116 protein-coding genes, 2 tRNA genes and 1 other RNA gene (1 of these 119 running past the window's edge) are annotated in these 115,343 nt (G+C 47.1%); 16 read left to right on the top strand and 103 right to left on the bottom strand.

The features are described 5' to 3' along the window. The 5 genes in view from C7R73_RS05320 to C7R73_RS05300 are tightly spaced (at most 10 nt apart) and all read right to left on the bottom strand, a layout consistent with a single transcriptional unit that may run on beyond the window. Positions 1 to 445, bottom strand: partial view of a precorrin-2 dehydrogenase/sirohydrochlorin ferrochelatase family protein gene (locus tag C7R73_RS05320; RefSeq protein ID WP_106449487.1) — the 5' portion only. 5 nt of this gene lie to the left of the window's left edge; 445 of the gene's 450 nt are visible here — the first part of the coding sequence; its start codon is at positions 443 to 445; its stop codon lies off the left edge, out of view. Then, positions 433 to 1,122, bottom strand: coding sequence for a sirohydrochlorin chelatase (locus tag C7R73_RS05315; protein ID WP_106449486.1), 690 nt, complete (start codon positions 1,120 to 1,122; stop codon positions 433 to 435). Before C7R73_RS05315 ends, C7R73_RS05320 begins: the two co-directional genes overlap by 13 nt. Positions 1,123 to 1,132: 10 nt before the next feature. Continuing rightward, a complete protein-coding gene (locus C7R73_RS05310; RefSeq protein ID WP_106449485.1) occupies positions 1,133 to 1,765 on the bottom strand; it encodes a response regulator in 633 nt (210 codons plus the stop codon). Continuing rightward, the gene (locus C7R73_RS05305) at positions 1,762 to 2,754 is read right to left on the bottom strand and encodes a sensor histidine kinase (RefSeq protein WP_106449484.1); all 993 of its coding nucleotides are present in this window, start codon (positions 2,752 to 2,754) and stop codon (positions 1,762 to 1,764) included. The genes C7R73_RS05310 and C7R73_RS05305 overlap by 4 nt, the downstream gene beginning before the upstream one ends. Continuing rightward, positions 2,747 to 3,193 (bottom strand): GAF domain-containing protein, encoded by a 447-nt coding sequence (locus C7R73_RS05300; protein ID WP_106449483.1) that lies wholly within the window; start codon positions 3,191 to 3,193, stop codon positions 2,747 to 2,749. The genes C7R73_RS05305 and C7R73_RS05300 overlap by 8 nt, the downstream gene beginning before the upstream one ends. Before the next feature lie 120 nt (positions 3,194 to 3,313). Between C7R73_RS05300 and C7R73_RS05295 the strand changes: the two genes are divergently transcribed. Continuing rightward, on the top strand, positions 3,314 to 4,822 hold the full coding sequence (locus C7R73_RS05295) for an amino acid permease (RefSeq protein WP_106449482.1): 1,509 nt from the start codon (positions 3,314 to 3,316) through the stop codon (positions 4,820 to 4,822). 121 nt (positions 4,823 to 4,943) lie between these two features. Here the strand turns inward: C7R73_RS05295 and C7R73_RS05290 are convergent, their stop codons facing one another. Next, on the bottom strand, positions 4,944 to 5,513 hold the full coding sequence (locus C7R73_RS05290; protein WP_106449481.1) for an SF0329 family protein: 570 nt from the start codon (positions 5,511 to 5,513) through the stop codon (positions 4,944 to 4,946). Positions 5,514 to 5,865: 352 nt separating this feature from the next. On the opposite strand from C7R73_RS05290, the gene C7R73_RS05285 reads away from it, so the two are divergent. Further along, entirely contained in the window at positions 5,866 to 6,555 is a 690-nt protein-coding gene (locus C7R73_RS05285) for a C39 family peptidase (RefSeq protein WP_161525865.1), read from the top strand. Between the two features lie 53 nt (positions 6,556 to 6,608). On the opposite strand, the gene C7R73_RS05280 is transcribed toward C7R73_RS05285, so the two are convergent. The 19 genes from C7R73_RS05280 to C7R73_RS05190 form a co-directional block, all read right to left on the bottom strand. Next, positions 6,609 to 7,259, bottom strand: coding sequence for an amino acid ABC transporter permease (locus C7R73_RS05280; RefSeq protein ID WP_106449479.1), 651 nt, complete (start codon positions 7,257 to 7,259; stop codon positions 6,609 to 6,611). A 13-nt stretch (positions 7,260 to 7,272) separates the two neighbouring features. Then, positions 7,273 to 7,920 carry an amino acid ABC transporter permease gene (locus C7R73_RS05275; RefSeq protein ID WP_106449478.1) on the bottom strand — a complete coding sequence of 216 codons (648 nt, stop codon included), beginning with the start codon at positions 7,918 to 7,920 and terminating at the stop codon, positions 7,273 to 7,275. Between the two features lie 12 nt (positions 7,921 to 7,932). Next, positions 7,933 to 8,733: a transporter substrate-binding domain-containing protein gene (locus C7R73_RS05270; RefSeq protein ID WP_106449477.1), complete on the bottom strand. Its 801-nt coding sequence runs from the start codon at positions 8,731 to 8,733 to the stop codon at positions 7,933 to 7,935. Between the two features lie 26 nt (positions 8,734 to 8,759). Next, complete coding sequence (locus C7R73_RS05265; protein WP_106449476.1) at positions 8,760 to 9,488, bottom strand: amino acid ABC transporter ATP-binding protein; 729 nt, start codon at positions 9,486 to 9,488, stop codon at positions 8,760 to 8,762. A 689-nt stretch (positions 9,489 to 10,177) separates the two neighbouring features. After that, entirely contained in the window at positions 10,178 to 10,534 is a 357-nt protein-coding gene (gene rbfA / locus C7R73_RS05260) for a 30S ribosome-binding factor RbfA (RefSeq protein ID WP_086627880.1), read from the bottom strand. A gap of 38 nt (positions 10,535 to 10,572) precedes the next feature. Further along, the gene (infB, locus tag C7R73_RS05255; RefSeq protein ID WP_106449475.1) at positions 10,573 to 13,026 is read right to left on the bottom strand and encodes a translation initiation factor IF-2; all 2,454 of its coding nucleotides are present in this window, start codon (positions 13,024 to 13,026) and stop codon (positions 10,573 to 10,575) included. A 22-nt stretch (positions 13,027 to 13,048) separates the two neighbouring features. Next, positions 13,049 to 13,357, bottom strand: coding sequence for a L7Ae/L30e/S12e/Gadd45 family ribosomal protein (locus C7R73_RS05250; protein WP_086627878.1), 309 nt, complete (start codon positions 13,355 to 13,357; stop codon positions 13,049 to 13,051). Continuing rightward, complete coding sequence (gene rnpM, locus C7R73_RS05245) at positions 13,354 to 13,638, bottom strand: RNase P modulator RnpM (RefSeq protein WP_106449474.1); 285 nt, start codon at positions 13,636 to 13,638, stop codon at positions 13,354 to 13,356. The genes C7R73_RS05250 and rnpM overlap by 4 nt, the downstream gene beginning before the upstream one ends. A gap of 18 nt (positions 13,639 to 13,656) precedes the next feature. After that, positions 13,657 to 14,958, bottom strand: coding sequence for a transcription termination factor NusA (gene nusA, locus C7R73_RS05240; RefSeq protein ID WP_106449473.1), 1,302 nt, complete (start codon positions 14,956 to 14,958; stop codon positions 13,657 to 13,659). A gap of 31 nt (positions 14,959 to 14,989) precedes the next feature. Beyond that, entirely contained in the window at positions 14,990 to 15,463 is a 474-nt protein-coding gene (gene rimP, locus C7R73_RS05235) for a ribosome maturation factor RimP (protein WP_106449472.1), read from the bottom strand. 170 nt (positions 15,464 to 15,633) lie between these two features. Further along, positions 15,634 to 19,971: a PolC-type DNA polymerase III gene (locus C7R73_RS05230; RefSeq protein WP_106449471.1), complete on the bottom strand. Its 4,338-nt coding sequence runs from the start codon at positions 19,969 to 19,971 to the stop codon at positions 15,634 to 15,636. An 82-nt stretch (positions 19,972 to 20,053) separates the two neighbouring features. Continuing rightward, positions 20,054 to 21,328, bottom strand: coding sequence for an RIP metalloprotease RseP (rseP, locus tag C7R73_RS05225; protein WP_106449470.1), 1,275 nt, complete (start codon positions 21,326 to 21,328; stop codon positions 20,054 to 20,056). Positions 21,329 to 21,364: 36 nt separating this feature from the next. Then, entirely contained in the window at positions 21,365 to 22,159 is a 795-nt protein-coding gene (locus C7R73_RS05220) for a phosphatidate cytidylyltransferase (RefSeq protein WP_106449469.1), read from the bottom strand. Positions 22,160 to 22,169: 10 nt separating this feature from the next. Then, the gene (locus C7R73_RS05215; protein ID WP_106449468.1) at positions 22,170 to 22,931 is read right to left on the bottom strand and encodes an isoprenyl transferase; all 762 of its coding nucleotides are present in this window, start codon (positions 22,929 to 22,931) and stop codon (positions 22,170 to 22,172) included. Between the two features lie 155 nt (positions 22,932 to 23,086). After that, on the bottom strand, positions 23,087 to 23,644 hold the full coding sequence (frr, locus tag C7R73_RS05210) for a ribosome recycling factor (protein WP_086627870.1): 558 nt from the start codon (positions 23,642 to 23,644) through the stop codon (positions 23,087 to 23,089). Positions 23,645 to 23,646: 2 nt separating this feature from the next. After that, on the bottom strand, positions 23,647 to 24,369 hold the full coding sequence (gene pyrH, locus C7R73_RS05205; RefSeq protein ID WP_086627869.1) for a UMP kinase: 723 nt from the start codon (positions 24,367 to 24,369) through the stop codon (positions 23,647 to 23,649). A gap of 87 nt (positions 24,370 to 24,456) precedes the next feature. Continuing rightward, positions 24,457 to 25,338: a translation elongation factor Ts gene (gene tsf / locus C7R73_RS05200; RefSeq protein ID WP_106449467.1), complete on the bottom strand. Its 882-nt coding sequence runs from the start codon at positions 25,336 to 25,338 to the stop codon at positions 24,457 to 24,459. 136 nt (positions 25,339 to 25,474) lie between these two features. Then, positions 25,475 to 26,260, bottom strand: a complete 786-nt coding sequence (gene rpsB / locus C7R73_RS05195) for a 30S ribosomal protein S2 (protein WP_086627867.1) — start codon at positions 26,258 to 26,260, stop codon at positions 25,475 to 25,477. Between the two features lie 202 nt (positions 26,261 to 26,462). Beyond that, positions 26,463 to 29,687, bottom strand: a complete 3,225-nt coding sequence (locus tag C7R73_RS05190) for a DEAD/DEAH box helicase (RefSeq protein ID WP_106449466.1) — start codon at positions 29,685 to 29,687, stop codon at positions 26,463 to 26,465. A 170-nt stretch (positions 29,688 to 29,857) separates the two neighbouring features. Here C7R73_RS05190 and C7R73_RS05185 point away from each other — a divergent pair, with 170 nt between their 5' ends. Beyond that, the gene (locus tag C7R73_RS05185) at positions 29,858 to 30,475 is read left to right on the top strand and encodes a lysophospholipid acyltransferase family protein (RefSeq protein ID WP_106449465.1); all 618 of its coding nucleotides are present in this window, start codon (positions 29,858 to 29,860) and stop codon (positions 30,473 to 30,475) included. A gap of 117 nt (positions 30,476 to 30,592) precedes the next feature. Here the strand turns inward: C7R73_RS05185 and C7R73_RS05180 are convergent, their stop codons facing one another. The 3 genes from C7R73_RS05180 to C7R73_RS05170 all read right to left on the bottom strand — a co-directional run bounded on the left by C7R73_RS05180 (position 30,593) and on the right by C7R73_RS05170 (position 34,436). Further along, positions 30,593 to 32,368 (bottom strand): ABC transporter ATP-binding protein, encoded by a 1,776-nt coding sequence (locus tag C7R73_RS05180; protein WP_106449464.1) that lies wholly within the window; start codon positions 32,366 to 32,368, stop codon positions 30,593 to 30,595. Continuing rightward, a complete protein-coding gene (locus C7R73_RS05175) occupies positions 32,365 to 34,119 on the bottom strand; it encodes an ABC transporter ATP-binding protein (protein ID WP_106449463.1) in 1,755 nt (584 codons plus the stop codon). Before C7R73_RS05175 ends, C7R73_RS05180 begins: the two co-directional genes overlap by 4 nt. 86 nt (positions 34,120 to 34,205) lie before the next feature. Then, positions 34,206 to 34,436 carry a YneF family protein gene (locus tag C7R73_RS05170; protein WP_068559628.1) on the bottom strand — a complete coding sequence of 77 codons (231 nt, stop codon included), beginning with the start codon at positions 34,434 to 34,436 and terminating at the stop codon, positions 34,206 to 34,208. A 242-nt stretch (positions 34,437 to 34,678) separates the two neighbouring features. Here C7R73_RS05170 and lexA point away from each other — a divergent pair, with 242 nt between their 5' ends. Further along, a complete protein-coding gene (gene lexA / locus C7R73_RS05165; protein ID WP_086984765.1) occupies positions 34,679 to 35,302 on the top strand; it encodes a transcriptional repressor LexA in 624 nt (207 codons plus the stop codon). 87 nt (positions 35,303 to 35,389) lie between these two features. Here the strand turns inward: lexA and C7R73_RS05160 are convergent, their stop codons facing one another. The 15 genes from C7R73_RS05160 to C7R73_RS05090 all read right to left on the bottom strand — a co-directional run bounded on the left by C7R73_RS05160 (position 35,390) and on the right by C7R73_RS05090 (position 51,320). Beyond that, the gene (locus tag C7R73_RS05160) at positions 35,390 to 35,902 is read right to left on the bottom strand and encodes an adenine phosphoribosyltransferase (RefSeq protein ID WP_106449462.1); all 513 of its coding nucleotides are present in this window, start codon (positions 35,900 to 35,902) and stop codon (positions 35,390 to 35,392) included. A gap of 16 nt (positions 35,903 to 35,918) precedes the next feature. After that, positions 35,919 to 38,249 (bottom strand): single-stranded-DNA-specific exonuclease RecJ, encoded by a 2,331-nt coding sequence (gene recJ / locus C7R73_RS05155; protein WP_106449461.1) that lies wholly within the window; start codon positions 38,247 to 38,249, stop codon positions 35,919 to 35,921. A 141-nt stretch (positions 38,250 to 38,390) separates the two neighbouring features. Beyond that, positions 38,391 to 38,801: a lipopolysaccharide assembly protein LapA domain-containing protein gene (locus C7R73_RS05150; RefSeq protein WP_106449460.1), complete on the bottom strand. Its 411-nt coding sequence runs from the start codon at positions 38,799 to 38,801 to the stop codon at positions 38,391 to 38,393. Positions 38,802 to 38,919: 118 nt separating this feature from the next. After that, a complete protein-coding gene (gene rnz, locus C7R73_RS05145) occupies positions 38,920 to 39,849 on the bottom strand; it encodes a ribonuclease Z (protein ID WP_106449459.1) in 930 nt (309 codons plus the stop codon). Positions 39,850 to 39,851: 2 nt separating this feature from the next. Continuing rightward, positions 39,852 to 41,711 carry an acyltransferase family protein gene (locus tag C7R73_RS05140; RefSeq protein ID WP_106449458.1) on the bottom strand — a complete coding sequence of 620 codons (1,860 nt, stop codon included), beginning with the start codon at positions 41,709 to 41,711 and terminating at the stop codon, positions 39,852 to 39,854. A gap of 38 nt (positions 41,712 to 41,749) precedes the next feature. Beyond that, positions 41,750 to 43,057, bottom strand: coding sequence for a GTPase ObgE (gene obgE, locus C7R73_RS05135; protein ID WP_106449457.1), 1,308 nt, complete (start codon positions 43,055 to 43,057; stop codon positions 41,750 to 41,752). 291 nt (positions 43,058 to 43,348) lie between these two features. Then, on the bottom strand, positions 43,349 to 45,412 hold the full coding sequence (gene glyS, locus C7R73_RS05130; RefSeq protein WP_106449456.1) for a glycine--tRNA ligase subunit beta: 2,064 nt from the start codon (positions 45,410 to 45,412) through the stop codon (positions 43,349 to 43,351). 4 nt (positions 45,413 to 45,416) lie between these two features. Next, positions 45,417 to 46,328 carry a glycine--tRNA ligase subunit alpha gene (glyQ, locus tag C7R73_RS05125; protein WP_086628188.1) on the bottom strand — a complete coding sequence of 304 codons (912 nt, stop codon included), beginning with the start codon at positions 46,326 to 46,328 and terminating at the stop codon, positions 45,417 to 45,419. Between the two features lie 270 nt (positions 46,329 to 46,598). Then, positions 46,599 to 47,438, bottom strand: a complete 840-nt coding sequence (recO, locus tag C7R73_RS05120; protein WP_106449455.1) for a DNA repair protein RecO — start codon at positions 47,436 to 47,438, stop codon at positions 46,599 to 46,601. Positions 47,439 to 47,528: 90 nt separating this feature from the next. Further along, positions 47,529 to 48,440: a GTPase Era gene (era, locus tag C7R73_RS05115; RefSeq protein ID WP_106449454.1), complete on the bottom strand. Its 912-nt coding sequence runs from the start codon at positions 48,438 to 48,440 to the stop codon at positions 47,529 to 47,531. Positions 48,441 to 48,450: 10 nt separating this feature from the next. Further along, positions 48,451 to 48,840 carry a diacylglycerol kinase family protein gene (locus C7R73_RS05110; protein ID WP_239992572.1) on the bottom strand — a complete coding sequence of 130 codons (390 nt, stop codon included), beginning with the start codon at positions 48,838 to 48,840 and terminating at the stop codon, positions 48,451 to 48,453. A gap of 7 nt (positions 48,841 to 48,847) precedes the next feature. Next, on the bottom strand, positions 48,848 to 49,330 hold the full coding sequence (gene ybeY / locus C7R73_RS05105) for an rRNA maturation RNase YbeY (RefSeq protein ID WP_106449452.1): 483 nt from the start codon (positions 49,328 to 49,330) through the stop codon (positions 48,848 to 48,850). An 8-nt stretch (positions 49,331 to 49,338) separates the two neighbouring features. Beyond that, the gene (locus C7R73_RS05100; RefSeq protein ID WP_414718257.1) at positions 49,339 to 50,325 is read right to left on the bottom strand and encodes a PhoH family protein; all 987 of its coding nucleotides are present in this window, start codon (positions 50,323 to 50,325) and stop codon (positions 49,339 to 49,341) included. A 203-nt stretch (positions 50,326 to 50,528) separates the two neighbouring features. Then, positions 50,529 to 50,702, bottom strand: coding sequence for a 30S ribosomal protein S21 (rpsU, locus tag C7R73_RS05095; protein WP_068559653.1), 174 nt, complete (start codon positions 50,700 to 50,702; stop codon positions 50,529 to 50,531). A 183-nt stretch (positions 50,703 to 50,885) separates the two neighbouring features. Next, entirely contained in the window at positions 50,886 to 51,320 is a 435-nt protein-coding gene (locus C7R73_RS05090) for a Fur family transcriptional regulator (RefSeq protein ID WP_275658091.1), read from the bottom strand. A gap of 89 nt (positions 51,321 to 51,409) precedes the next feature. Between C7R73_RS05090 and C7R73_RS05085 the strand changes: the two genes are divergently transcribed. Next, complete coding sequence (locus tag C7R73_RS05085; protein ID WP_106449450.1) at positions 51,410 to 52,246, top strand: pyruvate, water dikinase regulatory protein; 837 nt, start codon at positions 51,410 to 51,412, stop codon at positions 52,244 to 52,246. Between the two features lie 78 nt (positions 52,247 to 52,324). On the opposite strand, the gene C7R73_RS13875 is transcribed toward C7R73_RS05085, so the two are convergent. The 5 genes from C7R73_RS13875 to hisS form a co-directional block, all read right to left on the bottom strand. After that, the gene (locus C7R73_RS13875; RefSeq protein ID WP_106449577.1) at positions 52,325 to 53,167 is read right to left on the bottom strand and encodes a TPM domain-containing protein; all 843 of its coding nucleotides are present in this window, start codon (positions 53,165 to 53,167) and stop codon (positions 52,325 to 52,327) included. A 28-nt stretch (positions 53,168 to 53,195) separates the two neighbouring features. Beyond that, the gene (locus C7R73_RS05075; protein ID WP_239992571.1) at positions 53,196 to 53,777 is read right to left on the bottom strand and encodes a LemA family protein; all 582 of its coding nucleotides are present in this window, start codon (positions 53,775 to 53,777) and stop codon (positions 53,196 to 53,198) included. A gap of 86 nt (positions 53,778 to 53,863) precedes the next feature. After that, positions 53,864 to 54,757 carry a deoxyribonuclease IV gene (locus tag C7R73_RS05070; RefSeq protein WP_106449448.1) on the bottom strand — a complete coding sequence of 298 codons (894 nt, stop codon included), beginning with the start codon at positions 54,755 to 54,757 and terminating at the stop codon, positions 53,864 to 53,866. A 143-nt stretch (positions 54,758 to 54,900) separates the two neighbouring features. Then, positions 54,901 to 56,667 (bottom strand): aspartate--tRNA ligase, encoded by a 1,767-nt coding sequence (aspS, locus tag C7R73_RS05065; RefSeq protein WP_106449447.1) that lies wholly within the window; start codon positions 56,665 to 56,667, stop codon positions 54,901 to 54,903. 24 nt (positions 56,668 to 56,691) lie between these two features. Continuing rightward, a complete protein-coding gene (hisS, locus tag C7R73_RS05060; protein ID WP_106449446.1) occupies positions 56,692 to 58,014 on the bottom strand; it encodes a histidine--tRNA ligase in 1,323 nt (440 codons plus the stop codon). Between the two features lie 538 nt (positions 58,015 to 58,552). Between hisS and C7R73_RS05055 the strand changes: the two genes are divergently transcribed. Beyond that, complete coding sequence (locus C7R73_RS05055) at positions 58,553 to 59,869, top strand: N-acetylmuramoyl-L-alanine amidase family protein (RefSeq protein WP_239992570.1); 1,317 nt, start codon at positions 58,553 to 58,555, stop codon at positions 59,867 to 59,869. Positions 59,870 to 59,938: 69 nt separating this feature from the next. On the opposite strand, the gene dtd is transcribed toward C7R73_RS05055, so the two are convergent. The 6 genes from dtd to C7R73_RS05025 all read right to left on the bottom strand — a co-directional run bounded on the left by dtd (position 59,939) and on the right by C7R73_RS05025 (position 65,785). After that, positions 59,939 to 60,385, bottom strand: a complete 447-nt coding sequence (dtd, locus tag C7R73_RS05050) for a D-aminoacyl-tRNA deacylase (protein ID WP_106449444.1) — start codon at positions 60,383 to 60,385, stop codon at positions 59,939 to 59,941. Between the two features lie 22 nt (positions 60,386 to 60,407). After that, a complete protein-coding gene (locus C7R73_RS05045; protein ID WP_106449443.1) occupies positions 60,408 to 62,618 on the bottom strand; it encodes a RelA/SpoT family protein in 2,211 nt (736 codons plus the stop codon). Positions 62,619 to 62,892: 274 nt separating this feature from the next. Beyond that, on the bottom strand, positions 62,893 to 63,558 hold the full coding sequence (gene deoC / locus C7R73_RS05040; protein WP_106449442.1) for a deoxyribose-phosphate aldolase: 666 nt from the start codon (positions 63,556 to 63,558) through the stop codon (positions 62,893 to 62,895). Next, positions 63,551 to 64,327: a 16S rRNA (uracil(1498)-N(3))-methyltransferase gene (locus C7R73_RS05035; RefSeq protein WP_106449441.1), complete on the bottom strand. Its 777-nt coding sequence runs from the start codon at positions 64,325 to 64,327 to the stop codon at positions 63,551 to 63,553. Before C7R73_RS05035 ends, deoC begins: the two co-directional genes overlap by 8 nt. Before the next feature lie 3 nt (positions 64,328 to 64,330). Further along, positions 64,331 to 65,281 (bottom strand): 50S ribosomal protein L11 methyltransferase, encoded by a 951-nt coding sequence (prmA, locus tag C7R73_RS05030; RefSeq protein ID WP_106449440.1) that lies wholly within the window; start codon positions 65,279 to 65,281, stop codon positions 64,331 to 64,333. 21 nt (positions 65,282 to 65,302) lie between these two features. After that, positions 65,303 to 65,785: a DUF3013 family protein gene (locus tag C7R73_RS05025; protein WP_106449439.1), complete on the bottom strand. Its 483-nt coding sequence runs from the start codon at positions 65,783 to 65,785 to the stop codon at positions 65,303 to 65,305. 225 nt (positions 65,786 to 66,010) lie between these two features. Here C7R73_RS05025 and C7R73_RS05020 point away from each other — a divergent pair, with 225 nt between their 5' ends. From C7R73_RS05020 to C7R73_RS05005, 4 genes are all read left to right on the top strand, one after another. Beyond that, positions 66,011 to 66,385, top strand: a complete 375-nt coding sequence (locus tag C7R73_RS05020) for a hypothetical protein (RefSeq protein WP_106449438.1) — start codon at positions 66,011 to 66,013, stop codon at positions 66,383 to 66,385. A gap of 170 nt (positions 66,386 to 66,555) precedes the next feature. Then, complete coding sequence (gpsB, locus tag C7R73_RS05015; protein WP_086627826.1) at positions 66,556 to 66,897, top strand: cell division regulator GpsB; 342 nt, start codon at positions 66,556 to 66,558, stop codon at positions 66,895 to 66,897. A 19-nt stretch (positions 66,898 to 66,916) separates the two neighbouring features. Beyond that, an RNA gene (gene rnpB, locus C7R73_RS05010) (RNase P RNA component class B) lies at positions 66,917 to 67,282 on the top strand. Between the two features lie 124 nt (positions 67,283 to 67,406). Then, a complete protein-coding gene (locus C7R73_RS05005; protein ID WP_106449437.1) occupies positions 67,407 to 68,579 on the top strand; it encodes a THUMP domain-containing class I SAM-dependent RNA methyltransferase in 1,173 nt (390 codons plus the stop codon). A gap of 109 nt (positions 68,580 to 68,688) precedes the next feature. Here C7R73_RS05005 and C7R73_RS05000 read toward each other — a convergent pair whose 3' ends face one another. The 3 genes from C7R73_RS05000 to C7R73_RS04990 form a co-directional block, all read right to left on the bottom strand. Next, a complete protein-coding gene (locus C7R73_RS05000; protein ID WP_106449436.1) occupies positions 68,689 to 69,723 on the bottom strand; it encodes a zinc-binding dehydrogenase in 1,035 nt (344 codons plus the stop codon). Between the two features lie 142 nt (positions 69,724 to 69,865). After that, positions 69,866 to 70,222, bottom strand: coding sequence for an aldo/keto reductase (locus C7R73_RS04995; protein ID WP_106449435.1), 357 nt, complete (start codon positions 70,220 to 70,222; stop codon positions 69,866 to 69,868). 124 nt (positions 70,223 to 70,346) lie between these two features. Then, positions 70,347 to 70,955, bottom strand: a complete 609-nt coding sequence (locus tag C7R73_RS04990; RefSeq protein ID WP_106449434.1) for an NAD(P)H-binding protein — start codon at positions 70,953 to 70,955, stop codon at positions 70,347 to 70,349. A 251-nt stretch (positions 70,956 to 71,206) separates the two neighbouring features. On the opposite strand from C7R73_RS04990, the gene C7R73_RS04985 reads away from it, so the two are divergent. Further along, complete coding sequence (locus tag C7R73_RS04985) at positions 71,207 to 72,040, top strand: SDR family oxidoreductase (protein WP_239992569.1); 834 nt, start codon at positions 71,207 to 71,209, stop codon at positions 72,038 to 72,040. Positions 72,041 to 72,175: 135 nt separating this feature from the next. Here the strand turns inward: C7R73_RS04985 and C7R73_RS04980 are convergent, their stop codons facing one another. The 18 genes from C7R73_RS04980 to C7R73_RS04895 all read right to left on the bottom strand — a co-directional run bounded on the left by C7R73_RS04980 (position 72,176) and on the right by C7R73_RS04895 (position 86,462). Further along, positions 72,176 to 73,156: an aldo/keto reductase gene (locus C7R73_RS04980; RefSeq protein WP_106449432.1), complete on the bottom strand. Its 981-nt coding sequence runs from the start codon at positions 73,154 to 73,156 to the stop codon at positions 72,176 to 72,178. A gap of 83 nt (positions 73,157 to 73,239) precedes the next feature. Then, positions 73,240 to 74,082, bottom strand: a complete 843-nt coding sequence (locus C7R73_RS04975; RefSeq protein ID WP_106449431.1) for an aldo/keto reductase — start codon at positions 74,080 to 74,082, stop codon at positions 73,240 to 73,242. Between the two features lie 226 nt (positions 74,083 to 74,308). Beyond that, the gene (locus tag C7R73_RS04970; RefSeq protein ID WP_161525864.1) at positions 74,309 to 74,719 is read right to left on the bottom strand and encodes a ribonuclease HI family protein; all 411 of its coding nucleotides are present in this window, start codon (positions 74,717 to 74,719) and stop codon (positions 74,309 to 74,311) included. Between the two features lie 79 nt (positions 74,720 to 74,798). Next, positions 74,799 to 75,011 (bottom strand): cold-shock protein, encoded by a 213-nt coding sequence (locus tag C7R73_RS04965; RefSeq protein ID WP_106449429.1) that lies wholly within the window; start codon positions 75,009 to 75,011, stop codon positions 74,799 to 74,801. Positions 75,012 to 75,125: 114 nt separating this feature from the next. Further along, a complete protein-coding gene (locus tag C7R73_RS04960) occupies positions 75,126 to 76,097 on the bottom strand; it encodes a tetratricopeptide repeat protein (protein ID WP_106449428.1) in 972 nt (323 codons plus the stop codon). Between the two features lie 117 nt (positions 76,098 to 76,214). Further along, positions 76,215 to 76,997, bottom strand: coding sequence for an acetyl-CoA carboxylase carboxyl transferase subunit alpha (accA, locus tag C7R73_RS04955; protein ID WP_106449427.1), 783 nt, complete (start codon positions 76,995 to 76,997; stop codon positions 76,215 to 76,217). Continuing rightward, positions 76,994 to 77,869: an acetyl-CoA carboxylase, carboxyltransferase subunit beta gene (accD, locus tag C7R73_RS04950; protein WP_106449426.1), complete on the bottom strand. Its 876-nt coding sequence runs from the start codon at positions 77,867 to 77,869 to the stop codon at positions 76,994 to 76,996. The genes accA and accD overlap by 4 nt, the downstream gene beginning before the upstream one ends. 36 nt (positions 77,870 to 77,905) lie before the next feature. Further along, positions 77,906 to 79,282, bottom strand: a complete 1,377-nt coding sequence (locus tag C7R73_RS04945) for an acetyl-CoA carboxylase biotin carboxylase subunit (RefSeq protein WP_106449425.1) — start codon at positions 79,280 to 79,282, stop codon at positions 77,906 to 77,908. A gap of 1 nt (position 79,283) precedes the next feature. Beyond that, positions 79,284 to 79,715, bottom strand: a complete 432-nt coding sequence (gene fabZ, locus C7R73_RS04940; protein ID WP_086984727.1) for a 3-hydroxyacyl-ACP dehydratase FabZ — start codon at positions 79,713 to 79,715, stop codon at positions 79,284 to 79,286. Positions 79,716 to 79,733: 18 nt separating this feature from the next. Then, on the bottom strand, positions 79,734 to 80,195 hold the full coding sequence (gene accB, locus C7R73_RS04935) for an acetyl-CoA carboxylase biotin carboxyl carrier protein (RefSeq protein ID WP_106449424.1): 462 nt from the start codon (positions 80,193 to 80,195) through the stop codon (positions 79,734 to 79,736). A 3-nt stretch (positions 80,196 to 80,198) separates the two neighbouring features. Continuing rightward, positions 80,199 to 81,434: a beta-ketoacyl-ACP synthase II gene (gene fabF / locus C7R73_RS04930; RefSeq protein WP_106449423.1), complete on the bottom strand. Its 1,236-nt coding sequence runs from the start codon at positions 81,432 to 81,434 to the stop codon at positions 80,199 to 80,201. 15 nt (positions 81,435 to 81,449) lie between these two features. After that, entirely contained in the window at positions 81,450 to 82,181 is a 732-nt protein-coding gene (gene fabG / locus C7R73_RS04925) for a 3-oxoacyl-[acyl-carrier-protein] reductase (protein ID WP_106449422.1), read from the bottom strand. A gap of 28 nt (positions 82,182 to 82,209) precedes the next feature. Further along, positions 82,210 to 83,136, bottom strand: a complete 927-nt coding sequence (gene fabD, locus C7R73_RS04920) for an ACP S-malonyltransferase (protein WP_106449421.1) — start codon at positions 83,134 to 83,136, stop codon at positions 82,210 to 82,212. A gap of 21 nt (positions 83,137 to 83,157) precedes the next feature. Next, a complete protein-coding gene (gene fabK / locus C7R73_RS04915) occupies positions 83,158 to 84,117 on the bottom strand; it encodes an enoyl-[acyl-carrier-protein] reductase FabK (RefSeq protein ID WP_106449420.1) in 960 nt (319 codons plus the stop codon). Positions 84,118 to 84,142: 25 nt separating this feature from the next. Then, positions 84,143 to 84,370, bottom strand: a complete 228-nt coding sequence (locus tag C7R73_RS04910) for an acyl carrier protein (RefSeq protein ID WP_086627800.1) — start codon at positions 84,368 to 84,370, stop codon at positions 84,143 to 84,145. 26 nt (positions 84,371 to 84,396) lie between these two features. After that, the gene (locus tag C7R73_RS04905) at positions 84,397 to 85,374 is read right to left on the bottom strand and encodes a beta-ketoacyl-ACP synthase III (RefSeq protein WP_106449419.1); all 978 of its coding nucleotides are present in this window, start codon (positions 85,372 to 85,374) and stop codon (positions 84,397 to 84,399) included. Between the two features lie 4 nt (positions 85,375 to 85,378). Next, positions 85,379 to 85,879: a fatty acid biosynthesis transcriptional regulator FabT gene (gene fabT / locus C7R73_RS04900; RefSeq protein WP_106449576.1), complete on the bottom strand. Its 501-nt coding sequence runs from the start codon at positions 85,877 to 85,879 to the stop codon at positions 85,379 to 85,381. Between the two features lie 244 nt (positions 85,880 to 86,123). Next, positions 86,124 to 86,462, bottom strand: a complete 339-nt coding sequence (locus tag C7R73_RS04895; protein ID WP_106449575.1) for a DUF2187 domain-containing protein — start codon at positions 86,460 to 86,462, stop codon at positions 86,124 to 86,126. 238 nt (positions 86,463 to 86,700) lie between these two features. Here C7R73_RS04895 and C7R73_RS04890 point away from each other — a divergent pair, with 238 nt between their 5' ends. Continuing rightward, positions 86,701 to 87,003 carry a hypothetical protein gene (locus C7R73_RS04890; protein WP_106449418.1) on the top strand — a complete coding sequence of 101 codons (303 nt, stop codon included), beginning with the start codon at positions 86,701 to 86,703 and terminating at the stop codon, positions 87,001 to 87,003. Between the two features lie 85 nt (positions 87,004 to 87,088). Here the strand turns inward: C7R73_RS04890 and C7R73_RS04885 are convergent. The 23 genes from C7R73_RS04885 to comGA form a co-directional block, all read right to left on the bottom strand. Continuing rightward, positions 87,089 to 87,162, bottom strand: a tRNA-Arg gene (locus C7R73_RS04885). Positions 87,163 to 87,430: 268 nt separating this feature from the next. Beyond that, a tRNA-Arg gene (locus C7R73_RS04880) sits at positions 87,431 to 87,504 on the bottom strand. Between the two features lie 176 nt (positions 87,505 to 87,680). Then, complete coding sequence (locus C7R73_RS04875) at positions 87,681 to 88,937, bottom strand: methionine gamma-lyase family protein (RefSeq protein ID WP_106449417.1); 1,257 nt, start codon at positions 88,935 to 88,937, stop codon at positions 87,681 to 87,683. Beyond that, positions 88,921 to 90,180 carry a GTPase HflX gene (gene hflX / locus C7R73_RS04870; protein WP_106449416.1) on the bottom strand — a complete coding sequence of 420 codons (1,260 nt, stop codon included), beginning with the start codon at positions 90,178 to 90,180 and terminating at the stop codon, positions 88,921 to 88,923. The genes C7R73_RS04875 and hflX overlap by 17 nt, the downstream gene beginning before the upstream one ends. Before the next feature lie 37 nt (positions 90,181 to 90,217). After that, complete coding sequence (gene miaA, locus C7R73_RS04865) at positions 90,218 to 91,132, bottom strand: tRNA (adenosine(37)-N6)-dimethylallyltransferase MiaA (protein WP_106449574.1); 915 nt, start codon at positions 91,130 to 91,132, stop codon at positions 90,218 to 90,220. 28 nt (positions 91,133 to 91,160) lie between these two features. Then, positions 91,161 to 91,901: a glycerophosphodiester phosphodiesterase gene (locus C7R73_RS04860; RefSeq protein WP_106449415.1), complete on the bottom strand. Its 741-nt coding sequence runs from the start codon at positions 91,899 to 91,901 to the stop codon at positions 91,161 to 91,163. 43 nt (positions 91,902 to 91,944) lie between these two features. Next, on the bottom strand, positions 91,945 to 93,645 hold the full coding sequence (gene recN, locus C7R73_RS04855; RefSeq protein WP_106449414.1) for a DNA repair protein RecN: 1,701 nt from the start codon (positions 93,643 to 93,645) through the stop codon (positions 91,945 to 91,947). Between the two features lie 35 nt (positions 93,646 to 93,680). Continuing rightward, positions 93,681 to 94,523, bottom strand: coding sequence for a TlyA family RNA methyltransferase (locus C7R73_RS04850; protein ID WP_106449413.1), 843 nt, complete (start codon positions 94,521 to 94,523; stop codon positions 93,681 to 93,683). A gap of 12 nt (positions 94,524 to 94,535) precedes the next feature. Next, complete coding sequence (locus C7R73_RS04845; RefSeq protein WP_205076471.1) at positions 94,536 to 95,429, bottom strand: polyprenyl synthetase family protein; 894 nt, start codon at positions 95,427 to 95,429, stop codon at positions 94,536 to 94,538. Positions 95,430 to 95,434: 5 nt separating this feature from the next. Beyond that, positions 95,435 to 95,680 (bottom strand): exodeoxyribonuclease VII small subunit, encoded by a 246-nt coding sequence (locus tag C7R73_RS04840; protein WP_106449411.1) that lies wholly within the window; start codon positions 95,678 to 95,680, stop codon positions 95,435 to 95,437. Beyond that, a complete protein-coding gene (gene xseA / locus C7R73_RS04835; RefSeq protein ID WP_106449410.1) occupies positions 95,680 to 97,014 on the bottom strand; it encodes an exodeoxyribonuclease VII large subunit in 1,335 nt (444 codons plus the stop codon). The genes C7R73_RS04840 and xseA overlap by 1 nt, the downstream gene beginning before the upstream one ends. Before the next feature lie 16 nt (positions 97,015 to 97,030). Next, positions 97,031 to 97,870, bottom strand: coding sequence for a bifunctional methylenetetrahydrofolate dehydrogenase/methenyltetrahydrofolate cyclohydrolase FolD (folD, locus tag C7R73_RS04830; protein ID WP_106449409.1), 840 nt, complete (start codon positions 97,868 to 97,870; stop codon positions 97,031 to 97,033). 126 nt (positions 97,871 to 97,996) lie between these two features. Then, entirely contained in the window at positions 97,997 to 98,452 is a 456-nt protein-coding gene (gene nusB, locus C7R73_RS04825) for a transcription antitermination factor NusB (RefSeq protein WP_106449408.1), read from the bottom strand. Further along, positions 98,449 to 98,874: an Asp23/Gls24 family envelope stress response protein gene (locus C7R73_RS04820; protein ID WP_106449407.1), complete on the bottom strand. Its 426-nt coding sequence runs from the start codon at positions 98,872 to 98,874 to the stop codon at positions 98,449 to 98,451. Before C7R73_RS04820 ends, nusB begins: the two co-directional genes overlap by 4 nt. 26 nt (positions 98,875 to 98,900) lie before the next feature. Further along, positions 98,901 to 99,458, bottom strand: a complete 558-nt coding sequence (efp, locus tag C7R73_RS04815; protein WP_086627787.1) for an elongation factor P — start codon at positions 99,456 to 99,458, stop codon at positions 98,901 to 98,903. A 68-nt stretch (positions 99,459 to 99,526) separates the two neighbouring features. After that, positions 99,527 to 100,588, bottom strand: a complete 1,062-nt coding sequence (locus tag C7R73_RS04810; protein ID WP_106449406.1) for a M24 family metallopeptidase — start codon at positions 100,586 to 100,588, stop codon at positions 99,527 to 99,529. A gap of 248 nt (positions 100,589 to 100,836) precedes the next feature. Further along, positions 100,837 to 101,157: a hypothetical protein gene (locus C7R73_RS04805; RefSeq protein WP_106449405.1), complete on the bottom strand. Its 321-nt coding sequence runs from the start codon at positions 101,155 to 101,157 to the stop codon at positions 100,837 to 100,839. Positions 101,158 to 101,191: 34 nt separating this feature from the next. Continuing rightward, positions 101,192 to 101,659: a competence type IV pilus minor pilin ComGF gene (comGF, locus tag C7R73_RS04800; RefSeq protein WP_106449404.1), complete on the bottom strand. Its 468-nt coding sequence runs from the start codon at positions 101,657 to 101,659 to the stop codon at positions 101,192 to 101,194. Then, a complete protein-coding gene (locus C7R73_RS04795; RefSeq protein WP_106449403.1) occupies positions 101,628 to 101,969 on the bottom strand; it encodes a hypothetical protein in 342 nt (113 codons plus the stop codon). Before C7R73_RS04795 ends, comGF begins: the two co-directional genes overlap by 32 nt. Further along, positions 101,944 to 102,387 carry a prepilin-type N-terminal cleavage/methylation domain-containing protein gene (locus C7R73_RS04790; protein WP_106449402.1) on the bottom strand — a complete coding sequence of 148 codons (444 nt, stop codon included), beginning with the start codon at positions 102,385 to 102,387 and terminating at the stop codon, positions 101,944 to 101,946. The genes C7R73_RS04795 and C7R73_RS04790 overlap by 26 nt, the downstream gene beginning before the upstream one ends. A 14-nt stretch (positions 102,388 to 102,401) precedes the next feature. Then, positions 102,402 to 102,737, bottom strand: coding sequence for a competence type IV pilus major pilin ComGC (gene comGC, locus C7R73_RS04785; RefSeq protein ID WP_106449401.1), 336 nt, complete (start codon positions 102,735 to 102,737; stop codon positions 102,402 to 102,404). Further along, a complete protein-coding gene (gene comGB, locus C7R73_RS04780) occupies positions 102,737 to 103,804 on the bottom strand; it encodes a competence type IV pilus assembly protein ComGB (protein ID WP_161525863.1) in 1,068 nt (355 codons plus the stop codon). Before comGB ends, comGC begins: the two co-directional genes overlap by 1 nt. Next, positions 103,761 to 104,804 (bottom strand): competence type IV pilus ATPase ComGA, encoded by a 1,044-nt coding sequence (gene comGA / locus C7R73_RS04775; protein ID WP_338064714.1) that lies wholly within the window; start codon positions 104,802 to 104,804, stop codon positions 103,761 to 103,763. Before comGA ends, comGB begins: the two co-directional genes overlap by 44 nt. Before the next feature lie 169 nt (positions 104,805 to 104,973). Here comGA and C7R73_RS04770 point away from each other — a divergent pair, with 169 nt between their 5' ends. Next, the gene (locus C7R73_RS04770; RefSeq protein ID WP_239992568.1) at positions 104,974 to 105,852 is read left to right on the top strand and encodes a YitT family protein; all 879 of its coding nucleotides are present in this window, start codon (positions 104,974 to 104,976) and stop codon (positions 105,850 to 105,852) included. A 106-nt stretch (positions 105,853 to 105,958) separates the two neighbouring features. Here C7R73_RS04770 and C7R73_RS04765 read toward each other — a convergent pair whose 3' ends face one another. The 4 genes from C7R73_RS04765 to C7R73_RS04750 all read right to left on the bottom strand — a co-directional run bounded on the left by C7R73_RS04765 (position 105,959) and on the right by C7R73_RS04750 (position 108,351). Beyond that, complete coding sequence (locus C7R73_RS04765; protein WP_106449398.1) at positions 105,959 to 106,255, bottom strand: hypothetical protein; 297 nt, start codon at positions 106,253 to 106,255, stop codon at positions 105,959 to 105,961. Positions 106,256 to 106,300: 45 nt separating this feature from the next. Next, positions 106,301 to 106,810 (bottom strand): DJ-1/PfpI family protein, encoded by a 510-nt coding sequence (locus C7R73_RS04760; protein ID WP_106449397.1) that lies wholly within the window; start codon positions 106,808 to 106,810, stop codon positions 106,301 to 106,303. A 239-nt stretch (positions 106,811 to 107,049) separates the two neighbouring features. Then, positions 107,050 to 107,787, bottom strand: coding sequence for a YebC/PmpR family DNA-binding transcriptional regulator (locus C7R73_RS04755; RefSeq protein ID WP_106449396.1), 738 nt, complete (start codon positions 107,785 to 107,787; stop codon positions 107,050 to 107,052). Between the two features lie 66 nt (positions 107,788 to 107,853). After that, positions 107,854 to 108,351 carry a VanZ family protein gene (locus tag C7R73_RS04750; protein ID WP_106449395.1) on the bottom strand — a complete coding sequence of 166 codons (498 nt, stop codon included), beginning with the start codon at positions 108,349 to 108,351 and terminating at the stop codon, positions 107,854 to 107,856. A 109-nt stretch (positions 108,352 to 108,460) separates the two neighbouring features. Between C7R73_RS04750 and C7R73_RS04745 the strand changes: the two genes are divergently transcribed. Further along, the gene (locus tag C7R73_RS04745; RefSeq protein ID WP_106449394.1) at positions 108,461 to 110,269 is read left to right on the top strand and encodes a M3 family oligoendopeptidase; all 1,809 of its coding nucleotides are present in this window, start codon (positions 108,461 to 108,463) and stop codon (positions 110,267 to 110,269) included. 54 nt (positions 110,270 to 110,323) lie between these two features. Here C7R73_RS04745 and C7R73_RS04740 read toward each other — a convergent pair whose 3' ends face one another. Then, complete coding sequence (locus tag C7R73_RS04740) at positions 110,324 to 111,220, bottom strand: diacylglycerol/lipid kinase family protein (RefSeq protein ID WP_106449393.1); 897 nt, start codon at positions 111,218 to 111,220, stop codon at positions 110,324 to 110,326. Positions 111,221 to 111,392: 172 nt separating this feature from the next. On the opposite strand from C7R73_RS04740, the gene trhO reads away from it, so the two are divergent. Both trhO and C7R73_RS04730 read left to right on the top strand, forming a co-directional pair. Next, the gene (trhO, locus tag C7R73_RS04735; protein ID WP_106449392.1) at positions 111,393 to 112,373 is read left to right on the top strand and encodes an oxygen-dependent tRNA uridine(34) hydroxylase TrhO; all 981 of its coding nucleotides are present in this window, start codon (positions 111,393 to 111,395) and stop codon (positions 112,371 to 112,373) included. A gap of 145 nt (positions 112,374 to 112,518) precedes the next feature. Beyond that, positions 112,519 to 115,257: a transglycosylase domain-containing protein gene (locus C7R73_RS04730; protein WP_106449391.1), complete on the top strand. Its 2,739-nt coding sequence runs from the start codon at positions 112,519 to 112,521 to the stop codon at positions 115,255 to 115,257. Positions 115,258 to 115,343 lie beyond the last annotated feature (86 nt).

Below are 115,343 nucleotides of genomic sequence, written 5' to 3'. Positions count from 1 at the left end.
CTTGAGTCGGATTTATTTTTTCGGCTATTTCATGAAGCAAACGTTTGGCTTTCCGCGGATCGTTCCCGAAAGTGGAGACAGCCACGAGATAGTCATCCTGGCGCAGCGTCGCGAGATTGATGAAGTCGCTGTTGCTGCGGTCGGTTGTGTCGTTCAGGAACTGATGCGGACCGACCTCCGACCTTATCGCTTTGTTTGTATCCGGATCATCCGTACAGATAAAGATGAAGGTTGCATCATCAAGATCGCCGGATTTGTATGCCCGCCTGACCAGTAATGCTTTGCCGCTTTCAGCCCACTCCAGGATTTCCTGACTTACGGCAGGAGCGATGACGGTCGGCTGGGCACCGCAAAGGAGCAATTCCTTCAGTTTCCGCGTCGCGATCTTGCCGCCGCCGACCACCACGACTTTCCGTTTGCTGATGTCGACCATCATCGGATACATCCGGTATCCTCCAACCGTTCCTTAAGGGCTTTATGGACGGCTTCTGCATCGAGCAATTGTTCCAGCAACACATCCTGAGGTCGATTTTTTTCGAACCAGCATCCTATTTTTTGGGCCAAGTATCCATCTGTAAAGAACAGCCGTTGCACGATGTAGGGCTGTGCTCCGGAAATCGCCTGATAGTGCGGGTCACCAAGATGGTTTGAAGCGAAGACTTCGCGCCCCAAATCGGAACTTAAAGCGGCAGCAATCCTTTCCAATTGTTCGCCTGGTTCAGGATAATGGGTCGTGCCGTGCGCGACCAACATAACGGGCAACGTCGGGTGGCTCGCTGCTGCTTCCTGCAAACGGTCTTTCAACCAGTCATAGATCGCTTTCGTCGTACCAATCGTCCTGCATATTTCAAACGGAACAGCGGCGCATGCCTGCATACGCTGCGGGATATCCTCCCGGGCGTGTGTGGCCGGAAAAAGCAGCACAGGAACGACAATGATTTTGTCCACCGTTTGTTTTTCCAACTCCTTGACCGCGTCCTCCATCGTCTGTTGTTGGCCCTCCAGCATACCGATCGCTTGGGGAAAGTCCAAAGTGTCACTGAAATCTTGGACGATATTGGATAGTTTTTGCGGGATGCTGGTTTTTCTGCCGTGAAGCACGTACATGATTCCTATTTTCATCTTATTCCTCCTAGAAATCGACCAGATGATTTTTCACACTATAACGCAAAAGATCGGCATAGCTGTCGACCTTCAGTTTTTTTCTGATGTTCGCTTTATGCACCTCTACCGTTTTGACGGAAATGTACAGTTTTTCGGCTATTTCCCGATTGTTGTGCCCTAAAGCGACGAGCGGAAGGACTTCTTTTTCCCGTTTTGAAAGACTGTCATAAAGACTGTCTCCCTCAAACGTATCCAACTCATCCAACTTGTCGCTTGGATAACCACTGTAATAACGTTGATTGGCATTGACTTTCCGGATGCCGTCCAGCAAGATGTCGTCGGTTGTGCTTTTGAGGATGAAACCATCGGCTCCTGCATTCAAAGCTTCCCGGACGTAACTTTCCTCATCATGCATCGTCAAGACGATCACTTTGACATCCGGATGCGTTTCTTTGATCCGGCGCGTTGTATGCAAACCGTTTTCCCCGGGAGGCATACTGATGTCCATCAGCACCAAGTCGGCCTGCGTATTTTCAAGCTTCATGAAAACTTCGTTGCCGTCTGCGGCGTCCCCGACGACCTCCATGTCCGGTTGCGCATTCAACATGAAGGTCAGCGCGTTGCGCACCAGTGCATGATCGTCCGCAATAATGATTTTCATGCCAAGCCCTCCTTATAAGGCACGATCAATGTGATGCGTGTCCCTTTTTCTATACCTGTATCGACTTCCATTTTCCCGCCTACAGAGTGGGCGCGTTCCCGCAAATTCAGCAGACCGAATCCGAGATGATAAGGATCGTAGATGAATCCTTTTCCTTCGTCCGCTATCGTAACGCGCAGTTCATCTTGTTCAAAATCAACGGTGATGGTAGCTTCATTTTCTCCGGAATATTTCAAAACATTCGAGATTGCCTCTTGAATACTGCGGTAGATGACGACATTCCCTCGGCTGGTGAGAGCGTTCCGCTCTCCTTCAACGATAACATGGATGATGAATCCTGTCATTTCCATCGTCTGTTCAACAAACTGGTTGATTGCCGGGATAAGCCCGACATCATCGAGAATGCTCGGACGCAATTCGGTAGCCAAACTCTTGATTTCCAAAAGCACGTCCGCAAAATGCCTATCGATCGCCTGGAGCTTCTGTTGATGGTCCTCAACCGGTGTCCACTTCAGCCCTCTCGTTTCAAGCATCAAGCTGTAGATGCTCTGAGCGATCCCATCATGGAGTTCGCGCGCAATCCTTTTTTGCTCACTCTCGCGGGCTTCGTTCAAGTAGGTCAACATGCTTTTCCCCTCTGATTCGAAGGGCTTATCGATATAGCGGATCTCCAGAATCCAGTTGTGTTCCCTTTTCACAAGTTTCCCGAAAAATTCATAGGACACCCCGTCGCGGCCCATAAAAGTGATCGGGAACCCATCCGAAGCCGCCCATTTATTCTCGAGCGGACAATTTTTGCATGCTGTTTTATCGGTATGGAAAGCACAACAAGTTCCTTTGGCTACCTGAACCGCATATTCCATTGAAATTACATAATCTTTCTCGAACTTTTCTGCCTGTGCATTCTTGTCGATTACAGTATAATCAGCATCCAAGAGCCAAGTCGGTTGGGGCAAAATTTGTGGAATGCGTTCAATCGAATCAGTCATTTTTATGCCGCCCTTCTTCCAATAGGGCCGATAAGACTGGCAATGCTGCGTAGACAGCAGTCACGTCTGGAACATCAGTACCAATCGGTTTGCGGTATCCCAGCAACAAAACCGCACGGATGATGCCGTTCTTCATTATCGGGATGCCGATTGTCATATCGAGGTGCTCTAGCCTTGCGATTGGATACTTTAAAAGATTTTGACTGTCTGATTGAATATCAGTGGCGCGTTGTTCCCTGCCTGTGCGCCAAACTTCACCAGCGATGCCCTTGCCGATCCGTAAGCGAATGGATTTGTAGTGATCACTTGTGTTTCCGGCTACATGCGTCCAGCGCAATTCGGTCTGTTGGCAGGGTGGGGCAACATCCTGGGCCAAACCCAAAAAATCCGCCTGCCATTCCTTTCTTTGCTCTTCCAACCAAACATCCATTTGTGACATTGTTCACTACTCCAATTCCCTATATTTTTCGAAATCTATGGATTTCTGTTGCCCTTTATCCAAAAAGTTACTATGATGATACCAATTGTTGGAAGTAAATTATTTACTAAGGAGTTTATTATGAAACAAATCAAAAGTCTATCATTTTTCAATCTGATTCTGATCATCGTCATGACAGTATACTCTTTTTCAAGTATGTCGTCCTCTTTTTTCATGATGGGTCTGAAAGCATTCCCTTGGTTTTTGATCAGCGCGTTTTTTTATTTTATCCCTTATGCCCTTATTGTATCAGAATATACGCGCACCTATTCGAATCGCACAGGCGGCATTTATGATTGGCTGAAAGATGCTTTCTCGCCGCGAATCGCTTTCATTACCGCTTTTCTTTGGTACTGCAGCTACTTCACTTGGATCATCAGCCTGTTCATGAAATTATTGATTCCTTTCACGATCATGCTTTTCGGGCGGGACTTGACTTCCGCTGAGCAATGGTTCGGGATCGATACAGCATACTGGATCATGGTGCTCTCGCTCTTCGCCGTATTTTGCATGACTTGGGTGATCAACCGTGGACACCAAGCCGTCTTTTCATTCCTGAAGACGAGCAGCTATGCAATGGTCGGTCTGCTGCTTATTTCCGGAATCGGCAATCTGTTGCTGATGGTGAACAATCCGCAGCTCATCATGCAGAACATGCAACAAAGCCTGGCTGCCCCGAGTTTCTTCAAGGGAACCAGTGACTCGTTCCTTTCGCAGTTGCCCTTCTTTATTTTCGCCATCACCGCATTCGGCGGGCTCGACACAATCGCCAGCCTGGTGGACAAATCCGGCGAACAAAGAAAGAAATTTCCGAAAGCGTTGATCATCAGTGCCGTGATCATCGTCGTCCTCTATTTCGGTGGCATCATGCTTTGGAGCGGCGCAAATAACCTGAATGTGCTACGCGAAACCGATCAATTCCACCTCGGAAATCTGATGTACGGTTTGATGGGTAGCCTGGCCAATAACATCAGCATTTCATTCGGTCTGTCCGCAGCCGCTCAGATGTTCCTTTATCAAGCGTTCATACGCTATACTGCCTTTACCTTGTTCGTAGCCTATATCGGGTTGTTGTCTTCGATCACCTACACCCCGTTAAAAAGTTTGATCCAAGGAACGCCAAAGGAAATCTGGCCGCAATTCCTGACAAAAATCAATCAGAAAGAAATGCCGCAAACGGCGCTATGGATCCAAGCCGCAGTCGTTTCTGTCTGCATCATAGGATTATCTTTAAATAGTACCATTTTAGGCGCATTATTCAATCAATTAACCTATATGACAAATGTAGCCCGCGCCATTCCGTATTTCGTCGTAGCCGCAAGTTATCCGTTCTATCGCATCAAGAACCCTGGATTGCTGAAGCATTCACTGATTGCTTCGCACTGGCAAGGGTACCTTTGCTCGCTGAGCGTCTGCACGGCTACCTTGATCGCCATCACCTTCCAAGTCTATCAGCCATTCCAGACCGGAGAATATGTCCAAGCCTTTTTGCTGATCATTGGACCGATTCTCTTCGGGCTTCTCGGCAGCAGCATTTATCAAAGGTTCGAAAAGAAACGGGCACAATTTTCGCTTGAAAATAATTTATAAAAGTTACTTTTAGACGCAAAAAACGGAACCGCTCAGGCCATTCACCTGAGCGGTTCCGTTTTTGCGTCTGACAGCCTTTTTTTCGATGGCATGCACGGGATATTGGATTCTCCAGCTGACGCTACATAGCGCTGCGCCTTAACCCATAGAAGTATTGCACAATCGGATGCTTCATTTTCACTGATTTTTCCATATCCATGATCCGCTTTTTGCCGACGCGCCTGTCCAGCAAGGCCAAGCAGTTCAACAGGATGTCATTGCTCGCGAGGCTTTCTTCGATGGGTTGGCTCAGAAACGCATTAGCGGTTTTGTAGAAATCGGCTTTGCCTAAGGCCACTTGGGCGGCCATCGTTCCCTTGGCATAGGTCAACAGTTTGCGGTCGTTCGCAATCACTGCCAACCGTTCTTCCGGCACTTTTCCGCCGGTTTCTTTCCTGATTTGTTCAATTTCATCTTCTCTTAGCGGAATCATGACGGCGGGATCATTCTTGATATCCTGTTCCGAGAGGAACCACCTTATTCCTGTGCTTCCATCCTTCATGTTGAAGATTTTTTTATTGTCCACGGCTATGCAGCACTGACCGTTTTTATCGGGTGAAAAGCGATAGCTGGTGGATAGATACTCCACTCTGCCGACTAACGCAGGCGCGAGGAAGTTCTCCAACTGCGGTTTCATTTTACTCCAAATCATAATATCCTCCATCAGACAGCATTTTTGCTGTCCATTCATCTTAAAACTGATTTCTTTCATTATGAACAAACAAGCTAGGATTGGTCAACCCTTTTTATAAATGCGAATCGTCCGGTTATTGAGCTGAGCACATCCTGCGGTCGACAAGCACGATGCCCTTGGTTCTCACGGTGTGCATCGGGACGTTTCAATCGTCCTGGACTGCGGAATATGCTAAAATGTAAGCGTAAAGCATATGCTTAAGCGCAGCCAGCCATGCCGGATAAGGAGGATCATGATGAAAAGGGGCAGGCTCAACATAACGCTGTTTTCTGGCATTTTACTCGGTTTGATACCACTGAGTCTCATTCACATGGAACCTGATGAAGCCGAACCAGAGACCGCAGAATCCGGGATGATTTTGCAATCCAGACCTTCTGCGTCTGTGCGGCTGGATGTGCCACTCCTGAATCAGCTGGATCCGCCGGCCCTGTTGCTAGGCTGCGAAGTCACCTCGCTTGCTATGATCCTACAGTACAACGGGATCATGGTCACGAAAAACGAGCTCGCTGACCGGCTTCCAGTCGTTCCGATCTACTATGAAAATGGGTTGCAAGGCAACCCGAATCAGGGTTTTGTCGGCGATGTGACCGGAGCTGATTATGGTTTTTGCGTCTACCATGGCCCCATCGCGGCCTTGGCATCCGAATACATCCCATCCGATCGCGTGGAGGATATCAGCGGACAGGCCTTTGATTTTGTCATCGCGGCCTTAGACCAAGGCTATCCCGTTTGGGTCGTCACGACGACCACCTTCATGATCGATGACGCATTGGAGGTGTGGCAAACGCCTACGGGTCCGGTCAACATCAGCTACATCATGCACAGCGTTGCGGTCGTTGGATACGACGACAATAATCTTTATATCAACAATCCATACGGTCAAAAGGACCAGAAAATCGGTCGTCTGCACTTTATCCTGGCATGGGAACAGATGGGCAAACAAGCAATCTACATTACCGCTAGGACGCCCAATCAGATTGAAATGCAGACAAAAGAATAGGATTCCGGTTTTATCCCGGAACCCTATTCTTTTCATTTTTTCACCACGCAGGATCAATAATCGACTTCAAAGCGTTTGGAAGCCTTCGAAAGCGTGTGGCAAATGACCCAGTACAGGAAAGCCATGATGACATACATCGGCAATACATAGGCCGAATCCATCGAATAGATGATCTTTGAGCGGTAAGTCAGCTCCGAAAACGAGATGATCGTCGTCAGGGAGGTATCCTTGATCAAAGAAATGAATTGCGACACCAGAGACGGAACCATCGAACGGACGCCTTGCGGTATGATGATGTGCCGCATCGTTTCGGCAAAAGTGAACCCAGTGGAAAGCCCCGCTTCCATTTGACCCACTGCGACAGATTTTAGCCCGGCGCGTACGATTTCTGCAATCATGCATGACTCGAACACCACGAAGGCGATCAAGGCCGCTCCAAAGGCACTAAAACGATAGCCTAACTGCGGAAAACCAAAATAAAAGACCACGATAATCAAGAGCAACGGCACGCTGCGGATGACATCCATTAGGAAGCCGAGACCATTAGACACGACCGGAACCTTCATGTAACGGACGATCCCGAGGCCTAAGCCGATGATGAAGCTGATGGCGATGGCCAGCACAGAGAAAGAAAGTGTGCTCCCCACGCCCTTCATCAGATAAATAAAATTGCCATTTGATAAGGCACCTGTTATATCAAACATCTTAATTGTCCCCCTAAGCCATTTCCATTTTTTGTTCAATATGCGCCATCAGATAATTCAAAGGCAGCGTGATGATCACATAGAACATGCTGATGACCAGATAGGAGCCCATCATGTTGAATGTTTCGCCTGCGATCAGGTCTCCGTAGTACATCAAATCCATACCGGCCACGAAGCCTAAAACCGAGGAATCCTTCACCAATGTAATGAATTGATTCCCTAATGGCGGGATGACGATTTTGAATGCTTGCGGCAGCACGATATGGTACATCGTTTCCCAATAGGAGAAGCCTGAAGCCAGACCCGCTTCCAATTGGCCGGCCGGTACCGCTTGGATGCCTGTCCTAACGATTTCCGCGATGAATGAAGTCGAGTAGATGATCAGGCCGATCGCTCCTGCGATCATTCCGTTCACTTTGATGTCCAAAGCCATCGGAATGGCAATGTAGAAAAACATGGTGATGACAAGCAGCGGAATATTCTTGAAGCATTCCACGTAATAGCCGCTAATTTTATTCAATGCCTTGTTTTTTGCAACGTGGAACATGGCTAAAATGGTTCCGAAAAGCAAACTCAGCAGCATCGAAATCATACTGATGGCCAAAGTGTGCCAAAAAGCTGTTAGTAATGTACTATAATGCCCCGTTAATATTTCAATCATTTCCCGCACTCCTTAGTAATAGTCGCCGAACCACTTATCTTCGATTTCCGCTAAAGTGCCGTTTTCTCGAATGATTGCGATTGCTTCGTTTAATGCTTCCCGGAATTCGTCTTCATCCTCATTGAGCGCGATTCCGTATGGTTCATCGGTGATTCTTCCGCCGGCAAATCGGAAACCGGACGTTTTCGACATCATACCCATCAAAACGACATTGTCGGATGTGTAGGCATCCGCTTGGCCTGCAATCAAAGTCGTAAAGGCTTCGGATTCGGTATCATATTCCCTTGTCGGCGCTTGCGGAGCAATCGTCTTCATGTTGATCATCATCGTTGTCCCTTTTGCTCCTGCGACAATCGTGTCGGCAGTCAAATCATCGATCCCTTGGATTTCGCTGTCCTCCGGCACAATCAAGGCTTGACCGCCGATATAATAGGAATCCGTAAAATCCACTTGCTTTTCTCTTTCTTCTGTAATCGTCATCGTGCTGATGACGGCATCCGCTATGTTGTTCTTCACAAATGCTACCCGATTCTGACTCGATACCTCAACAAAAACCGCATTTTCAGCAGATCCCGTAATCACTTCAGTCAATGCGCGCGCAACATCCGAATCATACCCGGCCACATCACCTGTCTCTACATTCAACTGCCCGACCAAGGGTGTGGTAACGTTGGTGGCCCAGACAATTTTCTTGTCCCCGCTTTCTATGCGCTCCATCACGCTTTTTTCCGAAACTTTCATGCAGCCGCTCATCAGAAGCAGCGCTGACAGCGCACTTGTCAAAAGCGCTATTTTCTTCGTTACTTTCATCATACCATGCTCCTTACTTTCGACTTTGATTAGTGGTTGATAACCTTGCTGAGGAACTGCTTGGCTCGCTCATCTTGAGGATCCAGGAAAAAGGACTCGCTCGGGCGGTCTTCCAGGATTTCGCCATCTGACATGAACAAAGTGCGGTCGGAAACCTCGCGCGCAAAGCCCATCTCATGGGTCACCACAATCATCGTCATGCCCTCTTTGGCAAGGTCCGACATGACCTTCAATACCTCGCCGATCGTTTCAGGATCCAGTGCAGAAGTCGGTTCATCAAACAGCAGCACCTTCGGATTCATTGCCAAACCGCGCGCAATCGCGACACGCTGTTTCTGGCCGCCGGACAGCTGATTCGGGTACATGTTCTTTTTATCCAACAGCTGCACTTTGTCCAAAAGTCTTTCGGCCTGCTCCACTGCTTCTGCTTTCGATTTCTTCAACTTGAAGATCGGAGCCAAAGTGATATTTTCCAACACTGTTTTATGCGGATATAAATTGAAATGCTGGAACACCATGCCGACCTCCTGACGGATCAGGTTGATGTTGGTGTTTTTATCGTGGATGTTAACCCCTTCGATCAACAATTCGCCTTCGGATATTTCCTCCAATCCATTGATGCAACGGATCAAGGTACTTTTACCGGAACCGGATGGACCGAGTATGACGGTCACTTCTCCTTGATTAAACTTGACATTGATATTTTTCAAAGCGTGGAAACTGCCGTAATACTTATTGACATTCTTAAATTCGATCATTTTTTGGATCTCCCCATTGTGTAATATTTAACTTTTATTAAAGCAAAGTTAGAAACAAATTACAATAGCAATTCCTTAATGTTAATTCGATTATTCACAAAATAATTCGTATATAGCGCTTCCATTATTTGTTTACGACATTTTTACTTAGCATCATTCGCAATTCGTCCGATACTATAAAGCGGATTGAGTAAGTGGATGATTTGAGAACAGCTGGTTTTATGGCAGTTTAGCCACTTAATGATTAGAAAATCCCAACCAATCAGTTAGCTTCCCGCAATCTGGAGCTGTCCTGTATAAATTTATTTTAATGTTGCCATATAATTCTTTTGTCTTTTTCGTTTTATGATAGTACGGTTAGAATATAATTGGAATATGATGATATCAAAAGGAGGAACTGAATCGTGGTGCCGAAAGAGCATTAACAGGCGATGTTGCATGCCTCGCAAATTGGAATCTGGTTTACGATTCTCCATAACATGTTATACGCCCAAACGCGAAAAGCCACTAAATTTGACCCGTAAGCATTTATAGTCAATAAACGCACTCTAAGGCAATCGGAGTGCAAAAATGAAATATAGGCAATTTTATTCGTCTTTAAGTGCTGATTTGAGATCATTATGTAAAAAAGACAGCCACAATGATCGCAATGATCATTGTGGCTGTCTTTTTGTACGCAGATATGAAATCTATTTTTTTTCGTCCTCGTGCATTTTGCGGATCAATTCATCGATCTTGCTGCCGTAAGCCACCGATTCATCTCGTTTAAAGATCAATTCTGGTGTCTTGTAAAGGGTCAGACGCGTTCCAAGTTCCTTGCGGACAAGGCCAGTAGCCTTATCCAATCCTAGTTGCGTTTTTTCACGATCGCTTGCAAGTTCCGACAATGTGCTGTAATAGATGGTTGCTTGCTGCAAGTCACCGGTGATTTCCACATCAGTGATGTTTACGTTCGCAACACGCGGATCTTTTACACGCTTAGCCAGGATATCATTCACTTCGCGTTGTATTTCTTGTTTGATTCTTCCTGCTCTGAAATTAGCCATTTCGGTTCACCTCTCACTAGTTCGATTGCTGTGGCGCTTTATTTCTTGATTTCAACCATATGGTACGCTTCGATGACATCATCGATGCGGATATCGTTGTAATCTTCGATCATTACACCACATTCGAAGCCTTTTTTAACTTCTTTGGCATCATCCTTGAATCGTTTCAAGCTGGCAAGTTTGCCGTCGAAAATGACGATGTTGTCGCGGATGATACGGATACTGCTGTTTCTTCCGATGTAGCCATCCGTTACGAAAGCTCCACCGATTGTGCCGACTTTAGAAACTTTATAGGTCTCACGGATAAGCGCTTGACCGGTTACTTGCTCTTCGAATTCAGGATCCAGCATGCCCTTCATCGCTGTTTCGATTTCATCGATGGCATTGTAGATGATACGGTGCAGACGGATGTCCACATTTTCACTGTCCGCTTGAATCTTCGCTTGAGGAGTCGGACGGACGTTGAATCCGATCATGATCGCGTTGCTGGCTGCCGCTAAAGTAACGTCACTCTCGTTGATTGCGCCTGCTGCCGAGTGAACGATCTTGACGCGGACACCTTCGACCTCGATTTTTTGTAAGCTTGCAGCCAAGGCTTCAACTGAACCTTGCACGTCAGCCTTGATGATGACATTGACGTCTTTAAGTTCTCCGTCTTTCAAGCTGGAGAACAAGTTGTCCAAAGTCACGCGATTCTGCGTTGAACGTTGCTCCATAAGAGCCCGTTTCGCACGTTCTTCACCGGCTTGACGCGCTGTCTTCTCATCTTCAAAGACAACAAAGTGATCCCCTGCTTGCGGTGCTGCATTCAAACCTGTGATTTCGACTGGCATTGCAGGTCCAGCCGTTTTCACGCGTCTGCCTTGATCGTTGGTCATTACGCGGACACGACCATGCGTATTACCGACAACGATCGGATCGCCGATTTTCAAAGTACCTGACTGCACCAAGACGGTAGCGATCGGTCCTTTTGATTTATCCAAACGGGCTTCGATTACGGAACCGATCGCTAAACGATTCGGATTAGCTTTCAATTCCTGGACCTCAGCAACCAACAAGATCATTTCCAACAATTCATCGATCCCTTGACCGAATTTAGCTGAGATGTTGACGAAAATCGTTTCGCCGCCCCAAGCTTCCGGAACCAAACCTTGATCGGATAATTCCTGCATAACGCGATCTGGATTTGCTGTTGGTTTGTCGATTTTGTTTACGGCAACGATGATGGGAACATCAGCCGCTTTTGCGTGGCTGATAGCTTCGATTGTCTGTGGCATCACACCGTCATCAGCTGCGACAACGATGATCGTGATATCTGTGACATCCGCTCCGCGGGCACGCATCGTCGTAAAGGCAGCATGTCCTGGTGTATCCAAAAACGTGATCGGCTTGCCATCGATTTTGACTTGATATGCACCGATATGCTGCGTGATTCCGCCTGCTTCGGTTTGGATTACGTTCGTGTTGCGCAGTGAATCCAAAAGCGTCGTTTTTCCGTGATCGACGTGACCCATGATAGTGACAACTGGAGGTCTTGAAACTAATTCTTCCGGATTTTCTTCGATTTCGAAATAGCTATCCAAATCGGAAATATCCTGAACAATTTTTTCTTCGGCTTCGATGCCATAATCAGTAGCCAGCAATTCCAAAGCATCTTTTCCTAATGCTTGGTTTTGAGTGACCATGATACCCATCAGGAATAACTTTTTGATGATTTCAGCTGGTTCACGGTGCAGTTTTTTGGCAACTTCCATTACATTCATACCGTCTGTATAGACGAATGTTTCCGGTAACTCGCGGAATTTGCGTGGTGGTACTGCCGGGCCTTGCTTGGTCGTACCTTTTTTGAATTTTGAGCGTTTGTTTTTGTTGTAGGGATTGTTGCCTCTCCCTTGATTTCCTTGACTGCGCGGATTGGAACCGCCTGAATTTTGACCGTATGATGGACGGTTTGATTTGGCTGGCGCATTGGTAGTGGTATTCGTGTTTGCAGTTTTCTGCACTGGTTTGTCATTTGATTTGTTTGGCGAAACAGAGTCAACTCGATTCATTTTAGTATTTGGACGATTTTGTCCAGCTTGGCTTGTGGCTTGCGCCGGCCTATTTGTATTCTTTTCTGCAGTATTTCTTGTTTGTCCTTTATTTTCGGAACCGTTTTTTTGATTCGGAGAAGGATTCGATGGTTTATTTTTCATGTCTGTGTTTTTCCTCAGTTCACTCTTATCAGTAGGTTTATGTATTCCGGTTGCAGGCGCCTTTTTGTTGTCTGCTGGTTGCTTTTTCTGTGGCGCATTGGATTGCGGTGCACTTGGCTTGGCAACCTGATTCCCAGCAGTGGAAGAGATGGATTGGTTCAACTTTTTGATGTCTCCGTCTTCCATGGTTGACATATGGCTATGATAATCGATCCCCAATTGTTTTGCTTTATCCAACACCGTTTTGCTGGATATCTTGTGTTCGTTTGCATACTCGTAGACACGTTTTTTTTCCATGTCATCACCTTCCCTTATCTCATTACTTTGTTCCTTTCAGCCGCATGAAACTTTTGGCGAATCCTCTATCTGTCAAGGCGCAAATGGAACGGGACTTGCCTATTGCTTGACTGATTTGTTCCGAAGTGAAATGCACCAGGAACGGGACTTCATAATAGCGGCATTTGTTTTCTAATTTTTCTTTGGTGTTATCGCTGCAGTCCGTCGCACAGAGGACGAAGACTGCTTCATTTTTTTGGATGGACTTGATGGTCATTTCTTCACCTGTGATCAGTTTGCCGGCGCGCAATGCCAATCCCAGCAAATTCAACATCTTATCTTCAGGTGTCATAATAAGCTCCTTGCTTTTTGGTGTTCGACATAATCGAACAATTCCTGATAGAACGCATCACTGATTGCGGTCTCGAGGTGTTTGTCCAAAATATGTTGCTTCCAAGCCTTCTGAACCAATGCAGGTTCCAGAGACACATAGGCTCCACGGCCATTCATGCGGCCGGTAGGGTCAATGGCGATTTCACCCGCTTGATTTTTTACGATTCGGACTAATTCTTTTTTTGGTTTCATCTCATTGGAGACGACGCATTTCCTCATCGGAACTTTTCTGGTCTTCATAAACCTTCACCTCACTGATTAGTCTTGATAGTCCTCTGCTAATTCATCATAGCTTTGTTCCGGATCTGTCTCGACTTCCGAGATCAGCTGCTCTACATCTTCAGGATCAAGGATTTTTTCATCGTTTTCGTATTCTTCCGTATAATCCGTTTCGTCCGCTGGAACAGCGATATCTTCAACGACTTCCTCAGCCGTAAATATCTTATCCAAGCCAGCGAAGGAATGAATTGCATCAGCATCTTCTTCATCTGATGCAACTTTTTGAGCACCGGATTCCATCAATAACTTATTATACTCCGTTTCGGACTTGATATCGATTTTATAGCCTGTCAATTTAGCCGCTAAGCGCGCATTTTGACCTTTTTTACCGATTGCCAATGATAGCTGATAATCAGGAACGATGACTGTGCAACTGCCGTCTGCTTGATGGAAATCCACATTCACGACTTGTGCCGGATTCAATGCATTTCCGATGTAGATTGACGGATCTTCATTCCATTCAACGATATCCATATTTTCTCCGCGCAATTCGTTTACGATCGCTTGGACACGCTGGCCTCTTGGTCCTACGCAGGTTCCGACAGGGTCAACGTTCTTATCGCGTGAGCGCACGGCTACTTTTGAACGGTCTCCGGCTTCACGGGCGATCGAAACGATTTCGACTACGCCATCGAAGATTTCAGGAACCTCTTGCTCAAACAAGCGCTTCAGCAAGTCGGGATGACTGCGGCTGACAAAAACTTGCGGCCCTTTTGAAGTGTTTTCGACTTTTGTGATGTACACTTTGATGCGGTCGTGCGGCTGGAACGTTTCATTCGGAATCTGCTCCTGCTTAGACAATACCGCTTCAATTTTCCCAAGGCTGACATAAATGTAACGGCTGTCCATTCTTTCGACGACACCCGTCAAAATGTCATTCTCATATGCGATGAATTGATTGTAGACGATGCTGCGTTCCGCTTCACGGATTCGTTGCATGATGACTTGCTTGGCTGTCTGAGCGGCAATCCGTCCAAAATCTTTGGGAGTGACCTCAAAACGGATCTTATCGCCTAATTCGTATGCTTTGTTGATCTGCAGAGCATCCTCCAGACTCACTTCCAAAGTCGAATCAAACACCATATCGACTACTTCTTTAACAGCGTAGACGTGGATGTCCCCTTTTTTGGTATCGAATTCCACTTCAACGTTTTGGGCCTGACCATAATTACGTTTGTATGCAGACACAAGCGCAGCTTCCAACGCACTGATGACAATCTCTTTTGAAATACCTTTGTCTTTTTCCAACACTTCGAGAGCACTTAACATTTCTTTGCTCATATTATTCGTTCACTCCTATCTCAAAAAATGATTAAAATTGGATAGCCAATCTTGCGTTTGCGATCTGTTTTCTTTCGATTTCGATATCTTTTGTTCTGGTTTTGATTCTGATCGTCAATACGACGGACTCGTCATTTAATTCCTTCAACGTTCCTTCGTAGAACTTCTCACCATCAATCGCCTGATAGAAGGACAGATGCACGTATTTACCGATGGCATTCTGCATATCTGCTTCAGTCTTTAATGGACGCTCTGCGCCTGGTGAGGACACCTCCAGGAAATACGCTTGCGGGATCGGATCCGGGTCGATGGCATCCAAAGCTTCACTGACTTTTTCGCTGATCAATGCACACTCTTCGATATCGATGCCGCCTGGTTTATCTATATAGATTCTGAGAAACCAGTTTTTCCCTTCCTTCAAAAACTCCATATCCACTAATTCTAAATTCTGTTCATCAACTATTGGTTGAACCACTACTCGAACTTCATCTACTACACGACTCACAGAAATCCTCCTTTATCAATCCTACACCACTGTCATACATTGGCTGACTGCGTAAAAAGAGTGAGCGTTTCCGCTCACTCCATCCGACGACTTATTCTCATATAATCATACACCATTGTGTCAGTAAATGCAAGGACTTACCAATCTAATGGCTTTGGAATAGCCTTCCCCTAAAAATCAAATAAAGAAAGTTGATTTTCGTCAGGCAAGTTTTTCAACACGCCATTTTCATTCATGTAATCGATGATCGTCTTCGAAACTTTCCCTCTAGTGGCCAAGTCCTCTTTGGACAGGAACGGTTGGGCTTCCCTCGCTTGAACGATCTGGTTCGCCACGTTGCCTCCCAATCCCGGGATGGCCCGGAATGGCGCAATCAGCGTATCCCCTTCGATCACAAAATTATTGGCGTGCGATTTATCGAGATCGACCATCTTGAAGGTGAAGCCACGCTCGACCATTTCGTTCGCCAATTCCAATACGGTCAGCAAACTTTTTTCCTTGACCGAAGCTTCCAAACCCTTATCCATGACTTCTTTCATGCGGGTCTTGATCATTTCTTTCCCTTGCGTCATCGCGACCAAATCGAAATCCTGCGCACGCACGGAGAAGAAGGCACAGTAATAACGGATCGGCTGGTGCACTTTGAAATAAGCGACGCGCAAAGCCATCAGTACGTACGCGGCAGCATGGGCTTTCGGGAACATATATTTGATCTTCAGGCACGATTGGATATACCATTCAGGTATTTCCTTGGCCCGCATCTCCGCCTGCCAATCATCAGGGATCCCTTTTCCTTTACGGACACTCTCCATGATTTTGAAGGCCAGACCGTCATCCATACCGTGATGGATCAGATATACCATGATGTCATCACGACAGCCGATAACATCCGCCAACGGGATGTTGTTCTCGCGGATAAGCGTTTCGGCATTGCCCAGATAGACATCGGTCCCATGGGAAAGGCCCGAAATCTGCAGCAACTCCGCAAAGGTGTTCGGACTCGTCTGCTCAAGCATCCCCCGGACAAAGCGCGTCCCAAATTCAGGTATTCCGAGTGTTCCAGTTTTACTGAATATCTGGTCCGGCGTGATACCCAACACCTCGGTGCCGCTGAATATTTTCATGACATCCGGGTCATTGGGCGGAATTGTTTGCGGATCGATCCCGGACAGATCCTGCAGCATCCGGATAACGGTCGGATCATCGTGTCCAAGTATATCCAATTTCAGCACGTTATCATGGATGGAGTGGAAGTCGAAGTGGGTCGTTTTCCACTCAGAATCCTGTGCGTCGGCAGGAAACTGGATAGGCGTAAAATCGTAGACATCCATATAGTCCGGAATGACGATGATACCGCCGGGATGCTGTCCTGTCGTCCGCTTGACGCCTGTGCAGCCTTTTGCCAATCGATCGATTTCCGCTGATGAGAATCTGAAGTTGTGATCCCGCTCATAGGCTTTCACATATCCAAAGGCCGTCTTGTCCGCCACCGTACCTATCGTCCCGGCACGGTAGACATACTCCTCCCCGAAGAGCTCCTTCGTGTAGGCATGGGCATGGGCTTGATATTCCCCTGAGAAGTTCAAATCGATATCGGGTACTTTGTCTCCGTAGAAACCGAGGAACGTTTCGAATGGGATGTCGTGTCCGTCGCGGTCCATGTCTGCTCCGCATTTCGGGCAGTCCTTCTTTTCCAAGTCGTAGCCGGAACCGATCGATCCGTCTTCATAGAAATAGGAATATTTGCATTCCGGACAGCGGTAATGCGGCGGCAAAGGGTTGACTTCCGTTATCCCGGTCATCGTGGCTACAAAACTTGAGCCGACCGAGCCCCGGGACCCTACCAAGTAACCGTCTTGGTTGCTCTTCAGCACCAGTTTTTGTGAAATCAGATAGATGACCGAGAAGCCGTTGCCGATGATCGAGTTGAGTTCTTTCTCCAGCCTCTTTTCGACCAACTCAGGGAGTTCTTCGCCATATAGGCGTTTCGCCTCATCGTAGGAAAGTCGCGTGACTTCCTCATTCGCACCTTCCATGTTGGGTGTATACAATTGATCTTTGATCGGTACGATCACTTCCGTGCTGTCAGCAATTTTCTGGGTATTATAAACAACGATTTCCTTGGCTTTTTCTTTGCCCAGGAATGAGAAGCAGTCCAGCATCTCATCTGTCGTCCGGAAATGGGCTTCCGGCATATGCAGAACTTTCCCTTGGTTCACTTTCAAGGACCCGATCAATATTTCCCGGTAGATGGCGTCCTCCTTGTTCAGATAATGGACATTCCCGGTTGCGACTACCGTCTTGCCCAGCTCATCCCCGATGGCAACGATTTGGGTGATGATCTCCTCCAGGTCGCTTTCATTTTTGACCAATTCCCTCGTGATGAGCGGAGCATAGACTTCTTTCGGCATGACTTCGATGTAGTCATAGAACTTGGCTTTCTCCTTTGCTACCTCTGCCCCTTTTTGCATCATCGCCTCAAAGATCTCGCCTTCGCTGCAGGCAGAACCGATCAACAAGTTTCCCCGGATTGCTTGCAAGACGCTGCGCGGAAGGCGCGGCGTCCGGTAATAATACTCGATATTCGAAGCAGAAATGATTTTGAACAGGTCCTTCAGCCCATCTTGATTTTTTGCCAAAATCGTTGCATGGAATGGCCGTGCCCGTTTGTACGAATCGCCGCCGCCGATGTATTTGTTGAGTTCATCATGAAACAGGATGTTATGCTCTTCCCGCGCTTCCTTCAGGAATATCCAGCAGAGCGCCCCGGTTGTTTCGGAATCATAAACTGCTCGGTGATGCTGTTCCAAGCCGACACCATAGCGTTTCGCTAATGTATTCAAACGATGGGATTTCAATTGTGGATGCAGGAAACGGGACATCTCCAAGGTGTCGATCACCGGATGTGGCGCCTCTGGCATGCCATGGCGTTCATAACTGTTGTTCAGGAAGCCCATGTCAAAACTGGCATTGTGGGCTACGAGAATGGAACCCTCAGAGAATGCCGCAAATTGCTCCAACACCGTTTTTTCCGGTTTGGAGTCGCGTACCATGTCATCGGTAATGCCGGTCAATTGGATGGTCGTCTGCGACAAAGGATGACCCGGATTGATGAACTCTTCGAATGTCTCGATGACATTCCCTTTGTACATTTTTACGGCAGCCAGCTCGATGATCTTGTCGTACACTGCTGATAAGCCAGTCGTTTCCACGTCGAACACGACATAGATGGCTTCGCTGAGATCCTCATGGACCGGATTATAAGCTATCGGAACTCCGTCATCGACAACGTAAGCTTCAATCCCGTACAATATTTTTACGTTGTTCGCCTTTCCGGCGGCATGGGCATCGGGATAGCCTTGCGCGGCGGCATGATCAGTCAGCGCGATGGCTTTGTGACCCCATTTGGCTGCTTGTTTGACAAAATCGCCGATACCGTTTGTGGCATCCATCTGGCTCATATTTGTGTGCAGGTGCAGTTCGACTCTTTTTTCGTCTTCGGGCGCCCGATCTTTCCGTTCCGCATGAGCGACCTCATTGACGTCGCGGCCATTCACAACCAAATCACGCATGAACGTGTCTTCTTGGACACTCCCGCGTACGCGCACCCAGATGCCTTTTTTGACCAGCTCGAAGTTCTGTTCATCTGTTTCATTTGACGAAAACAGCTTCACCGAAAACGAGGAAGTGTAATCCGTCATTTTGAATACGAGCAGTTTCCGGCCGGAGCGCAGTTCCCGGATTTCGCTGTCAAAAATGTAGCCCTCGATGACAACGGAGCGCTCTTCTTCGGTGATCGAAGCCATTTGCTTGATTTCTTCCTTGCCCGATATTTGTCTGCCGATCAGCAAGGGACCGTTGTTGCCACCTTTCGATTGCGAGCCGTCACTTCGTTGTCTGTCCTGTTGGTTTTGTTTGATGGCTTCTTCTGCTTGTTTGACCAACATTTCATCCTGCTCTTGTTTCCTTGCCAGATATTGCGCCATTCTGGCTTCGGACGCTTCCTCGTCCACTTCAATCGTGATTTGGAAACTCGGGAACCCCAAGACCAGATAATTCTGTTGGATCACCGATAAGTAGTTATCCGCCAAATGATTTTTGGTGATCTCATTTTCAACATTGATCACGACTTTGTTGTTCAAGACAACTGGCGTATGTTTGGCAAAAAGCGTCTGGACCAGCGGCGAGGATATGTTGCTGCGCTGGACAACCGTTTCCCAATAATCCAGGATGCTCTCGTTGGTCAGGATCGGTTTCCTTGTTTTGATCTGAAAATCGATTGTGGCGATGGATTGGAATTTTATTTTCATATGGTTCATCAAAGCATTGAACACTTCGAAAGGCAGAACGTTATCAAAAACGAACTGGAATGACCATAATTTGGACTTTTTATGCACAATGACCTGTTCGATTTCCCCGTTTTCAAAATACGGCAGGTATTCCGGCTTGTGATGCAGATTTATCTGTTCCAGCATCTGCTGGAACAATTCATGTTTCGATAATGCCATTTGATCGCTCCTTCTCAACTAACAAACAAAAAGATCCAAAGAATGAGCTTTCCTTTCTTTGAATCTTCTTATTATCTTCCTATCATTGTCCAAAGAAAAATCTTTGGATATCGTTCCAAGTGACGATGACCATCAGCAGGAGCAAAAGCCCCATTCCGATAGCTGTGATGATGCCTTCCTTTTCAGGATCCAGCGGTTTGCCTCTGATTCCTTCCACAACGTTCAACAGCAGTTTCCCGCCATCCAATGCCGGAATCGGCAAAAGATTCACGACACCAAGGTTGATGCTCAAATAGGCCAAGAAACTGAGCACGCTCAGAAAGCCATAATCAACAACTTGCTCCGTTGCCGCATAGATGGCAACAGGCCCGCCGAATGAATCGGCTTGGAAGCCGGTCCTGAACATGGAGAAGACCAATCCGAAGATCGAAGTGGCTATCAACCAGAATTCTTCAAACCCGTAACTGATTTTAGCCATCAAGGTGCGATCCATCGGGGGAGCGACACCGATCAGCCCATAGTCATTGCCTTGTTCATCGGTTTTCGTGTCGGGCGTGACGAGGACATCACGTGCTTCCTGGCCGTCAGTCACGACAGAGAGTGTGATTTCGTTGCCCGGATTGGCTTGGATGGACGCAACCAGTTCTGTCCATTCAGCGATTTCTTCGCCGTTCACAGCCAGGACTACATCATCTGCCCGTAATCCGGCTGCTTCCGCAGGGCTGTCAGGTTGGATTTCACCTAGGCGATTATCGTTGACCGTAACGCCGCCTTGCACGAACGCAATCGTGATGAACACCGCAATACCCAAAATGAAATTATTCATCGGTCCGGCAAAGTTTGTCATCATCCGTTTCAGCAAGGGAGCTGATTGGTATTGCACATCGATAGGAGCAATCTGAAGCTCCGTTCCGTCCGCTTCGATGATTGTCGCATCGCGTTTGACTTCATAGGTAACGGGTTCCGAACTTCCCGGAATGATGCCCTTTATGAAGAGAGCCTGTTCCAGATCAGCTTCCAGTAATTCTATCGGAACAGCGTGCAGATGCTGTTTATTGCTTAAATCTATTTGAGTGACCTGTTGTGCCTCATCCAGGGATATGTTAAGCGGCATACCGGGTTTCAACTCGGTATCCTCGTCCCCGATGCCTGCCATCCGCACATAACCGCCGATAGGCAGCATCCGGATCGTATAGGTCGTTCCGTTTTTGCGATGAGAGAAGATTTTCGGTCCCATGCCGATTGCGAATTCACGAACCAAAATGCCAGCTTTTTTCGCAAAATAGAAATGGCCGAATTCATGGATGATCACTAATATGCTGAATACGATGATGAATGTTATGATTGTCTGAAACATGTAATCCCTCCCTTTCTGTATCTTGCCTTGCTGTTCTTAAAATATGAAATGCAGAAAAATATGGAACACAGGCATCACAAAAAGCGTACTGTCGAAACGATCGAGCATGCCGCCATGTCCGGGCAATATCTTCCCGGCATCCTTGACGCCAAAATAGCGTTTGAATGCCGATTCGACCAAATCACCCATCTGTCCACAGACCGAAAGCAGGACTGCCAGCATGATCTGGAGGCCCATCGATAACCCCAATGGATTGTAGTAATGGAAAAACACGATAGCAATCAGCACAGCAGCGATCGATCCGCCGACGGAGCCTTCAATCGTTTTGTTGGGGCTGATTGCCGGGGCCAATTTGTTCTTGCCAATTTTCCTTCCGATCATGTAAGCGCCGATATCCGTTCCCCAGATTATGAACAGCACTAAAAGCACCATCCAAAATCCAATATCCCTTGTCTGCATGAAGTAATAGAAGCCTCTCCCGACATAAAGGGAAGTCAGAACGGAAGCAGCTGCATCGTCGAAGGTGAAATCATTTCTTGAGAACACTGTGAATACGAACAGGATCAATGCTTCCAAATAAATCAAAAGCATCGCATCGATGCCGTCTGGGATGAAATGCAGGTAAGATTCCGGCAACATCAAAAGGACGGTCGCCAAAGCGGTGATGATTCCCTCCACGCTGAAGATGGTCAGCTTTTTCATCTTTAATAGTTCTTGGACAGCGATCAATCCGATTGCTGTCATAAGCAGTTGCAACGCCAGTCCGCCAATCCATAAAAATGGGATAAAAACGGCGGCAGCCACTATGCCTGTGATTACTCTTTCCTTCATGGTATCCTCCCTATATGCCACCGAAGCGGCGATTGCGATGCTGATATTCTGCTAGCGCAGCCTGCAAGCTGGCTGTTGAAAAATCAGGCCAAAATTCTTCCGTGAAGTACATTTCACTGTATGCAGCCTGCCAGAGCAAAAAATTGCTCAAACGGATTTCCCCGCTGGTGCGGATCAGCAAGTCTGGATCCTGCCATTCACCAAGTCCACTTGTGAATAGGTATCCGGCGAATATTTCATCGGTGATGTCGTCTTCTGAGAGTTTTCCCGCTGCAACATCGCGCGCAATCATTTTTGTCGCTTGAAGGATTTCAGCCCTGGAACCGTAATTCAATGCAAAATTCAGAATCAAGCCGGTATTGTCTTTCGTTTTTTCGATCGCATTTTGCACGACTTTCAGCGTCTTTTCGGGCAATTGATCGATCCAGCCGATGGTCGTCACTTTGATGTTGTTCTGCATCAATTCCGGCATGAACACATCAAAAAAATCGATGGGCAAACCCATTAAAAAATTGACTTCATCAGTCGGACGTTTCCAATTTTCTGTCGAAAAGGCATATAGCGTCAACACCTTTACATTAAGGCGGCTTGCTTCTATGGTTATCCTTTTCACGGTATTCATGCCCTCTTTGTGTCCGTAGACCCGCGGCATCAATTTTTTCTTTGCCCAACGGCCATTTCCGTCCATGATGATGGCGACATGGGCTGGAACGATGCCATTTTCATCGAACGGCATTTCTGTTTTTGGATTCTCACTCTTGAATAGAGCCATGCTTTATCCCTCACTTTTTCATAACTCTCTATATTTTAACAAAAACCCGCCTGAATTCCTATGATTAACAGGAAATTATATAATTTTTAAAAAGAGCCAGGGCACAAATCATTCGAAATGATTTGTGCCCTGGCTCCTTTCCAACGGATGAAATTTTAAACGTCCAAAATTTCTTTTTCTTTGTCCGCTGTTATTTTGTCGATTTCTTTGGAAGATTTATCGGTGAACTCTTGCACTTTCTTTTCGTAAGTGCGCAACTCGTCTTCTGTGATTTCTTTGTTCTTTTCTGCTTTTTTCAACGCTTCGATAGCATCGCGGCGAATATTGCGGATAGAGACCTTAGCCGCTTCGTTTTCTTTGCCGACAGTTTTTGCCAACTCTTTGCGTCGCTCTGAAGTCAGCGCCGGGATAACCAAACGGATGACGTTACCGTCATTGGCTGGGTTGATGCCCAGGTCGCTTTGGTAAATCGCGCGTTCGATATCGCCGATACTGGATTTATCGTAAGGTGTTACCAACAACATGCGTCCTTCAGGAATCGTGATGGAAGCCAATTGATTCACTGGAGTGTTCGTTCCGTAGTATTCCACTTCGATGCGGTCCAATAAACTTGCATTCGCGCGGCCTGCCCGAATCGATCCAAGTTCGCGGATCAATGCAGCCTCCGTTTTTTTCATTCTGTCGATCGCATTATCCAGGATTTCTTTAACCATGATTATTTCCCCCTTACAGTCGTTCCGATATCTTCTCCAAGTATAACACGGCGAATATTCCCTTGTCTGTTTAAGTTAAATACAACCAGCGGGATATCGTTATCCATGCTTAATGAGCTTGCTGTAGTATCCATTACTTGCAGTCCTTTGGAAATAACATCCAAATGAGTCAATTCAGAGAATTTTGTTGCGTTCAAGTCCTTCATCGGATCGGATGAGTAGACCCCATCAACATTGTTCTTAGCCATCAAAATAACGTCAGCATTGATTTCAGCGGCACGAAGGGCTGCTGTCGTATCAGTAGAGAAGTAAGGATTGCCGGTACCGGCAGCAAAGATCACAACGCGTCCTTTTTCAAGATGACGGACAGCACGTCTGCGGATGTAAGGTTCGGCAATTTGTCTCATTTCGATGGAAGTCTGAACACGGGTCGGAACGCCTGCATTCTCCAGCGCATCCTGCAAAGCCAAAGAATTCATGACAGTCGCAAGCATACCCATATAGTCTGCTTGCGCTCTCTCCATGCCCATTTCAGCGCCTGTCGTGCCACGCCAAATATTGCCGCCGCCGACAACGATAGCCATTTCTACGCCCAAGTCATGTACTTCTTTGATTTCTTTAACGATTTCTTCGATCGTCGGCGGATTGATTCCGAAACCAGTGTTGCCCGCTAAAGCTTCACCGCTTAGTTTTAAAACAACGCGTTTGTATTTTGGTTCACTCATTCTATATTTCCCTCCGTAATTGGCTGACCCCTGATCAATCAGGTTTATGACTATGATAAAAAAGCCCCAATTAAGGGGCAATTTTCATTATTTTTTAACTTGGCTCATTACTTCTTCTGCAAAGTCCACGGAGCGTTTTTCGATACCTTCGCCTACAGCGTAGCGAACGAATGATTTAACAATGCCGCCTTTAGAAGCAGCAAATTGTCCAACTGTTTGATCTGGATCTTTAACAAAAGGTTGATCGTTCAATGAAATTTCGCTCAAGAACTTGTTCAAACGGCCTACGATCATTTTTTCAACGATGTTGGCTGGTTTGCCTTCGTTCAATGCTTGTTCTGTCAGAACTTTCTTCTCATGTTCAAGTTCTTCTGGAGAAACTTCGTCGCGTGAAACATATTTAGGATTGATGGCAGCGATGTGCATAGATATGTCTTTAGCAGCATCCGCATCAGCAGATCCTTCCAATAATGTCAATACAGCAATACGTCCGCCTTGGTGCAGGTAAGCGCCGAAAGCATCAGCATCCGTTTTTTCAACGATAGTAAAGCGACGCAAAGTAATTTTTTCGCCGATTATTGTAGTAGCGCTTAAGATAACATCGTTTAATGTACCTTCAGCAGTTTCGATCGCTAAAGCAGCTTCCACAGTTTCTGGTTTGTTTTTAGCGATGATCGCTGTAATGTCAGCTACCAAGTTTTGGAATTTGTCGTTTTTCGCAACAAAATCAGTTTCTGCATTGATTTCAGCGATTACGGCTGTATTTCCGTCAACAAATACGTTTGCAAGTCCTTCAGCAGCGATACGGTCAGCTTTTTTAGCTGCTTTAGCCATACCATTTTCTCTTAGGTAGTCAACCGCTTTGTCCATGTCGCCATCGACTTCTACTAGAGCTCTTTTAGCATCCATCATGCCTACGCCTGTCATGTCGCGTAATTCTTTAACCATTTTTGCTGTTACTTGTGCCATTCTATGATTCCTCCTGAATATTCTTTTTCATAAAAAAAGCTGTCCCAAAGAGAATAGAAAAGATGTCGGCTGCCAAATTGGCTATATCTTTCTTCTTTTCTGAGACAGCTCGTTGCTTCAAACTAAATAGGAAATATTATTCGTTGTTGCCTTCTACAACTTCAACGATTTCTTCTAATGAAGTTGCTTCGTCAGCTTCAGCTGCAAAAGTTTCTTCAACAGAAATTTCAACTTGATCTTTTCCTTGGTTGCCTTCGATGAAAGCATCAGCCATTTTAGCAGTGATCAATTTAACTGCGCGGATAGCATCATCATTTGAAGGGATTACTACGTCGATTTCATCTGGATCACAGTTTGTGTCAACCATAGCGACGATAGGAATGTTCAATTTGTGAGCTTCTTGAACAGCGATTCTTTCTTTTCTTGGGTCAACGATGAACATTACATCCGGGATTCTAGGCATATCTTTGATACCGCCCAAGAATTTTTCCAAACGTTCTTGTTCTTTTTTCAAGATAGAAACTTCTTTTTTAGGAAGTAGTTCGAAAGTGCCGTCTTCAGACATAGCTTCGATTGATTTCAAACGTTTGATACGTTTTTGGATAGTATCCCAGTTAGTCAAAGTACCACCTAACCAACGGTGATTTACGAAGAACTGACCTGAACGGATAGCTTCGTCTTTGATTGAATCTTGCGCTTGTTTTTTAGTCCCTACGAATAAAGCTACGCCGCCTTCTTCAGCAACGTTAAGCATATATTTGTATGCTTCGTCGACTAATTTTACAGTTTTTTGCAAGTCGATGATGTAGATACCGTTTCTTTCTGTAAAGATGTATCTCTTCATTTTTGGGTTCCAACGACGAGTCTGGTGACCGAAGTGTACGCCTGCTTCCAATAATTGTTTCATTGAAATTACTGCCATGTTTGTTTCCTCCAAGTTTGTTTTTATTTTCCTCCCCCGATTTCTTCTACAGCAGAAACTCATCTTCCGATAAGCAACGTCCACCGTATCGATCAAGGTGTGAAATGTGGTTTTGCACCGTTGATAATTATATCGAATTATATTTAAAGAAGCAAGTGTTTTTTCAGAAAATGGATACCAAACAGCCTCATTACTGGTTATTTCAGGATTGGATCCCCAAAATTTGCTTGATGTCATCGTTCGTCAACCGTTGTCGGCTGAGCGCCTCTTCCCCTTCGGATACGATCAACTGATCAAAGAGCATCTTTTTGTCTTGCTGCAATTGGTTGATTTTCTCTTCGATGGTTCCTTCCGCGATGAAACGGTATACCTGCACATTTTTCTTTTGGCCGATGCGATGTGCTCGTCCTGCGGCTTGTTCTTCGACTGCCGGGTTCCACCATAGATCGAATAGGATGACGGTGTCGGCGCCGGTCAGATTCAACCCGGTGCCGCCCGCTTTCAGTGAAATCAAAAAGACATCCGTGTGGCCTTCGTTGAACTGATTGACCAACGTAATCCTTTCGGCGGGAGGGGTTTTTCCGCTGAGATAGAGATGGCTTAAATTTTCCTTGGCCAACTCCGCTTCAATCAACTTCAGCATGGACGTGAACTGTGAAAACACCAAAACATGCTGGTTGTTCTCTTGGGCATTTTTCAATATTTCGACCAGCTGTTCCAATTTCCCCGAGCCGCCTTCGTAGGCCGCATCCACCAAACGGGGATCGCAGCAGATTTGACGCAGACGGGTCAGTCCGGCCAAAATCTCCATGCGGTTCCGTTGGAAATCTTCACTGTCATAATCAGATACCTTTTCCTGCAGTTGCTGCAGATAGGCCAAATACATGATTTTCTGGTCGCGATTGAGGCTGCTGTAGATATCGGCTTCGGATTTTTCCGGAAGATCGCCCAGAACATCCGCCTTCAGCCGGCGCAACATGAAGGGTTTGGCTGTTTTCGAAATGTCCTCAAGTGACATTTTTTTGAATTCCTGCAGTTTCGGAAACAATCCCGGCAAAATCAATTGGAAGATTGCCCAGAATTCCGTCACACTGTTCTCGATCGGCGTGCCACTCAACGCGATATTGACCCGGGCATTCATCTTGGCGATGGCACGGAACGTCTTCGTATTATAGTTGTTGACGTACTGAGACTCGTCCAGAATCATCGCGTAGAAATCACATTTTTGGTAGGACTCGATATCCTGCCGGAAACTTTGGTAAGAGGTGATCGCAATGCCGTTCTCGGGCAACTGCGACAACTGCTCTTCCCGTTCCTTTTTCACGCCGCTGATGACGCTTATCTTCAGCAATGGCGCAAATTTTTGGAATTCGTACTTCCAGTTGTAAATCAGCGAAGCCGGTGCAATCACCAAAGCAGGTTTGCCATCATTTTTCCCTTCCTCAACTTCGCTGAGCAGAAAGGTGATCAACTGGAGCGTTTTGCCGAGTCCCATTTCATCAGCCAAAATACCGCCTAAGCCGTAGTTGGAAAGGAATTTCAGCCATTTGAAGCCTGTCACTTGATACGGACGCAAATCCGCTTGCAATGTTTTCGGAAGTTCAGCTGGAAACTCGTTCGGGTGCTTGATGAAATGATACAGTTCGTTCAGGAAATCTTGGCTGCCGACCTCAGGGTTCAGATCATTGATTTCTTTTTCGAGCGTCATGCTCTTGATCATCGGCATGGAGAGTGTCCCGTCGTGAAGCTGGGACTCATCTTTGATCAATGAAAGGAAACGATTCATCTCTTTCATTGTTTCCGTCTCCAAAGATAGGATGCGCCCGTCTTCCGTCTTGTAGTAGGCGTCATTTTTTTTGAGGCTGTTCAACAATCTGTCTATTTCATTTTCCGAAATGCCGCCGACATCAAAACGGATATCCAAAAAGGAATCCCTTGTCCGGCGTTGGACCGAAGTTGACACCTCAGTATTTTCCACTATCAGATTCTGCAGGTCAGGGCTTAATTCGACCTCTGCATAACGGCGCAGAACAGGTATTTTCCTGTAAAGAAAGCTAAATAGATCAACGTCTTTCGAAGCCAAAAAAGATACTTGGTTTTCGATTATGTTGAATTCCAGATTTTCCAATACCTGCAGGATCCGCTCTTCACCTATTGTGTCCCTGATCAGAAATTGGGACTCTGTTTTCGAGGCGCGGTTCTGTCGGAAGACCGTTTCCCCGTATTTGAAGAAAATCTCCCCTTTTATGCGCTTCACCGGACCACGGAATTGGATGGATACAGTCAACGGCTCATCGATGATGTTGCGCTCCAGTTCTTCACTGAAGTGCACCGTTCCGATTTGTTTCAGCAAAGGGATGACATAGGTCAGCAAATCCGATACATCGGGTTCTTCAATTCCGATCACATTTGAGTCGTCAAAACGTTTTTCAAAGAACGAGAGGTACCCTAACAGTTTATGTTGCTGCACACTGAGTGGGTGAACTTTGTTGCCCTCGATCAGCCAGTCATAATCCAACAGCTGGATGATATCGTCACACTGGATGCGAAGTTCTATTCCCTTGCCTTTCTTTCCCAAAAGGAATTGATAGCCCGGTTTTTCGTGACTGATCTGCACATCCGGATACGTTTGCTCGCCGGAAATCCATTCTACTCGGCCGGTTTGGATCAAATCCTCCAAGATAGAGTGCGCTGAACTCGGCGGAAGGATCAGGTAGGAATCCAATTTTCTGGCCGTGACGTTCAGCAATTGCTTATTCAACGCAGCGGATTGCTCCTCTAGCAATTTATGCAACCGGTAGATGATGGGCTGGTCCATTTCCTGTATCTTCACTGTCCGGAAATCAATCCCATCGCCGAGACGGTATTCCCATTTTTCTTGTTTGATGAATTGTTCCGTAAATTGTTCGATATTGGTGACCATATAGGGTTTATCGACCCCTGCACGCAAGGATAGAGCCAATACATGCTCACCTGTATTTTGCATCAGATTGTTTGGTTTCATGCGCAGAACCTGCAGCGTATACTGCACTAAAAAATCTGCTTGGGTGTTCAGGCTCTGGGCGCCTTTGTTTTCTTGGAAGAAAATCTGCGTCAAGTCGTTCACAAATTCTTGACCGGCAGTTTCCGCATCAACCTGAAACTGTTCAGCGCTGCTTTCCGTCAGAATACGGGTGCCGCATTTCTCCTTCAAATACAATTCAACAGCGATCGTATGCTTGCAATACTGATGATTTTTCCAATACTTGCACTGACATACATCCTGTTCCCTGGCTGTCCCGTCTAAGGTGACATGATACATTTTACTGCCGAGCACCTCACAATGCCAAACCTGGCTGTGGAAATCCGGTTGCACGGATAGTACGCGATCCTCATTCACATATTCGCGTCCCTCTTGTATCAACTTGTCCGGCATACTCCATTTCACGCTATCACTTCCTCTGCTTCTTGCTGTCCATCCTTTATTGTACTGCAATTTCGTCGAAAAATATACCTTCTTCCCCTTTGATGGAGACAGGAACGGAATATTTAACTTGAAATATTCAACAAACTATCCCATACTTATTAGCATAATGCCAAAGCAAAAGGAGCCCTGTCATGTTTTTTAAAACAGTCGTCATCATAGTCAGATTTCTGGTCCGTATCCTGAACGGCAAGACCGAAATCCAAAACAAAGAGTACATTCCGAAAGACACAGTCTATATCCTTGCAGCACCGCACAGAAGTCTGCTGGACCCCATTTTCATTTCGTTTGGCGTGTATCCGCACGTATTTTCATCAATGGCGAAGCAAGAACTCTTCAAGGGGAAATTCATGAATTGGCTGCTCACGCACATGAACGCTTTCCCTGTCAATCGCGAAAACCCGGGTCCGAGCGCCCTAAAGCAACCTGTTTCGATCCTGAAGGAAGGCAAAACCAATCTGCTGATCTTCCCGACCGGATCAAGGCATTCCGCAGAAATCAAAGGCGGCACTTCATCCATCGCCAAGTTGGCCAACGTTCCGATCCTTCCGGTTGTCTATCAAGGTCCGCTCACACTCAAGGATCTCGTGAAGCGCAAAAAGGCGACTGTCCGCTTCGGCAAGCCCATCTACCTACCGAATGAGAAACGAATCTCCAGAGAAGAACTGGCGGCCTATGACGAACTGATCGGAACAACCTTCCGCCAATTGGATCAGGAAATCGATCCGAATTTCGTCTACATCGCAAAATAATGCCCCGGTATTGTCCGGAAGCATCATTTACCAATTCAATAAAAAGAAAAAAGCAGCGCCGAAATTTTTTCCGGCGCTGTTTTTTTGGCATTGCTGCCGTATCACTTGATCACTCAATCAATCGTTCATCGACTGGAGCATGTACATGTCATAATAAGTTCCCCGTTTGGCGATCAGCTCTTCATGTGTGCCTCTTTCGATGACGCGGCCTTTGTCAAGCACCAGGATCAGATGGGCATCGCGAATAGTGGACAGACGGTGTGCGATTGCAATCGTAGTTCGGCCTTCACGCATCTTCCGCATGCTTTCTTGGATCAGGAGTTCCGTTTCGGTGTCGATATTGGCTGTCGCCTCGTCAAGGATGAGCACTTTCGGATCCCGCAAAATTGTTCGGGCAAACGAAATCAATTGTCTCTCACCACTTGAATAACTGGCTCCGCGTTCGATCACTTTTGCATGATAACCTCCCGGCAGCGACTCGATGAATGAATCGGCATGCACAAAGGCAGCTGCGCCTTCTATATCTCGGTCTGTATAAGCCTTGCTCATCAAACGGATATTATGCGAGATGTCGCCGTAGAATAGGAAGGCGTCCTGCAGGACCAAGCCTATTTTTGAGCGGATTTCATCGATCGGATACGTCTTGATTGATTTCCCATCAATCAGAATATCGCCTTTCTCGAAATCGTAAAAACGCAGCAAGACATTGATGATCGAACTTTTGCCGCTGCCTGTGTGGCCTACCAGCGCGACGGTCTCTCCCGGATTCGCTGTAAAGCTGATGTCCTTAAGCACATCCTGCTTGCCGTCATAAGAGAAGGAAACGTTTTTGAATTCGATCCTGCCTTGGATGATCTCCAATTCCGAATCTTCAGGTTGGCTTGGCGCCAATTCGGCATTATCCAATACGCTCAGGACCCGTGAACTGGAGACGATGCCGTCCTGCAGGGCGCTGAGGTTATCCATCATCATCCCCATCGGACGGAAGAAATTTTGGATGTAGGTAGTGAACGCATAAATGACTCCCAACTCCACTACGCCATTCAACGTCTGATAGCCAAATAGCCAAAGCACGATCGCCAACGCAATTGCCTGCAACAGATTGACGACTGGCATCAGCATCAAGGCGTTCATCTGGACCATCGCTACGCGTCCTTTGCTGTAATCGTCATTGATCGCATCAAATTCCGCGCGCAGACGTTTTTCTTGGCGGAACTGCTGGATGATCGCCATGCCGGAAATCGATTCATTCAATTTCGTGTTCAGCTGGCTCAGTCTTTCACGCATCGTGCGGTAAACGCGCGTGCTGTACTTTTGATAATACCAAATCAGACCGGCCATAATCGGGACAAATACGATGAACAGAAGGGAAATCTGCTTATTCAATGTCCACATAGCGATGAACACTGTGATGATGCTGAAGATTCCCTCTGCCAAGGCCAAAAATACATTCCAGAATTCCTTGATGGTTTCAGTGTCATTCGTGACGCGCGAAACGATCGATCCGGCCGGCGTCGTGTCATAGTAGCGCATCCCCAATTGATTGACCTTACGGAAAACGGCATTGCGGATATTCTCAACGGTTTGTTCGGATGCCATGCTGAAGATATAGCGCTGCAGATACGTGACCAACATCTTCAGCAGGACGACTCCTACATAAGCCAGCGCAAATAGCACACTGATGTTGGTCGTGACATTGCCAACAGCCAGATAATCATCCATGTAAATTTGGATGATGCGCGGTGCCACCACATTGACCAACGACAACGCGATGCTGAAAAGTAAAGCGATCAAAAATTGATGGCGGAAAGGATGGGCAAAGCGGAAGATTCGTTTGATTACCCGGAGTTGTTCCTTCAATGGGATTGTTTTAGACCATACTGATCCACTCATGCTTCATCCGCCCCTTCCAATTTGGTTTCGAGTTGTTGTTTTTCGTACATTCTGCGGTACCAGCCGTCCAGTTCCATCAACTCATAATGAGTCCCGCGTTCGACAATGCGCCCTTCATCAAGGACGATGATCTCATTCGCATGCATCACGCTGCTGATCCGATGGGCTGCGATGATTGTTGTCTGATCGGTTCGCTTTTCCTTGAGCCCAGTCAGGATCGCTTCCTCCGTCTTCGCGTCCACCGCGGATAAGGAATCATCCAGGATGAGCAGCTCAGGTTCAGTCACCAAAGCCCGCGCAATCGCTATCCGCTGCTTTTGTCCACCGGATAAGGAAACACCCCTTTCGCCAACCAATGTATCGTAGCCCTCGGGAAACCCAAGGATATCATGATGGATAGCGGTCAAGCGTGCAGCCTCTTCAACCTTTTGTTGGCTGATGGATGGATCAGCGAAACGGATGTTTTCCCTGACGTCAGAAGAGAACAGAAAGTTGTCTTGGGGAACGTAACCGATTCCGCTCAGCAATGCGTCCAATGAGTAATCACGGATATCGATCCCGTTGTAGTTGATGCTGCCGGCATACTGATCATACTCCCGCAACAGCAGACGGAAAATCGTGCTTTTGCCCGATCCGGTTCTGCCGACGATCCCTAACGTTTGTCCCCGCTCCAAATGGAAGTTGACATCCTGTAGGCTTATTTCTTCGCTGTTCGGGTAACCGAATGAGGTTACCTGAAAATCCAGATCGCCGGTAACCGGAGTCTGGATAGCATTCTTCTGCTCCTGGATCGTTGATTTTTCCTTCAGAAGCTCATCGATCCTGCTGTAACTGGCGCTGCCTCGTTCCAGTACATTGAACAATCTGCCCACTGCCAACATCGGCCATGCCATCATTCCGATGTAACTGATGAACGAAACCAGCTGACCGATACTGATGCTGCCTTCCACGACAAAACGGCCACCAAAGATGATCGTCAATGCAAAAGAAAGCCCCAAAATAAGTTGGATCGCCGGATCAAATAAGGCATCGACCAAGTAGACAGCTTTATTTTTCGCGACGACATCCTTAGTCATCGCCTCGAAATCATGGATATCCTCTTCTTCTTCGCCGAATGTCTTGATGACCTTCACGCCGGATACACTCTCTTGCGTTTTGTCATTCAGATTAGAGAAAGCAGCTTGTGCCTTGCGGAAACGCTTGTGCATCTTCTGCCCGAGGATCCTCGACACCAGCGTCAAAGCCGGCAACGGAATCATGGCGATTAGCGTCAAACGCCAATCGATCAAGAAGAACATTGTGAAAAGCGTGATGCCGCCTGAAGAAATCGAATCAGCAAGTGTCAGGATGCCTGCACCTGCGACCATCCTGATCGCATTCAAGTCATTCGTCGCATGCGCCATCAGATCGCCGGTTCTGTATTTCTGGAAAAAGACAGCGTCCATTTCGGTGAAATGCTTGAACAATCGTGAACGAAGTATCTTTTCCAACTCTGCCGAAGTACCCCAAATCTTCATCCGCCAAATATAACGGAAAAGGTACTGCAGGATGCCCGCAATCAATATGATCGCCGACCACTTCCACAAAGAAGCCATCGTTAAGGTCCCTAAGGCAATTTCATCGATGATGATTCCGACAACGCGCGGCGAAACAACCTGAAGTATAGCCACAATGATCAGGAAAAAGACGCCCACAAAATACGATTTCCATTCTTGACGGAAAAACCAACTCAATTTTTTGAAAATACTCACGTATATTACTCCCTTCTTACCTGTATCCGGACAAAATAAAAATGTGGAACCGTAGAGATCCACATTTTGTATATTATTTCATTAGTCTATTTCTTTTTCTTTGTTGATTGTGCTTTCATAGAAGCCATGATCTGTTTTACTTTTCTTTCGGATGGTTTTTGACCCATCTGCATCATCATAGAGCGCAACATTTCTTCGTTGATCGGTGGATTTTCTTCAAAATATTTTACCATATAACGTCTTGCAAGGAAAAATCCGCCAACCGCGCCTATTACTATTCCTAAAATGACCATCATTACCCATGCTGTTGTTGACACGTATTCATCCCCCTTTCCAAAGCATTCATTCATTAATTGTACTAAAGATTATGCGAAAAAGAAATAGCAATCACGGATAAATTTAGTGATTTTTCGAAAACGCTTCAGCTTTTGCCGGTTTCGGGACAATTTTGAGCATATTCTTGCGTCATCCCCAAGAATATGCGAACATCTGTTTGATTTTTTGGATGATTAATGGTATCCTAAACTTATAAATATAGGATTACGGAGATGATGATCTCATGGTTAAAAATAAAGATTCACGCCAAGTTGAAGTGCTTCAATACATTTATGAAGAAGTCCAAGAAAAAGGCTATCCGCCGACCGTCAGGGAAATCGGGAATGCAGTCAAACTTTCCTCAACATCCACAGTGCACGGCCATCTGTCGCGTCTTGAGAAAAATGGCTTTATCCAACGCGACCCTACAAAACCCCGTGCGATCGAACTGACTCAAGCGGGTCTGGACAAACTCGGGATCATGTCGGATAAGATGCCTTTGTTGGGTACCGTCACAGCCGGAGCTCCCATCCTGGCCGTCGAAGAAGCAACAGATTATTTCCCGGTTCCGCCTGATCTGAAATCCTCTTCCGGAAGCTTGTTTATGCTGAAAATCCGCGGAGAAAGCATGATCGACGCCGGCATATTCGATGGCGACTCAGTCATCATCAGAAAACAAGCCACGGCTGAAAACGGCGATATCGTCATAGCCATGACGGATGATGATGAAGCGACCTGCAAACGATTCTATAAAGAAAACAACTACTATCGCCTGCAACCGGAAAATGCGAGCATGGATCCGATCATCCTGGATTCTGTCATCATTCTGGGGAAAGTAGTCGGTCTGTACCGGAACCACATCATATAACGGATATTCCCCCGTCTGCCGCAAAAAGGCTGCCAACTACTGGCAGCCTTTTTGCATGTGTATCCAAATTTGGATTATTAATTGTTCTTAGTATTCCATCAGTGTGAAGATGTCATACCCTTGAACCAGGTCACGGCCTTTTAAATCCAGCAACTCGATCAAGAATGCCAACCCGACGACTTCTCCGCCTAATTTTTCCACCAATTCGATGGTTGCGGCTATAGTCCCGCCAGTGGCCAACAAATCATCGCATACCAACACTTTGTCACCAGGCAGGATAGCATCTTGATGCAATTGCAGCGTTGCTTTTCCGTATTCCAGTCCGTAGGATACTTCCACTGTTTCGCGCGGCAATTTGCCTTTTTTGCGGGCCATTGCGAATCCGCAGCCTAATTCCACAGCGACCGGACAGCCAACCATAAACCCACGCGCTTCAGGTCCGACTACTTTATCGATATTCAAGTCCTGGGCATATTTCACAATCTCTTTGATCGAATAGCGGTAAGCCTCACCGTTCGCCATCAAGGGTGAAATATCGCGGAAAATGATGCCTTGCTCCGGGAAATCTTTGACATCAGCAATATATTGTTTCAAGTCCATTTTGTGTTCCTCCTAATTATTGTACCATCATCTGTTCATTCAACCATTTCGTCAACTGCGAAAACGGGCTGTAGATGAATACCTTTTCAGCTTCCATTTTCTGCAGGCGATCTTTGTATACCTGGGTGTCGTCCAAAGCCCTTTTGACAGGGTTTTGGACCTCATTGATGAAACCATTGTCTATTGTAACAAATCCCGCCTCCAAAAACACTTGAATCATAAAAATGGCAAGATTTTTTTTGATTTTTAAGTATTTTGCTAAGGCATCTAACCGATTTCTCACATCGATATCCTTATGGGAACGGATATATTGGTAGAACTTTGCAAACTGGTCTTTAGGAGGGATTCCGTCTGCGTAAACGCTATTTGATTCATGGGATACGACATACACATTTTCGAACTGATTGCTCTTCAAAAGATCAGCCAGCAAGCCCATCTTCAAAGGACATTCGAAAAGCACCAGGTTGCTGGCGCTGACATCCTGCAAGGCGTCCGCAGTATTGTCAGTGAGCAACGCGGCGTTCGAACTGTTCGGGATGCGCTCATAAAATTGTTTCATGATGCCGGAAGTCGAAAATAGATACAGGGCATCTTCCACAGCCAATACCGATTCTTGGATGATCGAACTCCTTTTGTCGAAAAACTGGACATGCTTGTTTTTGATGTCTTTCAGCTGCAGCTGCGGTTTCGCGCTGTCCCGCCAAACGTTAATCGAAAGTTCCCCGATGAGGGAAACGACATCCGCCTCGTTCAAGTGGTTGCTGATGCTCCCCTTGTTGAAGCCGATCACATCCAGAAAGAGATTTTTGTCCTTGAGTTTGAACTTCAGATGCTTGTTGTCGGCACCGATCTGTCTGATGTCCGTCAAAGGCACATTTTGGAAGCCGAATATAGGCTTTGGATTATCAGTCCCATAAGGTTTAAGCAATTCCAATTCCTTCAAAAACGGCAGCGTGACATCGGCAAGCGGCAGCATGGCATCTATGTAAATGGATTCGCCCAACACGATGGCGTCGTGATAAAGAGCCGCATAGCTGTTTATCTTTTCAGTGAAGGCTGACAAATCGGCAGCGGGAAGGCTCATGCCTGCTGCCATTTTGTGCCCACCGAACTTCGTGAGAAGGTCTTTTGAATCGGTCAATGCAGTATACATATCCAAGGCTTCCGTGCTGCGGGCGGATCCTTTCGCGATGCCGGTTTTTTCGTCGATGCGGAACAAGATTGTCGGGCGTCCGAATTCCTCGACCAGCTTGCTGGCCACGATACCGAGAACACCCTCATGCCAGTTCTTGCTGCCCAACACGACAACATCCGGCATGTTATCGGTCTTCGCCAGTTCGGCACTGGCTTCTTCATGGATGGATTGGACAATGCCCTGTCTCTCAACGTTTTTCTCCTGTATGTACGCAACCAGTTCAGCTATTTTTTCTTCGTCGAATGACAACATCAGTTCAGCGCCCGGACCCGCATCCTCCAACCGCCCGACAGCATTCAAACGGGGACCGATGATGAAACCAATGCTCTCCTCGTCCAAATTGGCCGCATCTATTCCCGCGGCTTCCATCAATGCAGCCAAACCGAGTCGATGCGTTTGTTTCATGACTTGCAGTCCCTGCTTCACGATCCAGCGGTTTTCGCCTGTCAAACTGACCAGGTCCGCAACCGTACCGATAGCGGCCAGATCGAGCGATTCGTATGGCATTTCCCCCAGAAGGGCCGCCGCAATTTTCAAGGCGACGCCAGCTCCGGAAAGATCCGGGAAAGGATAGGATCCTGCCGGATGTTTCGGGTGGATGATGGCATACGCATCAGGTAAAGCATCGGGCAATTCGTGATGGTCGGAAACAATGACATCCACGCCCATTTTTTTTGCCATCGCTATCGGCTCATGGCCGGAAACCCCGTTATCGCATGTCAGGATCAGTTGCGCCCCGTTTTCAATCAATTTCTTGAATGCAGCAGCATTGGGGCCATAACCGTCCGTAAAGCGGTTCGGCAAGTAATAGCCGACATTGCCGCCCAATACTTCGATCGTTTCCACAAGAATGCTTGTGCTTGTGATGCCATCCGCGTCATAGTCCCCATATACGACGATTTCTTCTCCAGCTTCAATGGCTACAGTCAAGCGATGAATCGCTTTATCCATATCGTGCAGCAGATACGGATCATGGAATTCCATTTCGGCGCCATCAATGAAAGCTTTGATCTGTTCTTTTGTTTCCAATCCTCGCTGCATGCAAAGCACGACGAATGTTTCTGATAAACCTGTAGCCTGAATGATTTCCTTGCTTACAGAATCATCAATTTCTGATTTGCGTATTTTCCAATTCATCTTTGACGCTAACAATTTACCGACTCCTAACTATATAAACTATACAGGCGCACGGAGGCTCCCACTAATCCAAAAAAGACTAGAAGCTGACCTCGTTCTAGTCTTTTCTTTGCAACTGAAAGCGGCAGATCTGGTGGATCCGCCGCTTTATTTTCGTCAAACACCGCTTGGCTGATCCGGGCTTCCCCCAGTAAACTTCTTGATCAATTCTTCTTCAAGCGAATTGATTTTGTTGTCTTTCTGAGTCAATTCTGTCCGCAGATCAGCGAGTTGTTGTTCATACCCGACTTTCGTCGCATCAACTGCATTCTGGATTTCCTTCCCTTTTGTATCGATTTCAGAGCGCATCTGTTTGAATTCCTTGTTCTTCTTCGTTGCACTGCCTGTCGCAACCAACAAGGTGATGAGCGAGCCCATCAGGAGAGAAACCAGGATGACGATGATAAGGGGTCCATCCACAACAGCGAAACCAAAATTGACCGGCACAGAATCGACATTGAAAACGGCAAACAACACAATGATGATGATTAAAATAATGCCCGCTACTAATCTCCATTGATTTTTCATTACAATCGCCCCACTCATTTTGATATTTCTCACCCTTATTATCATCTTTTTGCCGATGCATAGTCAACTTGCAACACTTATCAACGAAATGATTCTCAGACGAGCAAGCTTCCTGCGATCATTTCGTCAGCGCTATTTCGAATTCATCATAATCGTTGACGAGTTTCGTGTCAGGAAAGACTTTGCGGGCATCCCGCTGCAACTGATGCGCATTGCCGTTGAGGTAACGCGCGCTGATATGAGTCAAATAAAGTTGGTTGACGTTTGCTTCTTTGGCCACATTGGCTGCATCGATGCAGGTGGAATGGAAATAATCCGACGCAATCGCTTGGTCTTCCTTCCCGAAGGTGCTCTCATGAACCAACACATCGGCATTTTTTGCCAAAATGACCGTATTTTTCGTTCTCCTTGTGTCGCCCAGAATCGTTACGACGCGTCCTTTAGTCGTTTTCCCGATAAAATCCAGCCCATTGATGGTTCTCCCGTCAGGCAAAACCACGGTCTCCCCATTTTTCAGCTTTCCGTAGAGAGGTCCCGCGGGAACATCCATCTCTTTAAGCTTATCGGCCTGCAACTCGCCCGGATAGTCGGCCTCTTCGACACGGTACCCATAAGAAACGATGCCGTGATTCAGTTTTGCGCAGTTCACTCGGAATTGCTCGTCTTCAAACACTACGCCATCTTCGGTTATTTCATGAAAGAAGATCGGATAGCGCAGGTGGGACTGGGATATGCGCAGACTGGTCAGCACAAATTCCTTGATTCCCACAGGCCCGTAGATGTTTAAAGGCGTATTTCCGCCTTGGAAAGCCCGGCTGCTCAAGAACCCGGGCAAGCCGAATATATGATCTCCATGCAGATGGGTGATGAAGATCTTTTCAACTTTCCTGGGCCGGATCGTTGTTTTGAGCACACGCTGCTGTGTCCCCTCTCCGCAGTCAAAAAGCCAGATGGCATTGCGTTCATCCAATAATTTCAATGCTATGCTGGAAAGATTTCTGCTGGTGGAAGGAACCCCCGCTCCGGTGCCTAAAAATTGAATTTTCATAATCAGTTGCTCCCATTTTCATCATTTAATTCTTGATAGATTTCCTCTGCCACAAAAAGGGCTAATCGTTGCGCGCCCATCGGATTCGGATGGACCTGGTCCTCCAGAAGCCACTCGTCGTGTCCGCTGCTGAAGGCATTCCAATCCAAAATATGGACATTGGAATGGTTGCTTTCGGCAAGCGCCAACTGCTCGTTCACGCTATCCTTCCAGATTCGCGGTACATTCGTCGTGAGGAAAAACAGATCTCGGGATGTGCCGATTTCCTTAATGAATGTTTCCATTTGCGTCTCAGTGAAAGTCCCGTTGGAACCCAGAAAGACCACGACTGTGTCATGCAATTGTTCCCGTTTTTCCAAGTCAGCAATCACCTCAGTGGTTTGGTAAAGCTGTCTGCTGACTGCACCTTCGACAACTGCCCGACCGAAAATCGTAACCAGCTGATCCGCGACGGAGAGCAATACGGAATCGCCTATGAAAGTAATATCCGCGCCGTGAGCAAACAAAACGGTCTCCCGTTCGAGCCCTTCGATATTGTTGATGGCCCTGCTGCGGGTGGAATCGTCGCGATTGATCTCTTCCATTTTGCTTTGGCTGGCAGCGATCTGCTCACGCAGCTCCTGCACAGCGGCATTCTCGCCGGATCGTGCTTGGACAAATCCCGCCAGAGCAGTCAACAACAGGCAGAAACTGACGAACGCAGCAAATTTTCCCGAAAAATGCCTGGTTGAGCCTTCGGATCCTGATGCCTTTATTCGGGCAATCGTATCGGCAGGTCGCCAAGACTGCACGGACATCATCTTCCAACGCTTTTTTTCGAATATTTGGTAGCCTATTTCGGAAAGGCTGAGCATGATTGCCAGCTGGATAAATATATGCCGTCCGGGATCAACGCTTGTATCGACTACTTTCGCTTGATAAAGGGAAATGACAGGATAGTACCAGAGATAAAGCAGGAAGCTCCGCCTGCCGAGCCACTGAATCGGTTTGAACCGCATCATTCTTGAAAGGCTCGTTGCCGGATGCGCTGTTAAGACTACCGCAACGCCGATGATAATGCTGTTGAGATACATCCCGCCTCTGTAGGTGAATGACTGGCTATCCAGCATCCTGCTGAACATCAAACCGAGAACCGCATAGCTGAACAAGCCTGCGAGCGTCAGCCTTCGCTTCGTTCGTTTCGACACAGGCTCGTTCAATTTCGCTAACGGCCAAACAACCGACAGCGCACTGCCGATCATAAATGAAAACAAGCGCGTATCCGTCCCATAATAGGCGCGCGAAGCGTCCTCGCCTGGTACATACAGTACGGCCATCGCAAGGGCCGAAAACAAAGAAAGTCCGACCGCTGTGTAAAGGATGATTCGTTTATCCTTGAAAAGGGCCAACAGCAACAGCACAATCAAAGGCCAGATGACATAGAATTGGCTCATGACCGAAAGGAACCAGAGATGCAGGAAAGGTGATTGCACATAGAATTGTTCAAAATACGAACCGCCAACAGAAATTTGCCACCAGTTATTGACCATCCCCAATGACGTAAGGAGCCAAGGCCGCAAATTAAGCAATAAGTCCCTTTGGAACAAAGTGATATAGGCAGTCACCGATACCAGCATCCCCAGCAACGGAAGGAACAATCTGTTGAACCTTCTGGACAAATAGCGCTTGTAAGCCAATTTTTCCTTCTGGCTGTATTCTTCGATCACAGACGCTGTGATGAAAAAACCAGTCAGGACGAAAAAAATGTTTACGGCCAAGTAACCGCCCGGCAAAACATGAGGCATCAAATGATAGAAAATGATGGCAAGAATCGCAAGCGCCCGCATCCCATCCAATGGAACGGAGCGTGTCTGTAATGTCACGATAATTATCCCCCATTTTATGATACTGGTGTTGCTTTTTAATCGACGAACTCAAAATGGTAGGTCATGATGCGGACCATGTCGCCATCTTTCGCTCCCTTAGCCCTCAGTTTTTCATCTACGCCCATGGAACGCAATTGACGCGCGAAACGCATGATGCTTTCATCATGAGCAAAATTGGTCATGTTGAATAGTTTTTCCAGTCTTTCGCCGCCCAATACCCATGTGGAATCTGGATCGCGTCCGATGGTGAACTGTTCTTGATTTTCTTCGAATTTGTAAAGGACGGATGATTCGACTTCTTCTTCATCGAATAATGGGAACTCAGGCGTATCCTTCAGAACTTCAGCAGTGTAATCCAACAATTCGGCTACGCCGGTAGTCGACCAGGCTGAAATCGGGAAAATCCTTGGTGCTTCGTCATCACCGAATTTTTCGGCGATTTGCTGTTTGAAGATTTCAAGATTATCTTCCGCTTCCGCCACATCCATTTTATTGGCTACAATCACGGTCGGTCTTTCCAGCAAACGCAATTGGTAACTTTCCAATTCCTTATTGATTTTTTCATAGTCATCGAATGGATCTCTGCCTTCTGTACCGCCCATATCGATGACATGCAGAATGACTCTTGTGCGCTCGATGTGGCGCAAAAATTGGATCCCCAGACCGACGCCTTGGGACGCGCCCTCAATCAATCCCGGTAAATCGGCCATGACAAACTCTTCTCCGCTGCGTGTCTGTACCATACCTAAGTTAGGCACAAGCGTGGTGAAGTGATAGGCTGCGATTTTTGGTTTCGCTTTTGACACAATCGACAGCAATGTCGATTTCCCTACTGATGGGAAGCCTACCAAACCGACGTCCGCGATGACTTTCAACTCAAGCTCCAAATCCAGCTCTTTCCCGGGTTCACCGTTTTCGGCGATTTCGGGAGCAGGGTTTCTCGCAGTGGCAAAACGGTTATTACCGCGGCCGCCGCGTCCGCCTCTTGCGACTACAGCCTGTTGTCCAGGTTCCGTCAAATCAGCGATGAGTTCTTTTGTTTCCGCATTGCGTACAATCGTACCAGGCGGAACCCTTACGATTGTATCTTTTGCACCGCGGCCGAACATGCTTTTGCTCATGCCGTTTTCGCCGGGCTTACCTCTGAAATTACGGTTATAGCGGAAATCCAATAACGTGCGCAGACCTGGATCCACTTCAAATATGATGCTTCCCCCACGGCCGCCATCGCCACCTGCAGGACCCCCATCGGGAACATACTTTTCGCGACGGAACGCTACCATTCCATCGCCGCCTTTACCGGCTTTTACATGCACTTTTGCATGATCCAAAAACATTGACATCTTTTTTCCCCCTTGGAAAACTGTTCGGCACTCTTTATGCCGAACAAAATGATTCGATTGGTCCAACCTTTTCAGATGCGCTTCCGCACTTCAAAAAATTGGACGAGTATCTTTAACAAATAATTTGAGCTCCGACTGTTGAAGCGCTCATTCTTCCCTCTTAATTTACCATATTAACCAAAAAACGAAAAGAAAATACAGTATCGAGGGTCTTGATCCTCCCCGCACCCGGCGGAAGACAAAATGATGGAGCCGGGAGTAAACAATGTTAGCCCCGCCTCCATCACTTCACTATTTAAGGATCAATTTTCTGACATCAGCAAACTTCAGAATGCTCAAGGTCAAGTTGCCGAGCGTATTCAAGCGGTTGCTGCGGATAGCAATATCCTCGACCATGACCATATTTTCATCGAAATAAGCTTCAATGTATGGCGCAATCGCAGCTAATGCAGCGTAATCCGCTTCCGGATCGCCGTGGGACAGAGCCAAATCGAGATGGTTGATCTGCACATACAGATTCTTCTCGCTGGCTGTTTCCAGCAGATCTTTCTGGACGGGAATCGATTCATCAGGATTTCCGGAAATGTTTACGACGCGCGCAAGAGCTTCCATGATCGCTTTGAATGATTCCTCTTCACTGTGCGCTTGCAATACTTTGGCGTTAGCGAATAGGGTGTTGACATCTTTTTCGCCGGATTGCAGCACAGCTTCCACTATATCATAACGGATGCCGTAGGTTTGAAGTTTCTGTTGGATACGGCCATTTGCGAAAACGGCAAGTTCATTCATTGTTTTATCGAACGATTCTGCCTCTTCAACTGCATAAACCTCCGTCAACAAGGCAGACAACAGTTCTTCCAACGAGAATGACCACTGGTATTTCTCGATGATCTGAATGACCCCGATCATTTGACGGCGCAAAGCATAAGGGTCGTTCGATCCTGTCGGAACCATACCCTGCAGGAAGAAACTGATGATGCTGTCCAATTTATCCGCCATCGCCAAAACTGCTCCGATTTGGGTTTCCGGCAATTCGCCTTCACTGGATACTGGTAGGTAGTGTTCGCGGATCGCGGTTGCTACAGCAGCGGTTTCGCCTTGTTGCAACGCATAGACTTCACCCATGATGCCTTGCAGTTCCGTAAATTCGGAAACCATGTTGGTAACCAAGTCAAATTTGTAGATGGAAGCAGCACGCAACAATTGCGTTTTGTCGTCCTCTTCCAGATCAAGCAGATCAGCAAGATGGGCAGCGATTTTCGCTGTGTTGTCCATCTTATCATGAATGGAGCCGATTTTCGAATGGAATGTGACTTTCTTCAATTTTTCGACCGACTGCGCGATGGTGATGCGTTGGTCTTCGTTGAAGAAGAACAGACCGTCCTCAAGCCTTGCTGTCAGTACTTTCTCGTTCCCTTTTTTCACGTTATCGATGAATATGCCATTACCGTTGCGTACGGATATGAAGTACGGCAACAGTTTGCCCGATTTGTCCTTCACTTCGAAATAGCGTTGGTGGTCTTTCATCGATGTGATCAATACATCTGCCGGCAACGTCAAATATTTGCTGTCGTATTCACCGAAGAAGGCCGTCGGGTATTCGACCAGAGAAGTGACTTCTTCCAATAAGGTTTCGTCGTTAGGGATGATCCAGCCATTTTCAGCTTCAATCTGTTGGAATTGGGCCCGGATCATGTTTTTCCTTTTTTCCTGATCGGCGATGACGTGTTGTTCCGCCAATTTCTCCACATACTCGCCTGCATGCGCCAGCGTCACTTCTTCGCCCAAGAAACGGTGACCGCGTGTGGTCCGGCCTGAAACGACATCCAAGACTTGGAATGGGATGATTTCAGCATCAGCCAATGCCGCAATCCAATGGATCGGTCGGATGTACTTGAAATGATGGTTGCCCCAATGCATCGAAACAGGGAAAGTCAATGACTCAACGACTGTATTCAATTCCTTCAGCACTTCGGATGAAGCTTTTCCGTTGATTTCCTTCTTGACGAAAACATACTCTACACCCTTCAGTTCATCAAAGAAGATGTCTTCAGGAGTCAATCCTTGTCCGCGGACAAAGCCCAGTGCAGCTTTTGACCAAGTGCCGTCCGCCTGCAAAGCGATTTTTTTTGCGGGTCCTTTGACGACTTCCGCCAAATCCGCCTGTTTATCACTGACTCCGCTGGCGATGACCGCCAAACGTCTCGGTGTCGCAAACATTTCGATTACATCAAAGCCGATGCGGTTTTCTTCCAAAAAAGCGGCCATTTTTTCTTTCAGTTGGATACTGCTGCTGCGCACATATTTCGCAGGCATTTCTTCAAGTCCGATTTCTAATAATACAGTTTGACTCATCAATTTAGTCCTCCTTCAGGGCAAGTTCTTTTTGATCATCCGAAAGCAAAGGGAAACCCAGTTCTTTTCTCTTTTGGACAAAAGCTTTCGCCAGTTGGCGCGCCATATTGCGGATTCGTGCGAGATACCCCGCGCGGTCAGTCGCAGAAATAACACCTCTTGCATCCAAAAGGTTAAAGGCATGCGAACTCTTCAGGACATAGTCATAAGCCGGATGCACGAGACCATTCTCGATCTGTTTCGTCGCTTCCGCCTCAAATGAATCAAACAGTTGGAACAACAAATCGACGTTGCTTTCCTCAAACGAATATTTGGAATGTTCATATTCCGGCTGGCCGAAGATTTCGCCGTATTTCACGCCCTCTGTCCACTCAAGATCGTAGACACTGTTCACATCCTGGATATAAGAAGCCAAGCGCTCCAAACCATAGGTGATTTCGCTTGTGACAGGACTGCATTCCAAACCGCCCACTTGCTGGAAATAGGTGAACTGGGTTACTTCCATCCCGTCCAACCAAACTTCCCAGCCCAAGCCTGCGCAACCCAATGAAGGGTTTTCCCAGTTGTCTTCGACAAAGCGGATGTCATGTTCGATCGGATTGATGCCCAATACTTTCAGGCTTTCCAGATATAGTTCCTGGATATTGTCCGGTGATGGCTTCATGACCACCTGGAATTGGTGATGTTGGTACAGACGGTTGGGATTTTCACCGTAACGGCCGTCAGCAGGACGACGCGAAGGCTCCACGTATGCGGCGTTCCATGGTTCTGGGCCGATTGCGCGCAAGAAAGTGTACGGGCTCATTGTTCCGGCACCTTTTTCAGTATCATAGGACTGCATCAAAAGGCAGCCTTGATCTGCCCAAAAATTTTGTAGCGCTTGAATCATTTTTTGCACAGTTAATTTGTTTTCCATCATAAATCTCCTCCACTTGAAATAATACATAAAAAAAGTCCCTATGCATCAAGTCTCCTTGAAACATAGGGACGAATATTTTCGCGGTTCCACCCTAATTCCGGCAATTGCCGGCACTTCGTTACAGGACTCGGATACGCCTTTCCGCAATAGTCTCCCGCTTTGGCTCACACTATCCCAAATTCGCTTTTCGGTACTGACCAGAGGTACTTTTATCTTCAACGTCCAGTATTTAGTTCTTCTCAATAGTAGCCTTGTTCCCGCAGAATGTCAAGAACTACTTGGATCGGACTGTCCGCTTTCGCTCGGCTTGTTTGGCTCCGGTTCGGAAGCGGAACGGAATGGAATCTCAACCTTTGTCTCCCAAGCGTACATCTGATCGATGAAGCTCTTGCTTTTCAGGCGGATCCCGACATATTCTTCATATAATTCGTCGATGAAGGCTCTGAGTGCCTGTTTCGTCTCGGCCTTGATTTGGATGTTCCCGACTTGCTTCGGCGTGACCAATTGGAAAATCCGGGCAAAATGGACAGCTGCAGGGCTTGCATGCGATCTCCTTGGGTCTTCCCCATAATGCTTCTGACACAGGGCCCCGGAATATTTGACCGAAAAATCGAAAGGTTCCTGCTTGCTGTGACAGATGACACATTCCTGCAATTGCGGCGCTGCACCAAAATATTTCAGCACCCGCATTTCGAAAATGTTCACTACGATTTCCGCATCCATCCCGTTCTGCATGGCGACCAAGGATTCCTCCAACAGATCGTAGAGGTCGGCTGCCTTGATGGCATCGTTGATGGCCGCATCAGCCAGGTTGTTCAAATAAGTCGCGTAGGCGTTCAGATGGATGTCCGTCTGCATTTTGGAAAAGTGGATGATTTCGCGGCTGTCCTGCAGGAAGCTGAGGCCGTCATCCTTGATGCGGCCCAGATAAGTCGCTTTCGTGAATGGCAGGAGCGCAGCTTTCAAGGAATGGTTCGGATTTTTGATGTTCTTCACAAAAAACATCCGTTTTCCATGATCACGCGTAAATATTTTTACCAAAGCATCCTTTTCCCTGTGTTTCCGGATCGATAGGACGATGCCATCAAATTCCTGATATGTCTCCATGTCGCACCCTTTCGAAAAGAGAAGAGTCCGGAAGGCAGCCTCCCAAACTCTTACTGATTGCTATTCATATATCAATTGAGCATTAGCTGATCAATCGTAATCTTTTTGGCGATACCCGTAGTCCTGCAGATAACTCTGCTTGTCGCGCCAATCTTTTTGGACCTTCACCCAAAGTTCGAGGTAAATTTTATCACCAAGCATCGCTTCGATATCCCTACGTGCCCGGACACCGATTTCTTTCAGCATTTTCCCGCCCTTGCCGATGATGATGCCTTTTTGACTGGCTCGATCGACGATGATGGTCGCATGGACGTGGACTTTATCGTCCTCGTTGCGCAGCATCGATTCCACAACGACTGCCACGGAATGCGGCACTTCTTCTTTGGTCAACTGAAGGATCTTTTCGCGGATGAACTCGGACACGACGAAGTATTCCGGGTGATCCGTGATTTGATCGTCCGGATAGAATTGTGGCCCTTCCGGCATGTATTTTTTGATGGTGGCCATCATCTCATCGACATTGTTCCCTTGGATGGCAGAAATCGGAACCACTTCATTGAACTCATTGTCTGAAGTATAGTCCATGATGATTTTCAGTAATTCTTCCGGCTTGACCTGATCGATTTTGTTGATGATCAAAAATTTCGGAGTACGCAGGTTCTTGAGTTTCTCAAGAATGAAATTGTCGCCCGCTCCTCTTTTTTCTGCAGCATTCACCATGAACAGAACCAAATCCACTTCATTGAACGTGCTGTAAGCACTCTTGAGCATAAAATCGTTCAAGCGCGTCTGCGGTTTGTGGATTCCGGGCGTATCGATGAAGACGATCTGGGAATCATCCGAAGTGACTACACCTTGGATCTTGTTGCGGGTTGTTTGCGGGACATCACTCATGATGGCGACCTTTTGACCGACGATGCGGTTCAAAAGTGTCGATTTCCCTACGTTAGGCCTCCCGATGATGGAGACGAATCCTGATTTGAAACCTTCTTTTTTATTCATACAAAACTCCTCAAATTAACTTATAATATAATTCCAAAAACTTCGGCAAAAAAATGATGGCCGCGATTAGGATGGTAAAGAACACCGTCACCAAGACCGCTCCGGCAGCAATGTCTTTTGCTTTCTTTGCCAGGGGATGATATTCGTAATCGGTCACCAAATCGACTACATTTTCAAATATCGTATTCAAAAACTCCATGATGATTACCAAAAATATGCAGAAGATGATCACGATCCACTCCATTGTGCTTGATTCAAAGAACCATGCCAGCAGGAGCGGTATCAAGCCAAACAAGGCATGACTGCGCATGTTTTTTTCTTCTTCGAGGATAGTACGGATGCCGTCCAAAGCGTGCTTCACTGAAGCAAAAAAGTTTGGATTCTTCCCGATTTTCCTCATTTTTTCACTACTCGTCTCTTTTAAGTCCATAAGCATCCAGTATCTCTTTCTGAAGACCGAACATTTCTTTTTCGTCTTCTTCCGTCATGTGATCATACCCATTCAAATGCAGGAAACCATGCAAAGCAAGGAAACCTAGTTCTCTTTCGAAACTGTGGCCATAGGACTCCGCTTGTTCAGCGGTCTTATCGGTTGAGATGATGATATCGCCGATATTTGTCGGAAAGGCGCCGGTTATGCTTTCCATGTTGATTGGAAAGTCGTCATCGGTATCATCGTTCAGCGCAAAGCTGATGACGTCGGTGGCCTGATCTTTGTTGCGGTATTCACGATTGATTTCCCGGATGCGCTCATCGTCCACAAAGGTGATCGACAATTCGGTTTCGGGCGTCAACTTCAAATATTCCCCCGCAAAAGAAATCAAGGAATGAACCAATTCAGTGTGCTCATTCTTTACAGATTCGGTTTCATCAAAAATATCTATTTCCATATAATCGCTCACTTTTCTATGTTGTGTTTTGTTTCCTCTTTGACATCATATGCTTTGATGATGCTTGCGACTACCGGATGGCGCACGACATCATAAGTATCAAATGTGACAAAAGAGATATCCGGGATGCCCTGAAGTTTCTTCTCGGCATCGATCAATCCTGAAAGGGCGCCTTTCGGTAAATCGATCTGGGTCTTGTCGCCGTTGACGATCATTTTTGATCCGAACCCGAGCCGAGTCAGGAACATCTTCATCTGTGCGACAGTCGTGTTCTGAGCCTCATCAAGGATGATGAAGGCATCTTCCAGCGTCCGTCCGCGCATGTAGGCGAGCGGAGCAATTTCGATGACTCCCCTATCCATCAAGCGTGTTGTGTGCTCGACGCCATAGATCGCATAAAGCGCGTCATAGACCGGGCGCAGATATGGGTCAACTTTTTCCTTCAGATCTCCGGGAAGGAAGCCGAGGTTTTCTCCAGCTTCAACCGCCGGGCGGGTCAGGATGATCTTTTTTACTTTTCCGTTCTTCAGGGCCTCCACAGCCATCACAACGGCCAAGAAGGTTTTCCCGGTTCCGGCAGGCCCTATTCCGAATACGACATCTTTTTTCTTGACGGCCTGCACATATTGCCTTTGGCCGAAATTCTTCGCCCGGATAGGCTTGCCTGCGTATGACCTGCCGATTTCCTCTTCATAAAGGTTGATGAAAAAATCAAGGCTTCCGCGTTCCGACATTTTTATAGCTGTGACGATATCTGTTTGTGAAATAGGGATGCCGCGCGCTAACAATTCCAATAGTTGCTTCAACAGGGAGCGGGCCTTGTCGACAGCCGACTCTTCACCACTGATTTCGATTTTCATGCCGCGGCTTGTAATGGTCACATTCAAAGCATCTTCCAGCATCTTCAGATGCTTGTCCTGCGATCCAAATAATTGAGGCAAAACGGATGCGTCCATCACTTCAATTTTCTCTGTTTTATTCACTTTATCGGTCAAACAAGCTACACTCCTCTTTTTGGGGATTTTTTTCACTGCTTATTGCTAATAGTATAACATAAAGCGGCATGGCTTATGAAAATATTTATCCCACTTGTGTTCGAGGCGCTTTTTCTGGACGACAAAAAAATGGAATGATACGGAGATCATCCCATTCTTTATCGATTAGTCTCTAAGAATTTTAGAAAGCAAGCATCTGGCTGTTAGAATTTACGTTTTCTGGCAGCTTCAGATTTTTTCTTGCGTCTCACACTTGGCTTTTCATAAAATTCATGTTTACGAGCGTCTTGTAGAGTTCCAGTTTTTGAAACAGTACGTTTAAAGCGACGAAGAGCATCATCAAGAGATTCGTTTTTACGAACAACTGTTTTTGACATTAAATATTCCCTCCCTCCGAGCGTTAAAAGTAACGTTTCCTTTTGAAATTATAAGAAATCAAAATGAAATTGTTCTTTTGATATTATATCATAGGAGAAAGCAATTGCAACGTTTTATTGCAAAACAAAAAAGTGAATGATCAAACTGGGCTAAAGCATCGGTCTGTCTGCCGTTACGCATCGCTATGCATGCGCCAAACAATTTTTGCAAACACCAAAGATTTCGAAGCGATGGGACGAAATTTGGCATCCCTCCAACTGTTGCTCAAAGAAATCCATCGGACACATCTGCAAAGCAATCGTCATCCCACATTGTTGACAAATGAAGTGATGATGATGGTGCCCTTCATGCAAACAAGTGATCCGGAACAGTTTTTCGTTGTTCAATTCTGTCTCTTCCAAGATCCCAACTTCCACAAAAGTGTACAGGTTGCGGTATATCGTGTCATAGCTGAGTGTCGGATATTCATCCTGTAACGCATGTAGAACTGATTTTGCAGACAGATAGCGGTTAGCTTCCACAAAAACCGTAATGATATCTTCTCTTTTTTGGGTATATTTATAACCTTGTTTCTTTAATTGCTGCAGTGCAATGGTTACGGTATCTACCGGCATCATTTTCCCTCCCGACTCTATCAATTTCAAATTGACTATAGTATATTATTAGTGAGATTGCAATCATTAAGATTCAGAAAGGACGAGATTATATGGAACAGCAAGAGCCACATGACCTGCATTTTGTCATCATATCCGATTCGGTAGGAGACACCGCCAGAAAAGTTCTCCAGGCCGTATTGGCACAATTCCCATCGATTACTGCTCATATGTATCATTATCCGTTCATCAGAAAAATGCAAGATTTGGAGCCTGTATTGGTAGAGGCCAAAGAACTGAAAGCATTTGTTATCCATACTTTGGTCGTCGAGGATTTGAGTGAATACACTGACAGTTTCTGCGCTGCGGAGGACTTGCCTTGCTATAATATATTGAAAGCACTGGTCAGTGATATCACCGGAAAGACCGGGCAGCAGCCCATCCGGAGAGCAGGCGCCCTGCATCGTTTGGATGATGAATACTTCAACCGGATCAGCGCCATCGAGTTCGCAGTCAAGTACGATGACGGGAAAGATCCAAAGGGTTTCTTGGATGCCGATTTGGTCCTGCTGGGCGTTTCCCGCACTTCAAAGACACCGCTATCCATGTTTTTGGCGAACAAGACCATCAAAGTGGCGAACCTGCCGATTATGCCGGAAGCCTCAGTGCCTGACGAAATTTGGCAAGTGGATCCGAAAAAAATCGTCGGATTGACCAATGATGCTGAGGTATTGAATAATTTCCGCAAGGAGCGGATGATCGCCTACGGATTATCGCCTGAAACCATTTATTCGGACATGGACCGCATCCGGGCTGAGCTGGAATACGCCTATGAATTGTACAACAAATTGGGTTGCATCGTCATCAATGTATCCAAACGTTCTATAGAAGAAACAGCCGCCATCATCATGAGCAGCATTGAAATCTCAGACACAACCATCATTCCCTGAAATCGAAAGAAGAGGACCCGGATAAAATTTCGGGTCCTCTCCTTTTTTATTTTTATATCCATTGCTGCAACAGGTGCGTCAGAACCCTCTGCTGGATCCGCCGCCTCCGGAAGAACCTCCGCCTCCGAAGCCTCCGCCTCCGCCAAAGCCACCGAAACCGCCACCGCCATATCCTCCACGATGATTGTTGCCGCGGTAACCGCCTCCGCCTCCGCTAAGAAGCAACCACCACAACGGATTCATTCCGCCACCCCGTCCACCGCGTCCGCCTCTTCCTCTGCCGCCAAAAAAGAAGGACAACACCAAAAGGATGAACAGGAATTGGACGATTGACGCGAAAAACGATGAATCGCCTTCAGAGTATTGCGTTGTATCGACAGGATAGCCTGAGAAAATCACTTCGTCATCATATTGGTATTCCTGATTGACGACAACCGCCGCTTCTGTAAAAATTTCTTTCAGACCTCCATCGAAATCATTGGCCGAAAGATAATCCAGATGATTGTCCAGAATTCTGCCGGTCCTGCTGTCCGTTAGGGCACCTTCCAGACCGTATCCGATTTCGAAGCGGATTTCCCTTTCTTCCAGCGCCAACAAAATCAGCACACCGTTATCGGCATCAGCCTGGCCAATTTTCCACTTTTCGAACAGGTCGACAGAATATTCCTCGATTGTCTCACCCTGCAGCGAATCGACCACCGCCACGACAACTTGGGGTTTTTCCTCCGTCAATTCGTATTGCTCATTCACGCTCAGGATGAATGATTTCGTTTCTTCGGAGAGCGTGCCGCTTGGATCATAGACATAAAATTCGGTTGTCGGATCAGGCAAGGCTTGCGCATGTTTGGAAGGCGCGAACGCCATCGAAAAGAAGAACAGCCCCAAAACCACAAGCAATTGCCATCGCGCCTTTTTCCTCATTTGAAACAATGCATCATCAGCCCCTCAATTATTCATCGTCTGTATTCAAGTCTACACTTGGAGCAGTTTCAGCGCCGCTGACCGCTTCAAAATAAGATTTTTCATCAAATCCGAAAAGCCCTGCCATGAGTGATCCCGGGAACCGTTTGACTTTGTTGTTGTATTGTTGCACAGCTTCGTTGTAACGATCCCTTTCGACTGAAATCCTGTTTTCGGTACCCGCCAACTCATCCATCAGAGCCGTCACTTGTTCATTCGATTTCAGTTCCGGATAGTTCTCGACAATCACCAACAAACGCGAAAGTGCGGATTCCATTTCATTGCTGGCTGTAACCTGTTCTTCGGTCGTCTGGGCACTGCCGATTCTTGCACGGGCATCAGCGATTGCACCGAATACTTCCTGTTCCTGTTCCATAGCGCCTTTTACCGATTCCACCAAGTTGGGGATCAGATCATAACGTCTTTGTAGTTTGGTTTCCACATTCGCCCATTGCACATCGACATTGCTTTCCTCACTCACCAAACCATTATAGGAGCTGATCAATGGCACTCCCAACAGCAACACCGCAATAAACACTCCGATTAAGCCTTTCAACCAACCTTTCATCATTCCATCTCCTTTAATCTTTCATTCTTTGCTTGTATACAATTATCCCTGAATTTCGGCAAAACCGCATCCATCCAAAGATGTATTTCTTACTGGTTCAGTATGTCTTCCAATAAACGCGGATTGAATGTCTGCGACTTCAGCATATCCAATTCGAATCTGTAAGGCGCCTTCTTGTTCTTTTTGTCCTCGCCGACGAACGGTGTCTCCAATATTTTCGGCAAATCCTGCAGTTGCTGATGGTGAACAATTTTATTCAAAGTTTCGAAGCCGATGGTGCCGAACCCGATATTCGCATGTCTGTCTTTGTGGGCTCCTCTCTCGTTTTTCGAGTCGTTGATATGGACCATTTTCAAACGTTCCAGGCCGATGATGCGGTCGAATTCTTCCAACACACCATCGAAGTCCTCTTTGACGTTATAACCCGCATCGTTCGTATGGCACGTATCCAACGTTACGGACAACTTGTCGTTATAGACTACGCCATCCATGATGGCAGCCAACTCTTCAAACGTCCGGCCAATCTCAGTGCCTTTTCCGGCCATCGTTTCCAACGCAATCTGCGCGGTCTGGCTGGGCTCCAACACTTCATTCAGGCCCTTGATGATCTGTTTGATGCCTATCTCAGAACCTGCGCCGACATGCGAACCTGGATGCAGCGTGATCTGTTTTGCCCCAAGCGCTTGCGCCCGCACAATTTCATCGCGCAAAAATCCGATCGCGAACTCAAAATGATCCGGTTTCGTTGTGTTGGCCAAATTGATGATGTAGGGTGCATGGACGACCAGCTCGACCAGACCGTGCTTCGCCATATAGTCCATGCCTTCCGGAATATTCATCTCATCAACGCTTTTTCTCCGGGTATTCTGCGGAGCGCCTGTGTAGATCATAAATACCGAAGAACCGTACGACGCTGCCTCCTCTGCTGAACCCAACAGCATTTTTTTACCGCCCATAGAAACATGTGAACCTATCTTTAACATATCTTCACCCTTTTGTTGTGTATTATCCTAAAAAGCATTTCCGTCTTATATAAAACAAGAGACGAAAAAAAAAGCCTTATGATACGTTTATTGTATCATAAGGCCTGTTTTCCTTACCATCAGATGCTCTTTTTAGTCCGATGTTAGTCCAATGAAGCGATTTTCAGGCTCAATTCTTTCAACTGAGCTGCGCTTACTTCGCTTGGGGCGTTCGTCATCGGGTCGAAAGCTTTCCCGTTTTTAGGGAACGCGATCACTTCGCGGATGTTCGATTCGCCAGCCAACAACATGACCAAACGATCCAGTCCTAAAGCGATGCCGCCATGCGGTGGGAAACCGTAATCGAATGCATCCAACAAGAAACCGAACTCCTCTTCGGCATCTTCTTTGCTGAAGCCAAGTGCCGCAAACATCTGCTCCTGTACTTCCCTTGTGTAGATACGCAGAGATCCGCCGCCGATTTCATAACCGTTCAAGACGATATCATAGGCTTGTGCATAGACTTCTTCCGGATGATCGGCTAATTTCGCAAGATCTTCATCGTTTGGACGGGTGAACGGATGGTGCATTGCAGTGTAGCGTTTTGCGTCCGCATCGTACTCAAGCAATGGCCAATTCACAACCCAAACGAAAGCAAATTGGGATTTGTCTATCAGATCAAGATCGCGGCCGAACTTCAGGCGCAGCTCTCCTAGAGCTTGATAGACGATTTCTTTTTTATCAGCAACGAACACTAGCAAGTCGCCAGGCTCAGCATCCATCAGTCTGATCAATTCTTCGCTGTCTTCGGTGAAGAATTTTGCTACGGCGCCTTTCAGTCCGTCCTCTTCGACTTTCATCCAAGCCATGCCTTTTGCGCCATATTGTTTGGCGTACTCGATCAAGTTATCCATGTCTTTGCGCGAATAGGCATCGGCTTTGCCTTTGACGTTCAAGCCGCGGACTTGGCCGCCGCTTTCGCTGGTCGCTTTGAATACGTTGAATGAAGAAGTTTTCGCAAATTCATTCATGTCGATCAATTCCAGTGCGAAACGGGTATCCGGCTTATCGCTGCCGAAACGGTTCATCGCTTCATCGTAGGAGATGCGCGGGAATGGAGCCGGAATGTCTTTGCCCAAAACGTCCTTCATGACTTTCTGAAGCATAGTTTCAGTGATTTCCTGGATCTCAGCAGCAGACAGGAAACTGGTTTCGATATCGATTTGAGTGAATTCCGGCTGTCTGTCACCGCGCAGATCTTCATCACGGAAGCAGCGCACGATCTGATAATAGCGGTCAAAACCTGCGCCCATAAGCATCTGCTTGAACAGTTGCGGTGATTGCGGCAACGCGTAAAATTCGCCTTGATGGACACGGGACGGAACGATATAGTCACGCGCACCTTCCGGAGTCGATTTCGTCAAATAAGGCGTTTCGATATCCATGAAATTCAAGTCATCCAAATAATTGCGGACAGTTTGCGTCGTTTTGTGGCGAATTTTCATGTTGTTCATCATTTTGTCTCTTCTTAAATCGATATAGCGGTATTTCATGCGCAATTCATCGGATACGTTCAAATCGCCTTCGATATAGAACGGCGGTGTTTTCGCTTTCGCCAAAATCTCCACGGATTCCGCTTCGATTTCGATTGTGCCTGTGCCGATGTTCGGATTGATCTGATTTGCTTCACGAAGGACTACTTTACCTTTGACCTGCAGGACATATTCCCCACGGATCGTTTCCGCAATGCGGAAAGCTTCTTCATTGAATTCTGTGTTGAAAACGACTTGGACGATGCCTTCGCGGTCACGCAGATGGATGAAGATCAATCCGCCTAAGTCTCTTCTTTTGTTGACCCAACCATTGGCGACGACAGTCTGTCCAACGGATGCTTCCGTCAATAATCCGCAATACTCTGTTCTTCTATCCATTTTCACTACCCTTTTCTGTATGTTCTAGTCTTCTTTTCCGAAAAATTCATTGAAAGCCGTCATATCGGCTGTCTGTGTTTTGTAAACTTTGTCAAAATCAGCGTAAATCTCAGTCAACGCCACTTTCTGCTCTTTGCCGGTCGACATTACTTTGAATTGCACTTGTTTGTTGTTCAACTCATCTTCGCCGATGGTCAGCACTACTTTTGCCCCATTTTTCGTGGCAGTTTTGAATTGCGCTTTAGCTTTGCGATCATGGAAGTCCCGGTCCGCCGAATACCCTGCTTGGCGCGCGTTTTGGACCAATTTCAAGGACTCGATGTTCGTAGCTTCTCCCAAACCGACCACATAGACATCCAACTCGGATAGTTTCGGTACATCGACTTGCTGATCCTTCATCAAAAGGATCAGTCTTTCCAAGCCCATCCCGAAGCCAAAACCAGGCACTTCCGGTCCGCCGATTTCCTGGACCAAGCCGTCATAGCGGCCACCACCGCAGATGGTCGTTTCCGCCCCGAAAACTGCGGATGCACTCATGATTTCAAAGATGGTATCCTGATAATAATCGAGTCCGCGTACCATATTGCTGTTGATCATGAACGGAATTTCCAATGCCTGAAGCATTTCCTGAACTGTTTCAAAATGTTTCCTTGAATCATCAGACAGGAACTCCAAGATGCTTGGTGCCTGGGCAACGATTTCCTTGTCGCGCTTGTCTTTGCTGTCCAACACACGCAACGGATTCTTATGGAGACGGGTCTGGGAATCTTTGCTCAGTTCATCATGGAAAGGTTCCAAGTAGGCGATCAGCGCTTCGCGGTATCTGATCCGATCTTCGGTCTTGCCCAACGAATTGATGACCAATTTCAGATCGCTCAATTCCAATTCTTTCAGTATATCCCATGCCAATGCCATGGTTTCGACATCAGTCGCCGGATTCACGCTTCCAAAAACTTCGACACCCAATTGGTGGAATTGACGCATCCGTCCGCCTTGTGGTCTTTCGTAGCGGAACATCGGGCTGATGTAATAGACTTTCAGCGGTTTCGGATGTTCCGGACCGAACAGTTTGTTTTCGACGTAGGCCCGGACCACTGGAGCCGTTCCTTCAGGCTTCAATGCGATGTGTCGTTCGCCCTTGTCGTAGAAGTCGTACATTTCCTTCGATACGATGTCACTCGTATCACCGACCCCTCTGGAGAACAGTTCATAACTTTCGAACATTGGGGTGCGGATTTCTGAAAATTGATAGTCATGCAGTAAGATCCGGGATGTTTCTTCCACGTATTGCCAAATTTCTGCTTCCTGCAAAAATATGTCGGCAGTCCCTTTTGGTTTTTGTATCATTTTTTATAACCATTCCTTTCGCTTCATACTGTTTTCTGTCTGAAAAAAAGCAAAAAAATAGCCCTCTTTCCATCATGGAAAAGGACGATTAGTCAGACGTGGTGCCACCTTTATTCGAAAGCATAGCTTTCCTTTAACGAGTAACGTTCGTGGCGTAATAGCTTTTCACTATTAATCCTCCAACCTGTCTTTCGAATAAACGTTTGGGAGTGCTCTCAGCCGCGGCAATCCTCTCTGAATCAAACCAATCTATTCTACTTCGATCTTCACTGGACATTTATAATTTCCTTAACGATACAAGATAAGCACCGAATTGTCAATACTGTTTTCATCATATTTTCACTTTCCGGGTCAGCATGATCAATCGCATATTCTGTGTCGGATGGTTGCGTCGCGGTTCCGCTTTGTCCAAATAGGGAACAGAATCATAATTTCTGAAAAGGCTTTGCATTGGATGCCGTATCTTTGCTATAATGATAGAAGAATTGAACAATTTTTGTAAATTTTTATGCATTCCAAACCAGAAAGGAGACAATCAGTGAAGACTATCGCAAAAAATAGACATCTGTTCTTCTTGGCGCTTGTTCTGCTATTTGTCGGATTGGGCTCCTTCGGTACGGTAGCATTAGCCAACTATACTACGGTCAGCATCTCCGCCAGCATCGTAAATGTCCGGTCCGGTCCAGGGTTATCCTACGACATTATGACGCAAATACAAGGCGGTTCCTCAGTCAATGTTTTGGCTGACAAGAATGAATGGTATAAAGTCCGGCTTTCGGACGGAAGAATCGGTTGGGTTGCCAGCTGGCTGATCAACAACACTGAAATCGCGGCAACATCCGAATTATTGGCAACGGTGCTTGTCCCCTCCGCCAACGTTCGGCAAGAGAACAATGAAACATCCGAAGTTGTAGGAACGGCCAGTGAAGGCGAAAAATTCGCTCTGTTGTATGAAGAGAACGGCTGGAGCCAAATCCAGTACAACAATAAAGTCGCTTGGATTCTGTCGGAGCTGATTGAAATTTCACCAGGCAGCATCCAATTGGCGCCGGAAACAGTCGACACCACAGAGGTCGTTGCAGACGATGCCAATCCGAAAGTCATCATCACGATGGATGGCGTAAATGTCCGAAGTGGGCCTTCGACAGGCAGCGATATCCTGTTCATTGCCGAAAAAGGCGAAGAGTACGAACTGATCAGTGAATCCGGTGATTTCTATAAGATCCTTTATGAGGGAAATAAGGAAGGCTACGTCGCCTCCTGGTTGGTGGAAACATCCGACTCGCTCAATACTCCCGTCACTGCGTCATCCACCACCACGCTAGCCGAAGCGACCATCGTAATCGATCCGGGCCACGGAGGGGAAGATCCAGGTGCGGAAGGGACTTATATTTACGAGAAGGAAGTAACACTCAAAACCGCTGAAGCGGTTGCTGATAAATTACGCAGTGCCGGAGCCAATGTCATATTGACGCGCACATCTGATGTCTACGTAACTTTGGAAGATCGGGCAGAAATGAGTAATGTCAACAATGCTGATCTTTTCATCAGTCTGCATTATGATTCCACCGCAAGCGGTACTTCCGCGACGGGGTTCACGACATATTATTATGCTGATGCGGATATTCCGTTGGCAAATCTGGTCGATGATCACCTGGCCGATACTTTGCCGTTGCAGGACAATGGTTCCAAATTCGGCGATTTCTTGGTCACACGCGAAAATGACCAACCCTCCCTGTTGTTGGAGCTCGGCTATATGAACAATGACTCCGACGTCAAGACCTTCAATTCCGATTATTATCGCTCGCTGGTGGCAGAAAGCATCTACCAAGCATTGACCGAATATTTCCAATAAACAAGAAAAGCGCAATAAGAAAACAGAGTCGGCAGCTTGAACCTCCAATGGTTCAAGCTGCCGACTCTGTTATTTGTTTTTGGAATCGATGAAGATGGTTACGGGTCCATCGTTGTTCAAACGGACAGACATGTGCGCGCCGAACTTACCCGATGCCACAGGAAAACCTTCCGCTCTTAACAGCTCGTTGAACGTTTGGTAAAGTGCCTCCCCGGTTTCCGGAGGGGCCGCATTGGTGAAGCTTGGGCGATTCCCTTTTTTGGTATCAGCGAACAAAGTGAATTGGGATATCGAAAGGATGGCACCATCCACATCCTTCAAGGAGCGGTTCATTTTGCCATCCTCATCTTCGAAAACCCGGAGATTCGAAACCTTGCGGGCAAGGTAGTGCACATCTTCTTGTCTGTCGTCCTTGCCGATGCCGACCAAAAGCATAAACCCCTCACCTATTTCCCCGATGATTTCATCATCAACCGAGACGGATGCTTCCGTCACTTTCTGTACAACAACACGCATATCTGCCCTCGATTCATTTTGATTAGGATGTGACCCTTCTGACAGTGTAGACGTCCGGGATATTTTTGATTTTATCGACGATTTTGTCCAGTTGGCTCAAGTTTTGTATTCCGATTTTCAACGTAATGACCGCAATTTTATTGCTGTCGACTTTCCCGTTTACGCTGCTGAGATTCTTGGTCATCGTATTGACCACATGCAGGATCTCGTTCAGCAGACCTGAGCGATTGTAGCCCTCGACCGTCAATTCGGTTTCGTAATCGATATTGGATGTGCCGGTATCTTCCCATTCGACATCGATCAAACGGTCGCCGTGCTCTCCGGATACCTGAACATTCGGGCAATCTTTCCGGTGGACCGATATGCCGCGCCCTTTTGTGATGTAGCCGACAATTTCATCCCCTGGGACAGGATTGCAGCAATGGCTGATGCGTATCAGCAGATTGTCCACTCCTTGAATGACTACGCCGCCTTCATGACGGATTTTCATTTTAGGATTATCTTTTTTCGTTTTTTGCTCAATCGTGTCCAGCTGCTGTTCAGCTTTGTGCTTGTCCCGCTCACGGCGGGCTTTTTCGGTCAAACGGTTCGATACGATGAACGCAGACAGTTCGCCGAAGCCGATGGCGGCATAGAGGTCATCTTCCGAATTCACATTGAAGCGATTCAACAAATCTTTGATTGCTAGTTTCGTCAGGAATTCCTTAGGCGAGAATTCCATTTCCGTCAATTGTTTTTCCAGCATATCCCGGCCTTTGATCACATGTTCATCGCGGTCCTGCAGCTTGAAGTAGCGTTTGATCTTATTTTTTGCCTTGCTGGTGGAAACCAAGTTGACCCAGTCCCTGCTCGGACCGAATGAGTTCGGGGATGTCATCACTTCGATGATGTCGCCATTCTGCAGTTTGTAATTCAAAGGGACAATCTTTCCGTTGACTTTCGCTCCGATGGTTTTATGTCCGATTTCGGTATGGATGTTATAGGCGAAATCCAAAGGGCCGGCACCCGATGGCAATTCAACGACATCGCCTTTCGGAGTGAAGACATAAACCTTGTCCTTGAAGATATCCTCCTTGACGCTTTCGACGAACTCGCTGGCGTTTTTGGAATCATCCTGCAAGTCGATCAGGTCACGGAACCAATCGATCTGATGGGGCATTTTATCCGGATCGATTTTTTTGGTGATGCCCTCTTTGTATGCCCAGTGAGCCGCAACCCCATATTCCGCGACTTGGTGCATTTCGATTGTCCGGATCTGGATTTCGACAGGCGTTCCTTGCGTCCCGATGACGGTCGTGTGCAGCGACTGATACATATTCGCTTTGGGCATGGCGATATAGTCTTTGAATCGGCCCGGCATTGGTTTCCATTTTGTGTGGATGGCCCCCAAAACGGCATAACAGTCTTTGATGGAATGGACGATGACACGGATAGCCAACAGATCATAGATTTCCGTGAACTGTTTCTTATGGCCCTTCATTTTTCGGTAGATGGAGTTGATGTGCTTCGGTCTGCCGTAGATGTCGGCTTCAATTTCCAATTCATCGATCGAATCTTTGATTTTGTTGATCGTATCCTTGATGTACAGTTCCCGTTCATCGCGTTTGCTGTTCATCAGATGAACGATCCGGTAATATTGCTGTGGATTCAGATACCTGAGCGACGTATCCTCCAATTCCCATTTGATCCGGTTCATCCCTAAGCGGTGGGCTAAGGGTGCGTATATCTCCAACGTCTCATTGGAAATGGTCCGTTGTTTCTCCGGCTTATGGTATTTCAGCGTGCGCATGTTGTGCAATCTATCCGCCAACTTCACCATGATGATCCGCAGGTCCTTCGCCATGGCCATCAACATCTTGCGATGGTTTTCGGCCTGTTGTTCTTCATGCGACTTGTACTCGATCTTCCCCAATTTCGTGACGCCATCGACCAGGATGGCTACGGTTTTGGAGAATTCCCGTTCGATATCCTCTAAAGTATATTCTGTATCTTCCACGACATCATGCAAAAACCCCGTTGCAATCGTTTCTGGATCTAATTTCAAATCTGCCAATATCGCTGCGACTTGGGTCGGATGAACGAAGTACTCCTCGCCGGACTTCCGCATCTGTCCGCTATGAGCTTCCCTGGCAAAATCACACGCTTTTTGGACAAATGCCACATGGGTTTCATTCATATATTCCGCGCATAGCTGCACAACCTCTTCAGGTGAATAGGTTTTGATTTTCGGCATGTTGTCACTCCTGACTCTTAAGATTATGTATTTACTTACTGCGATTCCGTCCGCAAACGGAAAAGCTGCTGAATATATCACATTTTGCAAACAAAAAAGAAAATATATTTCCCTTTATTATACTTTAAATCGGAACGATGCGCCATCAACATTTGCTCTCTCTTTTCAACCTCAAACTATAAAAAACCTTGAAGGACAGCTTCATAAAAAAGAAGTCCCTCAAGGTTTCCCTGATCATTCGATTATTCGGATGCAATCGGAGCATCCCTTACATTTACTTTGCCGCAAGCCAACCTTCAACGATTTTTTTGCCGCTGGAAGTGCCCAAGCGCGTTGCGCCGGCTGCGATGAAAGCCAATGCATCTTCATACGTGCGTACTCCGCCGCTTGCTTTTACGTCCATCACAGGACCGACTGTCTTGCGCATCAGTGCGATATCCTCCAATGTTGCGCCGCCTGTTGAAAAACCGGTGGATGTCTTGACAAAGTCGGCGCCTGCCTTTTGAGCCAACTGGCAAGCGATGACTTTTTCATCATCAGTCAACAGGCACGTCTCGATGATCACCTTCAGGATCGCCTTGCCTTTGACCGCTTCGACCAAAGCTGCGATTTCATGTTCGACTGTTTGGTAATTGCCATCCTTCAAAGCTCCGATATTGATGACCATATCGACTTCATCGGCACCGTTCTGCACCGCCTGTTTCGCTTCGAAAGTCTTCACTTCTGCCGTATTGGCGCCATGCGGAAAACCGACGACGGTACATACAAGCACATCCGAACCGGTCAGGAAGGCTTCTACTTTTTTGACCCAGAAGGGTTGTACACAGACGGACTTGAAGTCATATTCCCTCGCTTCTTCGCAAAGGGCCTTGATTTCCTCCTCTGTCGCATCTTGTCTTAATAGAGTGTGATCGATGTATTTATTTAATTTTTCAACCATTTTTATCCGCTCCTTTTCTTAATTCCATTTCATAGGATACCGCCGCCAACGCATACAAAGGAGCTGTTTCAGCCCGCAAAATCCTCGGTCCCAAAGCACAGCTCTTATGGCCGGCCTGTCTGAATGCCGCCAGCTCTTCCGGCGCCAATCCGCCTTCAGGCCCGAACACAAACAACAAAGAATCGCCTGGTTCGAGATTTTCCAGTGTGTTCACCAAGATGCTGCCTTCGCCGGCCTTTGCATCTTCTTCATAGGCAATCAACACTTTGCTGTATTTTGCCGCTTCCGCCAGCAACTCCTTGAGGTTGTGGACAGGATGCACGAACGGCTCTTTTTGGCGGTGCGATTGCTCCGCTGCCTCTTTCGCAATTTTCTGCAGGCGCTGCTGTTTTTTTGCGCTTTTGTCCGCTGTCCACTTCACAACTGCATTTTTGGCTGCGAAAGGGATGAAGGCTGCCGCACCCAACTCAGTGCCCTTCTGTACGATGTATTCCAGCTTGTCGCCCTTCGGCAATCCGCAGGCGATCGTAATCTTGACCGGCAATTCCGTTGAGCGGTCTTCATCGGCCACCCACTTTAATCCGACCGTACTTGCGGATATGTCGGTGATTTCCGCAACGAATGAAATGCCGGAGTTGTCGGCCAAATATACCTGCCCTCCTTGCTTCATGCGCATCACATGCACCATATGGTGATGGAAATCATCCGACAAAATGATCGGCTGCGTTTGATAATCTTTTGCTAGAGGCGGAATGATGTATCGCTGCATGTTTCAATCCTCCACGTTTTTTGTGCAGATCAGGCAAACCCAATCTTTCATTTGCTTTTCTTGCTCGATCTCAAAGCCATTGCTGATCAAAGCTGCGATCAGTTCCTCTTTCTTCGAATCGATGATGCCCGAAAGGATGAAATAGCCATCATCCTTGAGGTTCTTGTAGGCATCGGGAAGCAACAGCAGCAGGATTTCCGCCAGGATATTCGCAACAATGATGTCCGCTTGCTGATCGGCAATCCCTACCAAAAGGTTGTTCTCCTTGACGATGACGTCTGAAGCATAGGCATTATAAGCGATGTTCTCTTTGGAAACACGTGTGGCGATTTCATCGATATCGTAGGCATAGACAGTTTCTGCGCCCATTGCCTTGGCTGCGATGCTCAACACGCCCGACCCGGTTCCGACATCGATCACTTTTTCGCCGCCCCGCATCACGGCTTCAAGCGCTTCGATCGACAGACGCGTTGTTGGATGCGTGCCGGTACCGAAGGCCATCCCCGGATCCAATTGAATAAGCATTTCTTTTTCATCATCCGGCGTGTATTCTTCCCAATAAGGTACGATCGTCAGAAAACGCGTCAAACGGATCGGATGGAAATATTCTTTCCAGGAGTTTTCCCAATCTTCTTCCTTCACTTGGTTGATCTGCAGTTCATTCTTTCCGATCTTCAGATCGATTTTTTCCAGTTCCGCCAGCTGTTCTTTGATGAACAACACAGTGTCCTGGAAACCCGCGTTGTTCGGATAATAAGCCATGATATAGACGGCATGCCCTTCTTCAGGCATCGCACGTTCCTCTTTTATCTGGCCGAAACCGTCATCCTGCAGATTGACGAAGTCCAATTCGTCATCGATGGCGACGCCTTTCGCACCGGCTTCCATCAATATATTTGATACAGCCTCAACCGCTTCTGTAGCAGTCACAACCTTCACTTCATTCCATTCCATTTGCAATCACCTTTCCTATCATCAAGGGTAACGATAATACGTTTCATCATATCTACCTAATTCCTTCAGTGTTTCGATTGTCTGCATAAAATTCAGCTCATTCCAATGCAATTCGAAGCTGGAGTCTCCTTCATTATTGAGAAAATCCCTAAGTTTGCTGTTAGCTTCGCCGACCGTCAAGCGTATGTTCTTGACCACTGCTTCGGCCAATCCGCCCTGGATCCCTTTTTTCCGATCGAATGGGATGCCGGTCAAATACTCCTCCGTTTTGATTTTTGAGGATGCACGATCATAGAACAAAACGGAATCTTCAAAAACGAACCGATCTTCATGATTCGAATGGCCAAATATATCAGAAATACTGTTGTCTGGAGGATAACTGACTTCTAATAATAACACAATTTCGACTGTATGGAAGGGTTTATGCCACTCCAATCGCCATTCGCAAGGCAAGTGTTGCTCTTCCAATTCTTCGTGGATTTTGTCGATCATACTTTTGTCCATTTTCTTCCTCCTCGTATCTTCGTTTCGGCAGTGCCTTAATGGCTGCGTACCGCCTCGGGATGAAGCTCTCAATCCATTGTAGCAAAAAACGGGGAAAAGATATATTCCGGGCTATGCATCAGCTGGTCATTTACCAAAAAACGGCACGCGACGTGCAGGGAACGATTTATAAAAGGGGCGGTTTGTGATATATTTAGGTCAGGAAAAAAGTTGGAGGGATATTTCATGACAGAACAATCAGAGATCAGACAATCCATCGATTACTTAGTGACGCGCATCGCCCGTGATTACCAGAAAACAGAATACAAAGAAAGCTTGAAAATCCAGATTCCATTCGGCCGAAGGGCTGAAATAGTGTTGGAAGATGATTACCTTACAGCAGATGAAAAAATCATTTTCGAAGATGGCATCGATCCGGCCACAAAAAGCGAACTCTTCAAAGAGGTCCTGCAATCCAAAACGGATAAAGTCTTCAAGAGTTTTCTGTTGGAAATATTCGGGAAGCAGCCTGTTCTTAATGAAAATTTATCCATCACGACAACCAACTCCGGAAACAAGCACTATATCATCATCAATTTTCAAGGAGCCATGCCCTATTAGGCTTTCCGATCACTTAGGTCTTTCCTGAACGCCGGGGGGGGACAATAAAAAATTAGGTTGAGTTTATGCGAAAAGCCTGATATGATGTTGATTAGAATATTTGCTTATTAATATTGCGATTTTATGCTATACTGTTTAGGTAACAAGGACAACTAACGAGGTGTGCAAATATGGCAGATAAAAATCTAACAACCAAAGATATTCTGCAAAAAGAATTCAAAAGCGCTATGAGAGGCTATAATGTTGCAGAAGTCGATGAATATCTGGATATGATCATAAGAGATTATGAATCTTATCAAAAAGACCTTTCTTATCTTCAAAGCGAAAATGAACGTTTGATGAGCCGTGTGGATGAGTTGACGAAGCAAGCAGTTTTAGCTAAGCCGACCCAATCGAATGCATCATCAGTCGGCAGCGGTGTAACGAATTTTGATATTCTGAAACGCCTTTCCAACTTGGAGAAACATGTATTCGGTTCAAAACTGGATGAAACCAACGAAGAAGCAAACTAGCATCAAAAAAACATTTGTAAATTTCGGGTAATTGCGGTCTCCTTCATGGAGGCTGAGGAAAGTCCATGCTCGCACAAGCTGAGATGCTTGTAGTGTTCGTGCTTAGCGAAACAATAAGCTAAGGCAATCGTTAGATTGACGGCAGAAAAAAAGGCTAAGGGCTCTGCCTATGCCTGAGTATTCTTGAAAGTGCCACAGTGACGAAGCAGACGGGGAAACCTTTCTGGTGGAACGCGGTAAACCCCTCGAGCGAGCAACCCAAACTTTGGTAGGGGCACTCTTTCCAAGGAAATGAACGAGGGAAAGAGGCAGAAATGCAGATAGATAATTACCTCCGCCATCAGAGGCCTGGCTCCGATGGCGCGACAGAACATGGCTTACAGAAATTTACAAATCAGGCTTTTTTTTCTTCAAAATGAATACGATCGAGGATGGGACAAGCTAATTTTTGTCCCATTTTTCGTTGCATTATCCGGCAATTTCTAAGGCAAAACAATAAGGAGCACTAAATGAAAACATATCAATTAATGGCTACGGCCGCAAGCGGCATCGAAGCCATCACCGGCAATGAGCTGAAAAAAATGGGCTACAATGTCCAGGTCGAGAACGGCAAAGCCTACTTCTCCGGTACGGAAGCGGACATCATCACCACCAACCTGTGGCTGCGCACCGCTGACCGCATCAAAATCGTATTCGGCAAATTCGAAGCAAAAACTTTCGATGATCTTTTCGAACAAACGAAAGCTTTGCCATGGGAACAAATCCTACCGATGGATGCGGAATTCCCTGTTTCCGGCAAATCACAAAAATCGACTCTGTACAGCGTGCCCGATTGCCAAGCGATCGTCAAAAAGGCCATCGTCAATCGTCTGAGCGAATACTACCACCGCCGTACCCGTTTGCCTGAATCCGGCGCACTCTATCCGATCGAAGTGGCCATCAACAAGGATGAAGTGATCCTGACGATCGATACGAGCGGTTCCAGCCTTTTCAAACGCGGTTACCGTTCCGAAAAAGGCGGCGCACCATTGAAGGAAAATATGGCAGCCGCTTTAGTGATGTTGACCAATTGGTTCCCTGACCGTCCCTTCTATGACCCGACTTGCGGTTCCGGCACGATTCCGATCGAAGCGGCTCTGATTGGCCTGAATATCGCTCCTGGATTGAAGCGCTCATTCCCTTCCGAAGAATGGAACATTTTTGAAGAAGGATTATGGGATCGCATCCGCAATGAAGCAAAAGCTGCCGCCAATTTCGATGTGAAGTTGGATATCGGCGGTTCGGACATCGATCCGCATGTCATCGCCATCGCGAAGAGCAATGCCGAAAAAGCAGGCGTTGCCGATTATGTCACTTTCAAACAGTTGGCTTTGGCCGACTTCACGACTACCAAGGAATACGGAACGATCGTCTGCAACCCGCCGTACGGTGAGCGTCTTTCCGATCAGGAAGAGATCGAGATACTCTACAAAGAGATGGGCCAAGTTTTCCGTCCATTGAAGACATGGAGCAAATACATCCTGACGAGCGAATTGCTTTTCGAAGAATTCTACGGCGAAAGAGCCACCAAAAAACGCAAACTCTACAACGGAAGATTGCGTACCGATTTCTTCCAATATTGGGGAACGCGCCCGCCAAGAATCAAAAAAGAGCATGACGCCAGGGAAACCAAAGAAAAATAATTTTTTTAAATAAATAAAAGCAGTCCGACCGCCCTCGCTGATGCGGGGTCGTTCGGACTGCTTTTATTTTTTATTTAGGATACCCTCTTTGCGGTGGTAAAGCTGTTGGTTAAGGTCTGATCAACACTTTCAACGCTTCGCGATTGTCCATGGCTCTGTAGCCATCAGGAACACCGTCCAGGTCGACTGTCACGTCGAAGACACGGCCAGGTTCGAGCGTGCCGTCAAGTATATCGGGCAAAAGTTCTTTCATGTAGGCACGCGTTGGTGCCGGTCCTCCGGTCAACGTAATGTTGCGGCCGAAAAGACTTGCAAATCCGACTGGGGCTTCGACATACTGGGGAACACCGACACGGCTGATGACTCCGCCGGCTCGGACAGCACCAAGACTCATCTCGTAAGCGGGCATCAGGCCGACGCACTCTAGTACGACATGCGTGCCTTCTCCGTTAGTCAATTCCTTGACCTTCGCGATCCCCTCCTCGCCTCGTTCAGCGATGACATCCGTTGCGCCGAAGGCAATCCCAAGATCGGTACGATCTTTGTGGCGACCCATCAAGATGATTTTTTTGGCACCAAGTTTCTTCGCCGAAAGGACAGCCAGAAGGCCTACAGCACCGTCTCCGATGACCGTCACCGTCGTATTCTCGTTAACGCCGCCCATGATGGCCGCATGATAACCGGTTCCGTATACATCGGACAAAGTCAACAACGAAGGCAACAAAGGCGAATTTTCGTCAATGTCGTCGGGTAATTTGAACATGCTGCCTTGCGCTTGAGGCACCCGGCCGTATTCCGCTTGGCAACCGGTCATGAAGCCGCCGTTTACACAAGATGTCATCAAGCCTTCTTTACAAAACGGACAAGTGTTGTCGCCGTATGCGAAAGGAACAACGACCAAATCGCCTTTTTTGAATCCTGAAACTTCAGAACCCATTGCATCGATCCTTCCGAGCACCTCATGCCCCATTGCTTCGCCTTCACCGTGCTCGTGCGCATGCATTTTGTGGTATGGATGCAAGTCACTGCCGCAGATGCAGGCAGCCACTACTTTCAGGATAACGTCCGTAGGTTTCTGTATTTCAGGTACTGGAATTTCTTCCACGCGCACATCGCCTGCCGCGTACATTATGTTTGCTTTCATTTGTTTCTCCACCTTTTCTTGTGAGTCACTTGCGCTTGCATAAACCAAGGGTAACACTTAAAGTGCACATTAAGGCAAGTGTTTTCTGAAAATATTTTATCGAACCAAAATTATCTGCACTATATTGAAATAACTACTGCATTTATTTTTTCCACACGCCGAACTGGCCGAGCGTTTTTTCTTCTGAACGCCCTGATGCCGGTTCCGGGGCCAGAGCAAGCGAACTGATTTCTGCACGCAAATCGGGCGTCATCTCAAAATCGGCTGCCGCCAAGGAGTCCTCCAATTGGGCCAGATTCCGGGCACCGATGATCGGGGCGGTTACGGCTGGATGGCTTTTTGCCCAAGCCACCGCCAATGTTGCCGGACTGACGCCCAATTTTTTGGCAAAGGCCGCAAAGCGATCCGCAAGTTCCAGGTCATTTTGATAACGCAAACGATTCAGTTCGCTATCGACGAGACGGCCGGAATCCGGTTTTTTAGCCGATCCGTATTTCATCTGCGTCGCCGCCAAAAGACATGGCACCGAAACACAATTCAGAAACTTTGATGCCTGTTCTGCCAACTGATGTATAGTTCATTATTTGTCATCCTCTCATTGTTGGCATAATGGATCTAATTGATCATTCCGGACGATTGATGCCGACACTTTCACGGACATAAAGGGTAGGATCGGCAGCAAGACGAACGACAAGATCCGCGATGCTTTTCCTGGATACGTCATGTCCGCCGAATGGCTCACCCTTGACGGTAATTTCATAATCGGTATCGTTGCTGCTGTCGAACCAGCCTGGACGGATGATCGTATAATCCAGATTGGATGCTTCAATGACGTTCGCCGCATCACGGTAGGTCTGCAAAACCGGATTGGAGCGAAGATTGCCGGAAGAGCCTACGGAAGCCGTAATTTCGTTATAGATACCCATCGAAGTGATAAAAATCAAACGGTTGACTCCAACGCGTTTCATCGATTCGACAATCGCTTTGGCCATTTCCCCTAAGTTCCCTGTCAAAGATGCAAACACTACATCCTGTCCAGAGATGACCTTGTCCAGGTCGGCTGCGTTCATTACATCGCCTGAAACGGCAACTTCTCTCGTTGAATCAATCGGCTTGAGTCTTTCCGGTCGTCGCGAAAAAAGCGTCAGTTCATCATTTGTTTTTTCAAGGAACCGTTGTCTTGCCACGCGACCGACTGAGCCGGTTGCGCCGATAATCACTATTTTATTCATCATTTCCACCTCAAATTTCTAGTTGATAGGAGTATGGTATCACTTGGAGTTCACTCCAAGTCAAGCATGAACGGACATCTTTATTTTCCGGATGTTGAATCCAGCCTTTGAATGGTTAATCCAGTAATGTAAATGTATAATTAAATTAATCCATCAAACGTACTGCATTATTTTTTAATAAACAAATCGCTTGACTTGGAGTCCACTCCAAGAGCTATAGTCTGAATAGAAATGAAATGGAGGCAATAATGATGAGCAAAACATGGATGATTACAGGTGTGAGCAGTGGTTTTGGCTACGAACTGACCAAACAGTTGTTGGATAAAGGCGATACGGTGATCGGAACGGTGCGCAATAAAGCCAAAATTTCTGATTTGATTGCGGAGTACCCGACGCTGTTCGATTGCCAGATCCTTGATGTAACCGATACGCCCACTGTACATCAAGTTGTCAAGGAATCTTTTGAAAAACACGGAGAAATCGATGTCATCATCAATAATGCTGGCTATGGCCTGTTCGGTGCTGCAGAAGAGTTGAGCGACGAGCAAGTGGATCTCATCATCGCGACCAATTTGACTGGCTCCATCCAGATGATCCGTTCCGCGCTTCCGTTCTTACGAAAACAAGGTCACGGCCGCATCATCCAAATATCTTCCTATGGCGGACAAGTCGCTTTCCCGGGCAATTCCATGTACCATGCCACGAAATTCGGGATCGAAGGCTTCTGCGAATCTGTCGCCCAGGAAGTGGAACCCTTTAATATCGGCGTGACCATTGTAGAGCCAGGCGGCGCACGGACCGAATTCCGCTACGGAAGCGCACAAGTGGCTGACCTGATGCCTGAATACGATGGCAACCCGGCGCACAGCTTTCTTGCGATGCTTGATTCAACAAAGGTACTGGCTCCCGGAAATCCTGCGGAGATGGCAAAACGGATCATTGAAAGCGTGGATATCACACCCGCGCCGCTTCGCATGGTCCTCGGCTCGCAAGCGCTGGCCAGCACCATTTCTACGCTTGAGAACCGCTTAGCCAATTTCCGGACGCAAACAGAATTGGCCGCCTCAACGGACTACAAGGAATAATCCCTATAGTCTGAACTAAGGCAACCCTGATCAGCACACTCATCAGGATACGAAAAAGAAAGCCCGAATGAATTCCTGCAGCCAGGGATCCATTCGGGCTTATTTGTTGTTAAAAGATTTGTGCACAAGAGCTTTTTAGTTGTGCCCCATTATATGATGAGGGATGTATGGTTCTTCCAGAGAAAGGATGTCCTCCGCAGAAAGCTTGAAGTCAAGAGCCGAAATGGCGCTGGTCAGATGGCTTTCCTTTGTTGCCCCGATGATCGGCGCAACGACTTGATCCTTCTGCAGCAGCCAAGCCAAAGCAACCTGAACTCTCTCGACGCCATATTTTTCGGCAATCGCTGCAACCCGTTCCACGATGACGCGGTCCTGTACTTCGGTCGTATCATACTTATGTTTCGCCACCTGATCCATTTCGAAGCGTTTCGTAGTGGCGGACCAATCACGGGTGAGCCTCCCTGAAGCCAGCGGGCTGTATGGCGTTACGGCAATCTTTTGATCCGTGCACAACGGCAGCATTTCCCGCTCTTCCTCCCGGTATAAGAGATTCAGGTGATTCTGCATCGAAACAAACTTTGTCAGGCCGTTTTTTTCGGCAACAGATTGCGCTTTGGCGAATTGCCACGCGAACATGGCTGATGCGCCGATATAGCGGGCTTTGCCGGATTTCACGACATCATGCAAAGCTTCCATCGTTTCCTCGATTGGTGTGTTGTAGTCCCACCGGTGGATGATGTAAAGGTCAACATAGTCCATGCCCAACCTTTCCAGACTGTGATCGATTTCAGTCAGGATCGCTTTGCGGGAAAGGCCCCCTCCGTTCGGTGCCTGGCGCATCTTCTGATGTACTTTTGTCGCCACCACGATTTCATCCCGGTTGGCGTAATCGTTCAAGGCTTTCCCGAGTATGCTTTCACTGGCTCCGTATGAGTAGATGTTTGCCGTATCGAAGAAATTGATCCCCAAATCCAACGCACTTTTTATGACTTTTCTGCTCTCTTCTTCTTCCAGTACCCAATTATGGAAGCCGCTGTTCGGATCGCCGAATCCCATGGCTCCCAAACAAATCCTTGAAACATCCATCCCTGTATTGCCGAATTTCACATAATCCATCATCATCTCTCCATTTCTTTAGGATAGGACCACTGCCGGTTGATCGCAGTCCATGCCTGTTTCATTAGTTCATCTGCCTGGCATTAACCGCGGTTCACCAGCTTTTCGACCAACTTCGGATCGTAGTGCGAGAAGAAGGCGCTCTCTTTTTTGTCCAAGCCTTTGATCGTTTCCATATCCTCTTCAGTAAGACTAAAGTCAAAGACATCCAAATTTTGGATCATCCGCTCTTTATGCGTCGTTTTCGGAATCACCACGACGTCACGCTGCAACAAATAGCGGAGCGCAACTTGAGCCGTCGTTTTGTTGTATTTGTCTCCGATCATTTGTAGCGTTTCATTCGTGAACAGTTCATTTCTGCCTTCAGCAAAAGGACCCCAGGATTCGATTTGAGTGCCGTATTTTTTCATGATTTCATGCGCATCCACTTGCTGATTGAATACATGGGTCTCCACTTGGTTGACGGCCGGTACGACATTTGTGAAACGAACCAGATCGATGTACCGGTCAGGATAGAAGTTGCTCACGCCGATGGCACGGATTTTACCTTGCTCATACAGCTCTTCCATGGCGCGGTAGGTCCCGTAGTAATCACCGAAGGGCTGATGGATCAGAACCAGATCCAGATAGTCCAACTGAAGTTTCTGCAGCGATTCTGCAATCGAAGCTTTGGCTTTTTCATACCCGGCATTCGATATCCAGACTTTTGTCGTAATGAATAGTTCTTCACGCGCAACACCGCTTTTTTTAATTGCATTGCCGACCGCTTCTTCGTTTCCATATGCTTGGGCGGTATCGATCGAGCGGTAGCCTACCTCGATTGCATCCAACACGCAGCGTTCGCATTCTGCAGCATCAGGTATCTGATACACGCCATAGCCCAAAATTGGCATCTTGACACCATTATTTAAAGTTACATATTCCATCAATATTTTCCTCCAGTTCAAATTTGATGACATAGAAACTCACTATGTTGCTGATAGTATACTCCTTGAAGTGGACTCCAAGTCAAGCATAATCTATGACTCGCATACACTAAAAAGCGACTGGCGGCTAACAAAAAAGCCATCCCCGTTTCAAATAAGGATGGAGAGAGCCTTTTTTGAGTGATGAAAATGGCATTTTGGATTCTGGAAGACAGCCCATTCAGACTCATTTTTTCTTTTTGGTGAGCTGATAGAGCGCTTTTTTTGCGAGATTATCGGCTCCTTTATTTTCCTTTTCCGGAATCCATTCCAAGTAAAAATTAGTGAACGTAGCTAAATCCAGCAAGGTCTCTTCCAGCAAAAGCTTATGTTCCGCTTTTTTGGTATACTTTTTCCTGATCGAATCGGCAACGAGTTTACTGTCGGTGTAACAAAAGACGAGCTGATCCTGTTTGCTGTGTTTTTTCAGATGGCGCAATCCATACAGAAGTGCTTCGAATTCGGCCCGATGATTATCCATTCTGTCCTCTAAAGGCAGGCCTATCTGCTCTTGCACGCCGTCCTCAACGATCAAAATCCCGATGGCTGCATAGCCTTCTTTTCCGGTAGCCGCCCCATCAACAAATAATTTTATCAAATGTTCCACATCCTAAAAAACAAAGGTGAAAGAAAATCCTGAACGGATTCCCCTCACCTTTGCGGTTTACTGTACTTTTTTATGATTCTGCCAAGACGATCACATTAGTGGCCTGTGGTCCTCTTACGCCTTCAGCGATATCGAACTGAACGCGTTGCCCTTCTTCAAGTCTTTTGAAGCCTTCTCCAGCTATACCGGTAAAATGTACGAAAATGTCGTCATCCTGTTGATCGAGTTCAATAAAACCATACCCTTTATCATTATTGAACCACTTTACTTTGCCAAATTCCATTGTACATCCTCCTTCAACACTCATATCTTTGGAACTGCTTTCACAAAGACGGGTTACCCCCATTATAGAGAGGAATCCCTATAGAGTCAATTATTCTGATAGCTTCATTGGCACTTATTCAAAAAAACCAAAAAAATCGGCCAGCTTATTTTCCAATTGTTCAATTTCATCGCGGATGCTCTTTTCGCTTGGATCGCCCGTCGATACGGCCCCGTTGTAAATGCGGTAGAGCACCTCCAACCAGTCCGTCACGGATAGGATCGTCCTGTCTTCGAACGGATAAAGGAGGGATAATTGCATGAAGAAGGCATTCTCCATGGCATCTGCCATAGTCGGATTTTTATTGGCAATTTCTTCCCTGATATACGCCATTCCTTCTTTGTAAGTTTTCGAGTCGATCAACGGGACAACTCCAGCCAGATCCAATTTTTCTTCGGTCCCGTCCAATCTGACAGTAACCGTCGGATGGAGCCCGCGCGCAAGAAATTGATGGATGATCTCTGTCTTGAGCATCCGGTGGAGATTGTTATTCATGAGCAGGCGTTGCGCTATCTTGCCGAATTGGTCATCCTCCAATTCCTTCAATTGTTGCGCGTATGCTTGTTGCTTGTGGAACGGTTGCGTATCGATGGTTTTTTCGGCTTGGAGGATTTCTGAACTTTTTTTTAGTTTTTTCTCCAAATTCTTCAGTTCAACTTTTTCGACTTCAGCCTCCAATTGCTCCAAAGCGAATTGATGTTCCATCGACAGACCGAAAGTATTTTTGCGTGCTTCGATTTGCTCACGGGCCATGTCGAATGATCCGGAATGCGACAAGCCTTTCAAATAAAGGAAATCGATGTCGTCCACCGAAATGGCGGAAGCAATATCCGGACGCATTTCGGTTATCAATTCCAGACTCTTCTCTGCTTGATCGGTCTCCTGCAGCAACATGAGATACAGCGGGAGGATATCGTCCGCCTTTTTGATGGCTACAGCTTTGCCGATCCATTCTTCCGCAAGTTGCAGATTTCCCTCTTCAAATGCCAACAATCCTTTTTTCAAGTATCCCTCGTAATTAAATGGAAAAACAATCTTTTCTCCCATTTCCATCACCCCAATCTAAGCTGATTTTCCTGTTAGGTCATTATAACACAAAAGCAAACGCGAAAAAAACCGCCCACACAGCTGCTGCTGTGCGGGCGGTTTATAGCAGTTCTTGAATCAATAATTTCGGAATCGTTTTTGTCGTTGCTCGACCAATTCGGTTGGAGTCAGTTGCTTCAGCTCTTTCAGCTTGGCACTTAATTCCCGCTTCAGTTCCAGCATGACATCATCCGATTTACGGGCCACTTTCCTGCGGGTTTCCATAATGATTTTGTCGATGACGTCCAATGAAAAAAGATCATCAGGCGTCAACTTCATTACTTTGGCTGCTTCATCGGATCGTGAGGAATCTTTCCATAAAATGGAGGCAAAGCCTTCCGGGGACAGGACAGAATACATGGTATTCTCCAACATCCACACCTCGTTGCCCATTGCCAGCGCCAATGCGCCGCCGCTGCCTCCCTCACCGATGAAGATGGCGATGAAAGGAACCGTCAGTTGACTCATCACCAAAAGCGATTCAGCGATTGCTTCACCGATGCCTCGATCCTCAGAATCGACGTCGCAAAAAGCACCTGAGGTATTGATGAAAGTTACGATCGGACGATTGAATTTCTCCGCCTGCTTCATCAAACGGATCGCCTTTCGGTAGCCTTCCGGATGCGGTGACCCGAAATTCCGGTAGACATTTTCAGTCACATCATGGCCTTTTTGCGTTCCGATGACGGTTACCGGCATGTCATCCAGCAATGCGATCCCACCGACGATAGCAGGGTCGTCACCGAACTTTCTGTCGCCGTGGAATTCAACAAAACCTTCACAGATGGCGTGGATCATTTCTGTCGCCGTCAGACGGGAGATGCTTCTTGCAGATGTGATAATTTCTTTGACATCCTTCACTGCACTTCACCCGCCTTTTCTGCAGGAGCATGCAACAGCAAAAGATGCTGCAATGCTCTCTTTAAATCTTTTCTGGCTACAATTTTGTCGATAAAGCCGTTTTCCAGCACTTTTTCGGCTGTCTGGAAGCCTTCAGGCAATTTCGCTTTGATTGTCTGTTCGATGACGCGTTTGCCGGCGAAACCGACAGTCGCCCCTGTTTCAGCCAGGATGATATCCCCTTGCATCGCAAAGCTGGCCGTTACGCCCCCAGTCGTCGGATCGGTTAGGACTGTGATGTACAACAGACCGGCTTTACTGTGATTGGAGACTGCAACGCTGACTTTCGCCATCTGCATCAAGGACATGATGCCCTCCTGCATTCTGGCGCCGCCCGAAGCCGTGAAGACGATGATCGGGAGCTTTTCTGACGTTGCGCGTTCAAATGCGAGCGTCAGCTTCTCGCCGACAACTTTCCCCATGCTTGCCATGATAAAGTTCGAATCCATCACACACAAAGCAACTTTATGCTTATTGATGAATGCCGCGCCGGTTACAACCGCTTCGTCAAGTCCCGTTTTTTCTTTGGCAATCTTCAGTTTGTTCTCATACCCCGGAAAAGCCAGTGGGTTCTCTTCGGGCATGAGCGCGTTCCATTCATCAAAAGAACCTTCATCAACGATATTGGAAATGCGTTCATATGCCGAAATCCTGAAATTATAGGCACAATGCGGGCATACTTTATCTTTCCCTAAATCTTTGCTGTAGATCGTCTTTTGACAATTCGGGCATTTTTCCCATAAGCCTTCTGGAACGATCGGTTTCTGATCGTCTGCTTTTGAAGCGGGAACTTGGGCTATCGGAATGTAAGGACGCTTACGAAATAATTTCATTTCCTCACCTCTAGTGTGACTTCTTGACTAATTGATTTATACACTTTCCTCTTCTTCAGGTGCCCATGTTTTCAGGAACACATTCTGAAGATATTCCGTATCGTAATCTCCGGAAATGAAATTAGGATCCTGCAGAATATCTTCCTGGAAGAATTGGTTCGTGTCGACTCCTTCGATGACCAGTTCCTGAAGCGCACGCCTCATTTTGGCGATTGCTTCGCTTCTGTTGTCGCCTTTTGTGATGATTTTGGCGATCATCGAGTCATAGAATGGCGGAATCATATATCCTCCATACATGGCGCTTTCGACACGCAGTCCATTCCCGCCGCTAGGCAAGAACAGGTAGTCGATTTTCCCGGATGAAGGGCGGAAGCCCAAAGCCGGATTTTCAGCGTTGATTCGGCACTCGATCGTGTGACCGGTGATCGCTACGTCATCTTGCGTAAAGGACAAAGGCTCACCGCTCGCGATGCGCAATTGTTCCTTTACGATATCGATGCCAGTCGCCATTTCGGTTACCGGATGCTCCACTTGGATACGCGTGTTCATTTCCATGAAATAGAAACGTTGTTCGGCATCGACGAGGAACTCGATCGTGCCTGCATTCGTATAGCCAACATGTTTGGCCGCTCGGATGGCGACGTCCCCCATGGCTTTGCGAGTAGCTTCAGTGATGAACGTGGACGGGCTCTCTTCAAGCACTTTCTGATGATTGCGCTGAAGGGAGCAATCGCGTTCGCCCAGATGGACAACATTGCCGAATGAATCCCCTAAAATCTGCACTTCAATATGACGAGCCGGTGTGATTATCTTTTCAAGATACATGCGGTCATCTCCGAAGGCTGCCTTAGCTTCCGCTTTCGCTTGACTGAAGGCTGCCTCCAAACCGTTTTCTTGGTAGACTTTCCGCATCCCTTTACCGCCGCCGCCAGCGGCAGCTTTCAAGATGACCGGATAACCGATTTTCTCTGCTTGCAGCACTGCCTCTTCATATGAAGAGATGTAGCCTTCGCTTCCCGGGGTCACAGGCACGCCTGCTGCGATCATCGTTTTGCGGGCGTTTGCTTTATTGCCCATCAGGTCGATGATGGTGGAAGAAGGTCCGATGAATCGGATATTCATTTCTTCGCACATCGTGGCGAATGCACTGTTTTCCGAGAGGAAACCGAAGCCTGGATGGATGGCTTGGGCTCCTGTAACGACTGCCGCACTCAAAATGCTTGTCATATTCAAATAGGAATCGCTCGCTTTTGCAGGACCGATACAAATGGCCTGAGTGGCCAGTTGTGTATGCAACGCTTCGCGGTCAGCTTCAGAATAGACCGCTACCGTCTGGATTCCCAACTCATGACAAGCCCGAATGATCCTGACAGCAATTTCTCCTCTGTTTGCGATCAATACCTTCGTAAACATATTATCTACCAATGATGAAGGTCATTTCAACTTCACAAACTTTTTTGTCTCCGACAAAAGCTTGTCCATAACCGATACCCGCAAATTTTTTCAATTTGATGATATCCACTTGAAGACGCAAAACGTCGCCAGGAACAACTTTTTGACGGAATTTGACTTTATTCAATCCGCCTAAGTAAGCTGTTTGTCCTTCGAAATCAGGCAATGTCAACAAAGGGATAGATCCCGCTTGCGCCAATGCTTCAACGATCAATACGCCTGGCATTACTGGTTCGCCCGGGAAATGTCCTTGGAAGAAAGGTTCGTTGATTGTTACGTTTTTGTAGCAGACGATGTGCTCGCCTGGTGTTAATTCCTCTACTTTATCAATGAAGAAAATTGGGTAGCGGTTCGGGATGATAGCCATAACTTCTTGTGCGCTTAATAAACTCATTTTAATAGTCTCCTTTTTTTAGACGATTCGGAACAGCGGTTGGTTGTATTCAACGATTTGTTCATTTTCAACCAGTACTTCAACGATTTCCCCATCGAATTCGCTTTTGATTTCATTCATAAGTTTCATTGCTTCCACCAAGCAGACAACGTCGCCTTTAGCGATATTCTGGCCTTTAGTGGCGTAAGGCTTCGCATCCGGAGTCGGTGAAAGGTAAACAACGCCGACAATCGGAGAAGTAATGATCTGTCCTTCTTTTATCGCAGTCGCTTCAGAAAGGGCTTCTTTGATGTTTTGGACCGGTGCAGTCACTGCTGGAGTTGGAGCTGCTGCCGGAACGCTGTCGCTTGACTGCTGGTTTGATTGGACCAGCTTGTTTTTGGACAACAAAAGTTGAAAGTCGCCTGTCTGATAATGCAACTCAGTCAAGGTTGATTCATCGATCAAGGAAATGAGGCTTTTTACATCTTCAATATTCACGTATTAAGCCTCCCATTTTTTGAAACATAGTACGGCATTATGGCCGCCGAAGCCCAAAGAATTGCTCAATGTGTAAGTGACTTCTTTTTCACGACCAACATTCGGGATGTAGTCCAAATCGCAGCCTTCATCAGCCACTTGGAATCCGATTGTAGGCGGCAAGAAGTCGTCTTGAATGGCTTTAACGCAGACAACAGCTTCGATACCGCCGGCCGCGCCCAGTAGATGACCGGTCATGCTCTTTGTGCTTGAGATAGCGACGTTGTATGCTTCTTCGCCGAAAGCATATTTGATGGCAGCCGTTTCGCCGGAGTCGTTTGCTGCTGTGCTTGTTCCGTGAGCGTTGATGTAATCGACTTGCGCCGGAGTGATGCCAGCTTCTTTCATTGCTTGAAGCATCGCTTTGCCAGCTCCGCTTCCATCAGCTGATGGAGCCGTCATATGGTAAGCATCACAAGTGACACCGTATCCGACAACTTCAGCCAAGATATTTGCGCCGCGTTCCAATGCGTGATCAAGATTTTCAAGCATCAAGATGCCGGCACCTTCACCCATTACAAAGCCATTTCTTTCTTTGTCGAAAGGAATGGAAGCGCGATCCGGATCAGTGCTTGTGGACAAAGCAGTCAGTGCCGCAAAACCAGCGATGCCGATTTCGCAGACCGTTGCTTCTGCTCCGCCTGCAAGCATCAGGTCTGCGTAACCATGCTTGATGCTGCGGAAAGCTTCTCCAATTGAGTTTGTCGCAGAAGCACAAGCAGTAACGATGTCCATGCTCGGTCCTTTAGCGCCGAATTTGATGGCTGTATTTCCTGCCGCCATGTTTCCGATCGCCATAGGCACGAACATAGGCGGTACGCGTTTCGGTCCTTTTTCATGCATTTTGATGATGCCGGATTCCATAGTGATGAATCCGCCGACACCAGAGCCGATGGTAACGCCAAAGCGATCCGCATCGATTTTTTCCATGTCGATGCCGCTTTGTTCCACGGCTTGAGCAGAGGCTGCTACCGCATATTGCGAGAACAGATCCATACGCTTGTATTCTTTGCGGTCCATGTATAAAGTCGCCTCGAAGTCTTTCACTTCGCCCGCGACAGAAACGCCCGTTTCGGATGCGTCAAATTTAGTGATGGCAGTAATACCATTTTTACCGTTTTTGATGCCGTCCCAATATTCAGTGACTGTATTTCCTAAAGGTGTGATAGCACCCATACCTGTAATAACAACGCGATTCATATTTATCCTCCTGTCTTACATGTACATGCCGCCATTGACACTGATGGTCTGGCCGGTGATGTAAGTATTCTCACTTAAGAAGACAGCAGTGTTTGCCACTTCTTCGGCTTTTCCAAATCGTTTCAATGGGATTTGCGTCAACATTTGTTCCTGAATCTTTTCTGAAAGAACATCCGTCATTTCCGTTTCGATGAATCCTGGAGCAATGGCATTACAAGTAATGCCTCTTGTCGCAGCTTCACGGGCGACAGATTTCGTCAATCCGATGATTCCTGCTTTGCTGGCAGCATAGTTGGCCTGCCCTGTATTTCCGGTTTCACCGACGACGCTTGAGATATTGATGATGCTGCCGGCTCTTTGCTTCAACATAAGCGGCAAAGCGTGGCGAATCATATTGAAAGTACCCTTCAAATTCACTTGATAAGTGGCATCGAAGTCTTCTTCATCCATACGCATGATCAATTTGTCGCGGGTGATCCCAGCATTGTTGACCAAAACATCAACGGAACCGAAAAGTTCTTTGGCTTGGCTGACGATTTCTTTGGCAGTCTGAAAATCGCTGACATCGCCTAAGAGTGTTTTGACAGTGACGCCATAAGATTCCAGATGCGCAATTTTTTCTTCAGCAATCGGTTTGCGTGCATTCAGAACGATATTGGCTCCACGTTTCGCATACGCTTCAGCGATGGCTTCCCCGATTCCTCTTGAACTACCAGTGACGATGACCGTCTTTCCTTTTAAATCCAAGACTATCCCTCATTTCTTGTCAGATCTCTTATTTTTTTAACGCTTCAAGGGTCTTGTTGAGGGATTTCAGATCCTCCACATTGTATACTGCGACCTCTTTATTGATTTTTTTGATGAACTTGCTCAAAGTCGTGCCAGGGCCGACTTCCACGAAGGTGTCCACACCCAGTTCAACCAGCTTGCGGACGCTGTCTTCCCATAAAACCGGTGATTCGATCTGACGCACCAACAGACCCTTGATGGCGTCCCTTGTTACGATGGTCGCTTCGGTATTGCCTACAACCGGTATCTTCGGTTCATCGACAGTCACCTCTGCCAAAGCCACTTCCAACTTTTCCGCTGCAGGATGCAACAGAGCGGTATGAAAAGGACCGCTGACGTTCAACGGGATGATGCGTTTCACGCCTTTGGACTCAAGGATTTCGATGGCTTTATTGACGCCTTCGATTTCCCCGCCGATGACGATCTGCGTCGGCATATTGTAGTTGGCAGGCGCGACATAAGCCGTCTCGCTTGCTTCCCTGCAAGATTCTTCGATCACGGAACGTTCCGCATTCATGACGGCGGCCATTTTGCCACGGCCTGCCGGCACTGCCTCACTCATGTATTTGCCGCGTTTCGCTACGAGCGAAATAGCCTCATTAAAAGAAAAAGCATTGGCTTTCACCAGTGCTGTATATTCTCCGAGGCTCAATCCTGCAACAAAATCTGGCTGAATTCCCTTTTCAGCTAGTAATTGATCAAGGGCGTAGCTAACCGTTAAGATTGCTGGTTGTGTATATTCAGTTAAATGAAGCTTGTCATTCTCTTGGAAACATAGTTCTGCAACATCGTAACCAAGCGTTGCTGAAGCTTCATCAAAAACAGTGCGCACAACGGCATACTCGTTATAAAGTTCTTGACCCATTCCGAAATATTGCGCACCTTGACCACTATAGACAAAAGCTGTTGCCATTATTTCACCTCTATAAATTTGTTACTCAGCCCACAATTTTGCTTGAGCCAAGATAACTTCTTTGCATTCCGTCATATACTCTTGTATGATGTCGTGACACGTTTGTTCCTTCGAAATCAAACCGGCAATCTGGCCGGCCATCATCGAACCGTAATCTTTATCACCATCGACAGTCGCTCTTCTCAGAGCGCCTTTGCCCATTTCTTCAAGTTTTGCCAAGTCCGGATTTTCCTTGCTCGTCTCTTCTTTCTCGACTTGCAGATATTCTCTGGTCAACTTGTTGCGCAACACACGAACAGGATGTCCGGTAATCTGACCGGTAATGACTGTGTCGATGTCTTTCGCTCTAAGGATGGCATTCTTGAAATTTTGATGTGCATTGGATTCCTTGGCAACTACAAAACGGGTCCCGACTTGAACAGCAGATGCGCCCAACATGAAAGCAGCCGCCATCCCGCGTCCATCACCGATACCGCCTGCAGCGATGACAGGAATGGAAACGGCATCGACAACCTGAGGAACCAGGGCAATTGTCGTTGTTCTTCCGATGTGTCCACCGGATTCCATGCCTTCGACAACGACAGCGTGTGCGCCGTCTTTCTCCATTCTTCTCGCTAAAGCTACGGAAGCAACAACCGGAATGACTGTGATGCCTGCTTCTTTGAATTGGTTCATATAGCGGGCTGGACTTCCGGCGCCGGTTGTGACAACCTTAACGCCAGAAGCGATCACTGCTTCAACAATAGCATCGACCTGCGGATTCAAAAGCATGATGTTTACGCCAAAAGGCTTATCCGTCAATGCTTTCATTTTCGAAATTTTTTCATTCGCTACATCCACACTATCATGTCCAGTCCCTATAAGACCAAGCCCGCCAGCATTGGAAACGGCACTTGCCAAATCAGCATCCGCTACCCACGCCATTGCTCCTTGAATGATTGGATATTGGATGCCTAATAATTCACATAATTCTGACTTCATACAAGGCCTACTTTCCTTTTACTGCTTATTCTGCTAATTGAGCTTCAACATATTTAACTAAATCTTCAACAGTGTTGATGCCTTCGTCTGATTCGATTTTGATGTCAAATTCGTCTTCGATGTCATTGATGATTTGGAATAAGTCCAGGCTGTCAGCATCCAAGTCTTCTCTGAAGTTAGTTGCTAATTGTACTTCTTCTTCTTCTTTGTCCAATTGGTCCACGATAATTGCTTTGATTTTTTCGAATGTCATAATAAATTCCTCCAAATATGTTTTTTTTAGTTTAATGATACTACGATGGCTCCCCAAGTGAGGCCGCCACCAAATCCTGTCATCAGCACCTTATCTCTGGTGCCGAGTTGAATTTCTTTCGATTGAACGAGCTGGTCAAACAAAATAGGTATACTGGCCGCAGAAGTGTTACCCGTATCCGCAATGTTGCTGGCAAACAATGAGAAAGGTAATTTTACCTTTTTGCTGATTGCTTCCAATAAGCGGATATTGGCCTGATGAGCTATGATTTTCTTCAAATCGCCTTCGACTAGATTGCCTTTCAGCATTACATCCCGGATCATATCCGGAACACTGCGGATTGCAAAATCAAAAATGGCTCTGCCATCCATCGTAAGGTAGGATTGCTCCTCTTCCGCGGTTCCGCCAAACGGACTTTTCAGCTTTCTTGTGTCCGACACCAAGGCTCCATGGCGTCCGCCATCAGAATGGATGTCTTCTGCAACAAAACAGTCGTCTTCCGTTCTTTCCAACAATACGCCACCTGCACCGTCTCCAAACAGGACTGCCGTCGATCGATCTTCCCAATTGACTGCTTTCGACATTGTTTCAGCACCAATGATCAAGCCATATTGATATAAATTGCTTTGCATCAGATGGATCCCGGTGGATAAGGAAAACACAAATCCCGAACAGGCTGCATTGATGTCAAAACAAAAGGCCTTTGAAGCGCCAATTTTCTCTTGAACCAGGCAGGCAGTCGATGGACTTCCAGCGTCCGCTGTCATTGTTGCCACGATGATGAAATCGATTTGATCCGCAGTAATATTTCTATTCTGCAGAATATTAAGAGCGGCTTTGCTGGCTAAATCCGAAGTGTTTTCATCCTTCGAAATATGCCTTTGGCGGATGCCTGTCCTCTTGCTGATCCATTCATCGCTTGTATCCATGATTTTAGCAAGATCATCATTTGTGACGACCTGTTCCGGAAGATAATGTCCCGTAGCGCTAATTTTTGAACCCATTGTATCAACCCTGTTCCTTGATATTTTGAACTAACCCAAATAAGAAACCGTGAAGATTGTTTAGGCCTTTCAGCAAAACTTTCACTTCCTGATCTTCCATATCGCGTATGGTATTCTTTACCATCTCTCTATGGAACTTATCATGAAGACGATACAGTAAGCGTCCTTTTTTGGTTAATCCTAGTTTTACGACTCTGCGGTCTTTCTCCATCCGAATGCGTTCGACATAGCCCTTTTTTACCAGAGCGTTTATGGCCACCGTTAAAGTTCCCGCAGTTATGTTCAATTTTTTTGCTACTTCAGAAGTTGTATGAGCTTGATACATGCCGATTGCCTCGACTGTATGCATCTCCTTGATGGATAAATCAGAAAATGTACTGACACGCAATGCACGCTCTTCGATATCCAACACTTCATTGAAGACAGCTACGAGATATGAGTTAATTTTATCTATGGAATGCTCCAAAGATAGCTCTCCTCCTTTCGATGCCCACTCAAACCACATTCGTTTGAAGGTCAAAATAGTTTGATGTTCAAACCTTTCGACTTTCAAACTATATAAAATTTTATACAACCTGTCAAGCATTTCGATAATAATTTTTCTGTTATATCTTCCGGTGCTGCAAGATTCATTGATTCCCTACTATATTAAAACGGTTTCGTTGAACTGCAGCATAAACAACCTGCTTGGTACGGCCTGCCGCAACAAAAAGAAGCGACGATGAGCGCCGCTTCTTTCCATATATGTATTAGTCAACTTTAACAAACTCTTCAATGTCTTTGAAATTCACAATCGTTTTATCCTCACAGATATCCTTCATCGTGCCGGAGGATAAATCCCAATAAATTTCTACGACGGCGCTATTTGTCAATAATTTTCGGATTACCCCTACCATTTCTTGCTTGCGGAATGTAAATTTTATTTCATCACCGATTTCAGGACGTATAGATTCCTTGATGGCTTCAACGACCTCCAAAGCCTGCTCATACGACACGCCAAGCAGATTCGCAATACGTGAGTTGCTCGTACCTTTACGTAATTCGCTCTCAATCATGGTTTTCGTTTCGTTAGTAATATTTCGTACCATTTCCATTATCGCCTCACTTTTAAGAACCAGGAACTGCAACAGACTTACAAGTAGTAGTATACCACACTTTTCATAATTTAGCCTAAATTTCCAATTATTGCCTTTAACATCGACATATAACTTTCAAATTATTGACTCTTGTCCGCAATTTCATTTCAAAAATGTATTAATTATCTGCTTGCTATGGGGTATAATGAGGATGTGAAGTGTTTAACATTCTACTTAGGAGGGATTTATTATGTTGAATGACCTTATTACGATACTGAAATATGAATACACGGTTCATCCAGGTGAATATTTCAATGTGGATACTTACTGGGTGAAAAGCATGGCTGAAGTGAAGACTGTTATCATCGACCAAGATCATGTATTCACGAAAATGGTAAGTTTCTATCCGAAAAATTTTGTCATTTATTTGGAGCAGTTCCCTGATCAGAGTATTTACCGCACCAATTTCCCATTAAAGAAAATCGACAACAGCGACTCGCATGAAGTTGTTTTCGACGAAACAGCAAAAAATGTCTTTGAATACTTGGATTGATTTCTAGAAACCTGAAAATCATTCACACAGAAAAAGCCCGCCGCAAGGATCAGATCCTTGCGGCGGGCTTTTTCTGTGTTAAATACGTCTCAAGAGAGATTCGAACTCCCGACCGTTCGCTTAGAAGGCGAATGCTCTATCCGGCTGAGCTATTGAGACAAAATCAGTATTCGGCAAAACAATATTGGATCCGTTTCAAACCGGTGTCACAAGAAATGATTATACAGCAAACCGTTTAAATTGTCACCATGATTTTGGCTTTTTCTCAAAAAATGTTTCACCATCGCAATAAACGGACAATTTTGCCGCCTTTTCCATCTATCAACCGACCCATAAGGCTGTCATGAGAAAAAAAATATCGCATCCGCTTCTTCACGGATGCAACCGATTCTTTGTCATGGACTTATGATCCTGAAAACAGATATGACGTCTCAAGAGAGATTCGAACTCCCGACCGTTCGCTTAGAAGGCGAATGCTCTATCCGGCTGAGCTATTGAGACAAAATTTTGAGCCGTCTGAATGACTCACAACATTTAATAGTATAGGCGGAAACCAGCTTAAAGTCAACACTTTTTCGCGGGAAGGTTTGGAATTGCGACATTTTTGAGGGCTGTCTATTTCCCAAAAGTGTGATTTTCGGGCTGAATGTGTGTGCTGTTCAGCCCGGAATCACAAATTATTGTGCGAAGAACGTATCCTTCACTGCTGCGGTGACTGCCAATTTGACATGCTCATAGGTCAAGCCGCCTTGCACGTACAGGAGATAAGGCGGTCGAATCGGGCCATCTGCCGTCAATTCCAAGCTTGCGCCCTGAATGAAGGTTCCGGCAGCCATGATGACATCATCCTCGTAACCGGGCATATAGGCCGGAATCGGTTTGACCGCTGCGTTCACGGGGGAATATTTCTGTATCGTCTGAGCAAAAGCGATCATCGCTTCCTTGCTCGGCAGTGCGACCATTTGGATCAGATCAGTACGCGGGCTGTCCCAAGCAGGGGTGGAAGATACGCTGCATTCTTCCAAGAGTCCAGCAGTATAGACCGCACCTTTCACCGCTTCCCCGACAACATGGGGCGCCAAAAACAAACCTTGATACATTTCCAGAAGACTGTACAAAGAGGCTCCAGCTTCACGGCCGATCCCCGGAGTTGTCAGACGGTAGGCGCACCGTTCAATCAGGTCTTCACGGCCGGCGAGATACCCGCCCATCTTCACAATGCCGCCGCCCGGATTTTTGATGAGGGAGCCGGCAATAAGGTCGGCTCCGACTTCAACCGGCTCCAGCGTTTCGACAAATTCACCATAACAATTGTCGACAAAAAAGACAGCTTCGGGTCCAACATGCGGCCGTATCGCCGCAATCATCTCTTTAATTTCATTGATCGTAAAGGAGGGTCTGGCTGCATAGCCGCGCGAGCGTTGAATTGCGATCATTTTTGTTTTGGGACTGACTTTCTCAAGAACCATCGGAATATCCACTTTGCCGTCTGCACACAGATCGATATGCTGATAAGCGATATTATACTCCTTTAGAGAGCCGATTCCGTTCCCGGTCAGCCCGACAATATCCAAAAGGGTATCGTATGGCGTTCCAGTCACGTACATCAATTCATCCCCTGGCCGCAGCACTCCGAAGAGCGCAGTTGAGATCGCGTGTGTTCCGGAAATGATTTGCGGCCTGACCAAAGCAGCTTCAGCCTGAAAAACCTCTGCGTAGACTTTTTCCAGTGTATCGCGGCCGTCGTCATCATAACCATAGCCTGTGCTCGGGTTAAAGTGGTAATCGCTGACGCGGTGTTTTCGGAAAGCTTCCAGGACTTTTCCTTGATTAAATAAAGCCTTTTCCTGTATCCCTTTAAAAACGGGCTGGATTTTGTTGTCGACTTTTTCGACTAAGCCGGAAAGCCTTGCTTCTTTATTCGTCACTTGCATCCGTTACTTTGTCCCCTAACCATTTTGAATTACTTTTAGCGTACCCTCTTAAGCGGTAGGCGTTTGTTTCTTCTATATATTCGATGGATTCCACAAAGGTCTCTTGCTGCATTTTATTCATCGTGCGGGCTTCAGGGCCACTTGCATCAAGGTCTTTTGTATAAGGAACCAACATTTTGGCGATTTCATCCCAGATGAAGTCCTTCAAACGGTTGATGTCGTCATCATCAAGTGCTGAAATGACGATATTCGGAAAGAGGCGCGGCTGGAAATCCGGACCGGCAAGATCGCGTTTATTGTAGATCGTCAACATCTGTGTCTTGTCCATATCCAAATCCTTCAATAGGTCCAATACGGTTTTTTCGTGTTCATCGATGAAGGAAGTCGAAGCATCGACCACGTGCAAAAATACATCCATATTGCGGCTCTCTTCCAAGGTTGAATGGAAAGCATGGATCAACTGTGTCGGAAGATCCTGGATGAAGCCTACGGTATCGGTTATCGTAGCCTGGAATTGATTCGGCAACGTCAGCTTTCTTGTCAAAGGATCCAGAGTCGCGAACAACTTATCCTCTTCGAGCGTTGCTGCGTCGGTCAATCGATTGATGACCGTGGATTTCCCTGCATTCGTGTAACCGATCAAACCAATCTGGAAGACTTCGCTGGCATGGCGTTTTTCTCTTGCCCTTTGGCGGTGCAACTCTGTTTCTTCCAGTGTCTTCTTGATTTCCTGCATCTGGCTGTGGATGTGTCTGCGATCGGTCTCGAGTTTTGTCTCACCTGGTCCTCTTGTTCCGATTCCCCCGCCCAGTCGGGATAAATTGGCGCCTTGGCCCATCAAACGCGGCAACAGATAACTCAACTGCGCTAAGGCTACCTGAAGTTTCCCTTCTTTGCTGCGGGCGCGCATCGCAAAGATGTCCAATATCAGTTGAACGCGATCGATGACTTTGCAATCGACACTCTCTTGGATGTTGCGTACATGTTTAGAAGAGAGTTCTTGCTGGAAAATGACGGTGTCCGCCTCCAGCTCTGCACACAAATTCACCAGCTCTTCCACTTTGCCTTTGCCGATGACTGTCCGGGAATCTTTGCGATCCCTCTTTTGGGTCAATACTCCGACAACTTCCCCTAACGCGGTTTCGGTCAATTCCGCCAGTTCTCTCAGTTGATATTCAAAGGCTTCATCTGTTTGAGTCGTCTGAACGTTTACCAGAATAACTCTTTCTTTCGTATTTTCCATAAAATTTCCAACTTTCTTTTTTCGTTCTTTTCAAACATCAGGTTAAGAACGACTCGACTAAATCTTCGATTTTCCGCATCTCTTGATCGTTCTGAACCACGTCAAACCAATGGATGCCGCTCATTCTGTTTCGGAACCAGGTCAACTGCCTTTTGGCATAGCGCCTTGAATTTTGCTTGAGCAGTTCTGTAGCTTCTTCAAATGTGCCCTCCCCATTGAAATAAGCGAACCATTCTTTATATCCGATACCTCTTGTCGCTTGCGTCTTGGCAGGTAATTGCCTGTCAAAGAGTGCTTTTGCTTCTTCAACCAGTCCTCCTGCGACCATCAGATCTACGCGCCGGTTGATGCGTTCGTAAAGAATGCTTCGCTCGGTGTCAAGCCCGATCAAGAGTGCGTCATAGTGAGGATCTGCTTTCCGATCGGTCTGATCCGAGAAGCGTTTCCCGCTGAAATGGATCACTTCCAAAGCGCGGATGACCCGTCGGCTGTTGTTCGGGTGGATTTGTTCAGCCGCTTTGGGATCCTGCTCCTGCAATTGGTTCCATATATGCATGGCATCGGTCCGTTCCAATTCAGCTTCCAACTGTTTCCGGTAGTGAGGATTTTCGGCAGCCACCCCGCCGAACTGCATATCAAACAAAAGTCCTTCTATATATAGGCCCGAACCCCCGACCACGATCGGAAGCTTGCCTTTTGCGATGATCGACTCGATGGCCAGTCTTGCGTCCCTTTTGAAGTCGGACGCAGTGTAATCCTGCTCAATCGGAACGATATCCAACAGATGATGCGGGATGCTCTCCGCCTCTTCCTCGGTCACCTTCGCGGTCCCAATGTCCAAGCCTTTGTATACTTGCATGGAATCCCCGTTGATGATTTCACCGTTATATTTTTTTGCCAGTCGGATGCTCAGCGCGGTTTTCCCGACTGCTGTCGGACCGACAATGATCATGATTTTAGCTAACTTTTCCTTTGTTGTTTCAGACACCCTGAATCACCTTTCTCATTTGCAGTGCGCGTTCCGGATAATCCGTGATCATCGAATCGATATTTTTACGCAGACAGACTTGCATTTCGACCTTTCGATTCACCGTCCAAACGCGAAGCGGGATCTTGGATTGTTCGAAAGGGGGCAGACTGCGCAGAATCGAGAATTTCGGATGCCAACCCTCTACAGGGATCCCTTCACCCAGCTCCATTTGTTGCTTCCCTTTCTTACTGAAAAGCAGGGCGATTTTTGAATCCTCGCGCAAAGCCTTGATTTTTTTCAAGGTTTCATAATGAAAACTGGAATAGATGACCGAAAAACGGTCAAGATAAGGCTCTGCCAAGGCAAGCACCTTTTCTTCGATTGCGGGGTATTGGAACACATCCGTCTTCAATTCAACATTAAGGACGCCTGTAAAATGATTCTCCGCCAAAAGGGTCAACACCTCTTGGAGTGTCGGGATGCGGGCGTTGCTATATTTCGGATCGAACCAGCTGCCGGCATCCAATTTTTTCAATTGTTCCAGCGTCATCTCTTTGACATAGCCTTTTCCGGATGTCGTGCGGTCCACTGTCTCATCATGGATGACCACGACTTCACCATCTTTAGTCAGATGGACGTCCAATTCTATGCCGTCGCTTGCAACTTTCAGCGCTTCCTGAAAAGCCTCCAGCGTATTTTCTGGTCGGGTCCCGCGACTGCCCCTGTGCGCGATGATTTTAGTGTATGCCAATCTCCCCAATCCTTCCAGTCTGCTCCTCTGCGCAGTTATTCTTTTATGCTCTGTTTTTTTCGGTATCGGCCAACTCCAACAATTCTTTGGCGTGGGCCAGCGAAAGTTCCGTTATGTCGGTTCCCGCCAACATGCGTGCGACTTCGTTGATGCGTTCAGCCCCGAACAGCGGTTTGACGTGTGTCTTTGTCCGCTCGGCGATGATCTCTTTTTCTATATAGAGATGCTGATCCGCCATCGCTGCCACTTGCGGAAGATGCGTGATGCAGAGCACCTGCGAGTAGCTGGCCACCAAGTGGATCTTATTGGCTATCGCTTGCGCTACCCTGCCCGAAACGCCGGTATCCACTTCATCAAAGATGATGCTGGTGATGCCTTGCGTTTTGGTGAAAATGGCTTTCATGGCCAACATCATCCGTGATAGTTCGCCGCCGCTGGCCACCTTGGCCAATGCTTTCAGGGGTTCGCCGACGTTCGTCGCGATATAGAATTCCACGTGATCCAACCCGTTATCCGTAATCGCAATCTTCCCTGGTTGTACATGGAAAACAGTCTTGAAAAGGACTTTTTCCATGTATAGTTCCTTTAACTGCAGTTGAATCTGTTCTTCCAGAACGACTGCAGCTTTTCCGCGGATGGCTGTCAGTTGTTTGCCGATGGCCAGAATCTCTTCTTTTGCCTTGTTGTAGTCCACATTGAGTTTCTCAAGGTAGCTCTCACGGTTTTCGATCAGATCCAGCTCGCGGGAAATTTTTTCGTAATGCCCCAACACCTCACTGATTGTGTTTCCGTATTTCCGCTTCAACTGGCGGATCAATTCCAATCGGTTCTCGATTTCGTTCAAGCGCCCTTCATCGTAGGACAATTGCTCGATCTCCGACAGGATTTCAGCTGCGCATTCCTGCAGTTGGTAATACGCTGCCGAGACGGAGGATGCGATTGCCTGGTAAACCGGATTGATGTCCTGCACTTTTTCCAACGCCGCCATGCCGAGACCGATTTTGTCGATGCCGTTCTCTTCGCTGTTTTGCATTGAATCGTATGCGCTCGTCAAAGCTTGCATGACTTTTTGATAATTGACGAGCAGGTTCCGTTCTTCTTCCAGTTTTTCATCCTCTGCAGGATCCTTCAACTGAGCTTGCTCGATTTCCTGGATTTGGAAAGTCAACAAGTCGATTCTTTGGACTGTTTCTTTCTCGTCTGTCTTCAATTGGATCAATTGTTTGCGTGTATCCACATATTTGGCATAAGTATTGAGATATGTCATTTTGACTTCTCTCAGTTCATTCCCGGCGAACTGATCCAGCAGGTCGATATGTTTTTGCGGATCCATCAATTCTTGGTGCTCGTTCTGCCCGTGGATATCGATCAGCGTTTCGCCGACTTCGCGCAGAGACGCAACCGTTACGATTGTTCCGTTGACCCGGGAAATGTTCTTACCGTTCCGGGATAGTTCCCGCTGCAGCAGAACTTGGTTCCCGTCCGCTTCGATTCCATACGATTCCAACACGGACACTGTCTTGGCGTTTTCGGGAATACTGAAAAGCCCTTGGATGACCGTCTTGTTTTCGCCGTATCGAATCAAATCGTTGGATCCTCTCCCGCCTGCCAACAGACCGACGGCATCGATGATGATGGATTTCCCAGCTCCGGTTTCCCCGGTCAGCACGGTCATCCCTTCGTCGAAACTCACTTGAAGATTTTCAATTATTGCAAAATTTTTAATGGACAACTCTTGTAACATTCCGCATTCCCCTTCGCAACGATTCCTTAAAACACCTATTTATCGGAAATTGAGATTGATTTGCTTTTCAGCTGCAGATAAGCCTCTTTGACAATCTGTGGGCTGTCGATTTCTGGAGAGACGATACCCGGTGCATGGGCATTGGCCTGTAAATGGACCAAAAATTCGATGTTTCCGGTGCCTCCAGTGATAGGCGAAAAGCTCAGATTTTTCACATCGAATCCGGTCAGGGAAGCAAAATCCAAGATATCCCGCAACACTTCATTATGGACTGCCGGATCACTGACAATGCCTTTTTTGCCGATTTTCCCTCTTCCGGCTTCGAACTGAGGCTTGATCAGCGCAACGACGTCTCCGCCGACTGCGATAATTTCCTTCAGAACCGGCAAAATCAGTTTCAGCGAAATGAAGGACACATCAATGGAAGCCATCTCCGGCTGCCCTTTTTCAAAATCCTCCAGTTTGCTGTAACGGAAATTCACCCGTTCCATGACCTCGACGCGTTCATCCTGGCGCAATTTCCAATCCAGTTGATTGTAGCCGACATCCAACGCATAACAAAGCTTTGCCCCATTTTGGAGCGCGACATCCGTAAAGCCGCCCGTTGAACTGCCGATGTCCAAAAAGATTTTGTCCTTGGGGTCCACCTGGAATAAAGCGATGGCTTTTTCAAGTTTCAATCCTCCACGGCTCACGTATTTCAATGTTTCTCCCTTTATATGGAGGGTTTTCTCGACGGAAATCTTTTCGCCCGGTTTGTCGTAACGCTGGTTGTTTTCGTCATAGATTTGCCCGGCCATGATCAATCTTTTGGCTTTTTCACGGGAATCTGTCAAGCCCTGTTGTACTACAAGTAAATCCAATCTTTCTTTTTCCATGGTAATCTCCCGTTATATTCTGACATAGTCCAATAATTGGCGGAATACATCTATTTTATCCTTCGCATCGCCATTGGCCAGTGCCACTCGCTCCAGACAGTCTTCCGCTTGGCGGATAACGCCGTTCAGTTCCTGGATGGATCCGGTGACACCCAATAAGGATGGGTATGTATTTTTGTTCAATTCGGCATCGTGATGGCTGGTTTTGCCCGTCTCGGCCTCATCCAATACGACATCCTTCAGATCATTGTGGATCTGATAAGCCAAACCCAAGTGACGGGAGAACCCTTCCATTTCGGTTGTGAATGGTTCATCCGCCTCCGCGATGAGGCATCCCGCAGTGACAGCGTATCTTATCAATGCGCCGGTCTTTTTATCATGCACTTGTTTTAATTCTTCTATTGTAAGTGCCTTCTTTTCGCCCTCAACATCATCCATCTGGCCGGCGATCATTCCGTCCGGACCCGAGGCTTTCGCCAACAAGCCGATCAGTTTGACTTTTTTGTCTGCCGAAATGACAGAGGATTCCGCAAGGATCTCGAAGGCCGCCGTCAACAACGCGTCACCCGCAAGGATCGCGGTGGATTCTCCGAATACTTTATGGGAAGTCAGGCGCCCCCGTCTGTAATCATCATCATCCATAGCCGGCAGATCATCATGGATCAAGGAATAAGTATGGATATATTCCAAAGCGGCTGCGGCTGCGAAGCCATCCGAAATTTCACTGTCTGCCAACGAAAGGGTCGCCAACACTAAAAGAGGGCGAATTCTTTTTCCGCCCCCCATTAAAGAATACGCCATCGCTTTGTGCAGATTTTTTTGCAAAGGCACACGTGCATCCAATTCCGCGTAGAGGAAAGCATCGAATCGAGGCATCCATTCCGATTGAAATTCGCTAAGATTCATGATTGTCATTCCCCTTCGGTTTGGGTTGCCGGCTCTTCAAAATTCGCTTCCGAACCATCCGGGTTGACGATTTTCGTCAACGTCTTTTCAGCATTGTTCAAAGTGTCTTGGCAATACTTGCTGAGATCCATCCCGACCTTGAATTGCTCCAACGCCTCTTCCAACGGGACATCCCCTGCTTCCAGTCTTGTTACAATAGCTTCTAATTGGTTCATCGCTTCTTCAAAACTTACTTTCTTTTCGGCCTTCATCATTTTTCCTCCACCACATGTTTTACTTCTGCTTCGGCATAACCGTCCGAAAAATTCACCTTCAATTTATCGCCGCTGTGCAACTCTTTGACGGATGCGACTACGTTCCCGTCCCTTGTCGTATAAGTGTACCCACGCGACATGATCTTCAATGGACTCAACAAGTCCAACGATTGCATAGCCGTTGTCATGCGCATTTCTTTTTGTTTCAAGTAGCGATCCATGGCCCTTTCCAGTTCATCGGCAAGCTGTTGTCTGCGATTACCGGCCAGCTGCACGTCCCTTGCAGGATTGCGGTTTTCAAGGCGCAGTTGCAGCCGTTGCAGCTCATTGGAGCGCAAATGGATCTGCTGCTGCATCTGATTGGCCAGGCGTTGTTGCACCTGATCCGCTTTGATGGCATAACCTTCATACATCCTCTCCGGTTGTCTGAAGATATAGGATTGCATGGCGCGATTCAATCGCTGTTGTTGCATCGTGTGCAGATGCCGCATCTTTTGATACAGTCTATTGTCGATCTGATGGATATAACGGATGACATCGCTCAACACCGGCACAGACAACTCCGCCGCCGCTGTCGGAGTAGCGGCGCGGACATCTGCAACAAAGTCGGCTAATGTCGTATCCGTTTCATGCCCTACGGAAGAGATGACCGGGACACTCATGGCTGCTATTTGGCGAACTACTGTTTCCTCGTTGAAGGACCAAAGATCCTCAATGGAGCCGCCACCCCTTGCGACGATGACCACATCAAAATCACCTTTTTGCTCAATTGCTTGAAGGTTCTTTATGATGTTGGCAGCGGAATCCTTCCCTTGCACAATGGTCGGATAGAGCACGAGCTGGACGATCGGGTATCTTCTTTTCACAGTCGTCATGATGTCGCGGATGACCGCACCGCTTGGGCTGGTCACTATGGCTATGCGTTTCGGAAATACCGGAAGTTCTTTCTTCGGCAGGGAAAACAACCCTTCGCGCGCCAATTTCTCCTTCAGTTCCGAGAACGCTTGGTACAAAGCGCCTACGCCATCGGGTTCCATATGCTCGACCATGATATTGTAGGTTCCGCCCGATTCGTAGACGTTCACCCGTCCGATGAGCATGACCTTCATCCCTTCTTTGGGCTTGAAGGTCAACTTGTCGAATCTGCCTTTGTACATCACTGCTGAGATGACGGCATGGTCATCCTTCAGGCTGAAGTATTGATGGCCCGGACGCGGACGATAATTGGATATTTCACCAGTAAGGTAGACACGCTCGAGATAAGGATCGGCATCAAATTTTCTTTTGATGTATTTGGTTAAAGCGGTGACGCTGAGATAGACAGGTTCCAACTTTGTGCCTCCTTGATTATTTTGCTTTATCGATTGTTTGTTGCAACAGCATCGTGATGGTCATTGGACCGACACCGCCAGGAACTGGTGTGATATGGCTTGCGATGCCCATTGCACCGGCTGTGTCCACGTCGCCGATCAATTTGCCTTCTGCACTGCGGTTCATCCCTACATCGATGACGACTGCGCCCTCTTTGATGAAATCGGCAGTGACGAAATGGCCTCTGCCGATCGCTGCAACCAGGATATCGGCTTCTTTAGCCAATTCTTTCAGGTTTTTAGTGCGGGAGTGGGCGATCGTAACTGTCGCGTTTTCGTTCATAAGCATGATGGACATCGGTTTTCCGACGATATTGCTGCGGCCGATCACTAATGCTTTTTTGCCTTCAAGTTCGATGTTGTATTCTTCCAAAATCTTCATGATACCGTAAGGTGTACAAGGCAAAGCAGATTCATTTCCGAGGAAGAAGTTCCCGACGTTCATCGGATGGAAACCATCCACATCCTTCTCATAACGGATGGCGCGCAAAACTTTTTGTTCATCTATGTGTTTCGGCAAAGGCAACTGTACCAGAATGCCGTGCATGCTGTCATCTTGGTTCTGCTTTTCAACTTCTGCCAGGAGATCTGTTTCGGAAATGTCTGCCGCAAGACGAACGACACGCGAATTCATACCCATTGCTTCGGATTGCTTCTCTTTATTGCGGACATAGACTTGACTCGCTTTATCCTCGCCGACCAAAATGACGCAAAGACCCGGGGTTTTCCCTTCTGCTGTCAATGCTGCTACCTGTTCTTTCATCTGATCCTGCATTTTTTTGGCTAAGCCTTTTCCATCCATGATAATCGTTTCCATTAATCAATCTCCTTTTCCTTGGTGTTACCGTCTATTTTAACATATTATCTTTGATTACGGTTAGAAAAGCGGGCTTGGCATGCCCGAATTCATCGACATAAAAAGAAAAACCCTTATGCCGAAGCATTAAGGATTTTCCGTTTTAGGAATTAGGTTGGACAATACGCCATTGATGAATTTGCTCGACTGTTCATCGCAATAAAGCTTTGAAATTTCGATTGCTTCATTCAACGCTACCCTTTGAGGTACCTGTTCCGTATCTCCCAACAGCATTTCATAAGCAGCAATCTGCATGATCAAAGCGTCTGCTTTGGCCAATCTGCCCACAGTCCAGTTCTTCAGGTAAGGCTGGATCGCTTCATCGATCGCCGCTTGATTATCCAAAACGCCATGCACTAATGTTACCAAATAAGGATAATCCTGGATATCGACATCCTCTTCGCTGTTCCATTCCTCTGAATCGCTCAAAACCGCTTGCTTGATGGCTTCTTCAGGGGTCAATTCTTCGTTCGTTTTCAATTGGAAAAGGGCTTGGAGCGCCTTTTCCCGGATTTCTCTTCTGGTTAAACGGGAAGTGCTCACGCATTCTCCCCCAATTCTGCATCCAAATCAAGATAGGCATTGTCTTCGGACTTCGGTGCGACAAGGCCAACCACATGGACGTTCACTTGCGACACTTCGAGATTGCTCATGTAAAGGACTTGTTCCTTCACTTTTTCTTGCATATCCAAAGCGACTTTCGGTACGGAAGTCCCGTACTTAATGTAACAGTACACATCAACCGCCAAACCATTTTCATCGACTGTCAAGTGTACACCTTTGTTATGGGCAGTGCGTCCCAATAATTCATTGACGCCGGTCTTGAAAGACCCTTGCATCGCATAAACACCTTCTACTTCATTCGCTGCAATACCCGCGATCACTTCAATCACTTCAGGAGCAATTTCAATCTCTCCCAGTGGAGCCGGACCGTTTGCTAAAGGAATGTTTGTTTCTTCCATCATCTGTCATTCTCCTTTCTTGGGAAACATTATGCGCGGGATACGTAAGAACCGTCCGTTGTGTTGACGATAAGCATATCGTCAGCATTCACGAAGAATGGTACGTTGACCATCAAGCCAGTCTCCATTTTAGCCGGTTTTGAACCGCCTGAAGCTGTATCGCCCTTGATCCCTGGCTCAGTTTCTTCCACTCGCAGGATTACTGTGTTCGGAAGATCGACACCGATTGTTTCTGTTTCATACATCAGGATGTTGACTTCCATATTTTCTTTCAGATAGTTCAATTCATATTCGATTTGGCCTGCATTCAATTCGATCTGTTCATAGTTTTCAGTGTCCATGAAGACATAAGCACCGGCACTCTCGTACAGAAATTGCATTTTGCGGTTCGCGATATGCGCTTTTCCGACTTTTTCACCCGCACGGAAAGTTTTTTCCTGTACAGCTCCTGTGCGAAGATTCTTCAATTTTGAACGGACGAAAGCCGCACCTTTACCTGGCTTTACGTGTTGGAAATCGACAACTTTCCATAACCCTCCATCAATTTCGATCGTCAGGCCTGTCTTAAAATCATTTACTGAAATCATTAATAATTCCTCCTGTGGCAACTCATTTGAAATAAGTTTACCATTAATTTAGTTCGGATTCTATTTTTTTATAAAATAATCAATTCTTTTGGAGAATGCGTCAAAATCTCGTTGCCGTTATCCCTGATCACAAGATCATCTTCAATCCGCACGCCGCCAAGACCAGCGAGATAGATGCCCGGTTCATTTGTGATGACATTTCCTGGGACAAGCACTTTTCCGGCTTTTTGCGATGTATTCGGTCCCTCATGTATCTCCAAACCGATTCCGTGGCCATTGGAGTGGCCGAACGCATCTCCGTACCCTTGTTCCGTAATGTAATCGCGTGCGACACTGTCGACTTCGATGCCGGTCATGCCAGCTTTTGCAGTTGCATTCACGCGCAATTGGGCGGCCAGCACAATCCCGTAAATCTTCTTCAATTCTGCATGCGGTTGGCCCACTGAAACCGTGCGGGTCATATCCGAAACATAGCCATTGTAATAACAACCGAAATCCAGCGTCACGAAGTCGCCTTTTTCGATCAACTTCGGACTGGCCACACCATGCGGCATCGCGGAACGGATGCCGCTGGCTACAATCGTTTCAAAGGAAACACCGCTCGCTCCCAATTCGCGCATGTGGAAATCCAAACGGTTAGCAATCTCTATTTCCGAAACCCCGGGACGGATATGCTCAAGGATGAACATAAAGCCGGCATCCGCAATTTCACAAGCCCGTCTGATAGTCTGGATTTCCGCTTCATCTTTGACTTCACGCAATTCCTCGATGATGCCTGAAGCAGGAAGCAGATCACACGTCACCAGGTCTTCCAAATCCTCGACACTGCGGAAAGACATGATGGCGTCTTCGAAGCCTAGAGACGAAAGTCCCTTTTCCTCCACAATCTTTTTCACTTCATCGAATATTGGCCCTTTATTCTGAATAATCTGAAACCCCTGCGCCTGTGAAGCGGCTTGCTGGGTATAACGGAAGTCGGTCACAAAAAAAGCTTCCTCTTGAGTGATGACCGCCAGACCGGTCGTACCCGTAAAATTGGAAACATAACGTAAGTTATATTGACTTGTCACCAGCATTGCATCCATCTTCTTCGCTTTGATGGCAGCCTGCAAATTTGAGACTCTACTCATTTCACATACTTCCTTCCAAAAAAAATAGCCTGTTTGTTTACAAACATACCTATCCAGTATATCAAAAAAGAGCCCGCATAGATAGAGGGAATTCGTCTATATGAGCTTTGGGGCCAGCATTCGATTCCAAATTCGATGAACTACCAAAAAACCGCACAAGTAACCCGGAAGTTCATCGGGTTACTTGTGCGGTTCTCTATACTGTTTACCTCAAGTCTCGTTCTCTATAAGACCTTGCCTTTTTCGTATCACTCGGGAGACAGGATTTCCAATACCAGCGTCTCGCTGTAGGCATTCTGCAGGGTCACGGTGGCAGTGATTTTGCCGCTCGCATCCGCCACGCAGTGCACGATTCCTTCTTCGAAAGACAGGGAAGCTGGTACGATTCGATTTTCCGGAGTTGATGCTTTGTTATGATCCTTCAGCCAGTAGTCCGTATAGGCCAGCAAAGTTTGCGCTTTGTAGTGGTTTTCCGTCAATCTGTACAGATAGAGCTGATTCTCATAAACCCTTATGATTCCGAAAAGCATCATTTGTGAAAGAAACAAGTAGAAAATGGTGATCGGCAAGATCGAGCCGCGCTTTCCCCGTGAACGATCACTATTAAATGGGTGCCTTCGGCAGGATGAGATGCGCTCTGCGCGCCTGGTCGTCCGAAAGCGTAGCCTGGACAGAAATCCCTTCATTGGTCACCTCGTATTTCAGCGCTTTGACATGCAACAGCATCGGATGATAGCCGGTCCCGTTTTTGTAACGGAGTACTTTATTGATACGGAATTCATAGGTATACACAGCGGTATCGGCCGGATTTTGTGATTTGGTGCGGATGGTCGTGCTTGTCTTTTGCACCAACAACTCGTCCTCCAACTCATGCTCGAGTTGGATCAGGAAAAGATGCCATTCCGCATCCTGGGTCTTCTCCAGCTGGATATTCGCAGTGCGAATCACCTCCATGCCTCCCATCATCAGCAGAAGCACCATCGTATTGACAGTCAGTGCAAACGCCGCTTCCAACAAAGTGAAGCCGGCTTGCGATTGTTTATGGACTTCCCGCTTGGATTTCGTCGGCACGCACCTTCACCCTTTCTGTCCCATCACCACCGCTCACTATAAGTTGTGCGGTTTCCGGATTCCAAGTAGTGGTGAACAGCAGCCCTCCGGAAGCCTGACTTCCGATTGGGTTGCCTCCCTTGGCGATGACCTGCATCTGGTCCTGCGCGACCCGCCAGTAGGCAACTTCCGCTCCCGCCGCTTTTAATGTCGTGAAAAATTGAACGGAATGCGGAAGCAGCACATAGAGCGAGATGCTGACCATGGCCAAAGCGATCAGACTTTCGAAAAGCATATAACCGCTGCTATCGTTCAGCTTTGTTGACTTCATAACGACCGCTCCCCAATTGGATTGTGATGGTATAGCGATATCGGGCCGTCTCCATGATGATCGTGTTCGGCTGCAGATACCCGCTGCCCCCTTTGATGAATCCGGTGTAGCCTTGAATCACTCTTGATCCTTCAGGCAACAGCAACTTGCGGTTGATGTAACGGTCCCATCCGGCACCGTCTTTAAAAACAGCGTAATGCGTTGCGCCGATTGGTCGCACGACGTCCAAGTTGACGCCGTTGCCGGTGATGACCGCATAACTCTGAGCTGTGTGCAGTTCCGTCAGGAAATCGTCCAAAAACAGATTGAACGCGAATTCATCCGTTGCGGTTTCCAATTGCGGGGTCAGCAGCAAAATCATGGATGCGATCATCAGCACCAACAGGCTTTCAAACAAAGTGAAGCCGCTCTTGCGCATCGCTCAGTCCGTCATCACGGCGTGACTACAGGGTCAATCGGTGCCACTTCTCCGGCGGTTATCGTCAATTTGGCGGTTGCTTCGGTCTCCTGTTTATCACTGAGGTACCCCGCCGTATTCAAAACAGTGAAACTCGCCGCTTCCGTCCCCGTATCCAGTTCGTACATATTGGCTTGAGTCTGCACGACAACCGCCAAAGCATCCGTCCCTTTGGTCTCCACGCTCTTCTTGGTGTTCGCCACATTCGGGATGATCATCAGCATCAGCACCGAAATGATGAACAGGACAAGGACCATTTCCATCAATGTGAAACCCTGTTTATTTTTTAGTGTTTTTTTGATCGTTTTCATTAATACATACCTCCTAATGAACTAAGCATCGGCATCAACAATATAAGATAGATCGCCATCACGATGACAGCGACCATGAGAAACAAGGCAGGCTGAAGCCAGCCGATTTTCTGTTCGATGTCCGCAATCAGCAGCCGGAAACAATCTTCGCTGTACATGCTCAACTTGATCGGCAACTGGCTGGTGAGCTCGCCGTGATAGATGATCCAGCCCATCTCCTCTTTGAAGATGGGATAACGTTTGATGATCGTCGTCAGGCTGTCGCCCTGCATCAGCCCTTCCTCCACCAATCCGGATATTTCCTTCATCCAGGCAGTCCCTTCATCGCCGCGCATCAGCGAAACGATTTGGTTCAACTGCATGCCGTTGCGGAAGAAATAGGCGTATTCGCGGCAGAAAAAAAAGGAATAGTAGAGTTGGACCCATTTGCTGAAGAGCGGAATCCTGCAGAACAGCAACGATTTTTGGAAAGCTGACTTCTTTTTCAAATAACTTTTTGCCAACAGGAATAAATCGGCACCTAATGCCAAAGTGCCCAAAATGATGAGCGGCAGGTTCTCCAGGTAATTCAGGATGATTCGGACCATCACGCCGGAACCTTCTTCCGAGGGCACCAGCATCGTTTCCAAACTGGGAAGCAGGACCTGCCTGATCGCAATCAGCATCACATTCGCGAACACCAGCAAAAACAACGGATAGATCAAGACTTTTCTGAGCTTATGCAGCTGTTTGTCCTTTTCCGTCAGGAAGTCTGAGCAAAACAGCAAAGTTTCCGTCAATTTTCCGTGAAGGAAGGATAGCCGCAACTGCGATACGACTTGCTCCGAAAAGCCGCATCCAGCCAATGCATCAGCAAGATTGATGCCTGATTCCAGTTTGGCCAGCATACGCTGGATATCGTCCACGCGCTTCGGCTGCATCATCTTCAGAAAGGCGAGTCCTTCGGATAACGAAAAACCTTCCTTCAGCAATTCGCCCAAGCGCCTCAGAAAATATGCCTGCTCTTTTGCCTGCCAACGTTTTTCAGACGAGATTCTCCAGGTAATTTTTTTCCGTAATGTATCCACATGCATAGGCTTTTCGCAATTTATCATTCAGAGTGACAAACCGCTTTCTGTCCTCCTTGTTCTGCAGATGATCCTGCAGTTCCTTGCCTGCCAATATTTCGTAGATGGCAGCCGACTTTTCGTTTACCTGATAGTGGGAACAGTGAATCGTGCACTTACCGGAGCACAGCGGACAATATTTTGCGATCAGACGTTGGGAGACGACAGCGAGCAGCGTCTGCTTCATTTGTTCGGAAGAAATCGTCAGTTCCCGCAGCCTTTCCAATACCCCGAACGACTCTTTGGCATGGATCGTTGCGATCACCAAGTGCCCCGTCAATGCGCTTCTCACTACCATTTTGGCTGTTTCCTCATCCCGGATTTCGCCTATGACGAGGATGTCCGGATGATGGCGCAGACACTGGCGGATGAGCAGATCGTACGTGATGCCCGCCGCTTCATTCACTTCAGCCTGCAGAAACAGCGGCTCCTCAATTTCGACCGGGTCCTCCATCGTAATGATCTGCAGCGGTTCATCGGCGTATTTCCTGCGCAGCAGATGATAGATGGTGGTCGTTTTGCCGGAGCCGGTAGGTCCAGAAAACAGCACCAGCCCGCTCTTGTGGTCCAACAGTTCGAGCAACTCCGCCTCCTGGGCCGGGAAAAAAGCGTGCAAACCCGGCTCAGAACCCGGATTGGCGTACAGCATGCGGATGACAAGCGACTCTTGGTAGCGGAAATTTGCGATGGTTGACAGCCTCAGTTCAATTTTTTTTCCGTTCAGCCGGTACCTGACAGCACCGGATTGCGGTTTCCGCCTTTCGCCTACATTCATGTTCGAAAGAAATTTAAAATAGGAAATCAGTCGTTCACCCTTTTCGATAGAATACACCGATACTTTCGACAATCCGGTACTCACGCGGAAAAAGAGTTCATAGTGGTCTTCATAAGGGAGCAGATGGATGTCGGAAACACCCAACCGCATCGCATCGGCCAACAGGCTCTCTGCTTTTTCTTCCATATTCATCACCTCATTTCTATTTTGCCGTCACTTATAGCTTCTGCAATATCCTCGCGTCCGCTCTTTATCCGACGAGAAACTTAGTTAAAAATATGTTATATTGGCATAAATAGCGGTCTCACACGTGAAAAATATGCGGGATCACTCAAGTACAAGAGAGGTGAACTTTTTGAAAAAAAACGTTGCTGGTTCGATTCTTCTGATTGCGATCGGAACATTTCTGTTCGCGGTGGGCATCAATATGTTTTCCGTTGCGAACCATCTTGGTGAAGGCGGCGTCACCGGCCTTAGTTTGTTGGCCTTCTATACCATGGATGTCCCGGTAGCCATAACGAGTTTCGTTTTGAACGCCATCATACTGGTCATCGGATTCCGCTTTTTGGAAAAATCGACCATGAGGCTGACGCTTTTGGCTACACTGTTGATGTCAGTGTTTCTCTATCTGACGGCGGCTTGGCGCTATCCGATGGAAACAATCATTCTGGCACCGCTTTGCTCCGGATTTTTGGTCGGTACAGGCTTGGGCCTCGTGATGCAGGCAGGCGGTTCCACGGCCGGGACCGATATCATCGCCTTGATTTTCAATAAATATCTCGGCTGGAGCACTAGTATCGCACTGGTCGTATTGGACCTATTCGTCGTCGGACCTTCCATCTTCGTCATCGGGCTGGAAAATGTCGTTTTGACTGTCGTGCATCTCTATGTGCAAACGAAAGTGCTGGATTTCATCCTGGAAGGGTTCAATCCGAAGAAACAAGTCCTGATCATCTCAGAACGGCATCAGGAAATCGCTGAGGCAATCGATAAAAAAATCGGCCGCGGAATGACCTTTTTGGAAGGCGAAGGCTATTACTCCAAAAGCCAGAAGAAGGTGATTTTGATTGTCGTCAACAGACAGCAATTGATGCCGCTAAACCGGATTGTGACGGCCATCGATCCGAAGGCTTTCTTCACAATCAGCGAAGCCCAAAGCGTCATCGGCGAAGGATTCTCTTATTTGATTTCGGATGAGCACTATCAACAAAAAATCAACGAGCAGTCGGAATGATCACAAAAAAACTGCATAACGAAAAAGACCGGTAAGGGACCCTTTAAAATGTCCCTGCCGGTCTTTTTCGTTATGAACGATATCTTATATTAAAAAGTTTACCTTGTCAGGAAAGCATAAAAACGACGGCCTTCATGATGTCCATTTTCTCCACTGCAGAGTTGTAGTTCAATCTGGCAATCTTCAGGTTCTGTTCTTCCTCGCGCATGACGGCGAGATTCTCCTCCGAATTGTCTTTGATCCATTCGCCTTTCACATCCGCCAAGGTGATTTCCTGCTGCTCCACTGCTTTCTTCGCTTCCTGCAGCTCGAACTTCAGCAAGCCGAATTTCCTTTCCAGGTCCTGCATTTTGACCGGGTCCTGTTCCTTCAATAGCTCTATTCTGGCTTTCAGCTCTTCCATATTCCCTGCCGCCTCCAATTTCTCACCAACAGCCGTATTTCTGCTTTAGCCAGCCAAAAACTTGCAGATTTCCAGTCCGAACTGTTTTGCTTGATCCGCACCGTTCGCAGTGATGATATTGCCGTCGACTGTTACATCGGACTCAGAATAAACTGCCCCTTTGGCTTCGATAGCTGCAACCTCGGATTCGAAAACAGTCGCATTTTTCTTTTTCAGCAAACCGGCATTCGCTAAGATGACCGGCGCGATGCAGATGGCAGCAACCATTTTGCCTTGCCCATTCATCGCCTGCGCCAACATCCAGGCATGTGGATCATCGAAGAAAACGCGGCTTCCCTGTCCTCCCACGAATACTACTCCATCAAAACTGGTCGTATCGACATCCTCAACCAAGAGATCCGACTGCGCGATCCCGCCATGCACACCCATACAGGTCCCGGTTTTGTGGCTGGCGATCCACATCTCATGTCCGCATTTCGCAACCTCTTCTTGGGTCATGAATAATTCTTCGTCGCGGAAATCTTCAGGTGCAATAACAAATATTACTTTTGCCATACCGCTGTTCCCCCATTCGTTGTTTATCCCGATCGGATAATGATAGTTTCTCTTTAAGAGCCTTGTTCGAAAAGTCCTAGGAAAGATCGACTTTGGCTAACTAAATTATACTACAAGCCAAAGAAGAAAGCGATTACAGGAACGGCATTGGCGCTTAGGCCAGGACGAATCCGAAAAAAACGGTTGCCTACCTTGTCAATAGACAAGGTAGGCAACCGTTTTTGATTCTCTGCAAAATGTTATTCTTCGTCGTCCAGATCAGCGTTGTGGAATACTTCGGAGACGTCATCATCTTCTTCAAGTTTTTCCAGCATCGTTCTGAATTGCGTTTCTTTGTCCGCTGCGATAGCCGACAAAGTTTGCGGAACCATCGTGACTTCCGCTTCGGCCAACACGTAGCCTTCTGCCTTCAAAGCTTCGCAAACTGCATCAAAATCGGTAGGATCTGTGTAGATTTCGAATACTTCCTCGCTCGTCTGCAACTCTTCCCCACCGGCTTCCAACACACTCATCAACATCGTGTCTTCATCCACTTCCAAGTCTTCACGCTCGATCGCGATATAACCTTTGCGGTCGAACATGTAGCTCACCGAACCGGATTCTCCCAAAGATCCTCCGTTTTTGTTGAAAGCGACTCTGATGTTTGTGGCGGTACGGTTGCGGTTATCGGTCAAAGCATGGACCAAAACAGCCACACCGTTCGGGCCGTAGCCTTCATAAGTGATTTCTTCATAGTTTTCGCCTTCTCCAGCAGATGTTGCTTTTTTGATGGCGCGTGTGATGTTGTCGTTCGGCATGTTCGCCGCTTTCGCTTTATCGATGATCATGCGCAGGCTCGGGTTAGATGAGGGATCCGGACCGCTGTTTTTTGCAGCCATATAAATTTCTTTCGATAATCTCTGGAAAATTTTACCTCGTTTTTGATCTGCAGCGCCTTTTGCGCCTTTGATTTTACTCCATTTTGAATGTCCTGACATTCAGATCCCTCTTCTCATCTATTAATTTACTCAATCATTTTATCAAAAGTAACCGCTTATGGCAATTCACTTTCTGCCTTTTCTGGAAGTCAGGAAGAACCAAGCGGCGATTATCGCCAATATTACCGCTATGCTTGCCAAAATGACGTCTTCCTTCATCGCAAATGCAGGAGACACAAACGACTGGTGAAATTCATCCGCAGCCGCGTAGCTCACGGAAAGCAACAGCGCCACAACTATAGGCGTAAATGCCTCCCGCATCTTCCCGGAAAGTCCGCCATACCAAAGGTAGGCCAATATGGAATAGGAAAGGAACAACCAGATTTTGCTGCCGAAGAACCCCAAAAAACCGAAATAGCCCAATGCCTCCATGCTGATCACCTGCTCCCCGTATCGGAAGGTGAAGGTTGCGAATAACCCGGATAGCGGTTGCGCCTGCAGCAGGTTCGCGATGATGTTCGGCAAAGCATAAAAATCTTGTTGGAAAGTGGCGCGGTAATAGAGGTAACCCATAATCAGAATGGCGCCCACTATGTATGAATTGCTCTTTTGTTCTCTTTGCATGCAACTTATTTCCTTTCCTGATGTGAATTCTTTTTTTTATTTTGCTGGAAATTGTTATAATGCAATCATGGCATTACGTTAGTCAATTCAGACTGAGAGGATGAACAACATGAAATACAGCCTTACCTGGGATTTGGACTCATTTTTTGAAGGCGGAAGTTCTTCGCCCACACTCCAAGAAAAGTTAAAGTCGATCCAAGACGGATTGAAGGATTTTGAATCCGCAGCAAACGCTTGGGACCCCGAACAAGACAAACCGGAATATCCTGATTTCCAGGATTTGCTTCATTATGAGGAACTTTACGCAAAAGCTTTGATGCAATGCAACAGTTTCATAACGGGTGTCCAATCAGCCGATGTCACGGATTTGGATGCTAGCGCAATCCATGCGCGAATAATTCAATTGTACAGCAAATTAACGATTATTCAAACGACTCTGAAGAAAAAAGTAACCGCAGTCAAAGAAAACGATTGGGATCTGTTGGTGGAAAAACCTGCCTTTTCCCCGCTTGCATTCGCCCTGTCGGAATGGCGCCAACAAGGCAGCCGCCTCCTGTCCGACAAGGAAGAAGCCTTATTGGCGACATTGCGTGTCGATGGTTTCAACGGTTGGAGCGCACACTATGACACACTCGTATCCTTCATCAAAATTCCTTTCGAGGAGACTGATGGAACTTTGGGCGAACTATCCGCCGGCCAAGCCATGAATCGGATGTATGCCGATCCCGATCCAAGCGTGCGCAAAAAAATATTCGTCGAATGGGAAAAAGCTTGGGGTAATCTTGCTCCAGCATTCGCCGATACACTGAATCATCTGCAAGGTTTCCGTTTGGCGGATTTTGAGGCGCACCAGGATGAGGATTTCTTGGCAGAGCCTTTGCGCTACAACCGCATCAAACGTGAGACCTTGGATGCAATGTGGCAGGCAATCAGTGCAAACAAACAGCCGTTCCTTTCGTTTTTGGATCGCAAAGCCGCTCTGATGGGCAAGGATAAATTAGCTTGGTATGATGTCGATGCCCCTGTTTCGCTCGGCAATTTCCAATCAAAAACCTTCAGCTTCGACGAAGCAGTGGATTACATCATCGAGCACTTCGCCTCCTTCGGTCCGAAACTGGCAGACTTTTCCTTGGATGCCGTCAAGAACCGCTGGATCGAAGCCGAAAACCGAGCCGGGAAGAGACCTGGCGGCTATTGCGAAGATTATCCGGAATCGAAAGAATCACGGATTTTCATGACCTTTACGGGTTCAGCAAGCGACATGAGCACACTTGCCCATGAACTTGGCCATGCCTTCCATTCCCACGTGATGCGCGACCTTCCTGATCTGAACACGCGCTACGCCATGAACGTCGCCGAAACGGCATCGACTTTTGCGGAAACTATCATCAGCGCCGCTACTGTCAGGGAAGCAAACAGCGATGAAGAAAAAATTTCCTTGCTCAATACGAAGCTCGAAAATGCGACGGCCATGTTCCTGAATATCCATGCTCGTTATCTTTTCGAAAAGTCATTCTACACCGAAAGGATGAACGGTTTTGTCACGGTAGAACGTTTGTCCGGTCTGATGGAGGCTGCCCAGAAGGAGGCTTACCAAGAGAATTTGAGTGACTATCACCCCCTATTCTGGGCGAGCAAACTGCACTTTTTCATCGATGACGTCCCATTCTACAACTTCCCTTACACGTTTGGCTTCCTGTTCAGTTTGGGGATTTATGCGCAATCGCTGCAGCAGAATGGTAATTTTGAAGAAACCTATATTTCGCTGTTGCGGGATACCGGATCGATGACGACAGAAGACCTCGTTAGGAAGCATCTTGGTGCCGATATCACGCAACCAGACTTCTGGAACCAAGGCTTGGAGATCATGGCGGGAGACGTGGAAGAATTCCTGCGCTTGACCGAAAAATACATTTGAGGACAAAACAAATCCCCACGACCTGAATTAGCGGTCGTGGGGATTTGTTTTTATTCAAGTGGCTGCCGGTCCGTAAACTTTGATGAAGGAAGGCAATATCTCGATCTCCAGCGGAAATGCCGGACCTTTGTCACCGTCGACATTGGTGATCAAACTATCGCCATCTTCAAGAGCAATAGTGGCCTGTTTGAATGATTTGTAGATGACAGTATCCGAATTTTTGATTTCGCCTCTGATGAGCTTCGGCAATAATTTCACCGAATCCAGCAGGTTAAACTCCTTGAAAACGACCATCCGTATTTTGCCGTCATCGACTTTTGCTTGGGGCATGAAACTTTCGAAGCTGGCGATCGAATTCGTCAGAGCAATCAGAATGAGTGGCGATTCCTGTGTAAAGGTCTCTCCATCCACCGTAATGCGGAAACGATGCATGGTCTGTTTCGCTAGTGCTTTTCCTCCTTCTATGAAATAAGCCAGTGGGCCATATTTTGTTTTTTCTTCCGCGCTGACCCCTTCGACAGCCTCGGGGATCGCACCTGCAGCGACATTCGACACAAAATAACGATTATTGACTTTGCCGATGTCCAGATCGATCAAGCTTGCCTTGTCCAACATTGCGATAGCCTGTTCCGGTTCCAAAGGGATCCCGATCGCTCTTGCAAGGTCATTGACGGTGCCCAATGGAACAAACCCGAAGGATACGGTTTTCCCGGCAGCCGCCAACCCATTGATGGTTTCATTGACTGTTCCATCGCCGCCCATGCAGAAAACTGCGTCATGGCCGTGGGTTGCCGCTTCAAGCGCAAACTGTTCGGCATCTCCCTGTTTTTCGGTATCTCTGACGGTGACCTCTTCAAACATTTCGCTCAATTGCGTCCGCATCAAGTCTAAATAGCCAGTAGCTTTTTCGCCCCCTGACGACGGATTTACGATCAATGTACAAATGCCCATCTTATTCCCTCGCTTTCTTTTTGTGTTCACTGCAAGTTTAGCACGCAGCGCCCTCCCATATAAAGCGTGACGCCTTTTTTTCGTCGTTGAGCATATTCTTGGCTTTCCGCTTACAAAATGTGTATAATTTCATAACGTTCGAAGTAAAACAGATTGAATTAGGGGGAGCAGTATGACAAAAGAATATCGTGTCCTACTCTATTATAAATATACACCGATAGAGGATGCAGAAACATTCGCACAAGAACATCTAGGATTCTGCAAAGAAATCGGCTTAAAAGGAAGAATTTTGGTCGCACCAGAAGGCATCAACGGAACGGTTTCCGGGACCGTTGGACAAACGCAAGCGTACATTGAGCATATGAACGCAGATCCGCGCTTCAACGACATCACATACAAAATCGACGAGACGGACGGCCATGCTTTTAAAAAGATGTTTGTCCGCCCCCGTCAGGAAATCGTATCGCTGCACTTGGGAGGAGATGACCTTGATCCAAATGAAACGACTGGCGCATACTTGTCCCCGGAAGCTTTCCGCGAAGCCATCCTTGACGAAAACACAGTCGTCATCGATGCCCGCAACGACTACGAGTTCGACCTCGGCCACTTCCGCGGCGCTGTCCGGCCGGATATCGAAAATTTCCGCGAATTGCCGCAATGGATCCTCGACAACAAGGAAAAATTCATGGAAAAACGCGTAGTGACCTATTGCACAGGCGGCATCCGCTGCGAAAAATTCTCTGGTTGGCTCGTCAAGGAAGGTTTTAAGGATGTCGGTCAGCTGCATGGCGGGATCGCAACCTACGGGAAAGACGAAACGGTCAAAGGCGACCTATGGGATGGGAAAATGTATGTATTCGATGAGCGTATCGGTGTCGACATCAATCGCATCGAGCATGTCGTGGTCGGAAAAGACTGGTTCGACGGTACTCCATGCGAACGCTACGCGAATTGCGCCAATCCTAGTTGCAACCGCAGAATGCTCTGTTCCGAAGAGAATGAACACAAGTACTTGCGCAGCTGCTCCCATGAATGCCGCGTCCACCAACCGAATTATTATGTGCAGCGCAATCAATTGACGCAGTCTGAGGTAACGGAGCGTCTGGCTGCCATCGGAGAGACGTTTGAGAGCTCTGCTGCCACAACAGCATAACCGCAAAAAAATCAGCCAGGATAACCTTCCTTGCTGATTTTTTTGGCCCCCTCAGACTTAGTGATTGTTCGTGCTATGTAATAGTCATGGCAAAGCTTTTTTGTTATACTGATAAGTGACCACCTGAAAAGGAAAGAGGGAATTTATGAACAATCCAGATGGAAATAAAGCGGAAAAATGGCTGAAAAAGACCGGGGAATTCTTAAAACGTCTTGGGCAATCGATGAATGGCAGCCTCCAGCGGATTTTCACGAAAGAAAATGCTGCAAGAACAAAGGAAAAAGCCTTGCTTTGGGAGCAAAGGACCCACAAGCAAATGGATCAAGGCAAAGTGACTTTGCGAAGAATAAAACGGAAGCTGGACACAGAAACAAACATGAAGCCTCTTCTTTCAAAAGGAGCTTTCGGTTTCAATGTTTTTTTTGGTGTGATCCGGAATATTTTTACCGGAATCGTATTGTTGATGATCCTTTTGGGCATCTTTGGCGGTGGCGCAGGATTGGGTTACTTCGCTAATTTGATTTCAAAAGAGACAGCTCCTACATACGAAAGCATGGCTGAGGACATCGGCAATGTCGAACTCGTCTCCACTATGTACTACGCAAATACCGAAGCCATTTCCGAAATCCGCACCGACTTGGTCAGGACTACCGTCGCGTCGGAAAGCATCTCTCCGATCATCAAAGAGGCGCTCATCGCAACGGAAGACGAAAATTTTTATGAGCATGATGGGATCGTACCGAAAGCCATTCTAAGGGCGTTGGTGACTGAATTGACCGGCTTCGGCAGCCAAAGCGGCGGTTCCACCTTGACGCAGCAGCTCGTCAAACAACAGATACTGTCGAATGAAGTGACTTTTTCCCGCAAAGCCAATGAAATTCTGTTGGCCCTGAGGCTCGAAAATTTCTTTACGAAGGATGAAATACTGACAGCCTACCTGAACGTCTCTCCTTTTGGACGAAACAGCAGCGGTTCCAATATCGCTGGCATAGAGGAAGCGGCGAATGGTATTTTTGGCATCCATGCAGCCGATGTTTCGTTGGCCCAAGCAGCTTTTCTGGTGGGCATCCCGCAGAATCCGTATACCTATACCCCTTTCACGCAATATGGCGAAAGAAAGGAAGATTTGACTGCGGCCCTGAACAGAAAAAATACCGTTCTATTCCGAATGCTCAGCGAAGGCTACATCACTAAGGAAGAATACGACGCAGCAATCACGTACGACATCACCCAGGATTTCATCGCTTCCCATGCTACCCAAGAGGACCGGAACAGTTACCTTTATCAAGCCGTCGAACGTGAGGCAATCTTCGTGCTGATGGAACAGGCCGCTGCAGCTAACGACCTCACCTTGGAGGATCTGGAAGCGGACACCGAATTGTACAACGAATATTATGCTAATGCGGACAACACGTTGCGTTTGTCCGGCTACAATGTGTACAGCACAATCGACAAAGACATCTACAACGGTATGCAGGAAGTCGCATCAGATTACGGGCAAACTTTGGGAGAAACCTTCGTGGATACCTATGTCGATGCAGATGGGATCACGCAGGAAGTTACTGAGCTTGCCCAAACAGGTAGTGTATTGATCGAAAACCAGACCGGGAAAATCATCGGGTTCATCGGAGGCCGTGATTTCTCGGTCAATCAAGTGGACCACGTTTTCAGCACCAACCGCTCACCTGGCTCAACGATCAAGCCGTTGCTGGTCTATGCGCCGGCGATCGAACAGAACCTGATCTACCCTGCTTCGATGGTGCCTGATACAAAAATAAGCATCAAACAGCCCGATGGCACACTATGGGAGCCTACAAACTTTGGCGACACCATTTCCAATACTTATATGACCGCTCGCCAAGCGCTCTACCAATCAAAAAACAACCCTACAATCAAGCTCTATGTCGCCATGAACGATGAAGGCATGAATCCTGGGCAATATTTGGAAAAAATGGGCATCACTTCGATCGACGAATCGGAATACGGCAATCCATCCTTGGCGATCGGAGCAACGAATGATGGCCCTACCGTTTTGGAACAGACCAGCGCCTTCACGACATTTGCAACCGGAGGCGATCACGTTTCGCCCTACCTGATCGAAACGATCACGGACAAGCACGGGGACGTCGTTTATCAGCACGAATCCGAAACGACTGAAGTATTCTCGCAAGACACCGCTTATCTGACTTTGGACATTCTGCGCGACGTCATCACCGATGGCACAGGCAGATCGATCAACAACTATCTCAATTTCAGCGCCGATTGGGCCGGAAAGACAGGGACATCGGAAGCCAACCGGGATATCTGGTTCATCGCCAGCACCCCTACCGTCACGCTCAGCTCTTGGATGGGTTATGATAATTACAAGGGCGAACATGTCTTCTATGACCCTAACAACCAAGGTCTTCCGACCGGGCGAAATCTGAATTACTGGTCCCAGATCGCCAACAAGATCTACAGCATCAATCCGGACATCCTTGGCACCGACCAGACGCACCAACAACCGGAAGGGATTGTCGAAAAATCGGTGTTGGCCGAAACCGGGACTTTAGCCGGAACCGTGTCCTTCGCGAATGGATTGTCCGTCACCCTTAACGGTGCCACAAGGACCGATCTGTTCAAAGCTGATGATTTACCGAAAGAAATCTCCTATCAATTCTCACCAGGCGCTACCGATAAAGATCTGGAAGACTATTGGGACAGCTACCTGGCTGAAGCAGCAGACAGACGCAATGCGGCCGCAGCGGCAAACCGAAACAACGTTGCAGACGATGTAGCTGATGCAGAGGACGAGCCAGCAACCGAAGATGTAGAAGCACCTGATGACGCGGAAGCAGAAGAGGAAACTCCAACTGCTGACGAAGCTCCAGCAACTGAAGAATAAGCGAAAGGCTGCCGCTAAAGGCAGCCTTTTATTTGGGTTCTATAATAAATGGTGTTGATGAAGTAAATTTCATCAACGCCTTTTTT

The organism is Trichococcus alkaliphilus (assembly GCF_003008695.1).
Lineage (GTDB): Bacteria > Bacillota > Bacilli > Lactobacillales > Aerococcaceae > Trichococcus > Trichococcus alkaliphilus.
This window is presented reverse-complemented; position numbering and strand designations above follow the sequence as displayed.

Coding starts and splice junctions, on each gene's coding strand:
- C7R73_RS05315 (WP_106449486.1), bottom strand. CDS start 1,122: ATGAAAATAGGAATCATGTACGTGCTTCACGGCAGAAAAACCAGCATC.
- C7R73_RS05310 (WP_106449485.1), bottom strand. CDS start 1,765: ATGAAAATCATTATTGCGGACGATCATGCACTGGTGCGCAACGCGCTG.
- C7R73_RS05305 (WP_106449484.1), bottom strand. CDS start 2,754: ATGACTGATTCGATTGAACGCATTCCACAAATTTTGCCCCAACCGACT.
- C7R73_RS05300 (WP_106449483.1), bottom strand. CDS start 3,193: ATGTCACAAATGGATGTTTGGTTGGAAGAGCAAAGAAAGGAATGGCAG.
- C7R73_RS05295 (WP_106449482.1), top strand. CDS start 3,314: ATGAAACAAATCAAAAGTCTATCATTTTTCAATCTGATTCTGATCATC.
- C7R73_RS05290 (WP_106449481.1), bottom strand. CDS start 5,513: ATGATTTGGAGTAAAATGAAACCGCAGTTGGAGAACTTCCTCGCGCCT.
- C7R73_RS05285 (WP_161525865.1), top strand. CDS start 5,866: ATGGAACCTGATGAAGCCGAACCAGAGACCGCAGAATCCGGGATGATT.
- C7R73_RS05280 (WP_106449479.1), bottom strand. CDS start 7,259: ATGTTTGATATAACAGGTGCCTTATCAAATGGCAATTTTATTTATCTG.
- C7R73_RS05275 (WP_106449478.1), bottom strand. CDS start 7,920: ATGATTGAAATATTAACGGGGCATTATAGTACATTACTAACAGCTTTT.
- C7R73_RS05270 (WP_106449477.1), bottom strand. CDS start 8,733: ATGATGAAAGTAACGAAGAAAATAGCGCTTTTGACAAGTGCGCTGTCA.
- C7R73_RS05265 (WP_106449476.1), bottom strand. CDS start 9,488: ATGATCGAATTTAAGAATGTCAATAAGTATTACGGCAGTTTCCACGCT.
- rbfA (WP_086627880.1), bottom strand. CDS start 10,534: ATGGCTAATTTCAGAGCAGGAAGAATCAAACAAGAAATACAACGCGAA.
- infB (WP_106449475.1), bottom strand. CDS start 13,026: ATGGAAAAAAAACGTGTCTACGAGTATGCAAACGAACACAAGATATCC.
- C7R73_RS05250 (WP_086627878.1), bottom strand. CDS start 13,357: ATGACACCTGAAGATAAGATGTTGAATTTGCTGGGATTGGCATTGCGC.
- rnpM (WP_106449474.1), bottom strand. CDS start 13,638: ATGAAGACCAGAAAAGTTCCGATGAGGAAATGCGTCGTCTCCAATGAG.
- nusA (WP_106449473.1), bottom strand. CDS start 14,958: ATGAGCAAAGAAATGTTAAGTGCTCTCGAAGTGTTGGAAAAAGACAAA.
- C7R73_RS05230 (WP_106449471.1), bottom strand. CDS start 19,971: ATGGCATTATCGAAACATGAATTGTTCCAGCAGATGCTGGAACAGATA.
- rseP (WP_106449470.1), bottom strand. CDS start 21,328: ATGTTTCAGACAATCATAACATTCATCATCGTATTCAGCATATTAGTG.
- C7R73_RS05220 (WP_106449469.1), bottom strand. CDS start 22,159: ATGAAGGAAAGAGTAATCACAGGCATAGTGGCTGCCGCCGTTTTTATC.
- C7R73_RS05215 (WP_106449468.1), bottom strand. CDS start 22,931: ATGGCTCTATTCAAGAGTGAGAATCCAAAAACAGAAATGCCGTTCGAT.
- frr (WP_086627870.1), bottom strand. CDS start 23,644: ATGGTTAAAGAAATCCTGGATAATGCGATCGACAGAATGAAAAAAACG.
- pyrH (WP_086627869.1), bottom strand. CDS start 24,369: ATGAGTGAACCAAAATACAAACGCGTTGTTTTAAAACTAAGCGGTGAA.
- tsf (WP_106449467.1), bottom strand. CDS start 25,338: ATGGCACAAGTAACAGCAAAAATGGTTAAAGAATTACGCGACATGACA.
- rpsB (WP_086627867.1), bottom strand. CDS start 26,260: ATGGCAGTAATTTCAATGAAACAATTATTGGAAGCAGGCGTACACTTC.
- C7R73_RS05185 (WP_106449465.1), top strand. CDS start 29,858: ATGTTTTTTAAAACAGTCGTCATCATAGTCAGATTTCTGGTCCGTATC.
- C7R73_RS05180 (WP_106449464.1), bottom strand. CDS start 32,368: ATGAGTGGATCAGTATGGTCTAAAACAATCCCATTGAAGGAACAACTC.
- lexA (WP_086984765.1), top strand. CDS start 34,679: ATGGTTAAAAATAAAGATTCACGCCAAGTTGAAGTGCTTCAATACATT.
- C7R73_RS05160 (WP_106449462.1), bottom strand. CDS start 35,902: ATGGACTTGAAACAATATATTGCTGATGTCAAAGATTTCCCGGAGCAA.
- C7R73_RS05150 (WP_106449460.1), bottom strand. CDS start 38,801: ATGAAAAATCAATGGAGATTAGTAGCGGGCATTATTTTAATCATCATC.
- rnz (WP_106449459.1), bottom strand. CDS start 39,849: ATGAAAATTCAATTTTTAGGCACCGGAGCGGGGGTTCCTTCCACCAGC.
- obgE (WP_106449457.1), bottom strand. CDS start 43,057: ATGTCAATGTTTTTGGATCATGCAAAAGTGCATGTAAAAGCCGGTAAA.
- glyS (WP_106449456.1), bottom strand. CDS start 45,412: ATGAGTCAAACTGTATTATTAGAAATCGGACTTGAAGAAATGCCTGCG.
- glyQ (WP_086628188.1), bottom strand. CDS start 46,328: ATGGAAAACAAATTAACTGTGCAAAAAATGATTCAAGCGCTACAAAAT.
- recO (WP_106449455.1), bottom strand. CDS start 47,438: ATGGAGACATATCAGGAATTTGATGGCATCGTCCTATCGATCCGGAAA.
- era (WP_106449454.1), bottom strand. CDS start 48,440: ATGAATAAAAAAGAAGGTTTCAAATCAGGATTCGTCTCCATCATCGGG.
- C7R73_RS05110 (WP_239992572.1), bottom strand. CDS start 48,840: ATGAGGAAAATCGGGAAGAATCCAAACTTTTTTGCTTCAGTGAAGCAC.
- ybeY (WP_106449452.1), bottom strand. CDS start 49,330: ATGGAAATAGATATTTTTGATGAAACCGAATCTGTAAAGAATGAGCAC.
- rpsU (WP_068559653.1), bottom strand. CDS start 50,702: ATGTCAAAAACAGTTGTTCGTAAAAACGAATCTCTTGATGATGCTCTT.
- C7R73_RS05090 (WP_275658091.1), bottom strand. CDS start 51,320: ATGATGCCGGTAGATACCGTAACCATTGCACTGCAGCAATTAAAGAAA.
- C7R73_RS05085 (WP_106449450.1), top strand. CDS start 51,410: ATGGAACAGCAAGAGCCACATGACCTGCATTTTGTCATCATATCCGAT.
- C7R73_RS13875 (WP_106449577.1), bottom strand. CDS start 53,167: ATGAGGAAAAAGGCGCGATGGCAATTGCTTGTGGTTTTGGGGCTGTTC.
- C7R73_RS05075 (WP_239992571.1), bottom strand. CDS start 53,777: ATGATGAAAGGTTGGTTGAAAGGCTTAATCGGAGTGTTTATTGCGGTG.
- C7R73_RS05070 (WP_106449448.1), bottom strand. CDS start 54,757: ATGTTAAAGATAGGTTCACATGTTTCTATGGGCGGTAAAAAAATGCTG.
- aspS (WP_106449447.1), bottom strand. CDS start 56,667: ATGGATAGAAGAACAGAGTATTGCGGATTATTGACGGAAGCATCCGTT.
- hisS (WP_106449446.1), bottom strand. CDS start 58,014: ATGATACAAAAACCAAAAGGGACTGCCGACATATTTTTGCAGGAAGCA.
- dtd (WP_106449444.1), bottom strand. CDS start 60,385: ATGCGTGTTGTTGTACAGAAAGTGACGGAAGCATCCGTCTCGGTTGAT.
- C7R73_RS05045 (WP_106449443.1), bottom strand. CDS start 62,618: ATGCCGAAAATCAAAACCTATTCACCTGAAGAGGTTGTGCAGCTATGC.
- deoC (WP_106449442.1), bottom strand. CDS start 63,558: ATGGTTGAAAAATTAAATAAATACATCGATCACACTCTATTAAGACAA.
- C7R73_RS05035 (WP_106449441.1), bottom strand. CDS start 64,327: ATGCAGCGATACATCATTCCGCCTCTAGCAAAAGATTATCAAACGCAG.
- prmA (WP_106449440.1), bottom strand. CDS start 65,281: ATGGAATGGAATGAAGTGAAGGTTGTGACTGCTACAGAAGCGGTTGAG.
- C7R73_RS05025 (WP_106449439.1), bottom strand. CDS start 65,785: ATGGACAAAAGTATGATCGACAAAATCCACGAAGAATTGGAAGAGCAA.
- C7R73_RS05020 (WP_106449438.1), top strand. CDS start 66,011: ATGACAGAACAATCAGAGATCAGACAATCCATCGATTACTTAGTGACG.
- gpsB (WP_086627826.1), top strand. CDS start 66,556: ATGGCAGATAAAAATCTAACAACCAAAGATATTCTGCAAAAAGAATTC.
- C7R73_RS05005 (WP_106449437.1), top strand. CDS start 67,407: ATGAAAACATATCAATTAATGGCTACGGCCGCAAGCGGCATCGAAGCC.
- C7R73_RS05000 (WP_106449436.1), bottom strand. CDS start 69,723: ATGAAAGCAAACATAATGTACGCGGCAGGCGATGTGCGCGTGGAAGAA.
- C7R73_RS04995 (WP_106449435.1), bottom strand. CDS start 70,222: ATGAAATACGGATCGGCTAAAAAACCGGATTCCGGCCGTCTCGTCGAT.
- C7R73_RS04990 (WP_106449434.1), bottom strand. CDS start 70,955: ATGAATAAAATAGTGATTATCGGCGCAACCGGCTCAGTCGGTCGCGTG.
- C7R73_RS04985 (WP_239992569.1), top strand. CDS start 71,207: ATGAGCAAAACATGGATGATTACAGGTGTGAGCAGTGGTTTTGGCTAC.
- C7R73_RS04980 (WP_106449432.1), bottom strand. CDS start 73,156: ATGGATTATGTGAAATTCGGCAATACAGGGATGGATGTTTCAAGGATT.
- C7R73_RS04975 (WP_106449431.1), bottom strand. CDS start 74,082: ATGGAATATGTAACTTTAAATAATGGTGTCAAGATGCCAATTTTGGGC.
- C7R73_RS04965 (WP_106449429.1), bottom strand. CDS start 75,011: ATGGAATTTGGCAAAGTAAAGTGGTTCAATAATGATAAAGGGTATGGT.
- C7R73_RS04960 (WP_106449428.1), bottom strand. CDS start 76,097: ATGGGAGAAAAGATTGTTTTTCCATTTAATTACGAGGGATACTTGAAA.
- accD (WP_106449426.1), bottom strand. CDS start 77,869: ATGAAATTATTTCGTAAGCGTCCTTACATTCCGATAGCCCAAGTTCCC.
- C7R73_RS04945 (WP_106449425.1), bottom strand. CDS start 79,282: ATGTTTACGAAGGTATTGATCGCAAACAGAGGAGAAATTGCTGTCAGG.
- fabZ (WP_086984727.1), bottom strand. CDS start 79,715: ATGAGTTTATTAAGCGCACAAGAAGTTATGGCTATCATCCCGAACCGC.
- fabF (WP_106449423.1), bottom strand. CDS start 81,434: ATGAATCGCGTTGTTATTACAGGTATGGGTGCTATCACACCTTTAGGA.
- fabD (WP_106449421.1), bottom strand. CDS start 83,136: ATGGCAACAGCTTTTGTCTATAGTGGTCAAGGTGCGCAATATTTCGGA.
- fabK (WP_106449420.1), bottom strand. CDS start 84,117: ATGAAGTCAGAATTATGTGAATTATTAGGCATCCAATATCCAATCATT.
- C7R73_RS04910 (WP_086627800.1), bottom strand. CDS start 84,370: ATGACATTCGAAAAAATCAAAGCAATTATCGTGGACCAATTGGACAAA.
- C7R73_RS04905 (WP_106449419.1), bottom strand. CDS start 85,374: ATGGGTTCAAAAATTAGCGCTACGGGACATTATCTTCCGGAACAGGTC.
- fabT (WP_106449576.1), bottom strand. CDS start 85,879: ATGTGGTTTGAGTGGGCATCGAAAGGAGGAGAGCTATCTTTGGAGCAT.
- C7R73_RS04895 (WP_106449575.1), bottom strand. CDS start 86,462: ATGGTACGAAATATTACTAACGAAACGAAAACCATGATTGAGAGCGAA.
- C7R73_RS04890 (WP_106449418.1), top strand. CDS start 86,701: ATGTTGAATGACCTTATTACGATACTGAAATATGAATACACGGTTCAT.
- C7R73_RS04875 (WP_106449417.1), bottom strand. CDS start 88,937: ATGCAAGTGACGAATAAAGAAGCAAGGCTTTCCGGCTTAGTCGAAAAA.
- hflX (WP_106449416.1), bottom strand. CDS start 90,180: ATGGAAAATACGAAAGAAAGAGTTATTCTGGTAAACGTTCAGACGACT.
- miaA (WP_106449574.1), bottom strand. CDS start 91,132: ATGATCATTGTCGGTCCGACAGCAGTCGGGAAAACCGCGCTGAGCATC.
- recN (WP_106449414.1), bottom strand. CDS start 93,645: ATGTTACAAGAGTTGTCCATTAAAAATTTTGCAATAATTGAAAATCTT.
- C7R73_RS04850 (WP_106449413.1), bottom strand. CDS start 94,523: ATGGAAAAAGAAAGATTGGATTTACTTGTAGTACAACAGGGCTTGACA.
- C7R73_RS04845 (WP_205076471.1), bottom strand. CDS start 95,429: ATGAATCTTAGCGAATTTCAATCGGAATGGATGCCTCGATTCGATGCT.
- C7R73_RS04840 (WP_106449411.1), bottom strand. CDS start 95,680: ATGAAGGCCGAAAAGAAAGTAAGTTTTGAAGAAGCGATGAACCAATTA.
- folD (WP_106449409.1), bottom strand. CDS start 97,870: ATGGAAACGATTATCATGGATGGAAAAGGCTTAGCCAAAAAAATGCAG.
- C7R73_RS04820 (WP_106449407.1), bottom strand. CDS start 98,874: ATGATGGAAGAAACAAACATTCCTTTAGCAAACGGTCCGGCTCCACTG.
- efp (WP_086627787.1), bottom strand. CDS start 99,458: ATGATTTCAGTAAATGATTTTAAGACAGGCCTGACGATCGAAATTGAT.
- C7R73_RS04810 (WP_106449406.1), bottom strand. CDS start 100,588: ATGAGTAGAGTCTCAAATTTGCAGGCTGCCATCAAAGCGAAGAAGATG.
- C7R73_RS04795 (WP_106449403.1), bottom strand. CDS start 101,969: ATGAAGTCAACAAAGCTGAACGATAGCAGCGGTTATATGCTTTTCGAA.
- C7R73_RS04790 (WP_106449402.1), bottom strand. CDS start 102,387: ATGCGCAAGAGCGGCTTCACTTTGTTTGAAAGCCTGTTGGTGCTGATG.
- comGC (WP_106449401.1), bottom strand. CDS start 102,737: ATGAAAACGATCAAAAAAACACTAAAAAATAAACAGGGTTTCACATTG.
- comGA (WP_338064714.1), bottom strand. CDS start 104,804: ATGGAAGAAAAAGCAGAGAGCCTGTTGGCCGATGCGATGCGGTTGGGT.
- C7R73_RS04765 (WP_106449398.1), bottom strand. CDS start 106,255: ATGGAAGAGCTGAAAGCCAGAATAGAGCTATTGAAGGAACAGGACCCG.
- C7R73_RS04760 (WP_106449397.1), bottom strand. CDS start 106,810: ATGGCAAAAGTAATATTTGTTATTGCACCTGAAGATTTCCGCGACGAA.
- C7R73_RS04755 (WP_106449396.1), bottom strand. CDS start 107,787: ATGTCAGGACATTCAAAATGGAGTAAAATCAAAGGCGCAAAAGGCGCT.
- C7R73_RS04750 (WP_106449395.1), bottom strand. CDS start 108,351: ATGCAAAGAGAACAAAAGAGCAATTCATACATAGTGGGCGCCATTCTG.
- C7R73_RS04745 (WP_106449394.1), top strand. CDS start 108,461: ATGAAATACAGCCTTACCTGGGATTTGGACTCATTTTTTGAAGGCGGA.
- C7R73_RS04740 (WP_106449393.1), bottom strand. CDS start 111,220: ATGGGCATTTGTACATTGATCGTAAATCCGTCGTCAGGGGGCGAAAAA.
- trhO (WP_106449392.1), top strand. CDS start 111,393: ATGACAAAAGAATATCGTGTCCTACTCTATTATAAATATACACCGATA.
- C7R73_RS04730 (WP_106449391.1), top strand. CDS start 112,519: ATGAACAATCCAGATGGAAATAAAGCGGAAAAATGGCTGAAAAAGACC.